The sequence below is a fragment of the Loktanella salsilacus genome (genome assembly GCF_024206795.1).
Taxonomy (GTDB): Bacteria; Pseudomonadota; Alphaproteobacteria; order Rhodobacterales; family Rhodobacteraceae; genus Loktanella; species Loktanella salsilacus.
The window spans coordinates 3,205,213-3,317,311 of record NZ_CP072994.1 but is presented as its reverse complement, the minus strand read 5'-3'; the positions used below and the strand labels follow the sequence as shown (position 1 = coordinate 3,317,311).

Genomic DNA, 112,099 nt, shown 5'->3' with positions numbered 1-112,099 from the left:
GGCCACACTGCGCTTTCGACTACTGTCTGCCAGCGCCGAAAAGCATCTTCCCGATAGACCGACGACTGACCATGCATTAACGATCGAACCGGACCACTCGATGGGGGCACTCTACGTGCAAAGGCACACTGCCCTAGGCCAAACCCCGGATCACAAGGATCCGGCATTCGCTAAATCTCATCATCTCGATCAGATTTCCCTCAGCCATCTTGCTGAGAAAATTCTACGCCTGCACCCACTCGGTTTTGGGGCGGATTACCGGCCTACGTAAAAATCGACGCAATCTCTTTCTCACTCAGCAGTTTCCACTGACCGGGCACCATACCTTCAGGCAGTGAAAGACCGCCCAAACGTTCGCGGTGCAGTTCGGCGACGTGGTTGCCCGTGGCGGCAAACATACGGCGCACCTGATGGTATCGGCCTTCGGTGACACTGAGCAGAGCCTCGGTCTGTGAAACAATCTCTAATTCGGCAGGTGCCAGCGGCTTTTCCTCACTATCCAGCATCAAATGACCCGAGGCGAAAATCTCGCCTTCTGTGCCGCAGAGCGGGCGAGCCAGTTTGACGCGGTAGGTCTTTCTGATGTGACGTTTAGGGCTGATGATCCGATGCAATAGGTCCCCATCATCCGTCAGCAACAAAAGGCCGGACGTCTGCTTGTCCAAACGCCCGATGGTCGAGATCGCCGGATTACGAAGTTTCCATCGCTTAGGCAGGATATCATAAACCAATGCGCCTTCTTCCTTGTGGGAACAGGTCATACCCAAAGGTTTGTTCAAAAGAATGACCATCCCTGCGACAGGATCGAGTGCCTCGCCGTCGATCACGAAGCGGGTCGGTAAATCTGGAGTGACAGGAATGCGCAGGTTAACGTCCGACAGCTCAACTCCGTCTAGGATGATACCGCCAACCTTTGCCAGTCGCGCCATTTCCTTGCGAGAGCCATAGCCCATGGAGGACAGAAGCTTGTCGATGCGGGACGTTGGATTTCTAGCCATTTGTTTTTATTCCTAAGTAAGGTCTGATACCCGCGGTGTGGCTAGATTGGCTCTTGATCCATTATACAAGGATCTCTTCATGACATTTCAGACAGGTTTCAAAAACGACCGTTTTCAAACACTCGGCAAGGTCTGCTAAGCGGACTTTCCTGCCATTCGCTGCGGACGCGAGAACCTGGCTGGCGCTGCCGCGGCGGGACACTATCCTGGGCGGAAAGTGTGAATGCGCTGCGGCTGCAAACGGGCCAGGCCCCGTCGATGGAAGCTTACTTCCGCATGGCGCACAATTCGGGCTATCACCTGCTTCGCCACATGACTGCATCGACCCCTTCTTTATAAGCATCAGAGTATCGGATGCTGCACCTGCATACAGCAACTGCCAGCCTTTTTCGAACGGTCGACAGGACCGCTGTCCGAAGATTGGGTATCGCCAGAGCGAAAAATTGCGGCAATTCATGTCATCGCAGCCGGACCGACTTTCCTTCGCCCGGGATATCCAGTTTTTGATCAGAACCGTTGTCACCCCCGAGGAACTCTGGAGCAAAGCAACTTCCAAATCCGCATCCGGTCGAGCCAGAGATCGCGGGGCGTGCGGAAGAGCTCTATCCTAATCTACATCCCCTCATGCCCCTTGGCGGGCAGCGCGATGTAGGTTCCGAGCAAGCGGTCCCACCCCGGCAGGTTGAAGCCATAGTTCGAATTGGTCCCGCGCGGATCGACGGAATGTTAGACGCGGTGCGTGTCGGGTGTGACGACGAAAAGCCGCTGCACGCGGTCCGAAGTTGTCCCGTCGTTGCTATAGATGAGATGACAAAACCGGACGCCCATCTTCTCGCCATTCTGGCAGACCGCCTTCGAGGCGCCTTGCGCTGAAGCCGTGCTTGCGAAGGGCCGCGACAGCTTGGTGCGCATAGACGCAATAGGGCCCTCTGCAATAGGCTATGATTTCGGCGGACTTATCCAGCTCCGGCATGATCTGCTCGAGTTCCGTCAGCGTCGTATTGAGCGCGCCTGGAATATGACCTGCCGCAAATTCATCTGCGGGGCGGACGTCGAGAACGGTCACCGACCCTTCAGCGATCCGGGCGGCGAGGTCCGCGCGGCTTACGGCCTCGGGAGCGTCCTCGCCCCCTGAGAGGCCGCGCAGGATGCGCTCGACCTGCGCGAGGTTCCGTTCGGCAACGATGCGCAAAAGGTCCATCAGCTCGAGCGTCTTCGCGTCGGTCAACCGATAGATCACTGCCTTGCCGTCGCGGCGGCTGGTGACCAGCGCCGCGCGGCGCAGTTGCTGCAAGTGCTGCGAACAGTTGGCGATGTTGAGGCCAGTCTTTTCCGCAAGCGCTTCCACCCCGCGCTCCCCTTGCGCCAGTTGTTCCAACAGCGAGAGCCGCGCCGGCGCGGACAGAGCGCGTGCGACGAGGGCGTATTCCTCCAGCAGGGCGGTCTTGGGACTGATTGACACCGGTTGTCTCCCACTATTATATCATTCAAGCGATAACTTGAATTATAGCGAATCTATCGCGCCCGACAAGCCCAAAGGCCCGCATCCATGTCAGAGACAATCCTTGCCGCCGAAGCGACGATCCGCCTTTCGATTTTTCTTGGCGTGCTGGCGGCAATGGCGCTTTGGGAAGTTGCAGCGCCCCGGCGTCGCCGGGAAATCCCTCGGGTGATCCGCTGGACGAACAACCTGGCGCTCGTCGTGGTCGACACGATCATCCTGCGGCTTTCGTTTCCCGTCATTGCGGTCGGGCTTGCGGTGGTCGCCGAGGATCGTGGCTGGGGCCTGTTCAACAACATCGACGCCCCGCTCTGGGTGGCCGTCGTCGTCTCGATGCTGCTGCTGGATCTCGCGATCTACCTCCAGCACGTGATGTTCCATGCGGTGCCGGGCCTCTGGCGGCTGCACCGAATGCACCACGCCGATCTCGATTTCGACGCCACGACCGGCTTGCGCTTTCACCCGGTGGAAATCGTGATCTCCATGGGGATCAAGCTGGCGATGGTCGCGGCGCTTGGCCCGCCCGCTGTCGCGGTGCTGCTGTTCGAGGTGATCCTGAACGCCACCGCGCTCTTCAACCACGCCAATATCGACCTGCCGCGCCCGGTAGACCGTGTGCTTCGCCTCTTCGTGGTGACGCCGGACATGCACCGTGTCCACCATTCCATCGACCCGCACGAGACCAATTCGAACTATGGCTTCAACCTGCCTTGGTGGGACTGGCTTCTGGGCACCTACATCGCCCAGCCCGCCAAGGGCCATGAGGGGATGGCGATTGGGATAGAGCAGTTCCGCACGCCCCGCGATCTCTGGCTTGACCGGATGTTGATCCAGCCCCTGCGCGGCCCGGCATCGGGCCATGCGCTCGATCCGCGGAACACGACAAAGGAGCCCACTGAATGACCGCAAGCAAATTTACGCGCGGCATCCGCGAGAACCGGGTTCAGGTCGCGCATCAACTGATCCAGGTTATGCTGGTGGGTTTCGCGATCGGCATGACCCGCACCGTTATCCCAGCACTGGCCGAGAGCGAATTTGGGCTCGAGCGCGGCTCGTTCCTCTTGCTCGCCTCCTTCGTCGTGGCCTTCGGCGCGGTGAAGGCGGTGATGAACTTCGTCGCCGGGCGCTGGTCGGAGCGGGTCGGGCGCAAGCGGGTGCTCTTCTGGGGTTGGGTCGTGGCGCTGCCGATCCCGGTGATGATCTGGTATGCGCCGGACTGGAACTGGATCGTCGCGGCGACCGTGCTTCTGGGTGTCAATCAGGGCCTCTGTTGGTCGATGACGCAGACCGCGAAACTCGACATCACCAAGGCCGAGGAACGCGGGCTCACCATGGGGCTGAACGAATTCGCCGGCTATGTGGGCGTGGCGATCGCTGGCGTCCTGACGGCCTATGCCGCCGAATGGCTGGGGGCACGTGTTGGCTTGCTGGTTTTCGGGATGGCTGTCGTGATCCTCGCGCTGGTCCTGACGGTGGTCTGGGTCAAGGACACGCTCCCTTGGGCCAAGGCCGAAACCGCCGCGCACAAGGCCGCACCGCCGAAATCCCTGCCGCGCTATCCGCAGGGCGTGTCCGATCATCCCACAACGGGCGAAGTCTTTGCCCTGATGACCTGGCGCGACCGCCGCCTGTTCGCGATCAGCCAGGCGGGGCTTGTCGAGAAGTTCGTCGATGCGCTGGTCTGGGCTCTGTTCCCGGTCTTTCTGGTGGGCCAAGGTGCCAGCCTGACCGAGGTGGGCTGGATCGTCGGCACCTATGGGTTCGTCTGGGGCGGCTCGCAGCTGTTCACCGGGCGGATGTCGGATCATGTTGGCCGGTTTTGGCCCAACGTGCTTGGCATGTGGATCAGCGGCGCGGGGGTGGCGATGGTGGTCATGGGCACGGGCGCGCTCTGGTGGTCGGTCTCGGCGGGCGTGGCGGGCTTTGGCATGGCGCTGCTCTACCCGAACCTCTCGGCGGCCGTGGCTGACATCACGCCTCCCGCTTGGCGCGGCTCGGCCATCGGCATCTACCGTTTCTGGCGCGATCTGGGCTACGCCATCGGCGCGCTTGGCCTCGGACTCGCCGCGAGCCTGACGGGGGCGGCAGAGGCCGCCTTCTGGTTCGTCGCGATCTCGATGTTCGTGTCCGGTGCCGTGTTGTTCTGGCTTGGTGAGGAAACCCACCCGCGGCTGAACCCCGCCAAGTCGGAGACAGCTGATGCGTAACGCCTCGACCCGCCGTCTTGGTCTGCTGTCGATCCTGCTGGGATTCGTTTCCCTCGCGCTTCTTGCGGTCGCGGTCTGGGGCTTCCGGTCGGGAGGATGGCCCTGGCCGCAGGCCTATGACCTTGCCGGCTGGGCAGCCTGGGCAGCGGGTGCCGGCGTAGTCGCAGCACTGGTCGGGTTGGTAGTCGGGCTTCGCCGCAGGCAGGGCGGCGCCGGTGCGGTCCTGTTGGGGCTGATCCTGTCGCTGCCCGTCGCGGGCCTCGGCGCTGCCTTCGAGATCGCTGCCCGCACCACGCCGCCGATCAACGACATCTCGACCGACACCGAAGACCCGCCCGTGTTCTGGTTCACCGCCACGCCCAGCGACTACCCGGCGCAGACCGCCGAGTCGCAGCAAGTAGCTTACCCACAGGTGCGCCCGCTGGACCTGCCGCTGCCCGTTGACGACGCCTTCGTTTCGGCGCTCGCCCTCGTGGAAGAGCGCGGCTGGGTGGTGCTGTCGGCCGACCCCGCAGAGAGCCAGATCGAGGCTATCGCGCGCAGTCGCCTGTTTGGCTTTGAGGACGAGGCCGCGATCCGTGTCACCGAGGCTGACACCGGCACTCGTATCGACATGCGCTCGCGCTCGCGCTTGGGCCAGATCGACCGCGGCGCCAATGCCCGGCGCATCGAATCCTTCCTCGCCGATCTCGAAACACGCGCCCCGAACTGAGGACCACCCATGAAACACCTGATCCTTCTGAACGACCCGCCCTATGGCACCGAGCGCAGCTTCAACGGCCTGCGCATGGCCCATGCGCTGGCCAAGAACGATCCCGAGGCAAACATCACCGTCTTCCTGATGGCGGACGCGGTGCTGTGCGCCAAGGCCGGGCAAAAGACGCCGGACGGGTTCTACAACCTTGAACGGATGCTTCGCAGTGTCCTGTCCGCCAAGGAGCGCGTGCTGATGTGCGGCACCTGCATGGATGCGCGCGGCCTTGCCGAGGGCGACATGATGGAAGGGCCGAAACGGTCCACAATGGACGAGCTCGCGCAGGCCACGCTCGCCGCCGACAAGGTGATGGTGTTCTGATGGCGGTGCTGCTGACGCTCGCCGCCCTTGTGGCCGATCCTGATCGCTTCCAACTTATCGACGTCTGGGATGCCGAAGATTACGTCGCCGTTAAGGTCAGGGGAGCCGTGCATATCCCGCTGGCAGACCTCGAAGGCCGGGCGGGTGAACTGCCTGCTGGCAAAACACCCGCGAAGATCTGCGGCAAGGGCGGCGGGCGATCCGCCGAGGGAGCGGAGATGCTGAACAAGCTTGGCCACCGGGACGCCGTCTGGCTCGAAGGCGGCACGAACGGCTGGTGCGCGCAGAACACCTGAACACCAAAAAAACCGGAATAGAGGAGACCCCCGGATGACCCTGAAACACCTATTTTTTGCGACGACCGTCGCGCTCGGGCTGCACGCGGTGCCCGCTCTTGCGCAGGACGCGGCCGTCGAGGCCATGCAGGAATACCTGATGTTCTCGGACTACGAGGCCGGCATCATCCTGCCCCAGCAACTCGACCAGACCGTGTTCGAGACTGCGCTCTTCGTCGACACCCGCGACGCGGGCCAGTTCGAGGAAGGCACGATCCCCGACGCCGTCAACATCGAGTGGCGCGAAGTTCTCGACCGGATCAACGAGATCCCTGAGGATCGCATGACCATCCTCTTCTGCAATACCGGCAGCCTGTCGGCCCAAGCGGCCTTCGCGCTGCGCGTGGCTGGGCGTTCGAACGTCGTTGTCATGCAGACCGGTTTCACCGGATGGCAGCGGGATGCAGCCTATAAACCTTGATCGGTTATCCACGTTGCGGCAGCAGGATCGTTGCGCTGCCGATCAGACATATTGCAAATCCGGTCAGGTCCCAGCGGTCTGGCCGGTTTCCTTCGACCAGCCACATCCAGATCATGGACGCGGCGATATAGATCCCGCCATAGGCCGCATAGGTGCGACCTGCGATGTCGCTCTCGGCGCGGGTCAGAACCCAGGCGAAGAAGGCAAGGCTTGCAAGCCCGGGCATCAGCCAGAGCGCCGACTTGTCGAGCCGCACCCAGGCCCAGACTACGAAACATCCCGCGATCTCAGTAATCGCTGCCGCAATGAACCAAAGATAAATCATCCATTCGCCCCTTTCCGGCGCCGCGCAAGCTCGCGATAGAGCGCCTCGCGTGCAATCCAAAGTGAATATCCGCAAAGCGTAGCAAAGCAGGCGGATATGCAGCTGCGGCCCATTTGCGCTTTGTCCGCGGACCGACGAGTAATCCGCCAAAATGCTGCGACCTGCACGAATGGCCGTTTCGATGGGCCGCACCGCAACATTCGGGATGGTTGCTGGATGGCAGGTCAGGGCCGATTGCGACATCCGCGACCATACTGCAACTGCGAAGCGTGTTTTGAGTAGCGAAGTCAGTATGGGCTCCAACCGGACCTTCGCCGCTCACGGCCCTAATGACCCCTAAGCAGACGAAGCAGACTTTGGCTTGGGGCGAAAAATCCGGCGGTAGGTCAACACTGTATCAAGTGTTGCGGGCCAAGATCACGCGTTCGCCACCAATATTTGGACGCGGTTTATGCGTCAGGCTGCACGTTTTCCTGCGTTTCAATATCGGCCAAACGTTGTTCCAGAAACAGCGCATCCGGCGCGGTTGGTGCCATTGCGATGGCGCGGCGATAGGCCTGCGCCGCAGCAAACTTGTCACCTGTCATACCTAACATCGCAGCGCGGGCTGCGTGCCAAGGCTGATAGTCCCGAAGCTGCTCCTCGAGCCCCTCTATAATTGCCAAACCATGCGTTGGATCACCGGCCTCGGCGATGGCGACAGCTGCGTTCAGGCTGACAATCGGCGTTGGCTCGTGGCACCAAAGTGCAAAATAGAGGGCCGCAATTTGCGGCCAATCAGGTCCGGGTTCAGCCATGTGGCAGTCCGCTATGGCGGCTTTTATTTGGTATGGCCCGGGTTGCAGGCGTTCCATGGCACGCGCAAGGATTGCGCGACCCTCGGCAACGCGAGAGGCGTCCCATAAGCTTCGGTTTTGCATACGAGGTGGAAGGCTTATCCCATCGACGCCAATCCGTGCCCGCCGCCGCGCGGCGGTCAGTAGCATCATCGCCAGTGCACCTTCGATTTCAGGATCGTCTGGCCGTAGTTGATCAATCAGCCGCATTAGAAATTCGGCCTCGCGGCACAGATCGCGCGATTCATCCGTCGGGGCCAGATAGCCCGTGGTAAAGATCAGATAAACTGTCGTCAGCACGGATTCGAGGCGTGATGGCCAAAGGTCAGCCTCTGGGATTGCAAAGGGGATGCCAGCGACAGCGATCTTGGCTTTCGCACGGCTAAGGCGTTGTCCCATCGTCGGCTCTGTATCAAGAAAAGCGCGGGCAATTTCGGCGGTTGTCAAGCCGCAGACACTGCGCAGCGTCAGCGCCACGCGCGACTTCAGCTCAAGCGCTGGGTGACAGCAAGCAAAGATCAGGCGCAAGCGCTGATCGGGTATAGTCTCGGACTGAGGGGCCTCCTCATCCGGGATCAGGACCGCCAAAGCGCGGGTCTTTTGCGCCTCTCTTGTGGTCCCGCGCAGGCGGTCGATGGCCTTTCGCCGTGCCACTTGCAGCAACCAGCCCTGCGGCGATCTGGGCAACCCGGACCGCCCCCAATGCGCCAGGGCCGAGATCGCGGCCTCTTGTAATACCTCCTCGGCTAACGAAATATCGCGCAGTCCTGCGGCCAGGGCGGCCAAAAGCCGCCCTCGGTCTGACCGCATGACACGGTCAAGGTCCTTTGCTACTGTGATGGCGCTGACAGCGCCGGGGGCGGGATTGACCATGCTCTTAGCCTGCGGGGTTGTAATCCATCACGGGGCGCACTTCGATCGTGCCGAAATGCGCCGACGGGATTAGGGCCGCATAGGTCAACGCGGCATCCAGATCAGGCACATCAATCACATAGTACCCACCCAAATGTTCGCGCGTTTCTGCAAATGGACCATCCATCGTTTCCACTTTTCCCGACTTGATACGCAAAGTCGTGGCAGTTTCGACACCTTGCAGCCCGTCGCCAGACCGCAGGACGCCATCGGCTTTCATGCGTTCATTCACAACGAAATAGCCGTCCATCATCTGTTTGAACGCAGGTGTTCCATGGGCTGGTTCCAGCACGGGATTATTGTAGATCAAAAGCATGTATTGCATGGAATTTCTCTTATTCTGTCAGTCAAAAAATGTGGGTGGCGATGCATATCATGGCAGTCACAGCGGCAAGCAGGTTGGTGCCATTGCCGACGTAACGCAGTATGTGCCCTGCGTTGTCGGGCTTAAGCCCGAACGGGTGCGAGACACGTCCAACAAGAAGCAATCCGCCCGAAATATGCAGCCAAACAGGGAATGCGCCCATACCTTCGGCCAGCATCATTAAGATAAGAACGAAGGTCGACCACTCTGCTGCATTTCCATGCTGGCGGATACGTTGCAACAAGTCGGCATTGCCACCATCGCCAAACGACACGCCCGTGGCCGCTCGGGTTGAAGAAACGCGAAGCCAGAGGATCAGATAAATCGCCGCGACAGGTAGTGCGTAGATTGGGGTAATCGCGAAAACCATCACAACTCCTTTCTATATGAGGGTTCGATACCCCAAGGACGTCTGATGATTGCAGATTTCGACATGGTTGAGAAAAAAATTCTGTGGCCGTTCGCTACAGTCAACACGCAGCGCGAAACGCGGGCGTTGGCAACGATCTGCACCAAGGTCTACTTTGCGGAAAATGAGCATGCGCGATGCAAAATACGTTGGCACCGAAGGTAAGCAACGTGCAGCAGATCGCCGCGAAAGTGCTGTTACAAGACACCTTGAAAGGTAAATTCCCGCTGCAGTCGACACCAAATCGCAAGCTTTTATGGAACTTCCCCGCGCGGGGACGTGTTCACCCTTCAATATGAAGGAGTATAAATCATGAGCGGCGAAACAAACGACAGCACCACCGGCAACGGTAAAGCAGTTGACGCAAACGAGCGTCAGAAGAACCGGCCAGAGGGTGCGGATCATATCCCCCTCAAGGACGACAAGCCCGAAGAGAAGTAATGCAAAGGCCGCCCGAATGGGGCGGCCTTTTCGTTTAGTGGGTCTCTTTGAAAGCGGCCTGCGCCTCGGGCGTGGCTTCGGTCTGGTGCTTTGCCTGCCACTCTTCGAACGGCATGCCATAGAACGCCTCTCGTCCCTCTGCCTTGGTCATTTCGATCCCGCGCTCGTTCGCGGCCTCTTGGTACCAGCGCGACAGGCAGTTGCGACAAAAGCCCGCCAAGTTCATCATGTCGATGTTCTGTGCGTCAGGGCGGTCCTGCATCAGGTGCTGCTGCAGACGGCGAAAGGCGGCGGCTTCTAGTTCTAGTTTGGTTTGATCGTCCATCGTAACTCTCCTTCAAAGGCCGGTGTCGGCCAGAACCTGTTGTAAAAGCGGGGCAAGGCGTGCGGCCCAGTCGGCTTGGCCTTGCGGTGTTTCAATCAAATCGTGGCGCACCTCAATCAGCAGGTTGGGGCGGCCGTGTTTCAGCGCGTGTCGGTCGATACTATCGCCGGGCAGGTGGCCGGAATAGGGCTGATTGTCGCCTGTCGTCCAACCCTGCGCACGGCAAGCGGCGATAAAGGGCCCTGCCAAGCGCGCGTCGGCGGCATAAAGCACGCCGACTTCCCATGGGCGGGGCGGGCGACCCTTAAGCTGCGGCGTAAAACTGTGGATAGCGCAGATGACAGGGGCCGCGCGCTGCGCCGCAAGGTCCGCGATCGCAGCATGATAAGGGCGGTGCAGCCGGTCAAGGCGTGCTTCTTTTTCCGCATCACCTGCGCGGGCGTTGGCAGGGATGACTGTGCCGTCATAAAGCTTCATCAACAGCGTCGGATCAAGCTCTCCCCTATTGGGGTCGATGACCAGCCGGGAAAACCGAGAAGCGATCACCGGGGAATTCAGTGCTTCGCCAATCCCTTGCGCGACGCCCAAGGCGCCAACGTCGTAGGCGATGTGACGATTCATGTCAGCGGCAGGCAAGCCCAGATCGCCGCCATTGACCCAATCAGGCACCGCATTGCTGGCATGATCGACGGTCACCAGCCACCGGCCAGAGCGAACCGCACCGCTTATTTCATAGGCAGTTTTCAGCATGTCACCTGTCATTCTTTCTTCACCGCATTTAGAATAGTTGTGGCAGGAATGGAATTAAGCAATAAGGGCCACGAAAACGGCGTTACCGCTAACACCGTGCAGCCCACCGTAAAAGGGACCCAATTTCGATGAAACGTAATCGTCACGTCAAGATCGTTGCCACCCTCGGCCCGGCATCCAATACATATGAGATGATCCGCAAGCTGCACGAGGCAGGCGCCGATGTATTTCGCCTGAACATGTCGCACGGCAGCCACGAAGAAATTCGCGTGCGCCACGCCATGATCCGCCAGGTCGAAGAAGACCTTGGCAGCCCGATCTGCATTCTGGCCGACCTTCAGGGGCCAAAGCTGCGCGTTGGCGTGTTCAAGAACGGCGAAGAAATGCTGGAAGTCGGCGCGTCCTTCCGTCTGGACCTGAACGATGACGAAGGCGACGTGAACCGCGTTAAGCTGCCCCACAAAGAGATTTTCGATGCGCTAGAGCCGGGTGCCCACCTGCTGGTGAACGATGGTAAAATCAAGCTGCGCGTCAAGGCATGCGGCGCTGATTTCGCCGATTGCGAAGTGATCGTTGGCGGCATGATTTCCAACCGCAAGGGCGTGAACGTACCTGACGTGATCCTGCCGCTTGCCGCGCTGTCGGACAAGGACCGCAAGGATCTGGAATTCGTGTGCGAGCTGGGCGTTGACTGGCTGGCGCTGTCCTTTGTCCAGCGTGCCGCTGACGTCGAAGAGGCCCGCGCCCTGTGCAAAGGCCGCGCTGCGATCCTGTCCAAGATTGAAAAGCCAAACGCCGTCAAAGTCTTTGACGAGATTTTGGCTGTCAGCGACGGCATCATGGTTGCCCGTGGCGACCTGGGTGTTGAGCTGCCTGTGCAGAACGTGCCGCCGATCCAGAAGCAGCTGGTGCGCAAGTGCCGCGCGGCTGCCAAGCCGGTGATCGTTGCAACGCAGATGCTGGAATCGATGATCGATTCGCCGATGCCGACACGGGCCGAAGTCTCTGACGTGGCGACTGCGATCTACGAAGGTGCCGACGCGATCATGCTGTCCGCCGAATCCGCTGCCGGATCGTTCCCGATCGAAGCCGTGCAGACGATGGACAACGTCGCGCAAGAGGTCGAGGCCGATCCGACCTATACCGAAATTATCGAAAGCAGCCGTAAAGCACAGCGCAACACGGTCGCCGACGGTATTGTGGCCGCGGCGCGCGAAATCGCAGAAGCTGCGCATATCGCTGCGATCTGCTGCTTTTCGCAAAGCGGCGTGACCGCCCTACTGGTCGCGCGCGAACGCCCCCGCGTGCCAATTCTGGCGCTAACCAACGAAATCCGGACCGCCCGTCGGTTGTGCCTGACATGGGGCACAAATTGCGTACTGTCCGGTCCCGTCGATCGGTTCAAGGATGCTGTGATCGCAGCTGTGCGCGCTGCAAAAGCTGAAAACATGGCGACTGAGGACGATATGATCGTCATCACCGCTGGTGTGCCGTTCAACACGCCCGGCTCGACGAACATCCTTAGGGTTGCGCCATGCGCTGAGCGCTTGATTTATCAGTCTGAATCGGAATAACGTTAGCCGATATTTAATGGTCTAGGGCGCAATTATGGATACCGACGTAATTTTTGTTGTCGGCTTCTTTATCATTGTGCTTGCGATCCCTGCGATCGTCAGTGCCTTTATGGACAGCAGGGTGCCTCGCGCACCCATGCTGACCATTCTAATCGGCTCGGTCATGATCGCCTATGCTGTCCGCGAACGACCCGGCGCTTATGGCTATGATACGGTGCCCGATGTGATTGTCCGCGTATTCGCTGACTTTACACGCTAACGACTTGCCAAGAAACCAAAGCGGGCCTACAAGGCCCGCTCAACCCGCGCGTCCGGCCAAGTTGGCATGCCGAGTCGCACGTTCACCGCTACCCCAGAGGAGACGGAAATGCCGAAGATGAAGACAAAATCGAGCTGCAAAAAGCGGTTCAGCATGACTGCCAGTGGCAAAGTCAAAGCAGGTCAGGCCGGCAAGCGCCATGGCATGATCAAGCGCACTACCAAATTCATTCGTGACGCACGCGGCACGACCCTTTTGTCAGCTCCTGATGCGAAGATCATCAAGAGCATGATGCCCTACGCACGTTAAGGAGAATTTGATATGCGCGTTAAAGGTGGTACCGTCACGCACCGTCGTCACAAGAAAGTTCTCGACGCTGCAAAAGGTTATTTCGACCGTCGCTCTAAGACCTTCAAGGTCGCCAAGCAGGCCGTCGACAAAGCGAACCAGTATGCAACCCGCGACCGGCACAATCGCAAGCGGAATTTCCGCAGCCTTTGGATCCAGCGGATCAACGCAGGTGTGCGTTCGGTTGACGAAGCGATGACCTATTCCCGCTTCATCAACGGTCTGTCCCTGGCCGGCATCGAAGTCGACCGTAAGGTTCTGGCCGATCTGGCCGTGCACGAGCCTGCTGCGTTCGAAGCAATCGTGAACAAAGCCAAAGCTGCACTGGCTTAAGCAACGCTTTTTTCCAATCTACAGGAAGGCCGCCCTTGGGCGGCCTTTTTGCTTGGCGATTCGCATCCCTACTACTGCCATCGTGGAAACACCCCCTTTAAGGGCGTGCATTTCAGGGTAAATGGACCCGAATGGGGTTTTTCCAGATCAACGCTTCTGCAAATTGGACTACTTTTCCCGTAGGGGACTGGCATCCAATCATATGTTTTTAAAAGATTAACTGAAATTTACACACTAATTGCTGCACATATGACCGAAGTTTGACCTTGGCAAATCGATCCCAAAAACCCCCAATGTCTGCAGGGTCAGAGTAGATCACGGCACCAGAGGTGCGCAGATTTCCAGAGAAAGGAGACGATCATGGGGTCCATCAGCATCACTGTTCGCGCCTTCAACGGAAGTCTTGCAGACCTTCAAGGTGGGAATCTCAATAAAATTGTATTCAGCGATATAGGTCCTCCGATTGCCGCGACCATCAATACAACCGATGGAACACTGAATTCAGGTGCCCCCGCTACATTCGCCCGCGATGGCAGCGGCCAGACGGATGCGTTGACCTACATCGGCTCTGGGACAATTTTTAAGCGGGGCATTGGAAACATCCCCCTGTTTAGCAAAGGGATTTCGGCCTTTGAGGTAGATGACCAAGTCTACTTTTACACGCCGGACGGATTGCCTCCGTTAAGCGCGGTCACGGCCAGCGTTATTATTTCTGCAGATACGCCGTTAAAGCTGGACGGATTCGTCCCCGGCTTCGCGTCTGGCACTCGCATCGTGACTCGACGCGGAAACGTATTGGTCGAAGACATCAGGCCGGGCGAGGTTGTCCTCGATACCTCTGGGCATCCGCACGCGGTATTGTGGGCCGGATCGACAACGATCAACCTGACCTCGCTTTGTGATGACCAATACCAGAGGCTCGTTCCCGTCAGGATCAGGGCCGACGTCACCAGAGAGTTCGCGCCATTTGACGATCTTATCGTGCCACAACAGAACCGCGTTCAACTACGGCACCCCATGACAGAAACCCTATTCAAAAACGCTGACTGCTTCGCGCCTGCCGTGACGCTTGTCGGCCATATGGCTGAATTCGCGATGGGTATGGAAACTGTGACCTACCACCATCTTCACTGCGCTAAACACCTCACGCTGCTGGCCAACGGGGTCGAAGCAGAAAACTTGTTTATCGGTGACGCCATGCGACCAGCGCGGCAAGACGCGATTGGCTTGGGCTTTGCGCAGTCCGAAGCTTTTGCCAGCCAACCGAACGACGAAACAGCGCGTCTGACTGCGCACATCATCGCCGGGCCGCACAAAGGCCGTCGGGTTCCGATCCGGCCAACGGCCTACGCGGGAAAAGGTGCCTATCAGCGCCCGGTGCAACGCAAATGGGAAAATTCGCCATACCCATACCAAGAACGCTGCCTTGATCCTGCCAAGCCAACTTGACCTCCTCCTCATCCTCTGGTCGCCTTTTTCGGCACCATCGGTCTTGCCCGCAGGCCGCGATCTTGCGCCGAGGGGCACTTGGCGTTAGCACCAAGCCAAGCACCAAGGGGACGAAGATGGACGATCTGAAGTCGAAATATCTGGAACTGATCGCGACAGCGGCGGACGAGTCGGCCATTGAGGATCTGCGCGTGCAGGCCCTTGGCAAGAAGGGCGAGATTTCGTTGCAAATGCGCGAGCTGGGCAAGATGTCGCCTGAGCAACGGCAGACCGCTGGCCCCGCGCTGAACGCGCTGAAAGACGAGATTAACTCTGCCCTACTGGCGAAAAAATCCGCACTGGGCGATGCCGCGCTGGACGAGCGTCTGCGCAGTGAATGGCTGGACGTGACACTGCCGTCGCGCGGTCGCCCTGAGGGCACGATCCACCCGATCAGCCAAGTCACCGAAGAGGTCACTGCGATCTTTGCCGATATGGGCTTTGCCGTCGCCGAAGGGCCGCAGATCGAATCCGATTGGTATAACTTTGACGCGCTGAACATCCCCGGCCACCACCCTGCCCGGGCCGAGATGGACACATTTTATATGAAGCGGGCAGAGGGCGACGACCGCCCCCCAGCCGTGCTGCGCACGCACACCAGCCCCGTGCAAATCCGCAGCATGGAGGCGTCTGGTGCCCCCATCCGCATCATTTGCCCCGGCCGCGTGTATCGTGCCGATTACGACCAAACGCACACGCCAATGTTTCACCAGATCGAAGGTTTGGCCATCGACAAGAACATCAGCATGGCAAACCTGAAGTGGGTGCTAGAAGAGTTCGTGAAGTCCTATTTCGAGGTTGATAACGTCGATATCCGCTTCCGCGCGTCCCACTTCCCCTTCACCGAACCGTCTGCCGAGGTGGATATCCGTTGTTCATGGGAAGGCGGCACGCTCAAGGTCGGCGAAGGCGACGATTGGCTCGAGATTTTGGGGTCCGGTATGGTCCACCCCAAGGTGCTGCAGGCCGCCAAGGTCGACCCGGCACAGTGGCAAGGCTTTGCCTTTGGCATGGGGATCGACCGGATCGCGATGCTGAAATACGGCATACCCGATCTGCGGGCGTTCTTTGATTCCGACCTGCGCTGGCTACGCCATTATGGCTTTAGCGCGCTGGATGTACCGACGCTGCGTGGGGGGCTTTCGCGATGACCAATAAAGAAGACGACTATGACGCCATCGTTGAGCTAAACGATATTTATCCCGGCGCTGGCACGTTCAAATTCGGTAACAACAAAACCGAATGCCAGCAGCAGATCACCTTGGTCCGACTGGGTGAAAAATCGGCGAATTGCGCGCCATTCCGCGATTTCAAGGATGACCCGGAGGCGATGCCCGTCGTCGGCCGCTGCGATATTGCGGCGAACTGGGGCGGCTCGCCCGCGATTGTCGTGCGCACAACCCGGGTTGAACACGTCCGGTTTTGTGACGTGACCGAGGAAATGGCCCAGGCGGAAAGCAGCAGCTACACTCTGCAGGGCTGGCAGACGTCAAAAGAAGCGTATTTCAAACGGAACGGCGGCTGGTCCGATGACATGCCGCTGATCTTTGAATTTTTCGAAATGGTCGAAGATTTGGAAGGCCGCAGCCTGTAAGGCTACTGCCGCACCAGATTAACGTCAAAACCGCCGGCGCTGACGGTCACCTGTGACAGCGCGCCGGTGGTATAAATCGCGGTCATCGCCAGCGATTTAAAGTTAAAGGGCGACAGGTGCCCTTTACCCGCCGTGACGCGATAGGACATTTGGCAGGTGACGGTATCACCGCTCGTGTCCATCGCCGTCGTTGCCAGCTGCACAACCCGGCGCCCATCATACATCGTCAGTGGGTTTGGGCAGGTCTTGCCATTGGCCAAAACCCCAAAGACTTCCGCTGTTGTCAGCGTCCCCGCGGGCACCTTGGCGACATCCGAAAGCTCAGTCATTTCGTCGGCTGGGGACACACTGACCGCCCCCACCGCGGCACCTTGGCGTGTGATCATGATGTCACGGTTTTTGCTGCCACGGTTTTGGCCAAGGTATTCGACCGTGTTACCCGAAGCACGCGAGGTTGCCTCGAACGTGCCATCAGCCACGCTGAGTGGCGTGTTATCGAGGCGCGACAAAAGGTGCGTATTCGCGCCGCTGCCATCAAAACTAAGCGTGCCAAGCTGCCGATTGCCCAGCATTAGGGCAAAGCTTTGGTCTTGGGCCAGGGCAGGGCTCGCCAGCAGGATAGACAGGGCAGCGATCAGGGGCAGGCGAGTCATGGCGGTCATCCGTTATGGCACATTTGTTGCACCAGACATACGCGAGGGGCCATGCGTATACGATAACAGATCATAGCTATCGGAGTTTTCCGGCCAATCAGCAGTGTTAAAATTGTAGGTGGTTGTGGTGCCGCACGAGGGATTCGAACCCCCGACCCCATCATTACGAATGATGTGCTCTACCGACTGAGCTAGTGCGGCCTACGCGGGCTGCATTAGCACCCCGCGCTGGACTGGAAAAGACCTATTTTGCGTCTGCGTGCGGATCAGTCACAGGAGTCGCATCAAGAACGTCCTCGTCGTCCATTACTTCGGCGCTTGGCGCGCGGCCGACCATCAGCGGCAACATCTCTGTTCCGGCCGGCATGGCGACTTCGCCAGCAGGCGGGCGTTTCCATTCCAGCGTGTCGAAGGCCGCGCAGTTGGTGCAGACCGGCGTCCACGTGGCATGGATGTGCTGGCAGTTATCGCAAATCCACTGTGGGCCGCGCGGGGCCGTCAGGGCGCGGGTCAGCCAACCGCGCACAACGGCATCGTCAGCACCTTCGCCGCGTTCGATTGCGGCCATCAAGGTCAGGCTGCGTGCGGTGGGGTCTTCGGTCACAAGTTGGCCTAGCGCACGTTTTGCGTCCGGGAAATGCTCTGCCGCGATGTTCAGTTCGGCCAGCAGCATTTGGGTTTCGGGGTGGGTCGGGTTCTGCTTGGTCAAGGTGCGGAAGCGCTTCAGCCGCGCCTCTGGTGCCTCGTCCGGGGCGATTTCGGCAAAGGCCGCTGCGATATCCGGGTGCGGGTTCACACCCCAGGTTTTCGCCAGAATGCGGCTGGCACCCTTGGGGTTGCTGTTCGCGATCATCGCGCGGGCGGCCATGACGGTCGCGGGGATCAGATCGGGGGATAGCTTGTTGGCCTGAATGGCGGCTTCGCGCGCCTCCATTGATTGACCCTCGTCAAGGATATCCCTCGCCTCTGATAAGGCCAGAACGGCGTCGCGGCGTTTGTGCACGTCGCGGGGCAGGTTGCCGGATTTCAACTTGGCACCAAGAGTTTCGCGCGCGCCGGACCAGTCGGATTTTTCAGCCTGCAGCTTGAGCAAGGTGTTCTGGATTTCTTCGTGCTTCGGCTTGATTTCGAACGCCTTGCGGGCAAGGCCCAGCGCGGTGTCTGTATCGCCGATCGCCAGCTTTTGGTGCATCAGCCCGCGCACGCCGACAAAGCGTGTATCGTCATTTTCCAGCAGTTTGCGGTAGCTCGTCTCTGCCGTGCGGGTGTCGCCGGTCATCTCTGCCGCCTGTGCGGTCAGCAGGGTCGTCAGTTCGGGACGGTCAAGATATTTGTCGGCGCGTTTCGCCTTGGCCATTGCCAGATGCCCCTCGCCGCTGGCAAGGGCGAACAGGCCTTCGGACAGCGCCTCAAAGCCCTTACGCTCGCGGTTGCGATCAAAGTGACGAGAGATCGCAGTTTCGTCGCCATTGAGGAAATGGAACACGGCTATTAGCAGTTTAAGCAGTTTCAGCCCCAGCCAGACCGCAACGATCAAGGCACCGAAGGCAAAGACCAATTGCAGCGCGTTCAGCGTGATTTCATAGCCGGCGACCGCAATATTGGCCCCGCCTTGCACGTCCATCAACTGCACTGCGCCCCAAGTTAGGCCGGTGACGATGGCCACAAAAATCAGGATCTTGATAAGGGTTGTGATCATGTCTGCGGCCTTTAATTAGCTGTCAGGGAAGCGTCGAGCTGATCGGCAGCATCGACGGCGGCGGCGCGCGCCTCGGCCTGCGTTGTCCAGTCGGACATCGCGTCGCGCGCAGAAGTAGGAAGCGTGGCGATTTCCGCCAGTGCGTCGTTCAGGCGGCCGTTGCGCAGGGCGTCTTCCGCCCGCGACAGGGTCGCGTCGGTGCTTGTGCCCTCGCGGGCCTCAACGGACCGGACATTCAACTGATTGCGTAGGAACGACCCAAAGCCGCCAACATCATCCCCCGCTTCGCCCGCAGAGCGGGAGGCGGACAGGGCAGCGCGGGATGCCTCTGGAAAGGTATCGCGCAGAGTGGCGAGCGTAGGTACGCCGTCGACAACAGCGGTCAGCGCGTCTGGCAGAGGATCGTCCATCGTGCTGGCAAGGTCATCCAGCGGCTCGCGCATTGGCGCGCCGCTTTCAAGCGCGCCTTGGACGCGGGACAGGGCTGCGCGAGCGGTTTGGTCGCGGGCGGCCACCACAGCGGTTTGCTGGATCTGCTCAGCCTCGGCGCGGGTGGCGTCAAGCTGGGCCTGCAAATCAGCGCGTTGCTGTTCCAGCGCGGCCTGCTGTGCGGCGATCTGATCGCTTAGCTGCGCAACGGCCTGTTCTTGCGCCTGCTCACCCATCAGCGGGGCCAGTTGGCCGGCTTGGGCGATGCTGTCGTTCACCGCGGCAAAGCGTTCATCAACGCTCGCGCTTAGGTCGGTCACGCCCTGGTTTAATGTGGCCACGTCCTGCGTGATGCCGGACATATCTGTGACCGGGACCGCATCGACCTGCGCTTGCAGCGCATCAATGCGGGACTGAAGGCCGTCAATATCCACAGGCGTGGTCTGACCAAATTGAGTATAGGCGACGCCATAACCGATGCCGCCCGCGATCAAGCCACCCAGCAACATCGGAAAGAAGACGCCTTTGCGCTTTTCCGGCTCTTGCCGAGGCGGCGTGCTGACGGGTTCCGTCTTAGCCGGGGTGGCAGGTGCGTCTGCCTTGGGTTGCCGGGCCACAGGCTCAGGCTTTGGCGTGGGGGTCGACGCGGCGGGTTTTTCCGCAGCCGTCGCAATCGAAGGGGGCGGCATCGCCATATCGACCTGCGCTGGCGCATCAGCCGTCTGCGGTGTCGCGACGATTTCAGCCTCGGTCACTTTGTCCGGGTTCGCCTTCGATTTCGGACTGCGCCCATTTGCCGGTTTTGTCGCCACGGAATTCACCTTCCTGTCCCTGCCGATCACGTCCCGGCCATCATCATAAGACGTTAGCCCGCGCCGCTTCTACGCTCAAGGGCTACTCCGCCTGCGGGTCCAGACCGCGCAGCACAGCAATCGTCATGTCTGTCATATGATCTGCGTCGGGATGGCCAACGGTCAAGGCACGGGCCTGTGGAATATGGCGAAACAGGTTTGCGACGGCAGCACTGATCGCAACGATATGCAGCGGTGCAGTGTACGTCAGATCAAGCAGCCCCTGCGCAGAGCGTGCCGAAAATATAGGCGCAACAAGCGGTACGGACCCGGCTGCGGCATCAATCAGCGATTGCGGGACCGGCAGGGCGACTTGGTCATATGCCTCAATCGTGGTGCAGCGCAGACCCGCGGCAGTCAGGCGCGCGGCAATTGCGCCCCGGCGATGGCGACCCGCCAAATGGACCATCGGCCCGGCGGGGTGGTGCGCCGTGATCATGGCGACAAGCGCGTCAGCGTCACCATCGGCGCTGCGCACGTCGTACCCTTTGGCATCTGCGGCCGCCGCTGTCGCGCCGCCAACGCACCACGCGGTCAGTCCCGTACCAATCGGTGCCTGCGCGACGGCGCGGGCAGAGGTAAAGATCACATGCGACGCATCCGGCATATCGTATGAAATCGGCACGATCCTCAACGCGGGGGCGTTTATGATGGGCACCGCCTTGCGCATCACGCGCTGCACATCTTGGGCAAATAACGCGCCCGCGGGGTCCGGGCGGGTGATGATCAGAATAGGTTGCATCGCGGCCTTGTTGTCTGATTGCGCTGCCAGTGTTACGTGCAAGACGTTCCAGCACAACAGGCCTTACCCCATGACACGCACGATCCTTGGTATCGAAAGCAGTTGCGACGACACTGCCGCCGCCGTTGTGCGGCAAGATGATGAAGGAACGGTTATCCTGTCCTCTGTGGTGTTTGGCCAGACGACGCTGCATGCCGCCTTTGGCGGTGTGGTGCCGGAAATTGCGGCGCGGGCGCATGCGGAAAAGGTAGATCACTGCGTCGAACAGGCTCTATTACAGGCGAATGTGAAACTGCGGGACTGCGATGCGATTGCGGTGACTGCTGGGCCGGGGCTGATTGGCGGCGTGTTGTCGGGGGTCATGTGCGCTAAGGGTCTGGCTGCCGCGACTGGGCTTCCGCTGATTGGTGTGAACCATTTAGCCGGCCATGCCCTGACGCCGCGCCTAACGGATGATGTCGCGTTTCCTTATTTGATGCTGCTTGTGTCTGGTGGCCATTGCCAATTTCTGATCGCCCATAGCGATGACCGCTTTGAACGCATCGGCGGCACCATCGACGACGCCCCGGGCGAGGCGTTTGACAAGACAGCGCGGCTGCTAGGCCTGCCGCAACCGGGCGGTCCCGCTGTGGAACGTGCGGCTGCAACGGGGGATCCCAAGCGGTTCAAACTGCCACGCCCACTGCTAGACCGCGCAGATTGCGACATGAGCTTTTCGGGGCTGAAGACTGCCCTGCTGCGTGCGCGTGATAGCGTCATTGGACCGGATCAGACACTGAAAGCGGCGGATCAATCGGATTTGGCCGCGGGATTTCAGGCGGCCATGACCGATGTGCTGCGCGCGAAAACGGCGCGGGCTTTGGACATTTACCTGGCGCTATCCCCGGCAGAACCTGTCTTGGCCGTCGCGGGCGGCGTGGCTGCAAATATGCCGATCCGGGACGCACTCACCGACCTTTGTGCAACGTCAGGCGTCCGCTTTGTCGCGCCGCCGCTGTCGCTGTGCACGGACAACGCAGCCATGATCGCATTTGCGGGGCTGCATCGCCTGGCCCGCGCTGATTTCGACGACTTAAGCCTGTCAGCGCGCCCACGCTGGCCGCTCGACGGTGCGGCTCCGGGGATGCTGGGGTCTGGCAAAAAGGGGGCAAAGGCGTGATCGGCGTCGTCGGTGCTGGCGCTTTTGGGACGGCGCTTGCGATTGCATTAGCCCGCGATGGGCGCAGCGTTACGCTTTGGGCGCGCGATATAGGCGATATGGCGCAGACGCGCCGCAGTCCGCGCCTGCCAGATGTGACGCTTCCGGACGGGATAAACATCACCGAAAATATGGTCGATATCGCTGCGTCAGAGACTGTTTTGCTGGCTGTTCCCGCACAAAGCCTAAGGGACGTTTTGACGGCAAATGCTACGCATCTGGACGCCAAGCAGCTGGTCGCTTGTTGCAAGGGGATCGACCTTGAAACACTGACAGGACCTGTAGCCACCATTGCACGCACCTTGCCGAATGCTATGCCTGCGATCCTGACCGGGCCATCCTTTGCCGCCGACATCGCACGCGGTTTGCCGACAGCGCTGACGCTCGCCTGTGCTGATGATATCGTCGGCCAGAGCCTGCAACAGCAGTTGTCGACAGGTACGCTGCGCATTTACCGCACGACAGACACGATTGGCGCAGAGCTGGGCGGTGCGCTTAAGAATGTCATCGCGATTGCCTGCGGCGTGGCGATTGGTGCAAGCCTTGGTGACAGCGCCCGCGCCGCGCTGATGACGCGCGGCTTTGCAGAGATGCAGCGCCTAGCACAGAACCTTGGGGCAGAGCCGCAGACCTTGGTCGGACTGTCAGGCTTAGGCGATCTGGCCCTGACCTGCACGTCGCCACTATCGCGCAATTATCGGTACGGGCTGGCACTGGGGGCTGGCACGGCAATTGATCCCGCGATGACGGTCGAGGGGGCCGCTACGTCTTGGGCAGTCACCCGGCTCGGGCAGGATCGGGGGATTGATCTGCCGGTTTGCGCGGTGGTTGCCGCGCTGACGCGGGGTGAGATCAGTGTCAAAACTGCGCTGCAGAACCTGCTCAGCAGACCGCTAAAGGAAGAATAACATGGCGCTTTGGTTGATGAAATCCGAGCCGGATGAATTTGGCTGGAACGATCTGGTCACGAAGGGCGTCAGCCCTTGGGATGGCGTGCGCAACTATCAGGCGCGGAATTTTATGCGTGATATGGCGGTCGGCGATCAGGCATTTTTCTATCATTCCCGCACGGGTCTGGCGGTCGTTGGAATCATGGATATCGTCGCGCCCGCCTACCCCGACCCCACCGCGCCTGACCCCAAATGGTCTTGCGTCGATGTCAAAGCAGCGCAGCCCTTTGACCGGCCAGTCACGCTGGATGCGATCAAAAACGATCCGCGGTTGGCGGACATGGTGCTGGTTAAGAATTCGCGCCTGTCCGTGCAGCCGGTGACGCAGTCCGAATGGGATATGATCTGCGCGATGGGCCTAAAACAGGCCTAGATGGACAGCCCGCCAATCACATTGGCGGGCGCCATGAATAGCAAATGTCAGCCGTAGACGGCTTCTTTGCCGAAATGCTTGGTCAGTAGGTAATACATGACGGCGCGGTATTTGTTGCGGTTCGACCGGCCATAGGTCTCGATCGCTTTTTGCACGCCGCCCATCAATTCGGGACCGTCGGGCAGGCCAAGCTTTTTGCGCAGGAAACCGTCAACGACGCGCTGAAGTTCTTCGGTATCGCTGCCGGCAACAGTGCTGGCGTCGTCGTTATAAATCGACGGGCCGCAGCCGATTGTGACCTTTTTCAGCAGGTCCATATCCGGCGTCATGCCGCATTTTTCTTTGATGTCTTCCGCGTATTTCGCGATAAGATCGTCACGTTTTCCCATGTCGTACCCCTGTTTTCTATACGGCCGTCAAGCGGCCTTAAGGCAGCCTAAAACGACGTTGCCGCGCCAAACAAGAAAAAACGAGGGGGAAAGTTTGGCCGCGCAACACCGTCACGCGGCCGAAAGTGGTTAGTAGCGGTAGTGTTCAGGCTTAAACGGGCCTTCGACGGTGACGCCGATATAGTCCGCTTGATCCTTTTGCAGCGTGGTCAGTTTAACGCCGATGCGGGCCAAGTGCAGGCGCGCAACCTTTTCGTCCAACACCTTGGGCAGGATGTAAACGCCGGGCTGGTATTCATCGCCCTTGGTCCACAGTTCGATCTGCGCCAGCACCTGGTTGGTGAAGGATGCCGACATCACAAAGGACGGGTGGCCCGTGGCGTTGCCAAGGTTCAACAAGCGGCCTTCGGACAGCAGGATCAGACGAGAGCCGGAAGGCATCTCGATCATGTCGACCTGCTCTTTGATGTTGGTCCACTTGTGGTTTTTCAGCGCGGCGACCTGAATTTCGTTATCGAAGTGACCGATGTTACCGACGATGGCCATATCCTTCATCTCGCGCATATGCTCGATGCGGATGATGTCTTTGTTGCCGGTCGTGGTGATAAAGATATCGGCGGTGGCGACGACGTCTTCCAGCAGGACAACTTCAAAGCCGTCCATGGCGGCCTGCAGGGCGCAGATCGGGTCGACTTCAGTGACTTTCACACGCGCGCCGGCGCCGCTTAGGGACGCGGCAGAACCTTTGCCAACGTCGCCATAGCCGCAGACGACGGCCACTTTGCCAGCCATCATGGTGTCAGTCGCGCGGCGGATGCCGTCGACCAGCGATTCCTTGCAGCCGTACTTGTTGTCGAACTTCGACTTGGTGACGGAATCGTTCACGTTGATTGCGGGGAACGGTAGCTGACCCTTCTTGTGCAGGTCATACAGGCGGTGAACGCCTGTGGTCGTTTCCTCGGATACGCCTTTGATTGCGTCGCGGGTTTTGGTGAACCAGCCCGGGGATTGCGCCATACGCTTCTTGATCTGCGCCTTGATCGCGACTTCTTCTTCGGACTGAGGCACAGCGATGACGTCTTCGCCAGCTTCGGCGCGGGCACCCAGCAGGATGTACAGCGTCGCGTCGCCGCCATCATCCAAGATCATGTTCGCGCCTTCGGGGAATTGGAAGGACCGGTCAAGGTAGTCCCAATGCTCTTCCAGCGTCTGGCCCTTGATTGCGAAAACGGGTGTGCCGCCAGCGGCGATCGCGGCAGCAGCGTGGTCTTGGGTCGAAAAGATGTTGCAGGACGCCCAGCGCACGTCAGCGCCCAGCGCTGTCAGCGTCTCGATTAGCACAGCGGTCTGGATCGTCATATGCAGCGATCCAACGATGCGCGCACCAGCCAAAGGCTTCGTCGTGCCGTATTCGTCGCGGCAGGCCATCAGGCCCGGCATTTCGGTTTCGGCAATATCCAATTCTTTGCGGCCATAGGCAGCAAGGGCGATATCCTTGACGATGTAGTCCTGAGTCATGTTGCATGTTCCTTGCGCATCAGCTTTGCGCAAGGCGATAACACACCGGCCAAATCTGGGCAACGCGACACGAGGACAACCATGAAACAACCCCGCGCGTGGCAACGCATGCTATCGGGTCGCAGGCTGGATCTGCTTGACCCAACCCCGATGGATATAGAGGTCGAGGACATCGCTCACGGGCTGGCCTTTGTCGCCCGCTGGAATGGGCAAACGCTAGGCGATTATGCCTATTCGGTGGCCGAGCATTCGCTGCTGGTCGAGCAGATTTTCAGCGTCCAGCAGCCCGCTGCGCCAGCCAAGTGGCGGCTGGCGGCCTTGCTGCACGACGCGCCAGAGTATGTGATTGGTGACATGATTTCCCCAGTCAAGGCCGCTGTGGGGCCGGGATATGGAGAGCTCGACGCGCGGCTGACAGCGGCGATCCATCTACGCTTTGGCCTGCCTGCGGTGCTACCCGTGCGGGTGAAAAAGCATATTAAGACCGCGGACAATGTGTCAGCTTGGCTGGAAGCCATCCAGATCGCAGGATTTTCGCGCACAGAGGCAGACAAGCTGTTTGGCAAACAGCCTGTTGCTTTGGTGGAAACGCTAAGTATTGCGCTGCGCCCGCCCGTTGCGGTGCGGCAGGATTATACCGCCCGCGTCGCGGCGCTGCTGGCGCAGATGTAAATCAGCGCGGGCTGCGTTTCGCCAAAATGCGCTGCAGCGTCCGGCGGTGCATACTGAGGCGCCGCGCGGTTTCACTGACGTTGCGATCGCACAGCTCGTATACGCGCTGGATATGCTCCCACCGGACGCGGTCCGCGCTCATCGGGTTGTCGGGCGGCGGCGGCAGTTCGTCCTTGCGGGCCAGCAAAGCGTTGGTCACGTCGGTCGCGTCAGCGGGCTTCGCCAAATAATCCGTCGCACCGATTTTCACGGCGGCTACGGCGGTGGCGATAGCACCGTATCCGGTCAGCACAACGATGCGCGCATCCGGTCGGCGTTCGCGCAAAAGCTCTACCACATCAAGGCCATTGCCGTCCTCTAGCCGCAGATCAACCACGGCATAGGCGGGCGGACGGGCGGTAGCGATGGCTTTACCTGCTGCGACGGACTCGGCGGTTTCGACGATAAAGCCGCGCTTTTCCATCGCCTTTGCCAGACGTTTGACGAAGGCTTCGTCATCATCGACCAGCAAAAGCGTCTTGTCCGGTCCCAGATCGAGAGGCTCTTGGTTCATGCCGCGTTCCTTGAATGTTTGTTCTGAATTAGGCTTTTCGGCCCCGTGGTCAACTGGCACCAATCGCGCAGGCGACTTGGTCGGCCACTTGCTCTGGGCTTTCTTCGCGCCGGAAAAAACTGGCAAAGCCGGTGTCAGGCATCATCAGATACGTAAAGACGGAATGGTTCATCAAATAGTAGTCGGGATCGTCATCGCCCTTTGAATAAAAGACGCGGTAGGCATCAGCGGCAGCTTTGACCTGCGCATCGCTCCCCGTCAGGCCAATCATTTTGTCCGAGAAGTTCTGCACATAATCGCCCATCACCTGCGGCGTATCGCGGGCCGGATCGATGGTGATGAACACGGGTGTGACACTGTGACCCGCCTCTGCCAGCAGATCAACAGCCTGCGCGTTGCGCGCATTGTCGATGGGGCAGACATCGGGGCAAAAGCTGTAGCCGAAATAGATCAGCGCAGGTTCGGTGATGACATCGGCGTCGGTCACGGTTTCCCCTGCCCCATTCACCAGCGTGAACGGGCCGCCAATGTCCGCCCCGGCGGCAGTCGACGTGAAACACGACTCGGCGCTATTGCGCCCCATCGTCACCAGAAAGGTCGCCCCCAGCAAAGCAAGTGTTGCGCTACCAGCTAAAATCGCAGTCAGTCGTTTCATCGGGGTGTCCTTATCCAAAGCGTCGCATTGATCGCGCATCCCAGCCCCCGTAACAATGGGGCGCGCAAGCACATCCCCTTGATCTAGGATTTCACGATGACCAGCGATGACACGGACATTCTGCAGGACCGTGAGCGCAGCAACTGGGTGCGCCTGCGGACACTGCTCATTCTGCGCTGGTGCGCCATCGGCGGGCAGATCGTCGCCATCGTCATTGCCACCCGCTATTTCGGCCTCAAGATAGAGGCCGGGCCATCCGCCATGACCATCGGGGCGGCGATGATCGCCAATCTGATCACCAGCTTCGTCTACCCCGAGAACAAGCGTTTGTCGGAACGCGAAGCCAGCGCAATGATGGCGTTTGATATCATCCAGCTTGGGGTCCTGCTGTATCTGACGGGCGGGCTGCACAATCCGTTTGCCCTGCTGATCCTCGCGCCCGTGATTATTGCTGCGACCGTGCTGCACTTGCTAAGCTTTGTGCTGTTGGGACTACTTGCCATCGGCATGATTACCGCGATTGCCCTAACCTTTGTGCCGCTTCAGGTCGCTGACGGCACGCTTTTGCTACTACCACCGCTGCTGCACTTCGGCTTTTGGGCGTCGCTGGTGATTGGCGTCATCTTTCTGGGTATCTACGCCCGGCAGGTCACGACAGAGATGAATACGATGGGTGACGCCTTGCTGGCGACGCAGCTCGCCTTGGCCAGAGAGCAGAAGCTGACCGACCTTGGCGGTGTTGTCGCCGCCGCCGCGCACGAGCTTGGCACGCCGCTGGCGACGATCAAGCTGGTCAGCAACGAACTGATAGACGACCTCGCTGACCATCCTGAAATGCGCGAGGATGCAGAGCTGATCCGATCACAGGCTGATCGTTGCCGCGATATTCTGCATTCCATGGGCCGCGCTGGAAAAGACGACCTACACCTGCGATCCGCCCCGCTGGAAACTGTTGTAAAAGAGGCAGCCGAGCCGCATCTGCAACGTGGCCGCAACGTCAGTTTTGATGTCACCCCAGAGGATGGCTGCACCCTGCCCCAGCCCGTCATTTTGCGGCGACCAGAGATCATTCATGGGTTGCGTAACCTGATCCAGAACGCGGTCGACTTCTCTCAGACGCAGATTGCGATTGATGTGCGTTGGTCTGACAACCAAATCTTTGTTCGTATTGCCGACGATGGTCACGGCTTTCCGCAATCGGTGATCGGCCGTATCGGTGATCCTTTTGTGCGGCGCAGGCGTGTAGCCTTGGACGGCTTGCGGCGGCCAGGCTATGACGGCATGGGGCTAGGATTGTTTATTGCCAAGACGTTACTAGAACGATCCGGTGCCCAGTTGCTGTTTGCAAACGGACAACGGCGCATTCCGGCGGGGCAGAAAAGCGATCTGGGCACAGGTGCGATTGTCACGGTGACGTGGCCCATGAAAGCGTTGACGCGCACGGATCACGGCAACTATCCGGCGTTAGGGAAAAACCAACTAATTTTGGATTGATTTAGATTTCTTAAGCCTGCGTTAACCCGGTTCATTCAATTTCAAGTTGTTGTGACCGGGAGATATGGAATGCTTTTAACCAATGAGTTGATACACTTTTTCGCTGCAGGCAGCTTTGCCTTGATCGGTTTATTTGCAGCGGTTCAGGCCATTAGATCCTATTCCTTTCCCGCTCCGCGGCAGTCCGTCAAAACGCTGCCAGACCTGCAGACGCCAGCCTTTTTGTTTGATCAGGATACGTTGGTTGATGCCTCGCCCAGCGGTGCCGCGCTGATTGCAAACAGCCAAGCAGGACAGTCCGACCGCGACGCCGTCATTGCCGTTTTATCGCGGCAATTTCCGAATCTGCGCGAAAAAATCCTGTCGCTGGGTACGGATTGCAGTGTCGCGCTGGCAGGCACTGGCGATGCCGGGTTGGGGCTGACCCTGTCAGACCGGCAGGGGCTGCTGCGCATCAGCCTAAACGCACCCGGGGTCGAGGCCGCGACCCGCCACTACGAGGATTTAGAGCGCGAGTCGCTGCTGGACGAGCTGAATATGTTGCGCCTGATCACCCGCGACACCCCGCAGCTGATCTGGACCGAAGATGCCCAAGGGCATCTGATCTGGGCCAACGCCGCCTATCTGTCTTATGCTGACCGCCAGATGCCAGACGACGACCGCAGTGGGCGCGTCTGGCCAGGAGAGCGGCTTTTTGCTGATATTCCGCCGCCATTGCCCAATGACCCGCGTACCTTTGGCGGGCGTCATGCGCTGCAATTACCGGGCGAGCGTGCAGAACATTGGTTCGATATTACCGCTGTGCCGCAAGACGGCTCTGTCATCTATTTCGCCATCGACGCCAATGCCGCAGTGCGGGCGGAACGCGCCCAGCAGGAATTTCAGCAGACACTGGCCAAGACCTTTGCCCAGCTTTCAACGGGCCTTGCGATCTTTAACCGCAAACGGCAGCTGGCCATGTTTAACCCGGCCCTGCTGGATATGACCGGGCTTGCCTTTGGATTTATGTCGACGCGGCCCACTATCGACATGGTGCTGCACCGCTTGCGTGAAACACGCAAACTGCCCGAACCAAAGAACTATAACACGTGGAAAGAACAATTTTCGGCCCTATAGGCCGCCGCCAAGAAAGGCACCTATTCCGAACTGTGGGAAATGCCTGATGGCCAGACATACCGCGTCACCGGGCGTCCGCATCCTGATGGTGCCTTGGCGTTTCTGTTTGAAGACATCACGGCCGAAGTGTCCCTGACCCGCCACTTCCGCGCCGAGATTGAGACAGGCCAGTCGGTGATGAATGCCCTACCCGACGCGATCGCTGTGTTTTCGCCCAGCAATACGCTGGTGATGACGAACGCCGCCTATGATGAAATCTGGCAGCGCGATGATGAACCGCAGATGCTGGTACACGATCTGCGCAGCGCCTTGCGGATTTGGAAGGCGCGCTGCGGTCCCTCTAGCCTGTGGCAGGATGTCGAGAACTTTGGCCAGATGCGCCGAGACAGCCATATCGTATCTGACGGGCTGATCATGACGAACGGGCGCCGTCTGGATTGCGCCGTGCAGGCAATTACCGGGGGGATGACGTTAGTGCGCTTTACCCCTGCCATGGCCCGGTTGGAAAGCAGCCCGCAACCGCCGCGTCAAGCCTATGGCTGACAGCGTATTCTGACGGAATTGGCTTGCAGCGGCCCCTCTGTCATTTAGTCTGGGGGCATGGCTCCTCCTTTCAAACGTATCCTGCTGGCTGACGCCGACGCGACCGCCGCTATGGCAGGTCATATCGCTATGGCGCTGGGGCCTGGCGACACCCTTTTGCTGGAAGGTGACATCGGCGCTGGTAAAACCACCTTCGCCCGCGCGCTGATCCGCGCCCGGCTGAAGTCACCGAAAGAGGATGTGCCATCGCCGACATTTACGCTGGTGCAAACCTATGACGCGGGTGATCTGGAAATCTGGCACTGCGATTTATATCGGCTGACCGATCCGCAAGAAGTGTTGGAACTCGGGCTGGACGACGCCTTCATCGGTGCCATTTGCCTGATCGAATGGCCCGACAGGCTTGGCCCCGACCTACCGACTGATCCCTTGCTGTGCCACTTTTCGGCTCAAACCGACCACCACGTTTTAACGTTGAGCGGTAGCGCGCGCTGGCAGGATTTGCTGGGTGATCTGCATGTCTGACGAGAACGCACGCACCACTGCATTCATCGCAGGAACGCCGTGGCAAGATTGGTCCGCAAGGCCGTTGGCCGGGGACGCGTCGAACCGCCGATACCTGCGCCTGACTGGCCCCGGCGGAGCGAGCGTCATTCTGATGGACGCCGATCCAGCCAAGGGCGAGGCCGTCGCGCCCTTTGTCGCGATTGCAGAATGGCTTTGCGCAAACGGCCTGGCTGCCCCCCGCATTTTGCTAAGCGATATGCCGCGCGGTTTACTGCTGATCGACGACCTTGGCCCGCAAACCATTGCAGAAGCGGCCAATGCCGTCGCCGAGGATCAGCTTTATGACGCCGCCGTCGATGTGCTGATCGCGCTGGACGGCATGATAGCTCCGCCAGATTTGGCGCGGATGACTCCCGACGTTGGCGCCGATATGGTTGCGATCACGGCGCAGACCTACCACGCTTGCGATCCCGCGCCGCTGGTCGCCGCCGTTCGCGATACGTTGCGTGCCTTTGCGCCTGATGCAGACCGGATGGCGCTGCGCGATTATCACGCCGAAAACCTGATCTGGCGACCAGAGCGGACGGGGCTGGACCGCATTGGGCTGCTGGATTTTCAAGACGCATTCGTCGCGCCGCGCGGCTATGATCTGGCGTCCTTGCTACGCGATATCCGCAGGCCCGTGTCCGCCGCGCAGGTGACACGGCAGCTTGCCCGATTTGCCGCAGCGACAAATACCGATCCCGCCGCATTTGGCGCACAGGTTGCCACCCTTGGGGCGCAGCGAAACCTGCGTATCTTAGGCGTTTTTGCGCGGCTCGTTGCCAATGGCAAACCGCGCTATGCCGCGTTTTTGCCTGCGGTGTGGGACGCCTTGATGTGCGATCTGGACCACCCGGCGCTGCAGAATTTGCGCAGAGTTGTCGTCGCCAACCTTCCACCGCCACAGGATCGCCCATGACCGCATCATACTCTGTCATGTTGTTCGCAGCCGGCATGGGCACGCGCATGGCACCGCTGACGACAGACAGGCCCAAACCGCTCATCTGCGTCGCAGGCAGGGCGCTTTTGGATCACGCGTTGGACCTAACGGACGTACCGCAAGTCGGCCGCCGTGTGGTGAATGTGCATTACAAGGCAGACATGGTGCGCGCCCACCTTGCGGGCCGCGACGTTGCGATTTCGGCAGAGGATCCCCTACTGGAAACCGGCGGCGGTCTGCGGCACGCTTTGCCGATGCTAGGTGCTGGCCCGGTGATGACACTGAATACTGACGCTGTCTGGCATGGGCCGAACCCGCTGACGCAGCTCGCCGCTGCCTGGCAGCCGCAGATAGAGGCGCTTTTGCTTTTGGTGCCCCCCGCGCAAGTTGCCGGGCATGTGGGCAAGGGTGATTTCGCAATCGCCCCCGATGGTCGCCTGACCCGCGCCCCAGCGCAAATCTACACCGGGGCGCAGATCATGCGCACTGATCGGCTGGGCGATTTGCCTCAGGATGCTTTTTCCCTGAACCTGATTTGGAACGAGATGGCCCAGCGCGGCGGGCTTTACGGCATTAGCTATGACGGCCGCTGGTGCGATGTTGGCCGCCCCGATTGCATTCCCCTTGCTGAACAGATGCTACAGGCCCCCGATGTTTGACCCCACCGACCAGCCCCGCGTTTTCGGCCTGCAACCGGGTGTCGATTTTGCGACGGGCCTTGTAGACGGGCTGACGGAACGCTTTGGCGACTTAAGCCGCGTGCGGCTTTTCGTGAACACTTCGCGGATGCAGCGGCGCATCAGGTCCGTATTTGACGCGGGCCCCGCACGGTTATTACCCCGCGTGCAGCTTGTGACCGATCTAGCGTTCGAGGGGACATTGGCGGGCCTGCCCGTTCCCGTCTCTCCCCTTCGGCGGCGGCTAGAGCTTTCGCGCGCTGTCAGCCGCCTGCTGGACGCCGCGCCAGAGCTTGCGCCGCGGTCGGCCCTGTTCGATCTGTCCGATAGCCTTGCGTCCTTGATGGATGAAATGCATGGCGAAGGCGTTGATCCCGCCTCGCTTGCTGATCTCGACGTCAGCGATCAGTCTGGGCATTGGCAGCGCTCGCTCGCCTTTCTGAACATCCTGCGCGACTACTTTATCGATGGATTTGATGCCCCCGACGCCGCGGCCCGCCAGCGGCTAGTGGTCAATGCGATGATCGCCCGGTGGGAGGCGCAGCCGCCGACAGACCCGATCATCGTCGCGGGTTCAACCGGATCGCGCGGGGCGACCGCGCTTTTGATGCAAGCGGTGTCGCGGCTGCCGCAAGGTGCCATCGTCCTGCCCGGCTTTGACCGCGACATGCCGCAGCCGGTTTGGGATGGGCTGGACGATGCGCTGCACCACGAGGATCATCCTCAATTCCGCTTTGCCAAGATGATGCAGACTTTGGCGCTATCCGTGGATGACGTGAAAGAGTGGGCATCGGTGGCACCCCCTTCGCCCGCGCGGAACAAACTGATTTCCCTGTCTTTGCGCCCTGCCCCAGTCACGGACCAATGGCGGGCAGAGGGCGCACATTTAGGCGATTTGCGGGACGCCACGACGCAGGTCACGTTAATCGAAACCGACAGCCCAAGGATCGAGGCCGAAACGATTGCCCTGCGTCTGCGCCAAGCCGCAGCCGAGGGATTGACCGCCGCGCTGATCACCCCGGACCGGATGCTGACACGGCAAGTCGCGGCGGCGCTGGATCGTTGGCAAATCCGGGCTGACGACAGTGCGGGCCTGCCGCTTGCGCTGTCGGCACCGGGGCGGCTGCTGACCCATGTGAGCGACGCTATGGGGCAGGACATCACGGCAGAGGCGCTGCTGGTTCTGCTCAAACACCCGCTGACGCATACGGCCAGCCCGGACCGCAATCAGCATCTGCTCTGGACCAGAGAGTTAGAGCTGCGCCTGCGCCGTCATGGCCCGCCCTTTATCACGGCACAAACTGTGTCCGACTGGGCGGCAGGAGTGAAAAATGCGCGCGATGGGCTGATTGAATGGGCCGCATGGGTCGGGCAGGTCGTCACTCTGTTGGGCCATGATGGCACCCTGCCGATTGCCGATCATCTGACTGCACATTTGGCTGCGACTGTTGCGCTCGCTTCTGGCCCGCACGGCACTGGCAGCGGCGAATTGTTCCTGCAAGCGCCCGGCAAGGCGGCCAAGGGGATTTGCGATGCGCTGGCCCGCGACGCGGATGCGGGCGGCGATTTGGACCTGCGCGACTATACCGCGCTATTCCGCACGCTGCTGTCCCAAGGACAGGTCCGAGAGCCGGAGGCGACTGACCCACGCATCCTGATCTGGGGCACGCTAGAGGCGCGTGTGGGCGGCGCTGATTTGGTGATCCTTGGCGGGCTTAATGATGGGGTTTGGCCGGGTACGCCAAAGCCTGACCCTTGGCTGAACCGCGCCATGCGGCAAAAGGCTGGCCTGCTGTTGCCAGAACGACAGATCGGCCTGTCCGCGCATGATTACCAGCAAGCGGCCTGCGCGCCGCAGGTTGTGATCACGCGGTCACGGCGCAGCAGCGACGCGGAAACGGTGCCGTCGCGCTGGGTGAACCGCCTAACGAACCTGATGTCGGGCCTGCCCGATCAACACGGACCAGAGGCGCTGGAACACATGCGCGCGCGGGGCAACGAATGGATCGCGCGAGCCGTTGCAGTTTCTGCCCCAGTGCAGGATATCGCCCGCGCAACGCGGCCTGCGCCCTGCCCGCCTGTTGCCGCACGGCCCAAGGATATCTCTGTCACGCAGATCAAAACGCTCTACCGCGATCCTTTCGTGATTTATGCGCAAAAGGTACTGCGTTTGCGGGCGCTTGATCCGCTGCTTGCGGATGCGGATGCCCCGATGAAAGGCACGATCTTTCACGAGATTTTGGAAAAATTCATCGCCCAACGCCCGGATGCCAGCGCGCCCGGCGCATACGATCAGTTCATGGGCGTTGCCCGCGACGTGCTGGCTGCGCAGTGCCCCTGGCCGACCGTGCGCCTGCAATGGATGACGCAGTTGCAATCCATCGCCCCCGGTTTTCTGACGGACGAAGCGCAGCGCCAGCAGGCCGGGCAACTGCTTGCGCTAGAGGCATGGGGAGAGATCACCGTTCCCGGCCCCGACATGCGCCTGACCTGCAAGGCTGACCGCATGGACGAAACCGCCAGCGGTACGGCGCTGATTTACGACTACAAAACCGGCGCGATCCCAACCGAAAAGCAGCAGGCGCGGTTTGATAAACAGCTTTTGCTAGAGGCCGCGATGGTCGAACGCGGTGCATTTGCCACAGTCGGCACGCGCAACGTGGCGGCGGCAGCGTTCCTTGGCTTTAACGCAGCGATGAAAACGGTGCCTGCGCCGCTAGACGATCATCCACCCACCAAGGTCTGGGCAGAGCTTGTGACGTTTTTGACGATGACCCGGCAAGCGGACTGGGGGTACGTCGCGCGGCGGGCACCGGCGATGACAAGTTATGACAGTTATTATGACCATCTGTCGCGCTATGGCGAATGGACGGATGCGGATGCGGCTGTGAAAGTGGTACTGACATGATCCGCGACGACGCGACGCAAAACCAAGTCTCTGCCGCTGATCCGACACTGTCGACTTGGCTATCGGCCAACGCCGGATCAGGCAAGACGCGTGTGCTGACGGACCGTGTGGCGCGGTTGTTGCTAGAGGACGTCTCGCCTCAGAACATCCTATGCCTGACCTATACAAAGGCCGCCGCTGCTGAGATGCAGAACCGGTTGTTCAAACGCCTTGGCGGTTGGGCGATGCTGGACGACAAGGCGCTGCGCAGCGATCTGGCGAACCTTGGCGTGGACGGGGTGATTGCGCCGGACAAGCTGTCGGCCGCGCGGCGATTGTTTGCGCGTGCAATTGAAACACCGGGCGGTTTGAAAATCCAGACGATCCATTCGTTCTGCGCCAGCATCCTGCGCCGCTTTCCGCTAGAGGCCGGGGTCAGCCCCAATTTCAAAGAGATCGAGGATCGCACCGCCGCCCTAATGCGCAGCGCTGTGCTGGACGAGATCGCCTCGGGGTCGCAAGCGCAATTCCTGGCAAACGTCCTGCGGTATTTCGGTGGCGGAGAGCTAGATAAGCTAGTCCGCGAACTGGCTGGCCGCACACCGGATTTTACCGCGCCTTGCGACCGGGATGCCCTGCGCGCATCGCTTGGGATTGCGCCGGGGCAGACGATGGATAGCCTGCTGGCGCAGGTTTTTGACGCAGATACGGCCGAGATTGTGCGCGACCTGATCACCGCCTGCCGCACGGGCGGTTCAATGGACAACAAAGCCGCTGACAAGCTGGAGGGTGTGAATACAGCCGCCCCCGGTGTGGCGGATTTGATGATCCTAGAAGACGTATTTTTGTTTGGCGAAAAGACCAAGAACCCCTTTGGCCCCAAGACCGAAAGCTTTCCAACAAAGGGCGTGCGGACGGCGCATCCTGACCTGACGGATGCGCTTGCCGGTTTGATGGAAACAGTCGCCGCCCTGCGCGAGGATCGCCAAGCGCTGATGGCCTTTGACCGCAGCGCAGCGCTGCATGATTTCGCCCATGTGTTCGTGCAGGATTATACCGCGCGCAAAACAGCGATGGGCGTGCTGGATTTCGACGACCTGATCGGCAAGGCACGCGACCTTTTGACAGACAAGGCCGTAGCCGCTTGGGTTCTGTTCCGGCTGGACGGCGGCATCGACCATCTGCTGGTGGACGAGGCGCAAGATACATCGCCCGGGCAATGGGCCGTTGTGCAGCATCTGACGCGCGAATTTGTCAGCGGCGAGGGTGCGCGAGATACGCGGCGCACTGTGTTCGTTGTGGGTGACAAGAAGCAGTCGATCTATTCGTTTCAGGGTGCCGATCCGGCTGAATTCGACCGGATGCGCGACTATTTCGACACCGCGCTGGCGCAGATCGATGACCCGCTACAGACCCGCACGCTGGCGCATTCGTTCCGATCCTCTGCCGCGATCCTGCGGGTTGTGGACGAGACGTTTGTGCGCGACCGGGCCGCCGGGCTTGGGGATGTGTCGCAGCACATCGCGTTCAACGCGGACATGCCGGGACGGGTCGATCTGTGGCCGGTCATCAGCCCCGAAAAGGCAGAGATCGACCCCGATGATGACTGGCTCGCCCCCGTGGACGAGGTCAGCGAGGATCATCACCACGTACAGATGGCCGACCGGGTCGCGGCGCAAATCAAGCGCATGATCCATCATGAAACGTTGCCCGTGAAGCAGAAGGACGGCAGCGTTGCGCGCCGGCCGATCCGGGCGGGCGATTTTTTGATCCTTGTGCAGGGAAGGCAACAACTGCTGTTCCCCGAGTTGATCCGCGCCTGCAAGCAGGCTGACCTGCCCATCGCTGGTGCCGACGTGCTGCGCGTGGGCGGGGAACTTGCGGTCAAAGATATTGCTGCACTGCTGCGGTTTTTGGCTCTGCCAGAAGATGACCTTTCGCTGGCGTCCGCTTTACGCTCGCCCCTGTTCGGGTGGACCGAGCAGGACATTTTCACGCTAGCGCATCACCGTCCGCAGGGGGGCTATCTGTGGCCCGCCCTGCGCGATGCGGCAGGATTTGATGGCACAAAAGCCGTCGTGCGCGACCTTTTGGGTCAAGCTGATTTCTTGCGCCCCTACGATCTGATTGCCCGTATTTTGGTGCGGCACGGTAAACGGCAAGCCTTACTAGCGCGGCTTGGGACCGAGGCTGAGGACGGAATTGATGCGCTTCTGGCACAGGCGTTGGCCTACGAATCTGACAATACGCCCAGTCTGACGGGTTTTCTGACTTGGATGGATACGGACGATCTGACGGTGAAACGGCAGATCGACTCTCAAGGCGATCAGATCCGGGTGATGACGGTGCACGGCTCTAAGGGATTAGAGGCGCCGATCGTGATCTTACCAGACACGGCAGAGCGCAAGAATGACGTCAAATCGCAGGTTTTGCCCGGCGATGTGCCTCTATGGAAATCAGCCAAAGCGCATATGCCAGCCGCGATGGCGGGCCGCGTGGACGACATGGCAGAGGCACAGGCCCGCGAGCGGTTGCGCCTCCTTTACGTCGCGATGACCCGCGCGGAAAGCTGGCTGATCGTCGGCGCGGCGGGTGAGACGGCGAAATCTGGAACAGCTTGGCACGATATCGTGATGGACGGCATTGGGCATGCTGGGGCCGTGGATGCCTTGGCGGGTGATCTGACGGTGCAGCGGGTAGAACATGGCGACTGGTTTGCTGGCCCCCTGCTGCCCCGCGACAATCGGGCGGTCGGCCGGCGCGTGGCAGAAGTATTAGAGCCCCTGCCCGACGCCGCGCGGCCAATGACGCTGTCGCCCTCGGACCTTGGCGGTGACAAAACACTGGCTGGCGAATTCAACGATGGCGACGCTGATGCCCTGCTGCGCGGCAGTCTGCTGCACTTGCTGCTTGAACACCTGCCCGCCCTGCCCGCTGATGACCGCCGCAGCATCGCCAACCGTCTAATTGCGGCCTATCCAGAGGCGGATACCGTTGAAACTGACGATGTCATCGATGCTGCCTTGGCCCTGATAGACGCACCGCATCTGTCTGCGCTTTACGCCCCTGATACCTTGGCAGAGGTTGATATTACGGCCGATTTGCCCGGTCTTGGGCGCATGCATGGCAGTATTGACCGGCTGATTGTCACGCCTGATCGGGTCACGGCCATCGACTTTAAAACGAACCGCAACACCCCTGCGGGTCCCGATCAAGTGCCAGAGGGGCTGCTGCGTCAGATGGGGGCCTACGCCGCAGCGCTGGTACAGATTTACCCAGACCGCGCGATTGAAACGGCCATTTTATGGACCCGCGATGCGGTTTTGATGGACCTGCCCCCTGCCCTGACAACTGCGGCATTGGCCCGGTCCAGACTTGACCTTCCCCAGCCGCGTTCTTAGGTTCTGCCCCTGACACATTCATCCAATTGGAGAAGCCCCATGGCTACCATTGCCGTCACCGATGCCACCTTTGACGCCGAAGTGCGCCAGTCCGACATTCCTGTCGTCGTCGACTTTTGGGCCGAATGGTGCGGCCCGTGCAAGCAGATCGGCCCAGCATTGGAAGAGATCAGCGAAGAAATGGCCGGCAAGATTAAAGTCGTCAAAGTGAACGTTGACGAAAACCCGAATTCCCCCGCCCAGATGGGCGTGCGCGGTATTCCGGCGCTGTTCGTGTTCAAAAACGGCGAAGTCGTATCCAACAAGGCCGGCGCTGCACCCAAAGCGTCGATCAAAGGCTGGATCGAAGGCGCAATCTAAGCGACACGATTTCAAGATAATAAGGGGCGTCCCACTGGGGCGCCCTTTTTTGTTGCGGTCTATATCTTAGACCGGCCAGCCATGGTTCCACAGAACGCTGGCGATCTTTTCTGTCACCTCTTCCGGCGGGCGTCCTGCATTGATCGACATGTGCTGTAGGAACCACCAGATATAGGCCTCATACTCGGCGTCATCGCGCCAAGTGGCAAAGGCACGATCTTCGCCGTCGCGAGGCACATTGCCCGCAATGTGGTGGAAATCGATCTGCGCGAACAACACCGCCGGCTTGCGAAAGAAGAAGCCCGCAAGCGCAACGCTGGAGTTTTGCGTGACGACCAACTGGCAAGCGTTCAGGCATGTCACCATATCCTGATCGCTGATGGCAACATTTGGATATCGTGCCGCCAAATCTTGCAATGCGCCATGGTCTGCGTCGCTATACACTTCGTTCGGGTGCAGGGTGACGACAATATCGTTATTCGCAAAGCGGTCTGCTGTGTTTGCAATCATGGTCAGCGGGCTGCAGCTTTGAAATGTGCGGTGCTGGCGGATCACGCCCTGTAGCGGGACATAGACCGGATCATCCGCAACAGGCGCGGCGTTGGCCAGAGGATACAGGCGTTTGCGCCAGAATTCGAAAAAGCGTTTCGCCTCGGCCATGTCGATATCTTGCGGCTTGAACGGTGTCAGAGCGACATTCCATTCCCACCGCCGGGCAGAGGATTCGATTTGCCAAAATGGATAATAATAAGACCGCCGCAGGGTAAGGGCACGCGGGTGTGTCGGGTCGTCCATGTGAAACAACGCGTAGCCCGGCAAGTCCTTTGACGCGCGGCGGGCGGCGTCCGAATTGGGCTGATAGAACACGCGCATGCCTGCGTCTGTCAGCGTCTTGGCAATCAGGCCGATAAAATTATGCTCGCCCGCGCGTGCGCTCTTGAGCAGGCCGGGGTCCAGATAAAATGTCACGTCAAAAGGCTGATCCATAGCGCGGACGCTACGGTGCAGCATAGGCGCAATCAAGGGCTGACCTTGCCCCGGACAGGTCCGGTGTCCATATAGCCAATGAACTTAACACATGAGGTATCCATGAGCCGCGAAGACTTCCCCGGCTGGCACGGGACCACGATCATCGGTGTGCGCAAGGATGGCAAAGTCGTCATCGCAGGCGATGGGCAGGTCAGCCTTGGCCAGACCGTCATCAAAGGCACCGCGCGCAAGGTCCGCAGGCTGAGCGTTAAAGGCAGTGATGTGATCGTCGGCTTTGCCGGATCGACTGCTGACGCCTTTACCCTGCTGGAACGGCTTGAGAAAAAGCTAGAAGCCACCCCCGGTCAACTGCAGCGCGCCAGTGTGGAGCTGGCAAAGGACTGGCGCACGGATAAATACCTGCAAAAGCTAGAAGCGATGCTGATCGTCACCGACGGCAAAGACCTTTACGTGATCACCGGCGCAGGCGACGTGCTGGAACCTGAACATGATGTGACTGCGATTGGCTCTGGCGGCAACTATGCCCTCGCTGCCGCCCGGGCGCTGATGGACAGCGATCTGGACGCAGAGGCAATTGCCCGCAAAGCGATGGCGATTGCGTCTGACATTTGTGTCTACACCAACGGAAAACTGACCGTAGAGACCATACCAGCATGATCGACCGCGACGACCTACGCGCTGCAACGGCTGCCGGGGTCATTTCAGAGGCGCAGGCTGCGTCGCTGGCGTCCCTCGCGCAGAACCGGCAAGCGGCGCGGTCCGATTTGCAGCAGATTGATGAACCGTTCGAGCTGTTCAAAGGCTTCAACGAAATTTTCATCGTCGTCGGTCTGTGCATTCTTGCCGCTGGTTGGGCTGCTAGCTTTGGCCTTTTTCTGGCGCAAGAAACAAGCAACGTGCTGATGGTTGGTGCATTAACCGGCGCGCTGATCTGGGGCTTGTCAGAATACTTTGTCCGCCGCCGCCGCATGGTGGCCCCAGCCATCGCGCTGAGCATCTTTTTTGCGATCACGGCGCTTGGCACTTTTGGCGCGCATTTTGCCGAACCCTTTATGGTGGCGCAGCGCGATTTTAGCAGCCTGCCATGGCCAGCCATCTGCGCGACGCTGGCACTGTTGGTCTATTGGGTGCGCTTTCGCGTGCCCTTTGCCTTGGCTGTTGTCGCTGTCGGCGTTTTTGGCATCGCGATATTACTTGCCGCGATCGCACGCGGTACGCCCGCGACCTGGACCGAGATGTTTAAGCTGTCAGCAAGCGGGCCATTCGCGTGGATCACCCTGTTGGTTGGCCTCGCGGTCTTTGCCGTTGCCATGTGGTTCGACATGTCGGACCCACACCGCGTGACGCGCCGGTCAGCGAACGGGTTCTGGCTGCACCTTGTGGCGGCACCGGCGCTGGTGAACACAGTGGCGCTGTCGCTGCTGGACCAAGACAGCGCAGCGGCCAACCTGATCCTGCTGGCGGTGCTCGCATTCTTTGCCGCCGTTGCCATCATCATTGATCGGCGGTCGTTCCTGATCGCCGCAATCGGATATATCGTGACGCTGTCGTTGACAGTGTTCAACCCTGGCCATGCAGCGACGCCGATCCTGCTGCTTGGCATCGCCCTTTTGACCCTTGGCGCGTTCTGGCAACCCATTCGCGCCACCCTTTTGCGGCCATTGGCGGGGGTCCTGCCCCTTGACCGGTTGCCGCCCACCCATCTGACAAAGGACTGATCATGACAGACCTGACCCCCCGCGAAATTGTGTCCGAACTGGACCGCTACATCATTGGCCAAGGCGACGCGAAGCGTGCTGTCGCCGTTGCGTTGCGCAATCGCTGGCGCCGCAAGCAACTGGGCGATGACCTGCGCGACGAAGTGTATCCCAAGAACATCCTGATGATCGGACCCACCGGCGTCGGCAAAACAGAGATTAGCCGCCGCTTGGCCAAGCTGGCCCGTGCACCGTTCATTAAGGTCGAAGCGACAAAGTTTACCGAGGTCGGCTATGTTGGCCGCGATGTTGAGCAGATCATCCGCGACTTGATGGAAAGCGCCATCGCGGAAACGCGCGGCTATATGCGCGATGATGTAAAGGCGAAGGCGGTTGATGCCGCGATGGAACGTGTCGTCACTGCCGTCGCTGGTAAGGACGCCCGCGAAGGCACCCGCGATCTGTTTCGCAAAAAGCTGCGCGATGGTTTGCTGGACGACACCGTGATCGAGCTAGAGCTGGCCGATACATCTAACCCATTGGGCGGGTTCGAAATTCCCGGTCAGCAGCCCGGCATGATGAACCTTGCCGATATGTTCGGCAAAATGTCCGGCGGGCGCACCGTAAAAAAGCGGATGACCGTCGCAGATAGCTACGAGGCGCTGATCGCAGACGAAGCGGACAAGCTGCTAGACGACGAAAGCGTGACCAAGGCCGCGCTAGAGGCAGTAGAGCAATCCGGCATCGTGTTTCTGGACGAAATCGACAAGGTCTGCGCCAAGTCCGATGCACGCGGCGCCGATGTAAGCCGCGAAGGCGTGCAGCGCGATTTGCTGCCCTTGATCGAAGGCACCACCGTCAGCACGAAATACGGGCCGATCAAAACGGACCACATCCTGTTCATCGCCTCTGGCGCGTTCCATGTCGCTAAGCCGTCTGACCTGCTGCCTGAATTGCAGGGCCGTCTGCCAATCCGGGTAGAATTGCAGCCGCTGACGGAAGGCGACTTTGTGCGCATCCTGACCGAAACGGATAACGCACTGACATTGCAGTATTCTGCGCTGATGAAGACAGAAAATTTGACGGTGACCTTCTCTGAAGACGGGATCGCAGAACTGGCAAAGATCGCGGCAGAGGTGAATGAAAGCGTGGAGAATATCGGCGCACGGCGGCTTTATACGGTGATCGAGCGTGTGTTCGAGGATCTGTCCTTTACCGCGCCCGACCGCGGCGGCGAAGAGATCGTGATCGACGCGGCCTTTGTTGAAAAGCACGTCGGCGCAATGTCCCGGTCCACAGACCTGTCCCGCTACGTGCTTTAGGGCTTTTCTTTCCGGCCTCGCGGCGCGAACAAGTGGTATGAGTTTCATACATTTTGTTCGCGCCAACTGGCTGTTCCTGCTGGCTGGCTTCACACTGACTCTGACGTCGTCCTATGGGCAGACGTTCTTTATCTCGCTCTTTGCCGGGCAGATCATGGACGATTTCGGCCTAAGCGACGGGCAATGGGGCGGAATTTATACTTTAGGAACAACAGCTTCTGCCATCACGATGGTCTGGGCTGGCACCTTGGTGGACCGCTTTCGCGTGCGGGCACTGGGAACGCTGGTCCTGCTTGCGCTGGCGGCGGCGTGTTTGTTCATGGCGGCGGTCCCAAATGCGGCGCTGCTGGTGCTCGCCATCTTTTTTCTGCGGCTGTTCGGGCAGGGGATGTCGTCGCATTTGGCTGTCGTCGCCATGGCACGCTGGTTTGTCGCATCGCGCGGCAAGGCGCTGTCGATCGCGTCGATGGGCTTTGCCGTAGGGCAGGCCGTTTTGCCAATCATCTTCGTTGCCCTGCTGATGACGTGGGATTGGCGGATGCTGTGGGTTGTCGCAGCCGGGATCGTACTGCTGACGGTCCCGCTGATGACCATGCTGCTGCGGCATGAACGCACGCCGCAAAGCATGGCGAAGGACGAACAAGCTGCCGGCATGAATGGACTGCATTGGACACGGGGGCAGGTGCTGCGGCATCCGCTGTTCTGGCTGATGGTGCCCGCGCTGTTGGGCCCGCCCGCCTGGGGCACTGCGCTGTTTTTCCAGCAGGTTCACCTGACAGAGGTAAAGGGCTGGCCGCTGGCGGGGTTCGTCGCGTTGTTTCCCCTATATACGGGTGTGATTATTGCCGCGACTTTTGGCACTGGGTGGGGCGTCGATAAGATTGGCACAGGTCGCATCGTGCCGTTTTATATGCTGCCCTTTGCCGTCGGTTTTGCATTGATGGCCGGCGCGGATAGTCTGTTTGCGGCAGGCATTGCCTTGCTCGTGCTCGGCGCAGGGCAGGGCATGCAGTCGACGTTGCCTGCCGCGTTCTGGGCAGAGTTTTTTGGCACGCGCCATATCGGGTCGATCAAGGCAGCAGCGGCAGCAATCATGGTATTTGGGTCGGCGATAGGTCCGGGTATATCTGGCCTGCTCATCGACCATGGCATTGAATTCCCACAGCAAATGTGGGGTTACGCAGTCTATTTCGTGTTTGCAGCAGGTGCTGCGACCATCGGCGTCACAACCGCGCGCAAGTCACTTTCGGCGGCGTAAATAGACGTAGTAGGCACCGTCGCCACCGTGTTTCAGGTGGGCTGGGCGGACCTCTAACACCGCAGGGGCAAGGGGCTGAAGTTGCAGCCACTGCGGCACATAGCGCCGCAGAACGCCGCGCCCTTCAGGGCCCCAGCCATCATCAAGACGGCCTTTGCCCGTGATAACCAAGACCAGACGTTTGCCAGCCGCCTGCGCGTTCAGGATAAAGGCAATCAACTCGGGATATGCCTCGTCCTGATACATGCCGTGCAGGTCGATGCGGCCTTCGGGTTTCAGCTTGCCCGCCTTCATGCGCAGGAAATTCTTGGCGTCCATCGTGACAGGCGCACTGCGCAGTCTGTCGCGCAGGGGCGGCAGAATGTCATTGGGACGGGTGATGTCGGCCTTGGTGCCGACCTTAAATGCGGCGACGGGCGGGCGCGGGGCCATTTTTTTCGCGGCGGGCGCGGGCTTCGGCTCTGGCGTAGGTTTCTTTACGGGATGCAGGGGTTTGACTTGGCTGCGGACGTGATCCCAGACAGCCTTGTCGTCAGGCGAAAGATGCCGGGGCCGTCGCATCAGTAATCCAGCGGGTCTGTAACTTTGGCCAACGCATAGGAAATCGGCATCAACACGACCATCCGGCCCGGATCCTTGACCGCGCCAGCGGCTGCACCGGCTGCGTCGCCTGTGCCATAATAAACGTCAGCGCGCTGCGCACCCTTGATCGCTGATCCGGTATCCTGCGCGACCATAAGGCGGCGCAGTGGTTCAACGCCTTCCTTTTCGATCCAAACCGGGGCACCGAGCAAGGTAATCGCTGGGTCCACGGCGATACTGCGCATTGGCGTGATCGACCTGTTCATCGCGCCAAGCGGGCCTTTTTCAGCCGGGACTTCGTCAATTGTGCGGAAGAAGACGTAGGAATCGTTCAGCCAAAGCAGCGATTGGCCTTCTTCGGGGTTGTCCTGCACCCATTGGCGAATAACAGGGGATGACACTTGATCCAGCGTATAAACGCCGCGCGCCACCAAGGCGCGACCGACAGAGGTGTAGTTGCGCCCGTTTTTGCCAGCATACCCGACGCGGATCACACGGCGATCGGGCAGGCGGATCCGGCCAGAGCCTTGAACCTGCAAAAAGAACAGATCGACCGGATCAGCAAGCCACGCGATTTCAAGATCGCGGTCAGCGTAGGGCAGGGACTCTTCAATCTCTCGGCGGCTATAGGTGCCTTCGGTACCGTCACCGGGCAGGCGGTAGATCGGAAAACGGTAGGTGTCGTCAGGGGTCAAACTGCCCGCGATTTCAGGCTCGTAATAGCCCGTAAACAACATCGGTTCACCGTCTTCGATCAGGACGGGCTGGAAGAACGTCTCGAAATAATCGCGGGCAGCGGGTCCGTCTTTTGCAACAGCACACAGCTGCGCCCAATCAGGGCGGGCGATGTCACCGCAGGTCTGGGTGAAAACATCCAGCGCTGCGGCGTGATCATCGTCGGCCCAGCCGTCTAGGTCGTCGAAGGTCAGAAACGTATAGGTTGGTTCAGCCATGGCGGCCCCCGTCATGCCAAGGGCCACAAGGGCCGTTCGCGCCAGACTTGCGATCATTCGCCAGTGGCAACAAGCCGCCAGTTCGGATCGTTGCTGTCCATCACGCGGGCAAAGGTCCAGACGTCCTTTTGACGCTTGATGGCGTTCGTATCGCCATCGACGATATCGCCGCCGTGATCGCGGACAACCCACGTCATTTCACCGGTAAAGCGGACGGTCAGCTCTGCCTCTTTGGTCTGCGGATCCAGGGTAGCTTCTTTCAAAGCCAAATCGCTGATGCCGACAAATGTGGCGGTGATGGTCAGGCCTTGATCGGCGCGCTGATGCACGACGGATTCAAAAGCGTCATACACTTCAGGAGAGATGAAGTTCTTAACCTCGTCCAGATCGCCACGCTCGAACGCCATTAAGATCATCTCGTAGGCCGATCGCGCGCCCGTCAGGAATTGCGTCACGTTGAACGACGGATCAATCCGCTTCATCGCAGCAAGCGCCTGAGCGGTATCACTGCCGTCGGCAGCGTGGTCGGTGATGTCACGATCAGGACCGCCTTCGATCACCTCAAAGTTGCTGCGGCGCGGGTCGGTTTTCGTCTGATCCACTGGGACTTTCGGCTTTTCAAACCCTTCACGGGTGCCAAGGACACCGCGCAACCGCAGGATCAGGAAAAGGGCAATACCGGCAAGAACAAGCAGCTGGATGATCGGTGCGTTCATAGGATCCTCTTTCGGGGGCGGCTGGAAACCGTCGATTGTGTTTCCTATGTAGGTGTCACAGTAGGCCAAGTCCACCTATGCGCCTACGACCGTGACCAAAGGACCCACAAATGCGACTGCTTCTGGCTTTTATCGCGATCCCGCTCATCGAAATCGCCCTGTTTATTCAGGTTGGCGGCCTGATCGGTCTATGGCCGACCTTGGCAATCGTGCTGTTTACCGCTGTTTTGGGATCATACCTTGTGCGCACGCAAGGCGCAGCTGAACTGGGGCGGTTGCGGCAATCCTTTTCCACCCTGCAAGATCCGGCAGAGCCGCTGGCCAATGGCGCGATGATCCTGTTTGCAGGCGCATTGCTGCTGACGCCGGGTTTTTTCACGGATGCTTGCGGCTTTGCGTTGTTGGTGCCGGGTATTCGGGCGCGCGCATTCCAAGCCATCAAATCCCGCGTGCGGTTTGCGCAGTTTGAAATGGGACCACAGGGTAAACCGGGCCCGCGTCACAACGGGCCGGATGACCGCGTCATCGACGGCGAGTTTGAGGCCGTTGATCCAGACAAGCGCCCAACCCACGATGCATCCGGCTGGACACGGCATTGAGCAACCTGCGGCTGCCTGATATGCCTTGCTGCAATTAGAGTTGAGGAGACTTCAGATGGCCGAAAACGAAACACCACAAGACGCAGCACCGCAAAAGCCAGCGCAGCCGCCCGTCGTGACGAACCGGATTATCGCGCAATATGTGCGTGATATGTCGTTCGAAAACATTCTGGCCCAGAAGGGCATCACGGGCGATGCGACCCCTGATATTCAGGCCCGTGTTGACGTCGACGCCCGCAAGCGCGGTGCAGATGATCAGTATGAGGTCATCACCAAGCTGAACATTACCAGCAAGACCAAGGAAAAGGGCGAGACGCTGTTCGTTCTGGAACTGGATTATGCTGGCGTATTCCAGATTGGCGGCGTGCCTGATGACCAAATGGGTCCGTACCTGATGATCGAATGCCCGCGTTTGGTATTCCCATATGTGCGTAAACTGGTCGCTGATCTGACACGCGAAGGCGGCTTTCAGTCGCTGAACCTGGAACAGTTCGACTATGTCGCGCTGTACCGTGCAAAGCTGGCTGCCCAGATCGAAGCGCAGAAAAAGATGCAGGCTGAACAGCCAGTTAACTAACTAAAGCGGGCAACTAAGCCTGGCTTAGCCCAGCCGTTTCCACAACGCACCGTCGCCCAGTTTCGCTACAAAAGCATCATGGGCGGCGGTTTCCTCTGCACTTAACCGAGAGGGCAGGGGCATTTCACGCGGCGCAGCGCGCCATGCTGTGTTTGTGCCTGCGGTATCTGATTTGTTCGACTTTGCGGACAGGGCAAAGTCAGGCTGACGACCACCGATCAGTTCCAGATAAACTTCAGCCAGAATTTCACTATCAAGCAGCGCGCCGTGCAGGGTGCGCGCGTCGTTGTTGATGCCAAACCTGCGGCACAGCGCGTCAAGCGACGCCGGAGAGCCGGGGAAACGGCGCCGGGCGATGGCCAGCGTATCAAGCGCGCGGTCCATAGCGATAAGCGGCTTTTTGACCCAGCCGAGCTCCGCATTCAGGAATTTCATATCGAATGCAGCGTTATGGATAATCAGCTTGGCGTCGTCGCCAATGAAATCCAGAAAGTCTTGGGCGATAGCAGCGAACAAGGGCTTATCACGTAGAAAATCATCGCCAAGGCCGTGCACTTCGAACGCACCCTGCGGCATGGATCGCTGCGGGTTGATATATTGGTGATAGGTGCGGCCCGTGGGCATGTGGTTTATCAGCTCAACCGCGCCAATTTCGACAATGCGATCGCCGTCTTCAGGCTCGAAACCGGTGGTTTCAGTGTCTAGAACGATTTCACGCATGCGATTTCCCCGTCAGATCGAAGATCAGGTTTTGCACGGCACGGCGGGTGTCGTCCAGTGTCAGCGTTTCAATCACGACGTCAGCGCGGGCGCGCTTTTCGGCATCAGGCATTTGACGGCCAAGGATCATGTCAAAGGTGTCCTGTGTCATCCCAGGCCGCGCCATCACACGCGCAGCTTGCACATCCGCAGGGGCCGAGACGACAAGGACCGTATCCAGCCAAGTATCTGCACCCGTCTCAAACAAGAGCGGGATATCGAGCAGGGCGAGCGGGCCAGTTTGTTCTGCGATGAAAGCGTCGCGGTCAGCTTTAACCAGTGGATGAACGATGTTTTCCAAGGTTTTCAAATGTGACGGGTCAGTGTTCAACACGTCTTTCAGCGCTGCGCGAGAGACGGCACCGTGAATTACAGCAGATGGGAAGACCTTGCCTATTGGACCAACTGCAGCGCCACCAACGTCATATAGGCGATGCACCGCGGCATCCGCGTCCCAGACGGGCACACCAACATCCCGGAACATATCTGCCGTCGTGCTTTTGCCCATACCAATGGACCCGGTCAGTCCCAGCAGATGGGTCATGCCAGAACGGCAGCCCGGAGGGCGTCGTCAACCTCTGGCCGTTTGCCGAACCACCGCTCGAACCCCGGGACGCCTTGATGCAAGAGCATGCCAAGGCCATCGACCGTGACGCAGCCCATGGCAGCGGCCGTTTGCAGCAAAGGCGTTTGTAGCGGGGAATAGACGATATCAGTGACAACGGTGTCAGGCTGCAAGCCATCAAGGGGAATGCGCAACGCAGGTTGTCCCGTCATCCCGAGAGAGGTTGTGTTGATGACAATTGCCGCGTCTTCAACGACGTTACCGACCTGCACCCAGTCCACGATACGAATACGTTGGCCAAAATCTGCCTTCAACGCCTCTGCCTTGGCGCGGGTGCGGTTCGCCAGCAGGATTTGCGGCACCCCGGCGTCTGCCAGAGCGACGATAATCGCACGCGCAGCGCCGCCTGCACCTAGCACGAGCGCGGGGCCGGATTTCGGATCCCAATTCGGCGCGCCTTGGCGGACGTTGGACATGAATCCGTAACCATCTGTATTGTCGGCGAAAATACTACCATCATCGCGGAATGTCAGCGTATTTGCGGCACCTATCAGGGTGGCGCGGTCGGATTGATGATCAGCAATCTGAAGAACGGCAGTTTTGTGCGGCAATGTGACGTTCGCACCAACAAAACCCATGCGGGGCAGGGTGCGCACGACCCGTTCCAAATCACCCTCTGCCACATGCAGGGGGACGTAGTCACCGCGTAGATCATAGCGGCGCAGCCAATGCTTGTGCATCAGCGGCGAGCGAGAGTGGCCGATCGGGTTTCCGATCACGCCGGCGAGGGGGATATCTGGTCGGGTCATGCTGGCAATGTTCCGCGCAACGTCAGATATGACAAGAGCTCTAGCAGCGGCAGACCAAGGATATTGAAATAATCCCCCTCGATGCGATGAAAGAGCCGCACCCCCTCTGCCTCTATCTGGTAGGCACCGACGCAGTGGCGGACCTCTTCCCAATTGCGGGTAACATAGTCGCGCAGGTAGGCGTCGCTGGCATCGCGCATATGCAGGCGAACGACGCCGACGTGGCGCCATATCGGCTTGCCGTTCTCGTAGATCACCGCAGCGGACAAAAGCTGGTGCACGCCGCCACGCAATTCGGAAAGCTGGGCAATCGCATCGTCGGTGCTGGTGGGTTTCGACAGGATGGTCGCGCCATGCGCCAGGATCTGATCGCAGCCAATCACAAGCGCGCCGGGGTTGCGGGCCGAGACTTTTGCAGCTTTCATCTCTGCCAAGGCGTCGGCAATATCGCGCGGAGAGGCCCCTTCGGCGCGTAAAGCGTCCCTCATTGCATCTTCGTCAACGCGCGGGGTGGCGGTTGTGAAACTGACACCAGCATTGCGTAAAAGCGTGGCGCGGATTGTCGACCCGCTCGCCAAAATCAGGGGTTCAGGCATGTGGAAAACTCCTGGACAAGTTGTGGTTCATATTGGGGGCGAAGCGACCGCGGCGTTGGTTCAATGAAAACGGACCTTGGGAAGGTGGATAGAATTCACATTCATGAACAAGTTCCTAACTTGGGGACGGGATAAAGGGCCCATGTGTGCAAGTCACGTGGTTTGGACGAGTCAAGTGTGAAGATAGTGTAAGTCTTAGCGAGGATGATCAAATATCCTGTTGTTAAATATAAATAAAATTTTGAACCCAACGTCAAGTTACAGTTGAATTTAGACAAGTGAAGTGGGGATAAGTCTGCGGATGAACATTTAATCCACAGATTCTGGGCTTACCTATAACATCATCATCTTTTCTTTCTTTCTTTATTCTTTAAGGAAGTCAGGGCACCGAGCGGGGATAAGATCATGGACTGGCTTGCGCCTTACTACTCTTGGATCAAAGCATTGCATGTGATGGCAGTGCTCGCTTGGATGGCTGGGTTGTTCTATCTGCCACGCTTGTTCGTGTATCATGCAGAGAAAGCAGAACCCGGGTCGGAACTTGATCTGACATTCCAAGTCATGGAAGCAAAGCTGCTGCGTGTGATTATGAACCCTGCGATGATCACGGCATGGATCTGCGGGCTTTTGATGATTGGTATGGGCGGTTTGGATTTTGGCGCTGTCTGGGGCTGGGCAAAGCTGGGTGCTGTGATTGCAATGACTGCGGCCCACATGTGGATGGCCGCGCGGCGCAAGGACTTTGCTGAGGGGCGCAATACACGGTCTGGGCGGGTCTACCGGATTGCGAATGAAGTGCCGACGCTCTTGATGGTCGTCGCGGTTATCGCCGTCATTGTCAGGCCGTTCTAAGCAACGTTGACTTTTGATGACTTTCAGGATAGTTGACTGGGACGTAGCCCGTCCGGGCGCATTACGTATTCCCGACCTGACCTTTTTAAAAACGCCGTACGCGGCGCTGGAACCCTGCCCATGTCCGAACACCGTCTGAACCTTGCTGACCTGAAGGCCCAAAGCCCCAAGGATCTTTTGGCGATGGCTGAAGAGCTGGAAATCGAAAACGCCTCGACGATGCGTAAAGGCGATATGATGTTCGCTATTTTGCGCGAGCGTGCTGACGAGGAATGGTTGATCGGCGGCGACGGTGTTCTGGAAGTTTTGCAGGACGGTTTCGGATTTCTGCGCTCGCCAGAAGCAAACTATCTGCCGGGGCCTGACGACATCTACGTCTCTCCTGATATGATCCGCCAGTATTCGCTGTCGACGGGCGATACTGTTGAGGGGACCATGAAGGAACCCAATGATAATGAACGGTATTTTGCGCTTAAGACGGTTGAAAAGATCAACTTTGAAGACCCGGAAAAAACCAAACACAAGGTTGCTTTCGAGAACCTGACGCCGCTTTATCCGGATGAGCGACTGAAGATGGAAGTCGATAGCGAGCACGATAAGAAGGACCGATCTGCACGTATTATCGACCTTGTGTCGCCGATCGGTAAGGGTCAGCGTTCGCTGATTGTTGCACCGCCGCGGACCGGTAAAACTGTGCTGTTGCAGAACATCGCGCACTCGATTGAGAAGAACCATCCTGAGATTTATCTGATCGTTCTTTTGATCGACGAACGCCCCGAAGAAGTTACAGATATGCAGCGCAGCGTGAAGGGCGAGGTCGTGTCCTCTACCTTTGACGAGCCGGCAACGCGGCACGTTGCTGTGTCCGAAATGGTGATCGAAAAGGCAAAGCGGCTTGTCGAGCATAAGCGCGACGTCGTCATCTTGCTTGATTCGATTACGCGTTTGGGTCGTGCATTCAACACAACTGTGCCCTCGTCTGGTAAGGTTCTGACCGGCGGCGTCGACGCGAATGCGCTTCAACGCCCCAAGCGGTTCTTTGGTGCTGCGCGGAATATCGAAGAGGGTGGGTCGCTGACGATTATTGCGACTGCGCTGATCGACACAGGTAGCCGGATGGATGAAGTGATCTTTGAAGAATTCAAAGGTACGGGTAACTCTGAAATCGTGTTGGATCGCAAAGTCGCTGATAAGCGGGTCTTCCCTGCGATGGATATCTTGAAATCCGGCACCCGGAAAGAAGAGCTGTTGGTCGAAAAGTCGGATCTGGCGAAAACTTATGTTCTGCGGCGCATTTTGAACCCGATGGGCACAACAGATGCGATTGAATTCCTGATCGGAAAGCTGAAGCAGACGAAGACCAATGCTGACTTCTTCGATTCGATGAACACCTGATCCCTTATTCCTGACAACAGGTTACCTCATGGATACGATTTATGCGCTCGCTACGGCCCCTGGCCGGGCGGGCGTTTCCGTTTTCAGACTGTCCGGTCCCAAAGCATCTGATATTGCTGCCCTAATGGTAGGGAGCGTTCCAGAAGCTCGGGGACTGCGGCGCGTACGGAATGGCGATGGCGAGATCTTGGATGAGGCGCTGATTTTGCGATTTGCGCAAAACCGGAGCTTTACTGGCGAGGAAGTTGTCGAATTTCACTTACACGGGAGTGTCGCTGTCGCTGCCGCAGTTTCCAATCGATTTGCGTCACTCGGTGCTCGACTTGCAGAGCCGGGTGAATTTACGCGCCGTGCGTTGGAAAACGGTCGACTTGATCTGGCACAAGTTGAAGGTCTGGCCGACCTGATCGACGCAGAAACCGAAGCTCAGCGGAAGCAAGCTTTGGCGGTATTCAGCGGTGTCCTTGGCGATCTGGCTGAGACATGGCGCAAAGATTTGATACGGGCAGCGGCGTTGGTTGAAGCAACAATAGATTTTGTTGACGAGGACGTCCCGGTCAACGTTTATCCAGAAGTTAATGCGCTACTTGATCGCACAACATCTGCGATGTCGCAGCAAATTATAGGCGTTGGTGCTGCGGAACGGATTCGGAACGGTTTTGAAGTTGCGATTGTTGGTCGGCCTAATGTTGGAAAATCTACGCTGCTGAACCGGTTAGCGGGGCGTGCTGCGGCTATTACGTCCGAAGTTGCGGGTACGACAAGAGATATCATCGAAGTCAGAATGGATCTGGGCGGGTTGCCGGTCACTCTTTTGGATACTGCGGGTATGCGAGAGACGGACGATATTGTCGAATCCCTTGGGGTTCAGCTGGCACTGGATCGTGCGCAGTTGTCGGATTTGCGTGTTTTTCTGATCGAAGAAGATAAAAATCTGCCGCTTGAGCCTCTGGAAAACGATATCGTTGTGCGCGCAAAGGTGGACGACGGTGGCGAGGGGGTCTCTGGTTTGACTGGGCACGGCGTCGATGAACTTGTTCAGAAGATCACAAGAGTTCTATCGCAACTTAGTGCGGGGGCGGGAATTGCGATCCGCGATCGCCACCGGCACGCTATGGAAAAGGCCCTTGTTTCTATACGCGCGGCGGAGGAGCTTATTGTTGCCGATGGCCCGCCGGATTTGATCGCCGAAGACCTTCGATCAGCAACGCGTGCGGTTGACATGATCGTCGGGCGGGTAGATGTAGAGGACCTTCTAGACGAGATTTTTAGCAGTTTTTGCATCGGGAAATGAGGTGTTTCACGTGAAACATTTTGACGTAATTGTGGTGGGCGGTGGCCATGCTGGCTGTGAGTCGGCATTAGCTGCTGCACGAGCCGGTGCTAAAACTGCGCTAATAACGATGTCGATTGCCGGTATAGGGGTCATGTCGTGTAATCCTGCGATCGGCGGCCTTGGCAAAGGACACCTCGTTCGGGAAGTAGACGCACTTGGTGGTGCAATGGGGCGCGTTGCTGACGTGTCCGGCATTCAGTTTCGATTATTGAACCGCACGAAAGGGCCTGCTGTTCAAGGTCCACGGACCCAGTCTGACCGCGTTCTGTATAAAAACGCGATGCAGGCGGTGACGATGTCGCAAGAAAATCTGACGATCATTGAAGGCGAGGTCGTCGACTTTACGCCTAGTACTAACGGTCTGGAATCTGTGCGACTTGCCGATGGTACTGAAATTTCGACGAAGTCAGTTGTTCTGACCACCGGAACATTTCTACGCGGCGTCATCCATATCGGGGATAAAAAGCACGAAGGCGGACGCATGGGCGACCAAGCCGCCGTTCGTATGGCAGAGCGCCTAGATGACATGGGTTTGCAGATGGGTCGCCTCAAGACTGGCACTCCCCCGCGCCTTGATGGCAAAACGATAAATTGGGAATCCCTTGATCGGCAAGATGGTGACGCTGATCCTGTTCTTTTTTCGTTTTTGAAACCCGGAAAGCTGGCTCGTCAGATTTCGTGTGGTGTTACCCACACAACGCCACATACGCATGATATCATTCGGAAAAACCTAGATAAATCCGCGATGTATGGAGGGCATATTAGCGGTGTTGGGCCACGTTACTGTCCTTCAATCGAAGACAAAGTAACGAGGTTTGCGGATAAATCATCTCATCAGATTTTCTTAGAGCCTGAAGGGCTTACAACGGACGTCATCTACCCCAATGGAATTTCCACGTCACTTCCGATAGATGTTCAAGAAGAGTATGTGCGATCGATTCCCGGTTTAGAGAAAGCGATTATTCAACAACCGGGTTACGCGATTGAATATGACTACGTGGATCCGCGTAATCTTACCGCTGGGTTGGAATTGCGTGCATGCCCGGGGCTGTTCCTTGCCGGGCAAATTAACGGCACGACAGGCTATGAGGAGGCGGCTGCTCAGGGTCTTGTGGCGGGGCTTAATGCTGCACGCCGCGCATTGGGTCAATCTGATGTCGTGTTTAGCCGGGCAACTTCTTACATCGGGGTCATGATCGACGATTTGACAACCAAGGGCGTTACAGAGCCATACCGGATGTTTACCTCTCGTGCAGAATTTCGACTCGCTTTGCGGGCCGATAATGCTGATCAACGTCTAACACCGGTTGGCAGGGACCTTGGCTTGGTAGGGGAGGGCAGGTGGGCCGCCTTCGCAACTAAAATGTCCGACATAAAAGTAGCGACAGAGTCCCTTGAAGGCATAAGTTTTTCAGGATCCGAACTCGCTGAAGCTGGAATTAATGTTAACCCCGACACGCCACGACGTTCTGCATTGTCGGCACTGTCACTCGCCGACTTCGAGTTTGAGACACTTCAGCGGTTACGACCCGAGACGGGTGGAATTTTACCGGTTGTAGGACGCCAAATTCGGAATGATGCGCTTTATGCTCATTATATCAAGCGGCAACAGCGCGACATTGATGCGTTGCAGCGCAACGAGGCTATGATCATACCGGTTGGCTTTTCGTTTGAGAAGCTGTCAGGCTTGTCGAATGAGCTTAAGTTGAAACTTAACCGGACGTTGCCTCGCAACATGGCTCAGGTTAATCAGATGGAGGGGATGACACCGGCAGCAGCGCTTCTGATTGCCGCGGCTCTTCAGCGGGAAACACTTAGGGATGCTATTTGATGGAATTTGATGCGCCACTTCGCGATGTTTCACGTGAAACAATCGATCGCCTAGAGCACTATCAAAGCCTGCTCCTCAAGTGGACAGATAAGATTAATCTGATCGCACCGTCCACAATTTCGACCTCATGGGAACGACATGTGGTCGATTCTGCGCAGATTTTTCAACTATTATCATCTGGCTCGACCAAGCTTACAGATATTGGCAGTGGTGGGGGGCTCCCAGGTATAGTCGTTGCGATTCTTGCCAGGGAAAAGATGCCGTTATTGCAGTCCGTTCTTGTAGAAAGTGATCAACGAAAAGCGGTTTTTCTACGCACCGTAGTACGAGAGTTGGGACTATCGGTATCAGTGAAAGCTGATCGCATCGAAAATGTAACCGCGACCGGAGCAGATGTATTAACCGCAAGAGCGCTAGCACCGCTACCTAAACTTCTATCCTATGCGGTGCAGTTGCTGAAACCTGATGGAATTGCATTATTCCAAAAAGGTAGAACATTTGAAGATGAAATTTCTCAGGCACGCGATGCCTGGGATTTCAGTATCGACCTCTATCCAAGCCATACTGATCAAGAAGCCCGTATTCTGCAGATCAAGGATATCCGCCGTGCCACTAAATGACCAAATCAACGCGAGAATAATCGCTGTGGCCAACCAAAAGGGCGGCGTCGGTAAAACTACGACGACCATCAATCTTGGAGCTGCCTTAGCCGAGCAAGGACAAAACGTACTTTTGATCGACCTCGATCCCCAGGGGAATGCGTCCACGGGGCTGGGGATCACCGCAGATCGGCGCGACGTGACCACATATGATTTTCTTGTTGGGGACGCGTCTCCGTCAGAGGCCATTCAGTCCACGACCTTTACAAATTTGTCCATCATCCCTGCGACGACCGATCTTAGTTCTGCCGACATCGAATTGATTTCAAACGAAAAACGGTCATTCCTACTTTTTGACGCATTGCGCCAGCTTCCGATGGACGCATTCGCCTTTGATTACATTTTGATTGATTGCCCACCCTCTCTCAACATCCTGACTGTGAACGCAATGGTCGCAGCGCACGCGGTCATCGTGCCCCTGCAAAGTGAATTCTTTGCGCTTGAGGGGCTGTCGCAACTTATGCTGACTATTCGGGAAGTGCGGCAAACAGCAAACAAATCGTTGCGAATAGCGGGCGTCGTTCTGACAATGTACGACCGCCGAAACAACCTCTCCCAACAGGTCGAAGCCGACGCGCGGGAAAACCTCGGTGGGCTCGTCTATACAACGGTCATCCCGCGCAATGTTCGACTAAGCGAAGCGCCTTCCTATTCTTTGCCCGCCTTAGCGTATGATAGTAACTCGGCCGGGTCCCAAGCCTACCGCGAACTCGCATTAGAGGTCATGGCAAAGGATAACATTCATTTGAAAAGGGTCAGCTAATGGCGACGCCTCCCAAATCACGCGGTTTAGGCCGTGGACTCTCGGCATTAATGGCAGATGTAGCGGTTGATCAGCCATCTGACACCACATCCGCACCACGCCGTGCCGATATGATGGTGCCCGTAGAGCGGATTCGCCCAAATCCGGATCAGCCGCGCCGCACTTTCGAACCCAATGCACTGTCTGATCTGGCTGATTCAATACGCGAAAAGGGTGTGATTCAGCCACTTATCGTTCGTGTTGCGCCGGAAGATCCAAATCTGTTCGAGATTGTCGCGGGTGAACGACGCTGGCGCGCATCGCAGATGGCGCAGCTTCATGAACTGCCGGTCCTGATCAGAGACTTCAATGATACCGAAGTCCTCGAAATTGCTATCATCGAGAACATTCAGCGCGCCGATCTGAACCCCGTGGACGAGGCTGCAGGATATCGCCAGCTCATGGACCGTTTTGGTCATACGCAGGAACAGCTCGCAACGGCGCTTGGCAAAAGTCGCAGTCATATCGCCAATCAGATGCGACTTTTGCAGCTTCCGTCCGAAGTGTTAGATTGGCTGTCCGACGGCAAGCTGACCGCAGGCCACGCAAGGACTCTTGTGGGCCATCCCGACGCGAAAACGCTGGCGCAGCAGATCATCGGGAAACAGATGTCCGTCCGCGAAGCGGAGCGGCTGACGAAAAAGGGTCCAGCCGCAGGGCGCAGTAGTTCCCAGCCGCGGAACAAGGAAAAAGATCCTGACACCGTTATGCTCGAACGTGAACTGTCCGCTGCGCTCGGCATGGGCGTGACGATTGATCATGCCGCCGGGCAAGAGGGCGGTAAGCTGACGATTTCTTACAAGACGTTGGCGCAACTAGATGACCTGATGCGCCAACTGACGGGGGATTAATCCGCTAAGATTTCGCGCAGGACGCCGTTCAGCACCGGGCGTCCTGCATCCGTCACGCGCAGTCGTTCGGCGTCGTCTGCGACAAATCCCAAATCGATAAGGTCCCGGATGCGTTTGGCATCTGTGTCGATGCCGTTGGCCGCAAGCCGCGCTTTGTCCAGACCTTCGCGCAATCGCAGCCCCATCAGCAGCAACTCAGTGCGGTGGTCACCCGCTGATACGATATCGCGGGGGTCTTCACCCATTCCAGTCCGTTCTACCTGAGAAAGCCACGTTGTTGGGGCCAGGGGCGTCGATGTAGACCAACGGGTGTCGTCAAGCGTCAGTCGGCCCTGCGCACCTGGGCCGATTCCGACGTAGTCACCAGACTGCCAGTAAATCCGGTTGTGAATGCTGGACGCACCTGGCCGCGCATGGTTCGACACTTCATATCCATCAAAACCAGCCGCGCCACACATGTCCTGTGTCATCAGGTACAGGTCCGCTCCAAGGTCGTCACTGGGCAGGCCGGACAGATGTCCAGCGGCGGCACGGGCACCAAATACTGTCCCGTCCTCGATGGTAAGCTGGTAAACCGACAAGTGATCCACAGCCATCGAAAGGGCCTGCGATAACTCGGATTTCCAATCCGCTAAGGACTGGTCCTGCCGCGCATAGATCAGATCAAAACTGACGCGGTCGAACACGCTGCGCGCAATATCAAAAGCGGTATAGGCTTCTTGCGCCGAATGCATCCGCCCCAGCCGCCGCAAGTCGCTGTCGTTCAACGCCTGAACGCCAAGGGATACGCGGTTGACGCCCGCGTCACGGTACCCCGCAAAACGACCTGCCTCAACAGAGGTCGGATTAGCCTCTAGTGTAATCTCGATGTCATTGGCTGCGGGCCAGCTGGCCCGAATCTGGCGCAGGATCGAATCCACCAGATCGGGGGACATCATGCTAGGTGTGCCGCCGCCAAAAAACACAGACTGCAAAACCCGGCCTTCGGTTTGCGCTGCAAGACGCTTAATCTCGCTCAGGTATGCAGCTTCCCAACGTGCCTCGTCGATGTTTGCTACTACGTGAGAGTTGAAGTCGCAGTAGGGGCACTTTGCCTTGCAAAAGGGCCAATGCAGATAAAGGCCAAAGCCGCCTGCACGCCAATCGTCTGCTGGGATAAGATCAGGCAAAACAACCCGCCAGCAGCTTGGCAAAGGCATCAGCGCGATGGCTGATCTTGTTCTTCTCCCAGCGATCCATCTCGCCGAATGTCACAGCATAGCCTTCAGGCTGAAATATAGGGTCATATCCATGCCCTTGATCACCGCGTGCAGGCCAGACGATTTGCCCGGGCATAAGGCCGGGGAATACCTCGTCATGACCATCCGGCCAGGCCAGTACAAGCGTGCAGCAGAACTGCGCTGTGCGCGGGGCAGGGGCATCTACGGCCTCTAGCTCGTCCCAGGCACGTTGCATGGCCATTCCAAAGTCGCGGCCATTCGGCGTTTCGGCCCAATCGGCGGTGTAAACGCCCGGCGCGCCGCCTAGACCGTCGATCATTAGGCCACTGTCGTCGGCCAGTGCTGGCAGTCCCGTCGCCTTGGCTGCAGCGTGCGCCTTGATCCGGGCATTGCCGACAAAGGTCGTTTCGGTCTCGTCCGGCTCTGGTAGCCCATGATCTGCGTTAGAGGTCAGTGTGACACCGAAAGGCGACAGCAGGTCCGCAATTTCTTCTAGCTTGCCATTATTGTGAGTGGCGATGACCAGTTCTTTTCCTTCAAACTTCCTCATTTCACGGCGTCCAATTGAACGCGGTTCAAGGCAGTGATGCCGGCGCCTGCAAGGTCCAACAGATTGTCCATCTGACCCCGGCTAAAGGTCGCGCCTTCAGCAGACATTTGCACTTCGACCAACTTGCCAGCGGTCATGATGAAATTGCCGTCAACGCCCGCTTCGGAATCCTCGGGATAGTCTAGGTCCAAAATCTCTTGCCCGGCATAGATGCCGCAGGAAATGGCTGCGACCGGATCGACCAGCGGATCACTGATCACGATACCAGCCTTCATCAACTGGTTCACAGCCAGCTTCAATGCGACCCAGCCCCCGGTGATCGCGGCGCAGCGCGTGCCGCCGTCAGCTTGGATGACATCGCAGTCCACGGTGATCTGACGCTCGCCAAGGGCGACACGGTCCACACCAGCCCGCAGAGAGCGCCCAATCAGACGCTGGATCTCTTGTGTGCGGCCACTTTGGCCATTCTTCGCCTCGCGCCGCATCCGAGTATGCGTGGCACGTGGTAACATGCCGTATTCCGCCGTGACCCAACCAAGGCCAGAGTTCTTCAGAAACTGCGGAACGCGTTCGTCAATCGTCGCTGTGCACAGGACATGCGTATCACCCATGCGGATCAGACAGGACCCTTCCGCGTGACGCGTAACGCCAGTTTCGATGCTGACTTCACGCATTTGATCGATCTTACGGCCGGATGGGCGCATGGGATGGGTCCTTTCTAGGTTGCGTTCGTCGGATACGCCGCCCATCTATGAAATCCAAGCCCGATTGACGCCGCGTGCCGACACGCTTTAATGACATCGCCTTGAATTGGATGCCCATGACGCACCGAACGCCCCTTATCGACGACATGAACGCCCGTTCGCGCGAGGTGTTTCGACGCATTGTCGAAGGCTATCTGGAAACGGGTGCGCCAGTCGGGAGCCGTACGTTGACGCGCACCTTATCCGAACAGGTCAGCGCAGCGACGATCCGCAACGTGATGAATGATCTGGAATACTTGGGACTGCTCGGCAGTCCGCATGTTTCTGCTGGGCGGGTACCGACGCAATTGGGGTTGCGGATGTTCGTCGATGGCCTGCTTGAGGTTGGCGATTTGTCTGGCGAAGATCGCTCACGGATCGACCAGACCCTAGGCAGCGGCGATGATGACGTCGGCGCGATGCTGGACCGGGTGGGTTCTGCCCTATCAGGCGTGACGCAGGTTGCGAGTCTGGTACTAACGCCAAAGCATGAAGCCCCAATCCGCCATATCGAATTTGTTTCGCTGTCCGCAACAAGGGCGCTTGTCGTTTTGGTCTTTGCCGACGGTCACGTGGAAAACCGCCTTTTCACGCCGCCAACCGGTCAAACCCCAAGCTCTATGCGCGAGGCCGCGAATTTTCTAAATGCCATCGCAGAGGGGCAAACCCTATCCACCCTAGGGGGTGTCATCACCCGAGAGATCAAAGCCCGCCGACGCGAAATTGACGTGCTGGCAGCAGAGTTGGTCCAGTCGGGGGCAGTGCTGTGGGAAAATGAGGGCGAGCAGAATGAGCGTTTGATCGTCCGCGGCCGCAGTAACCTTCTGGGTGATGGCGATCAGGCGGGAGATATTGACCGTATCCGCAGCCTCTTTGACGATCTTGAACGCAAACGTGATATTGCGCAGTTCCTTGAATTGGCAGAGGACGGCGACGGCGTTCGCATTTTTATCGGGTCCGAAAATAAACTTTTCTCACTTTCGGGTTCCTCTTTGGTCGTTTCTCCTTATATGAACGCCGACCGTAAGATCATCGGCGCCGTGGGCGTCATTGGTCCGACAAGGCTGAATTACGGGCGCATCGTGCCCATCGTGAATTATACCGCACAGCGGGTCGGCCAGATGATCGCCGACCGCACCTGACAGGAAGTGACAATGTCCGACGAAAACACTGAACCGATGTCCCTTGATGATCTGGCCGCCGAAGGCGACGCCATGGACGCCGCAGGCGACGACGTTCTGGCTCGTATCGCTACGATCGAGGCCGAGCGTGACGACATGCGTGACAAATTCATGCGTGCGCTCGCCGATGCGGAAAATACCCGCAAGCGCGCCGACCGCGACCGCAAAGAGGCCGAGAACTACGGCTCCTCCCGCATGTCGCGCGATCTGCTGCCGGTCTATGACAACCTGCGCCGCGCCCTTCAGTCGGCTGAAGAGGCAGAGAAAGCCGTGAACGCTGCGCTGCTGGAAGGCGTGGAGTTGACGATGCGCGAACTGATTTCCGTCTTTAAGAAGCATGGCATCGACCCAATCGTACCCGAGGTTGGCGATAAATTTGACCCGAACGTGCACCAAGCGATGTTCGAGGCACCTGTCCCCGGCACCAAAGCTGGCCACATCATTCAGGTCTCGACCGAAGGTTTCATGCTGCACGATCGCCTGCTGCGCCCTGCACAGGTCGGCGTATCGTCGATGCCAGCAAGCTAAGGTTTCGCCGCGCGTTGCGCGGCGATCGTCCGGGGGCTTTGCCCCCGGACCCCCAAGGTATTTAGAACCAGAAGAAGTTTAGGACACCAACTGCGCCGTTGTCCTATTTTTCTGTTCCAGACAGTAATGCCCGCAACTCGTATACCAATGCCAGCGCGTCTTTTGGTGTCAGATCGTCTGGCATAATATCGCGCAGGCGATCCTCGATCATAGATTGTTTCACGGGCGTGGGCGGCGGTGCTGGCGGTGTCGCTGCAAACAGCGGCAGGTCGTCGATGACAGCGCGGCGCGCGGTGCCGCCTTCGCGTTCGCCTTTTTCAAGCGCCTCAAGCACAACTTTTGCCCGCGCCACCACGACCGGTGGAAGGCCCGCCAGCCGCGCCACCTGCACGCCATAGCTGCGGTCAGCGGTGCCTTTCTTGACCTCATGCAGGAATATGACGTCGCCATCCCATTCCTTGACGCTAACCGTGGCATTGTCGACACCGTCAAGTTTAGCGGAAAGGCTGCTCATCTCGTGATAGTGGGTCGCGAATAGGGCGCGGCAGCGGTTCACGTCGTGTAGGTGTTCAAGCGTCGCCCATGCAATCGACAGACCGTCGTAAGTCGCGGTGCCGCGGCCGATTTCATCCAAGATGACCAGGGCGCGGTCATCGGCTTGGTTCAGGATCGCTGCGGTTTCGACCATCTCGACCATAAAGGTTGATCGTCCGCGCGCCAGATCGTCGGACGCGCCGACGCGGCTGAAGATTTGGCTGACGATACCGATATGCGCTGACGCGGCAGGAACGAAGGCCCCGATTTGTGCGAGGACGGCAATCAAGGCGTTCTGGCGCAGGTACGTCGATTTACCCGCCATGTTCGGACCGGTTAGCAGCCAGATTGGCGTTTCAGTCAGTTCGCAGTCGTTGGCAACGAAAGGCGTGCCGGACTTGCGAAGCGCCTCTTCGACCACAGGGTGCCTGCCGCCGATAATGTGAAGCGCGCGGCTGTCGTCGATCGCAGGGCGCACCCAGCCATCTTGCCGCGCCATATGCGCGAAGGAGGCAGCAAGGTCGATTTCTGCGATGGCACGGGCGAGTTGGCCTAAAGCAGCCTGATGCGACAAAATCTGTGCCGAAAGGTTTGAATAGAGCCGCTTTTCGATGTCGAGCGCCTCGCCCCCTGCGTTGAGGATGCGCGACTCAATTTCGTTAAGCTCAACAGTTGTGAAACGCACTTGGTTGGCAGTCGTTTGGCGGTGGATAAAGGTGTCGGACAGCGGCGGTGCCAACATCCGGTCTGCGTGGGCTGCCGTGGTTTCAATAAAGTAGCCAAGCACGTTATTATGCTTGATCTTCAGTGCATTGATGCCGGTCTGTTTGATGAATTCCGCCTGCATTTGCGCAATCACGCTGCGGCCTTCGTCGCGCAATTGCCGCGCAGCATCTAGCGCGTCATCATAGCCTGGCGCGATGAACCCACCATCGCGGGCCAGCAATGGCGGCTCTGCGACAAGGGCGGCATCCAGAAGTGCAAGCAGTTCATCTTGCCCGACAAGGTCACGCTGAGCAGTCGCGAGCAGGTCTGGCAATTCGGCTTTGCTAAGAGTCTGATACAGGATCGCAGCTTGACCGATTGTATTGCGAATGGCGGCCATATCCCGCGGACCGCCGCGTTCTAGTGCTAGTCGCGACAGCGCGCGGTCCAGATCGTGGACGCTGCGCAGCTGTTCACGCAGATCAGCCGTCATAGCCGAATTGTCACACAGCGCAGCAACCGCATCCTGCCGCGCAGTGATTACGTCCATGCGGCGCGACGGGGCAGAGAGTCTGCGGTCCAGCAGGCGCGCCCCGGCGGCGGTGACTGTCCTGTCGATTGCGTCCAACAGCGATCCAGCGCGGCCACCGGCCATAGTTTGCGTCAGCTCTAGCGAGCGCCGTGTCGCGGCATCGATCTGCATGATCGCGGCGCGCTGTTCCTGTACCGGCGGGCGCAGCAGGGGCAGGTTGCCCTTTTGCGTGATCTCTAGGTACGCCGCGAGGCCCGCGAGCGCCGCCACCTCTGCCCGGCTGAAACTCCCAAAAGCGTCGAGCGATCCGACGGCAAAGATATCGCACAGCCGCTTTTCGCCTTGCGTGCTATCGAATGCGGATCGCCCAAGCGGCGTCAGGCTGCCGCCAGCATCTTCGACGATGTCGCGAAATTCGGGTTCGGTGCCATCCGCGATCAGCACTTCTTTGGGGGACAGGCGCGCCAGTTCTGGGCCAAGGTTCAGCACAGGGCATTCCATCACCCGCAACGCTCCGGTCGAGATATCGACCCAAGCCAGCGCCGTGATGTCGCGCACCTGCGCAATCGCCGCCAAAAAGTTATGGCGGCGCGCATCTAGCAGCGTGTCTTCGGTCAATGTGCCGGGCGTGACCAGCCGCACGACGTCGCGGTGCACGACGGATTTCGATCCGCGCTTTTTGGCTTCTGCGGGATCTTCCATCTGCTCGCAGACGGCGACGCGAAATCCCTTGCGGATCAGCGTCAGCAAGTAGCCTTCAGCGCTGTGAACCGGCACGCCGCACATCGCGATATCGTTGCCCAGATGCTTGCCGCGCTTTGTCAGTGCGATGTCCAGCGCGGCGGCGGCAGCGACGGCATCATCAAAGAACATCTCGTAGAAATCACCCATCCGGTAGAACAGGATGGCATCAGGATAGCCCTGTTTCAGGTCCAGATATTGCGCCATCATCGGCGTCACGGTCTCGGTCATAGCATCCCCCGGTATTGCGGTTTTGCTATCATCCGCGCGCCCGCGATGAAAGCCGTGCTTGAGCGGTGAAGGCACCCGCGCTACACCTGATCGTTCATGACCGGGAGGGGATCATATGACACGGCAAAAGATCACGCGCGAAGACGCACTTGGCTTTCACATCGCGCCAACCCCCGGCAAGTGGGAGGTAACGGCAACCGTACCCATGGCCACCCAGCGCGATCTGTCGCTGGCCTATTCCCCCGGCGTCGCGATTCCCTGTGAAGAGATCTTCGCGAACCCTGCGACGGCCTACGATTACACGAACAAGGGCAATCTGGTCGCTGTCATCTCTAACGGCACAGCCGTGCTTGGCCTGGGCAACCTTGGCGCGCTGGCGTCCAAGCCGGTGATGGAAGGCAAGTCGGTGCTGTTCAAGCGCTTCGCTGACGTCAATTCGATTGATATCGAGCTGGATACCGAAGACCCCGACGCATTCTGCAACGCTGTGCGCCTGATGGGGCCGACCTTTGGCGGCATTAACCTCGAGGATATCAAAGCTCCCGAGTGCTTTATCATCGAGCAGCGGCTCAAAGAGGAAATGGATATCCCCGTTTTCCACGACGACCAGCACGGCACCGCGGTGATCTGCGCCGCCGGACTGCTGAACGCGCTGCATATCAGTGGCAAAAAGATCGAAGATGTTCGCATCGTTCTAAACGGGGCGGGGGCGGCGGGTATTGCCTGCCTAGAGCTGCTAAAATCCATGGGCGCGACCCACGACAATTGCATCATGTGCGACACCAAAGGCGTGATTTATCAGGGCCGGACCGAGGGGATGAACCAATGGAAGTCCGCCCACGCGGCGAACACCCCGGCGCGTTCCTTAGCAGAGGCGATGAAGGACGCTGACGTGTTCCTAGGTGTCAGTGCAAAAGGGGCCGTTACCCCTGAAATGGTGTCTGATATGGCCCCGAATCCCGTGATTTTCGCTATGGCGAACCCTGACCCGGAAATCACCCCCGAAGAGGCGCACGCCGTACGCCCTGATGCTATCGTGGCCACCGGCCGCAGCGATTATCCCAATCAAGTCAATAACGTGCTAGGCTTTCCTTATCTGTTTCGCGGTGCCCTCGATATCCATGCCCGTGCCATCAATGACGAGATGAAGATCGCCTGCGCCCATGCCCTTGCGCAATTGGCGAGGGAAGACGTGCCAGAGGAAGTTGCCGTCGCTTATGGCAAAAAGCTGACCTTTGGCCGGGATTATATTATTCCTACGCCTTTCGATCCGCGCCTGATCCACCGCATTCCGCCTGCCGTTGCCAAAGCAGGCATGGCGACGGGTGTGGCGCGGCGCCCCATCATCGACATGGACGCCTACGAGGCGTCGCTCAAATCCCGTATGGACCCCACGGCGAACATGTTGCGCGGTCTTAATGCGCGGGCGCGGGCGGCGCAGTCGTCTGTGATCTTTACCGAAGGCGACGATCCACGCGTGCTGCGCGCAGCCATCGCCTATCAGCGGCAGGGGCTTGGAAAGGCGCTGGTCGTCGGGCGGACAAAAGACGTCGCCGACATGCTGCATGCAGAGGGGCTGTCCGACGCGATCGAAGAGCTGGAAGTCGTCAATGCGGCCAATACACCCCATTTAGAGACGTATAAGTCATTCTTGTACGCGCGTTTGCAGCGCAAAGGTCACGACCGGCAGGACGTGCATCGCCTTGCCGCGCGTGACCGTCATGTCTTTGCCGCGTTGATGCTGGCGCATGGTCATGCGGATGGCATGGTGACCGGCGCGACGCGCAAATCTGCGCACGTGCTAGAACTGATCAACCACGTCTTTGACGCCGGCCCGCACGACGGTGCGGTTGGCGTAACAGCAGTGCTGAACCGGGGACGGATCGTGCTGATCGCGGATACGCTGGTGCATGAGTGGCCCGATCAAAATGACCTTGCCGATATTGCCGAGCGCGGCGCTGCCGTCGCGCGGGATCTGGGACTAGAGCCGCGCGTTGCGTTTCTATCCTTCTCCACCTTCGGCTATCCGGTGTCCGAACGCGCCGAAAAAATGCATCAGGCGCCCAAAGTGCTCGACGCACGTGGCGTTGATTTCGAATACGAGGGCGAGATGACAGTCGATGTCGCCTTGAACCCCACGGCACAGGCGCATTATCCGTTTAGCCGCCTGACGGGGCCGGCGAACGTGTTGGTTGTTCCGGCGCGGCACTCGGCGTCGATCTCGGTGAAATTGATGCAGGAAATGGCAGGAGCGACGGTGATCGGGCCGATCCTGTCGGGCATCGACAAGCCGATACAGATCTGTTCGACCGTCAGTACTGTTAATGATATTTTGAATATGGCGGTGATTGCCGCCTGTAAGGTGGGTTAAAAAATGGCGATCTGGAATCTGGGCTCGATCAACGTCGATACAGTCTTTTCGCTGCCGCATATGCCCAGCCCCGGCGAAACGCTGTCGTCCACGGCGCGGAACGTATTTCTGGGCGGCAAAGGCACGAATATGTCCGTTGCCGCCGCCCGTGCAGCTGCGATTGTCCACCATATCGGGGCCGTTGGTGATGACGGTGAATGGACCGTTGATCGCCTGATGGAATACGGCGTTGATACCCGGTTTATCGCTCGCGTTGATGAAGATACCGCGCAAGCCATGATTATGGTCGACCCAAAGGGCGAAAATATCGTGATCCTGCACCCAGGTGCCAATGTCGCGATCCCCCAGGCGATATTGCAAGAAGCAATGTCCGAGGCCCAGACCGGCGATTGGCTGCTGATCCAGAACGAGACGAACTTACAACGCACGGCCGCGACGTTGGGAAAGCAGATGGGCCTGCAAGTCGCCTATGCCGCCGCGCCGTTCGATGCGGACCGGGTAAAGGCGGTGCTGCCCTACCTAAACCTGCTCTTTCTGAACGCTGTTGAAGCGGCTCAATTAGAGCAAGCAACCGGCAAGCGCCCTCAGGACCTTGGGGTGCGCGATGTGATCATCACGCTTGGCGGCGATGGTGCCGATTGGTTCGGTCCGGAAGGGCACCGCCATTTTGACGCGGTTCCTGTGACACCCGTTGATACGACAGGCGCTGGCGATACGTTTACAGGGTACGTGCTGGCAGGCCTTGATCGGGGGCATCCGATGGCGCAGGCCATCAATCTGGCAACGCGTGCCGCGGCGCTGATGGTCACGCGCCACGGGACAGCGGACGTCATCCCCGATTTAAAAGAGCTAGAGGATTTCAGACCCTAAAAAACGGCTTAGTGATGGATAAACGGCGCATTCGCGCCCCATAGCTGCTGCACACGCGCATCGCGACCACAGCCTTTGCGATAGAAATCGTAAGCATCGCTTTGGCGCTTTGCCCCACCGCGCGTCAACACAAGGCTCGTGCCTTTGTAATAGTCCTGATGGTAGGCCTCAGCACGGTAAAAGGTGGTGGCCTGCACAATGGGCGTCACGATCTGACGGCCAAGCGCTTGCTGTGCTGCGGATTTGGCAGCCACGGCGGTATCAGCCTGCGCCTGAGTCGTTACAAAAATTGCAGTGCGGTACTGGTTGCCACGATCGCAGAATTGGCCGCCAGCATCCGTTGGGTCAACGCTGCGAAAAAACAGGTCCATGATCTGGCGATAGCTGATGACGCTGTCGTCGAAGGGGATCATCACCGCCTCGTAATGGCCAGTGGACCCGCGGCCGACCTGACCGTAGTTCGGGTTTTCCGTGCGCCCGCCGGTGTAGCCAGAGACCACGTCGCCGACGCCGGGTATGCTTTCAAAGTCGGATTCGACGCACCAGAAACACCCGCCTGCAACGATGGCGGTTTGCTGAGCTGCCTGTGCGCCCAAGGGTGCGAGGCTTGCGACCGCGCCAATCGCAACGGTCAGCGCTGCAGATTTCAAAAGGTTGAATACTTTGGCCATGTCAGTCCCTCCGGTTCGGAACAAGGTGCATGGGCGCTAGAGGTAGAGCAAGCAATGCGCGGGCCGGTCACGCGGGTTTGAATGCCGCGTGACATGGAGGTTCGAAAATAGTGATGTAAATAACTGAAACTCTTTGAACCGGGCTTTCGTGGTTGAAAGCGTGAACGGCTTAAAGTTGCTCCGGGCTGTTGGTTTGTTACGCGTAGATGTGTTTCTAGCCTGCGCGTGACTTAAAGTATTTAACGATTTTTCGGTTAAGCCCCGCCTGCAGCAGATGTTGCAGGCGGGGTTGTTTTTATTTCAGGCGGCGGTTGCGCGCGGCCAGCAGTTTCAGACGTAGCGCGTTTAGCTGGATAAAGCCTTGGGCGTCCGTCTGGTCATATGCGCCGGCGTCGTCTTCGAATGTCACGTGCGCTTCGGAATACAGGCTGTGATCGGACCAGCGCGCAACGGTGCGGGCGGACCCCTTGTACAGCTTCACGCGGACGGTGCCGGTGACGTGCTCTTGGCTCTTGTCGATCAGGGCCTGCATCATCTCACGCTCTGGCGAGAACCAGAAGCCGTTGTAGATCAGCTCTGCATAACGGGGCATGATGCTGTCTTTCAGGTGGCCAGCGCCGGAATCCAGCGTGATCTGTTCGATGCCGCGGTGCGCCTCGAGCAGGATAGTGCCGCCGGGCGTTTCATAGATGCCGCGAGATTTCATACCGACGAAACGGTTTTCGACCAGATCAAGACGGCCAACGCCGTGCTTGCCGCCGAGTTCGTTCAGCTTTGTCAGGATCGTCGCGGGCGACATCGCCTCGCCGTTGATCGCGACGGCGTCGCCTTTTTCAAAGGTGATCTCGACCATCTCTGGCGTATCGGGGGCCTGCTCTGGATCGACGGTGCGCTGATAAACGTACTCGGGCGCCTCGTCAGCAGGGTTTTCCAGCACTTTGCCTTCGGAAGACGTGTGCAGCAGGTTCGCATCAACGCTGAACGGCGCTTCGCCGCGCTTGTCTTTGGCGACGGGGATTTGGTTCTGTTCTGCAAATTCCAGCAGCTTGGTGCGGCTGGTCAGATCCCACTCACGCCAAGGTGCGATAACCTTGATGTCGGGGTTCAGCGCATAGCAGGCCAGTTCGAACCGGACCTGATCGTTGCCCTTGCCGGTCGCGCCGTGGGCGACCGCATCGGCGCCTTCCATGGCGGCGATTTCAACCAGACGCTTGGAAATCAGCGGGCGCGCGATAGACGTGCCCAGCAGATAAAGGCCTTCGTACAGCGCGTTGGCGCGGAACATCGGGAAGACGAAATCGCGCACGAACTCTTCACGCAGGTCTTCGATGTGGATGCTGGACGCGCCCATCATCTCTGCCTTGGCGCGGGCTGGCTCCAGCTCCTCGCCTTGGCCCAGATCGGCGGTAAACGTCACGACTTCGCAGCCGTATTCCGTTTGCAGCCATTTAAGGATGATAGAGGTGTCCAGACCGCCCGAATAGGCGAGGACGACTTTCTTAGGGGCGGTCATGGGCGCGGCCTTTTTGTCAATGTTACTTGACCCAGCGCGATACTGGTTTTCCGCAAAGGGGGCAAGGTTTGGCGGGCGCTGCCGCGCGACCAAAGCCCCTGCGCGTTACATACCTGCCAAATAATCCGCCAAAAACGCCGCATCACCCGCGTTTTCCATCAAATCAAGGGCGTTTTCCGGATCAATCCACAGTGCGGTATGGTTCGGTTCGGTTGGCAGGCTAATCCGGCGGACCGGGTGTGCGACGTAAACGTGGCACAGCTTTTCGGCAAAGCGGTCGTATTCCGGCATATATGTGAAACGGCGAAATGCGCCCAGCCGACGGGGGCGGGCGATGTGCCAGCCGGTTTCTTCGAACACTTCACGGTGCAGCGCGCGCAGGGGACTTTCGCCGGGATCAATACCGCCGCCGGGCAATTGCAGTTCGTTATGCGGGGCACCCTGAAACGTCATCAGGATCGCGCCATCGCGGGGCAAAATGACGTAAACGCCAGCCCGCAATCCGTAGTGCTGCCCAACTTTGGGCGTGCTGCCATACCGTCTGATCATGGCTCTCCCCTTGGACCAAAGCTTGCGGTCCCTATATGGTGTCGGTATGCCAAATCCGACCCTGTAAGGAAAGCCCATGACCCTTGGCTCTCGTATCGCGTGGGACGACACCGTCCTGCCGTTCCAACTTGACGCATCTGACATCCGTGGCCGTGTGGCCCGTTTGGACGGCGTATTAGAAGACGTGCTGAAGCAGCACGACTACCCCGCCTTGATCGAAGGGCTGGTCGCTGAGATGTGCCTGCTGACCGCATTGATCGGTGAAACGATGAAGCTGCAGTGGAAGCTGTCGCTGCAAGTGCGCGGATCGGGTGGCCCGGTGCGCCTGATTGCAACGGATTACTACGGCCCCACCGAAGACGGTCAGCCGGGGCGCATTCGAGCCTATGCCGCCTATGACAAGGACACGCTGGACCTGAACGCCGACGCGTTCGAGCAGATCGGCAAAGGTTACTTTGCCATCCTGATCGATCAAGGTGAAGGCACGCAGCCTTATCAAGGCATCACGCCGTTGGCTGGTGGATCACTGTCCGCCTGCGCCGAGACGTACTTTGCCCAGTCCGAGCAGATCCCGACCCGCTTTTCCCTGACCCATGGCCGCAGCACCCTGCCGGGTGAAGGCGAGCATTGGCGCGCGGGCGGTGTCATGCTGCAACATATGCCAAAGGCATCGCCGCTGATGCACAAGGACGGCCCCTCTGGCGAGGATGGCCTGCTTGCAGCAGAGGATATCTTGGACGACGACGAAGGTGAAAACTGGCGCCGCGCGAATATGCTGCTTGATACGGTGGATGCGCTGGAATTGATCGGCCCAACCGTGCAGCCGACGGACCTGCTGGTACGCCTGTTCCACGAAGAACAGCCGCGTGTCTATGATCCGCAGCCTGTCACCTTTGGCTGCACTTGTTCGGCTGATCGTGTCCGGCAAAGCCTGTCGATTTATTCGGCCAAGGACATCAAAACGATGACCACGGACGAAGGCATCGTAACTGCTGATTGCCAATTCTGCGGCGCTCATTACGAGTTCCAGCCAGAAACCCTTGGGTTCGAGGCTGTATCGTCCGATGGCGCAGAGTGATCTGAAAAGCCGACTACAAGAGGCGCTGGCCCGGCCGGGCCGGCCCTCGACCGACTTTGATCTAAACAAAGATATCACCGCGCCTGCTGGCCGCACATTGCGGGCGGCAGGCGTGCTGATCGGCATTTCGCCCGAAACAGAGACTGTTTTCCTGACCATGCGCTCTGCCGCGCTCAAACATCATCCGGGGCAGATTGCCTTTCCGGGCGGCAAGCAAGACGCAGGTGATCCGACCACCACCGCGGCTGCCCTGCGCGAGGCAGAAGAAGAAATCGGTCTGCCACGACATCAGGTCGAGGTTTTGGGCACCATGCCCGGCCATGAAACTGTGACCGGCTTTCTGATGACCCCCGTTATCGGCCTGATCCATGGTGAATTTACCCCCGTGCCAGAGGCAGGCGAGGTCGCTGAAGTCTTTCAGGTGCCGCTGTCCCATGTCAGCAATCCCGCGCATTTTGCGGTCCAGTCGCGCCGCTGGCAGGGCCATATGCGCAGCTATTATACCGTGCCATTTGGCCCATATTATATCTGGGGTGCCACCGGGCGCATTTTGCGGGCCTTCGCTGATCGGATGCATCCATGAAAATTGCGCCAGACTGGCTGTCGAACCAAAACGCGCAGCGAGTCTGCGCAATGCTGACGGACGCAGGGCATCAGGCGTGGTTTGTGGGCGGCTGCGTGCGCAATGCTTTGATCGGCGCTGCTGCCAGCGATCTAGATCTGACGACTGATGCGCGGCCCGATACAGTCACAAAATTGAGTAAAGCTGCGGGCTTCAAGGTGATCCCGACAGGCATTGACCATGGTACTGTCACTGTCGTCGTGGATGGCAACCCGTTCGAAATCACAACCTTCCGCCGCGATATCGATACGGATGGTCGCCACGCCACCGTCGCCTTTGCCGATACCGCTGATGAAGACGCCCGCCGCCGCGATTTCACAATGAACGCGCTCTATGCCGCCCCCGATGGCACGCTGTACGACCCGCTTGGCGGGATCGCTGATGCGCTGGCGGGGCATGTGCGCTTTATCGGCGATGCTGGGCTACGGATCCAAGAAGACTACCTGCGCATCCTGCGCTTTTTCCGTTTTTTCGCTTGGTACGGCGATCCGGCGATGGGAATCGATGCCGACGGTCTGGCCGCCTGCGCGGGCAACTTAGATGGTATCGACGGGCTGTCCGCCGAACGCATCGGTCAGGAAATGCGCAAGCTGCTGTCCGCGCCCAACCCCGCACCTGCTGTCGCTAGCATGGCTGCAAGCGGTGCGCTGTTGCGGGTGCTGCCTGGGGCGGGGCCAAACGCGCTGACTGTGCTGATCCATCTTGAAGAAATCGCCGGGATAGAGCCTGATTTCAGCCGTCGCCTTACGGCGCTGGGCGGTGATCCGACTCGCCTGCGGCTGACGAATGCAGAGGCGCAGCGTCATGAGATTTTGCGGGATATGGACATTGGTGCAGGCGAAGCCGGATATCGCTTTGGCGCACAAATTGCCATCGACCGCGCGCTGGTTTTGGCTGCATCCCTATCGCAGCCGCTTCGCGACACCGACGTGGCAGCGGCGCGCCATGGCGCGGGTCAAATCCTACCTGTCAAAGCCGCCGATTTCATGCCCAGTCTAAAGGGTCCAGCCCTTGGCGCGGCGCTGAAACAGGCAGAAGCCCGCTGGATCGCATCCGGCTTTACCCTGACACGGAACGATCTGCTGGCTTAAGGCTTTTCCTTTTACAACTTGCGGCCTACATCAAAGGTCCGAGAGACAGAGGCCTTGTCGTGTTTGGTTATTTCGAACGCCTTGTCGATCCCTATACGCCGTATGAGGAGACCGACACACCGCCCACGCGGCTTGCGCCGTTCCTGTGGGACTACACCCGGCCGTTTCATCGCATTTTTGCAGTGACGGCGGGCCTATCAACGATTGTGGCGTTCATAGAGGTCGCGTTGATCGGCTACCTTGGTCGCCTTGTCGATCTGCTGGATAAAGACCCCAGCATTTTTTGGGCGGATCATGGGGTTGAGCTGATCGCGATGGCGGTGTTCTTTTTGACCCTGCGGCCCGTGATCCAGACCGCCCATACGGCGCTGCTTAATCAGTCGATTATGCCGAACCTGACCGCCCTTGGCCGTTGGCGCGCGCATCGGCAGATCATGCGCCAGTCTATCGGCTGGTTCGAAAACGACTTTGCCGGACGGATCGCTAACCGTGTGATGCAGACGCCAAATGCCGTCGCATCGGTGATGAATCAGTTCTTCGAGGCTGTCGCATTCGCCGCCGCCTATCTGATCGGTGCCTTCATCCTGCTTGCTGACGCGGACCTGCGGCTCGTGCTGCCGTTGCTGGCGTGGTTCATTCCCTATCTGTTTTTGCTGCGCTGGGTCATTCGGCGGATCAAGCCCGCCTCGCAGGCCTCTTCTGACGCACGCAGTGTTGTGACGGGGCGGATTGTTGATGGCTACACCAATATTCACGCGGTGAAGATGTTCGCCCACCACGACGCCGAACTGACCTATGCGAAGGGCGCGATAGAGGTGTCGCGCACGACGTTGATGCGCGAAATGCGGCTTTATACGATCATGGACCTTGCGCTGGTCTTTCTGAACGGCGTGCTGGTGGTCGGCGTTGTCGGTTGGGCGTTATCGCTTTGGCTGGGCGGGCTGGCGAGCGTCGGCGTTGTCGCCTCTGCCGCGGCGCTGGTGCTGCGCTTGAACGGCATGAGCGGCTGGATCATGTGGGCCGTCAGCCAATTGTTTCAGGAACTTGGTGTGGTGGCCGAGGGGCTAGAGACGATTGGCCAGCCTGTCACGCTCACCGATGCGCCCGGCGCTGTGCCCCTGCAGGTCACATCTGGCCAGATAGAGGTGACCGCGCTGTCGCACCACTATGGCAAAGCGAAAGGCGGCTTGGACCAGATCAGCCTGTCCATTCCAGCAGGCCAAAAAGTGGGCCTTGTCGGTGCCTCCGGCGCAGGTAAATCGACCCTAATCAAGCTGCTTTTGCGGTTTTACGATGCTGAGGGTGGCACGATCTGCGTCGACGGTCAGGACATCGCTGGCGTGACCCAAGGGTCGCTTCGGCAGGCTATCGGCATGGTGCAGCAAGATAGTGCCCTGCTGCATCGGTCTGTGCGGGAAAATATTCTATATGGTGCCCCAACCGCAAGCGACGCTGCGATGATCGCCGCGGCCCGCCAAGCGCAGGCGCATGATTTCATCGAGGTGCTGGCCGACGCCGAAGGCCGCAGCGGCTATGATGTGCGCGTCGGTGAACGCGGGGTAAAGCTGTCGGGTGGTCAGCGGCAACGGATCGCGCTGGCGCGGGTGATCCTGAAAGATGCGCCAATCTTGCTGCTGGACGAAGCGACAAGTGCGCTGGATTCGGAAGTAGAGGCCGCAATCCAGGACACGTTAGAGACGCTGATGCAGGGTAAAACCGTGATCGCCATCGCGCACCGTCTGTCCACCATCGCCCGGATGGACCGGATCGTCGTCATGGACGACGGACGCATCATCGAGGACGGCACCCATGACGAATTGCTTGCGCTGAATGGTCGTTATGCCCGGTTCTGGGCGCGGCAATCGGGTGGATTTTTAGGGGACGACACATGAAATTCGCAGACTGGATCGACCCCTTTTCCCGCGCCGCAGGTCCGCCGCCCGGCACTTTGATCGCCTTTTTGCGCTGGGCCCTGCGCGGCAGCTTTGGCGCGATGGGCGCTGGGGCAGTCGTTAGCACGATTGCTGGCGTGCTCGAAGTGTTGGCTGCATTGATTCTTGGCCGTGTCATCGACTCGGCGCTGGCCAGCGATAGCACGACATATTTCGGTGAAAACGCGTGGCTGCTGATTGGCGTCGCGCTGTTCTTTGTCGTGTTCCGGCCGCTTGTGCTGGGCCTGTCGGGGATGATGCAATCTGTCGTGGTGGCACCCGCCGTCTATAATTTGGTGCTGTCGCGGCTGCACCGCCACACGCTGGGGCAGGCAGTGACGTTCTTTGACAACGACTTTGCCGGGCGCATAAGCCAGAAACAGATGCAGGCGGCGCGGGCCACGACGGATCTGGGCGTCGATACGATCAACACGGTGTTTTACGCGCTGGCGTCGGTCGTGGGCTCGATCATCCTGCTGACCGATATAGATATTTGGTCTGCCGTCGTGCTGGCGATCTGGATGTTTGCCTATATCGGTCTGATCCGCGCCTTCATGCCCCGCATTCGCGAAACCTCAAAACTGCGCGCCGGATCGCGGGCGATGGTGACGGGGCAGGTGGTGGACACGATCACGAACATCAAAACCGTTAAGCTGTTCGCCCATGCCGATCACGAGGACCGCGCCGCCACTGACGCGATGGAGAAGTTTCGTTTGGACTCTCTCGGCTTCGGCTGGGTGTCTGCGGGCTTCCGTTTTTGGTTGATGACGCTGGCGGGCGTGCTGCCCGTTCTGCTAGTTGGGATTACGCTGTACCTGTGGCAGCAGGGCGCGGCATCGGCGGGTGATATCGCCGTCGCTGGCACCATTGGTCTGCGGCTTGCGCAGATGACGGGCTGGGTCAGTTTTACCCTGATGGGCATGTATTCCAATGTCGGAGAGGTCGAGGACGCTGTCAAAACCCTGTCCAAGCCCCACGCTTTGCCTGATGCAGATACTGCAGTTGATCTGGACCTGAGCGCCGGACGTATTGCGCTGGATGACGTGACCTTTACCTATGGCGGCGGCACGGGTGGCTTGCGCGATGTGACGCTTCATATCGCCAGCGGCGAAAAGCTGGGGATCGTCGGCGGGTCTGGCGCGGGGAAATCAACGCTCGTGGCCTTGCTGCTGCGGCTTTATGATCCCGAAAAGGGTAGCGTTTCCATCGACGGGCAGGACCTGCGCCAGGTGCGGCAGGAAAGTTTGCGGCGCAAGATCGGAATGGTCACGCAAGAAACGGCGATGTTTAACCGATCAGCCCGGGACAATATCCGCTACGGTGCCCCGGATGCGACGGATGATCAAATCAAGGCCGCCGCCGCACGGGCAGAGGCCGAGGAGTTTATCGCCAACATTCGCGACCACGCCGGGCGCAAAGGCTATGACGCGCATCTGGGCGAGCGGGGTGTGAAACTGTCCGGCGGTCAGCGCCAACGCATCGCGATCGCCCGCGCGATCCTCAAAGACGCGCCGATCCTGATCTTGGACGAGGCCACCAGCGCGCTGGATTCCGAGGTTGAGGCAAGCATTCAGGACGCGCTGGACGCCGTAATGGAAGGCAAGACCGTAATCGCCATCGCGCACCGCCTGTCCACTTTGCGCCAAATGGACCGCATTATTGTGCTGGATGGGGGCCGGATCGTCGAACAAGGCGATCATGATGACCTCTTGGCGCAAGAAGGGCTTTACGCGCGGTACTGGAACAGGCAATCGGGGGGCTTCATCAGCGTAGAGGACGACGCGTGAGCCTGATTATCGAAAGTCTGACCCATCTGGGCGCTGGCCGCGCCAATGACGGCACACTTGTGCCGCGCACTTTGCCCGGTGAAGAGGTGGCATTGCGCCCCGACGGAACCCCGCAAATCCTGACGCCGTCAGCGCAACGGGTCGCGGCACCCTGCCGCCACTTCAAGACCTGCGGCGGCTGCGCCTTGCAGCACGCGGCGGATGATTTCGTGGCGGAGTGGAAGCAAACTGTCGTGGCGCGTGCCTTGCTTGCGCATGGGCTAGAGCCTGAATTCCGCCCTATGCACACATCGCCTGCGCAATCGCGGCGGCGGGCAAAGTTTTCGGGGCGGCGCACGAAGTCCGGCGCGATGGTTGGTTTTCACGCCCGCGCATCTGATGTGTTGGTCGCTGTGCCAGATTGCCAGTTGGTCACGCCGGGCATGCTGGCTGGCATCCCGATGCTAGAGGCGCTGACCGTTATCTCTGCGTCCCGCCGGGGCGAAGTCGCGCTGACCGTCACCGATAGCGCCGCTGGGCTGGACGTGCTGGTGCAAACCGACCAGCGCTTGACCGATCAGCTGCGCATCGAATTGGCGGGCTTTGCCCAGCAGCATAAGCTGTCCCGTCTGACTTGGGTGGATGAAACCGTCGTCACACTGCGCGATCCTGTGCAGGTCTTTGGCCCTGCAACCGTGACGCCGCCGCCGGGCGCGTTCTTGCAAGCGACCGAAGACGGCGAAGCGACGCTGCGTAGCGGTGTGATGGACATCATCGGCAACGCCCCCCGCGTGGTGGACCTGTTCGCGGGTTGCGGCACGTTCTCGCTTCCGCTGACCCGCACGGCAGAGGTGACGGCGGTCGAAGGCGAAGCGGCGATGATCGCGGCTATGGATCGCGGCTGGCGTAGCGCCAAAGGCGTCAAGCGCCTGACTGGCATCACACGTGACCTGTTCCGCCGCCCGCTAGAGCCGGACGAGCTGAACCGCTTTGACGCGGCTGTTATCGACCCGCCGCGCGCAGGCGCTGCGGCGCAGGTGGCAACAATCAGCGTGAGCACGATCAAGACCGTGGCAATGGTGTCGTGCAACCCGGTCACCTTTGGCCGGGACGTCGCGGCGCTGGTCGAGGCAGGCTTCACCTTAAACTGGGTTCAAGTCGTCGATCAGTTCCGCTGGTCCCCCCATGTCGAGATGATTGCGTCGCTCACGCGGGCGTGACCGGCGCGCTTGTCTTAGCGCTTGGCCGCTGGGTGGGTGCTGGTGTAGCCAATAGGGAAGGTCGACCAAGATCGACCATGGGACAGATAGCGGGCATGTTATGATTTTGAACCGACGTTTAATGATGGCCACGGCCATGGGCGCTTTGCTGACGGCTTGCGGAAAGCCTGCAGTCAGCAAGTTTCGCCGCTATGATGGGCCACCTGTGACGCGGGTGCAGGTGTTCAAAAAGCAGCGTCGATTACAGCTGCTCAGCGGTAATCGCATGCTGAAAGACTACAAAATGGAAATGGGATTTGCGCCCGACGGGCACAAGCAAATCCAGAATGACGGCCGTACGCCCGAAGGCGCGTACCGCATTGATCGGCGCAACGCGAACAGCCGTTTTCACCTGTCGCTAGGCATTTCCTATCCGAATTCGGACGATATCGCGCGGGCCGAAGCTATGGGCAAACGCCCGGGCGGCGATATCTTTATCCACGGCACCCCGACCAATTATATTGGTCAGGACGACTGGACCTGGGGCTGTATCGCCGTCAGCAATGACGAGATCGAAGAGATCTACGCCATGGTCAAAGATGGCACGCCGATCTTTATCTATCCCTAAGGTGCCGAGACCCTATTGGGTCATCGGCGGCAGGGACGCAAAGGTATCGGCCGTAAAGGTCGGTGCCTGCACCACAGGGCCCGTGCCCAAGGTCATGACCCACCAGATTTTGCCAGCGGGTTCTTGAAACCACGACAGGCCCATCTTGCGCGCAGATGGGTCAAGCACGACGCGGCGCGTATCTGCCTGCTTCATCCAAGCGGCAAGCGTCTCAAGCTCTGTCTCGTAGGACTCAGAGATGTTTTCGCCCAGCACGCGGCCTTGAAAGCCGACGCGTTGCGCGCGTTCCAGCGGTGACGATCCGTCAGAGCCGAACAGCCAAGGCCGGTTCTGGATCGACATATCGCGCGCATGGGTCGCGTCAGCGGCATTCAACTGTGGGTCCAGTTCGACCGCCGGCACGCCAGCGGCGGCGCGCAAGGTGTTGACGCTGTCCAACATGCGGAACTGGATATCATCGGTGTCGTCCGGGCCAATGCGGTAGACTTGCGGCAAAGGCAGGCCATCAGGGCCGATCCGACCCTTGGGCGCGCCGCTACATGCAGCAAGGCCAAGGGCCATCACCCCAAAGATCATCTGACGTCGTAGCATTTTGGCACCCTTTTGCTGGCCGTTGCGCTCTCTTACCGAAGACAGGCAACCACTTCAAATGCCACATCAGTGAGGTCGCGCTTTCCCGCACGGGCATAGATTACATGCCACATCAGGCGCGCGCTGGTTTTGACCCTAGCGCGCCTGACAGAACAAAGCTGACGGCCACAAGGGGCAGGCCAAGGCCAAAGGTCCAGCGCAGACCCGCGTGTTCGGCGACAAAGCCAAGCAGTGGTGGCCCTAGCAGGAAGATGACAAAGGAAAACTGCGCCAGCGCGGCGACATTCAGCGCGGCGGATCGATCGCTGCGCTGGGCAGCCGCTGACATCGCCAGCGGAAAAATCGCGGCAGTTCCGGCACCGATCAGCGCAAAGCCAAGCAGAGCGACCAGCGCAGACGGCGCGAAGAACACGACAAGGACACCAAGCGTCATGGCAACCTGCATCGCCCGCGCGACCCGGTCCGGGGCGTGGCGGTCAACGATCCGATCTGAAAAGTAGCGTGTGATCGCCTGCGACAGCGCGGTTGTGGCCACGGCGAGGCCGCCCAGAAACGGCAGGGCGTCAAACACGGACCGCATATAGATGGCCGACCAGTCGATGCTGGCACCTTCTAGCAGCATCGCTGACAGGGATACGCCGACCAGTACCATGATGCCTTTGGTCGGCCGTGCAATCGCCGGTCCGGCATCCGCTGTTTCGGTGCCGCGTTTTGGGGCTGGCTGAAAGTCGGCCAGAAGCACGCGTACCCCTAGGAAAATGATTGGCAACACAAGCGCCATGTGAAGCGTCGGAGGCACACCAAACTGGGCCATTGCGGCGCCGAATAGACCGGCGGCGAAGAAACCAAAGCTCCAAAAGGCATGGGCGCGGTTCATGATGCGGCGGCCTAAGGCGGCTTCGACGCGGTCCGCTTCGACGTTCACGATCACCTCTGTCGCGCCCATCGTTAGCCCGGCGGGGATCAGCAAGAAATACAGCGCCAGCGGTCCGGTCGCATGGACTGCGATGGCAAAGCACAGCGACATCAGCGGCAGGAGGATGAACAGCGCTTGCCGATGCCCAAGGCGCGCAATGACTGGCGCAGCCAATGTCAGGGCGATCAGGGTGCCCGTCGACGTGCCGATCAGGGCCAACCCTAGGGCGCCTTCTTCGATGCCCATCGCGCGTTTGATGTCCGGCAGGCGCGGGAAAAGGTTGCCCAATGCAAAACTATAGATCGCAAAGGCAGCAAAGACGCGCTGATGCGGGGCAAGGCGAGCGGAGATCGACATGAGGGGTGCTTTCGGCATTAAATCCGGCGCACTTAATCACGGTTATCTGTGCGGGCCAACGGGGACCGGATGCAGCGCTTCGCGCTACAGCCTTCGGCGAGAGTTTATTTCGCCAGATGAAGGGGATCCCGCCGGAGCGTTTTGGGCCCCGGCGGGGGCAACCGTGTTAGGTTTACCCGGATGCTTGGTCCGCCGTTTTCAACCAGCCCTGCAGGTTCTGATCGATCACGCCGCAAAGTGCGTCAATGTGGGCAGGGTCGTCGTTGAGGCAGGGAATATAGGTGAAGTGTTCACCGCCGGCCTCTTCGAAGCTTTCTTTGATCTCTTCGTTGATCTCTTCGAGCGTTTCGATGCAATCGGCGCTGAAGGCAGGGGCGCAGACGGCGATGCGTTTGATGCCTTCTTCCTCTGCCAAGCGGGCGACTTCTTTGACCGTGTAGGGCTTGAGCCATTCTTCGGGGCCGAAGACGGACTGGAAGGTGGTGCGAATTTCAGTTTTGTCCCAGCCAAGGCGTTCGCGCAGCAGGCGGGTCGTTTTCTGGCACTCGCAGTGATACGGATCGCCCTCTTTCAAGTAGCGTTCCGGCATGCCGTGGTAAGAGCAGATCAGCACTTCAGGGCGCTGTTCGGCGCTTGCGTAGGCGCGTTCGATGGATTGGGCCAGCGCCTCGATATAGGCGGGATCTTCGAAATAGGGGGCGACGACGCGGGCGATTGGCTGGCGCTTTTCCTTCATCAACGCTTGAAAGAATTTGTCGTTAGCCGTGGCCGAGGTTGCGCCAGCGTAATGCGGGTAAAGCGGGAAAAAGAGGATCTTGGTGCAGCCTGCTTCGACCATCTCGCGCACTTTGGACGGGGTCGAGGGGTTGCCATAGCGCATGCAAAAATCGACGCGGACGTCGTCGCCATATTGCGCGACCATTTTGGCGCGGATCGCGGCGGTCTGCTTTTTCGTAATCGTCAGCAGGGGGGATTCGTTCTCTGCCTCGTTCCAGATGGATTTGTAGTTCGCGCCCGAGGCAAAGGGCCGCTTAGACAGGATGACCAGTTGCAGTAGCGGCTGCCAAAGCCAAGCGGAGTAATCGACGACGCGTTTGTCAGACAGGAATTCTGACAGATACCGACGCATGGACCAGTAATCATAGCCATCTGGCGTGCCAAGGTTCGCAACAAGGACGCCGACGCGCGCAGGTTTGATCGCCGGGTGATCGGGGGCCGCGTGCACGGGGCAGGTGGCTGGCCGTTCGGGGGGTGTTTTGTCGAACATACTGGCTTTCCTTTTGGTCCCGCAATCGATGCTTAGATCAAGGGAGTTATCGCGGGGTCAATTTTGGTCGGTTTTAAGCGGCGTTTCGGCGGTTCCCAATGCGTCAGCCAGTCGCGCCGTGGCAGAGCCAGGTCGCAGGGGCTGCGGTTGGCTTGCGGCGGGGGCCCAGCCGGTCAGGGTGACGACCTCGAACGTGGCTGTGATACGGCCATCCGGATCTGCGAAATGCTGGGCGTATATTTTGGCCGCATCAAGCAGGACGCGGGGCCGTGTCGGGCGGCGCAGGCGGGCGTGCAGGGCGTTCGCCTCTCCCATGGCGCGTAGGTCACGCATTAGGGCTAAGGCGTCGGTGTAGCTGACGTTTATCGTGTCGCTATCCGCCACCGGCAGGGCAAAGCCCGCGCGTTGTAGCAAGCCGCCAAGGTCGCGAATCTCGCCCATCGGCGCAATGCGCGGGGACAATCCCCCGGTTAGGCGGGACTCCGCCTCTGCCAGACAGGTCCGAAGTTGGTGCAGGGTTTGACCGCCGAACAGCGTGCCAATGAACAATCCGTCAGGGGCCAGTGCGCGGCGGGATTGGACGAGTTGCCCGACAAGGTCGTTCGCCCAGTGCAAGGATAGGTCGTGGATCAGTAGATCGTGCGCGGCTTCGGACACAGGCAACGTTTCGGTCACCGGAATGGTCGGCGCGTCTGGCACGATTTGTGACCAAAGCGCCGGTGTCGGCGTCACGATCAAGGGGGATGTAAATGACCTGTTAACCTCTTCCAGTCTTTCCTGAACGTCATCGGCAACACGTTCGCGCAGGAACATTTCTGTTGCGCGGGCGCGGTTGCGGGACAGGGCAAGGGTGTCGGTCAGGGTCTGCATCTGGCTGATCTAGGGGGAATGCGGGCGAATGCAAAGTGTCATCAGGGCAATCTATCCGTCGCAGTGCGTCGCTTGCGACACGCAAACGGCCGAGGATCACGGGCTTTGCGGCGCATGTTGGCGCGATACGCAGTTCATTCACGGGTTGATATGTGACGCTTGCGGCACGCCGCTGATGGGACAGGGGGCTGGACCCGTGCATTGCGATGACTGCATGACGATCCTGCGACCATGGGATCAGGGACGGGCAGCGCTGGTTTATGAAGGGATCGGGCGGCGCATGGTGTTGAACTTGAAGCATGGCGACCGCACCGATCTGGCAGTGCCTGCGGCGAAATGGATGCTGCATGCGGGGCGGCAGATTATCCGTCCTGATATGGTTGTCGTGCCGGTGCCGCTGCATTGGACGCGGCTGATCTCTCGGCGGTATAATCAGGCGGCGTTGCTGTCGCGGCTGGTGGCCCGGGGGCTGGGTGCGCCGCATGTGCCGGATGCGTTGCGCCGGGTGAAGCGGACGACCAAGATGGAAACGGTCGGGCGCGATGCGCGTTTTGCCGCGCTGGCGGGGGCAATTGCGCATCATCCGGCGCGGGCACATCTGATTGCGGGGCGTGATGTGCTGTTGGTTGATGATGTGATGACGTCAGGTGCCACCTTCGCTGCCGCCACGGAATCGTTACAGGCCGCTGGCGCACAGCGTGTCTGTATCCTTGCACTGGCGCGGGTGGTGAAGGACACTTAAGTAAGCATCCAAGCCAAGGAGCCTGCTGATGAAAAACGTTGAGATTTACACAAAGTCGACCTGTGGATACTGCCATGCCGCCAAGCGGCTTTTGACGTCCAAGGGCGTGAAGTTTTCCGAAGTATCCCTGTCGCAAACCCCCGACAAAAAAGCTGAGATGATCCAGCGCAGCAATGGTGGTCGCACCGTGCCGCAGATCTTTATTGGCAAGACGCATGTTGGTGGCTGTGACGATCTGTTTGCGCTGGAAAGCGCGGGCAAGCTGGACGCGATGCTGTCCGCATGAAGGCGGCGCTGATCCAGATGACGGCGGGGGATGATCCCGCCGTCAATCTGATCAAAACCCTGCGATATGTTGCCGAAGCTGCTGCTCAGGGCGCGACGCTGATCTGCACGCCAGAGGTGACGAATTGCGTGTCGCAAGACCGTGCGCGGCAGCAGGACGTCTTGCAGTTAGAGCAGGACGATATCACGCTGTCCGCCTTATGCGCTGAGGCCGCGCGGTTGGGTGTCTGGCTGTCCGTTGGATCACTAGCGGTCAAGACGGGGGATGCGGACGGGCGATTTGCCAACCGCAGTTTCCTGATCGGACCGGATGGCGCGATTGTCGCGCGCTATGACAAAATCCACATGTTTGATGTGACGGTGTCGGATACCGAAAGCTATCGCGAATCTGCCGGCTACCGCCCCGGGGACCGCGCTGTACTGGCGCGGATGCCAGGCGCGGCGCTGGGCCTTAGCATCTGTTACGATCTGCGCTTTGCGCAATTGCACCGGGATCTGGCGCAGGCCGGGGCGGATATTCTGCTGGTGCCTTCGGCGTTTTCGCCTGTCACGGGGGCGGCGCATTGGCACACATTGTTGCGCGCCCGCGCGATCGAAACGGGATGCTTTGTGCTGGCTGCCGCGCAGACAGGGACGCATGCTGCGGGGTCTGGGCGGCCGCGTCAGACTTACGGACACAGTTTGGCCGTTGACCCTTGGGGCACGGTTCTAGCGGATGCGGGGACAGAACCCGGCGTCACTATGGTTGATCTGGATTTGGCTTTGGTGTCACAGTCGCGGGGCCGTGTGCCTTCACTGCGCCACGATCGACCTTATCTGGACCCACAATGACCGATCAGATCCAACACCTTGCCGTGACACTGTTCAGCGAATTACTGGCGGTCGACCAATTGGCGCGGGCCAGTATGGCGCGGGTTCTACCCAAGGGGATGGAGCTGTCGCATTTTTCGGTCTTGAACCATTTGGCCCATATCGGGGCAGAACGTACGCCAGCCCAGCTGGCGCAGACGTTTCACCTGACGCGCGGGGCGATCACCAATACGCTAAGCAAGCTGGAATGGGCCGGATGGGTGCATGTCCGTCCGGATTGGGATGACGCGCGGCGCAAGCTGGTGTCGATCAGCCCGGCGGGCCTGTCAGCCCGGGACGCTGCGATTGCAGCGATCAGCCCGCTGGTGGCCGATGTCGTGGCCAAGGTCGGCGAGGATCGCGTGCGTGCGACCCTGCCGGTGCTGCGTGAATTGCGGGCGAAACTAGCGGACCCGGCCTGACGGTCGGTGCCTCCGGTGGGAGTTTTTTTGCCAGATCAAAGGGATCAAGCCGGTTTTGTTGCGGCAGTGACGTAATTTACCGACAGATCGTCTGGCGACGTCGACCACGTAAAGGCGAGGAAGTTGAAAACGTAGCCGGTACGGTCGACGGGTGTCAGGCCGGCATTTTTCAACAGATCGAACAGCTCGTCCGGGGTGATGAACTTGTTCCAGTCATGGGTGCCTTTGGGCAGCCAACGCATGACCCATTCTGCACCCACAATCGCCATCGCAAAGGATTTCGGATTGCGATTGATCGTCGAGCACAGGTGCAAGCCGCCGGGTTTCAACAGCTGCTGGCAAGCGGTCAAAAAACCAAGGGGGTCGGCGACGTGTTCGACGACTTCCATATTCAGGACAACGTCGAATTGCTCGCCGGCTGCGGCCATCGCCTCGGCCGTGCCATGGCGGTAGTCGATGGTCAGGCCGGATTGTTCGGCGTGGATTTGCGCCACCGGAATGTTGCGCGGGGCGGCGTCGACGCCAACGACATCAGCGCCAAGGCGCGCCATCGGTTCGCACAGCAAGCCGCCGCCGCAGCCGATATCGAGGATTCGCAGCCCGGCAAAAGGTTTGTCCGCGCCAAGGTCGCGGTTGTATTCAGCAGCGATCTGCCGCGTGATATAATCCAAACGGACCGGATTCATCATATGCAGGGGCTTGAACTTACCGGTCTCATCCCACCATTCTTCGGCCATGGCTTCGAATTTGGCGACTTCTTGATCGTCGATGGTGTTTGTGGTCATTTTGACCTCCGGCTTTGCAAGTGGCATCTGCAACGAGCCGTGGTTGTGCCCGTTACTGCCCTATATAGGTGATCTATGGAAAACGTCCCAAGCCAAAAGAGCGCAGTCGCGTATTTATACCCGCCGCTTGATCCATTCGATCAGCGCATTGTGGACGTGGGCGATGGACATAAAGTTTATGTGGAGCAGTGCGGCAACCCTGCGGGTATTCCCGTTGTCGTGTTGCATGGCGGTCCGGGCGGCGGGTGTAGCCCTGCGATGCGGCGGTATTTCGACCCGGCTAAGTATCGCATCGTGCTGTTTGATCAGCGTGGTTGCGGGCGATCGCGCCCTCATGCCAGCGTCGTGGCCAATACGACGTGGCACCTTGTCGCCGATATCGAACTGATCCGGGTCACGCTTGGCATTGATCGCTGGATTGTGTTCGGCGGTAGCTGGGGGGCGACGCTCGCGCTGATCTATGCGCAGACCCATCCGGAAAACGTGGCCGCTTTGGCGCTGCGCGGTGTGTTCTTGATGACGCAGGGCGAGCTTGATTGGTTCTATGGTGGCGGCGCGGGGCGGTTTTGGCCTGACCTGTGGCAGCGCTTTGTCCAGCTTGTGCCAGAGGACGAACGCGGCAATCTGATTGAGGCCTATCACAAGCGCCTATTTTCCGGCGATATGATGACCGAAACGAAGTATGCCCGCGCTTGGGCGCAGTGGGAAAATGCGCTGGCCGCGATTGACAGCGACGGGGTGACGGGGGAAAGCCCAGCGGATTATGCCCGCGCCTTTGCTCGGCTGGAAAACCACTATTTTCAACACTGTGGCTGGCTAGACAGCGACCACCAGATCCTTGCGCGCACTGACCGTCTGGCCAATATTCCCGGCGTTATCGTGCAGGGGCGTTACGATATGATCTGTCCGCCGCTGTCGGCCTATACCTTGGCGCAGCAGTGGCCGCTGGCAAAACTGACCTTTGTTGGGCGCGCTGGGCATGCGCTGTCAGAGCCCGGCATCAGCGCTGAGCTGGTGCGCGCGATGGATGGGTTTGCTGCCGACAAGACGCGGCTCAGGCTGTGATGGACGCCGCCCTTGCGGCGGGCGGCGTTTTAGTCTAAACGATTTTTCAACAGCGGCGTGCTGGCCTCCACCCCCAGCGCCCAACCGGAATTCGCAACGGGCCGCGCGCCCGTTTTTTTGTGCTTGGAGATATCCATGAACGACTTGATTGCCAAAGCGGCCATCGACCGCCGGATCGCAGAGATCATCACCCCCGTCATCGAGGACATGGGGTTCGAGGTCGTGCGTATCCGTCTGATGACTGGCAAGGAATCGACGCTTCAGATTATGGCCCAAAAGGCCGACGGCACGATCGAGGTTGATGATTGCGGCCAGATCAGCACCGCCGTTGGTGCTGTGCTGGACGTCGAAGACCCGATCCTTGATGAATATACGCTAGAGGTCAGCAGCCCCGGCATCGACCGTCCGCTGACCCGTCTGAAAGATTTCGATCAATGGCAGGGCTTTGAGGCCAAGATCGAAACCGATCAGCTGATCGACGGTCGCCGCCGCTTTAAGGGCGAGCTGGCTGGCGTTGAGGGCGACGAAGTTCTGATTACCATTCCGGCCGGCGATCACGGCAAGGATGAGGTCACCATCGGCCTGAAGTTCGACTGGTTGTCGGATGCAAAGCTGGTGCTGACAGATGATTTGATCCGCAACGTATTGCGCGGACGTAAAGACGCGGGCCAGATCGACGAGGCCCAATTCGACGAGATTGAAACCATCATTGATGGGGATGAGGAGAACACCTGATGGCCATTACGTCTGCAAACCAGCTAGAGCTGCTGCAAACCGCCGAGGCGGTTGCCCGCGAGAAGAACATCGAACCCGGCCTGGTGGTCGAGGCGATGGAAGAATCGCTCGCCCGGGCTGCCAAGTCGCGTTACGGCGCTGAAATGGACATCCGTGTCAGCATCGACCGCAAGACCGGTCGTGCGACCTTTACCCGCGTCCGGACCGTCGTCGCAGAAGACGACTACGAGAATTATCAGTCGCAGTTCACGCTGGAAACAGCGAAGGATTGGATCAAGGACGCTAAGATCGGCGATACGCTGGTCGAAGAAGTCCCGCCCGTTGAATTGGGCCGGATCGCTGCGCAGTCGGCCAAGCAGGTTATCTTGCAAAAGGTCCGCGAAGCCGAGCGTGACAAGCAATACGAAGACTTCAAAGATCGTGCTGGCACGATCATCAACGCGCTGGTCAAGCGCGAAGAGTACGGCAACGTCATCGTCGACGTGGGTTCGGGCGAAGCCATCCTGCGCCGCAACGAAAAGATCGGCCGCGAAGCTTATCGCCCCAACGACCGCATCCGTTGCTACATCAAGGACGTGCGCCGCGAACAGCGCGGGCCACAGATTTTCCTGTCGCGGACTGCGCCGGAATTCATGGCAGAGCTGTTTAAGATGGAAGTGCCTGAAATCTATGAGGGCATCATCGAGATCAAGGCCGTCGCCCGTGACCCCGGTTCGCGCGCCAAGATCGCCGTCATTTCATACGACTCCAGCATCGACCCCGTCGGTGCCTGCGTTGGTATGCGTGGTTCCCGCGTGCAGGCTGTCGTGAACGAGCTGCAGGGCGAGAAGATCGACATCATCCCGTGGAACGAAGACATGCCAACGTTCCTTGTGAACGCGCTGCAGCCTGCTGAAGTCAGCAAGGTCGTTCTGGATGAAGAAGCCGGTAAGATCGAAGTCGTCGTCCCCGAAGAGCAGCTGTCGCTGGCCATCGGCCGCCGTGGTCAGAACGTGCGTCTGGCATCCCAGCTGACTGGTCTGGATATCGACATCCTGACCGAAGAAGAAGAATCCAAGCGTCGTCAGGCCGAATTCGAACTGCGCACGAAGCTGTTCATGGATACGCTGGATCTGGACGAATTCTTTGCTCAGCTGCTGGTGTCCGAAGGGTTCACGAACCTTGAAGAAGTCGCTTACGTCGAAGCCGAAGAGCTGCTGGTCATCGAAGGTGTTGACGAAAGCACTGCCGGCGAATTGCAGGCCCGTGCCCGCGATTATCTGGAAGCGCAAAGCAAAAAGGCCCTTGATCACGCCCGCGAGCTGGGTGTCGAGGACTCGCTTGTTAACTTTGAAGGTCTGACCCCGCAAATGGTCGAAGCCCTTGCGGAAGACGGCGTGAAAACGCTTGAAGACTTCGCAACTTGCGCAGACTGGGAACTGGCTGGCGGCTGGACTGTTGTTGACGGACAGCGCCACAAAGACGAAGGCGTGTTGGAAAAATTCGAGGTCAGCCTGGAAGAAGCACAGAATCTGGTGATGACCGCCCGCGTTATGCTGGGCTGGGTTGATCCGGCGGACCTTGTTTCCGATGAAGATGACACCGATATGGAAGAGGAGGCAGAGGCGTAAGCGCCTCTGACTTAACCCTATGACCCGTGGTGGATTGAAAAAGAACCTGGATGACGGACCGGAGCGTCGGTGCATTGTCACCGGCGAAACGCAACCGAAGATGGGGTTGATCCGCTTTGTTGTCGGGCCCGACAATCATGTTGTGCCTGACATCTTGGGCAAGTTGCCCGGACGTGGTATATATGTTGCATCCACCCGCGACGCGCTGGACAAGGCCAAGAAGGGCCAGTTCAGCCGATCTGCAAAAGCGCAGGTTCAAGTCCCGGATGGATTAACGGAAGAAGTCGAACGCCAACTGGTCCGGCGCACGCTGGATTTGATTGCGATGGCCCGCAAGGCGGGGCTCGCGGTTTGCGGGTTCGAAAAGGTAAAAGGCTGGTTGGCCGGGGGCGAAAACGTGCGCGTCCTGCTGCAAGCCGGTGACGGATCAGAGCGTGGCAAGGCCAAACTCTGGACGCCCGAAGGGGCAAGATATTACAGCTGTTTGACCGCAGCTGAATTGGGTTTGGCTTTCGGGCGGCAAAGTGTGATACATGGCGCGCTCGCGACTGGCGGACTCAGTGACCGTGTTGTAGAGGAAGCCGCAAGACTGCGCGGACTCCGCGAGATTGACGACAGCAATATGGCTGTCGGGAAGGATACATAGCTAGATGAGCGATACTGACGGCAAGAAACCATTGGGCCTTGGCGGGTCGCGTCCGAGCAACGTGAAGCAAAGCTTCAGCCACGGCCGCACGAAGAACGTTGTTGTGGAAACCAAGCGTAAGCGCGTTGTGGTGCCTAAGCCGGGCACTCCTGCGCCCAAAACTGGTGTGGCCGCTGGCCTGCCCGCTGGCGGTGACCCGTCCAAGCGGCCCGCAGGCATTTCCGATGTGGAACTTGCCCGCCGGATGAAAGCGCTGGCGCTAGCCAAGTCGCGTGAAGTCGAAGAAGCGGCCAAGCGCGAAGCTGAAGAAAAAGAGCGTGCTGAAGAGCGCGAGCGCCGCCGCGCTGAGATCGAGGCTAAAGAAGCCGAAGATCGCATCCGCGAAGAGCGTGCCAAGGCGAAAGCCGAGGAAGAAGAAGAAAAGCGTCGCGCTGCTGAAGCAGCTAAGAACGCACCTGCGGCGCAGGTTGCTGCGCCTCCGGGCCAGACAGAGGTCGACCGTCCGACGTCCAGCGCACCGCGCAAGGCGACTGAACGTGACCGTGAGGCACAGACACGCGACACCACCAAAGCCAAGCCCGCCCGCGAAGGCGATGGCCGCCGCGGTGGCAAGCTGACGCTGAACGACGCGTTGACGGGCCGCGAAGGTGGCCGCCAGCGTTCGATGGCGCAGATGAAGCGTAAGCAAGACCGCGCCCGCCAAAAGGCGATGGGCGGTCAGGTCGAGCGCGAGAAGATCGTGCGCGATGTACAACTGCCAGAGGCGATCACCGTCGGCGAATTGGCGAACCGGATGGCCGAACGGACATCTGATGTCGTCAAGGAACTGATGAAGATGGGTATGATGGTCACGCAGACCGAAACCATCGACGCTGATACAGCTGAACTGCTGATCGAAGAATTTGGCCACAAAGTTGTGCGCGTGTCCGATTCCGACGTCGAGCAGGTCATCGAACAAGCTGAAGATAAAGCGTCTGACCTGAAGCCGCGTGCGCCGATCATCACGATCATGGGCCACGTTGACCACGGTAAAACATCGCTTCTGGATGCGATCCGTAAGACACGGGTTGTGGCTGGCGAAGCAGGCGGCATCACGCAGCACATCGGTGCTTATCAGGTGACGACGGACAACGGATCGGTTCTGTCGTTCCTTGACACGCCGGGTCACGCTGCGTTCACGTCAATGCGTTCGCGCGGTGCACATGTCACTGACATCGTTGTGCTGGTTGTTGCGGCAGATGACGCCGTGATGCCTCAGACCATCGAGGCGATTAACCACGCTAAGGCCGCTAAGGTCCCGATGATCGTGGCCATCAACAAGATGGACAAGCCGTCGGCCAATCCTGACAAGGTGCGGACCGATCTGCTGCAGCACGAGGTCATCGTCGAGAAGATGTCCGGTGATGTGCAAGACGTCGAAGTTTCGGCTGCGACGGGTGCTGGTCTGGACAAACTGCTGGAAGCCATCGCGCTGCAGGCCGAAATTCTGGAACTGAAAGCCAACCCCGACCGCGCCGCCATGGGTGCCGTGATCGAGGCGCAGCTGGACGTGGGCCGCGGCCCCGTTGCGACAGTTCTGGTGCAAAACGGCACGCTGCGTCAGGGCGACATCTTTGTCGTTGGCGAACAGTGGGGCAAGGTTCGTGCGCTGATCGATGACAAAGGCGACCGCGTCAAAGAGGCCGGCCCGTCCGTGCCAGTCGAAGTGTTGGGTTTGAACGGCACACCGGAAGCCGGCGACGTTCTGAACGTGGTCGACACCGAAGCGCAAGCGCGTGAAATCGCTGATTACCGGATGAAGGCCGCGAAAGATAAGCGCGCCGCCATCGGTGCTGCGACGACGCTGGAACAGCTGATGGCAAACGCCAAAGCCAACCAGAGCGTGTCCGAGCTGCCAATCATCGTGAAAGCCGACGTGCAGGGTTCTGCCGAGGCGATCGTGCAAGCGATGGAAAAAATCGGCAACGACGAAGTCCGCGTCCGCGTGCTGCACTCTGGTGTTGGCGCGATCACGGAATCGGATATCGGTCTGGCAGAAGCGTCAGGTGCACCCGTGATTGGTTTCAACGTGCGTGCCAATGCGACGGCGCGGAACGTGGCCAACCAGAAGGGCGTAGAGATCCGTTATTACTCGGTCATCTATGCCCTCGTGGATGATATCAAAGCGGCGGCCTCTGGTCTGCTGTCGAATGAAATCCGCGAAAAGTTCATCGGCTATGCTAACATCAAAGAGGTCTTTAAGGTCTCGAACGTTGGTAACGTCGCGGGCTGTCTGGTCACCGAAGGTGTGGCGCGTCGTTCCGCTGGCGTTCGTCTGCTGCGCGACAACGTCGTGATGCACGAAGGTACGCTGAAGACGCTGAAGCGCTTTAAGGACGAAGTGTCCGAAGTGCAGTCGGGTCAGGAATGCGGTATGGCGTTTGAGAACCACGAAGACATGCGCCCTGGCGATGTCATCGAGATATTCGAGCGCGAATCGGTCGAGCGTAACCTGTAAAGGGCGCAGACTTAGAATGAGAAAAGGCCCGTCAGCGATGCTGGCGGGCCTTTTTGTTTGAGTTTAGTTGGCCAGATGAATGGGATGCGGGGGCGATTTGGGTCGGCCGCCGGATTTGAGTATTTAGGAAAAAGCGAGGGGGGCCAAGCGCGCCCTACAGCCAGTCGCGCAGAATCGGGATCAGCGGGATGTCTGCAGGCGGCATGGGGTATTGCGCCAAGTCGTTCGCGCGGACCCATTTGAGCGTCTGGCCTTCGCGGCCCTGCGGAGTGCCGTGCCATTTTCGGCAGGCGTAAAGCGGCATCAGCAGGTGGAAATCGTCGTAGGTGTGACTGGCGAAGGTGAGTGGCGCGAGGCAAGAGGCCCAAGTGTCGATCCCGAGCTCTTCTTGCAATTCGCGGATCAGGGCGATTTCTGGGGTCTCGCCCGGATCGACTTTGCCGCCCGGAAATTCCCACAGCCCTGCCAGTGATTTACCAGCAGGGCGTTGGGCCAGCAGAACCCGCCCGTCGACGTCGATCAGCGCGACGGCAGAGACGAGAAGAACCTTCACGAGCGGTAGTCGGCGTTGATCGTGATATATTCGTGGGTCAGATCGCAGGTCCAAACTGTGGCTGCGCCATCCCCGAGGCCAAGGTCGACGTTGATGTCGATGTTCTGGCCTTTCATATGGGCAGCCGCGGCTTCTTCGGAATAGCTTGGCGCGCGCCAGCCGTTTTCCGCAAGCACCATGTCACCAAGTTTGATCGTCAGCTTGTCGCGATCTGCTGCAGCGCCGGATTTACCGACGGCCATGACGATCCGGCCCCAATTGGGATCTTCACCCGCAATCGCTGTTTTCACCAGTGGGCTGTTGGCCGTAGCCATCGCCACAAGGCGGGCATCCGCATCGGTTTCAGCGCCTGTCACAGCGATGGTGACGAACTTGGTCGCACCCTCGCCGTCGCGGACGACTTGGTGCGCAAGATCGAGCATGACGGTGTGCAGCGCGTCTTCGAATGAGGCGTTGCCAGTAACATCCACGCCAGAGGTGCCCGTCGCGGCAAGCATCAAGCTGTCAGAGGTGGAGGTGTCGCTGTCGACGGTGATATTGTTGAAGGTCTTGTCAGTCAGGCGCCCCAGCATGTCTTGCAGCGGCTGATAGGCGATCTGGGCGTCGGTGAAGATGTAGACCAGCATCGTCGCCATATCGGGTGCGATCATGCCGGAGCCTTTGGCGATGCCAGCGATCTGGACCGGCTTGCCATCGATTGTGACGGTTTGCGTGGACCCTTTTGGAAAGGTGTCCGTCGTCATGATCGCGCGGGCGGCGTCTGTCATGGCGGTCGCGGATTGGGCGGCTTTCAGGTCGTCGATTTTGGAAACGATGCGGTCGTGCGGCAGGGGTTCGCCGATCACGCCGGTCGAGGCGGTGAAAACGCGCGCGGCGTCGATGCCGGTGGCGGCGGCCACGGCCTGCGTAATGGCGGCGACTGATTCGAGGCCTGCCTTGCCGGTGAAGGCGTTGGAATTGCCAGAGTTCACCAGGATTGCGGCAGGCCCCGTGTCAGGGCCCAGCTTTGCTTGGCAGTCCAGCACAGGTGCGGAACGCGTGGCAGAGCGGGTAAATACGCCGGTGACAGTGCTGCCGGGGGCGAGCACCGCCAGCATCACGTCAGTTCGGTTTTTGTATTTCACCCCCGCTTGCGCCGCCGCGAAGGTGACGCCGTCGATAACGGGCAGGTCAGGAAAGGCGGCGGGGGCAAGCGGGGATAATGGCATGACTTACTTCTCCAGCAGGTCGAGGTTGGTCAGGACGGCCGGATCAAAGGCGTCGGGTTCCGCCAGCGTCACAGTTGCGGCGGCCTTCAACTCTTCGATTTTGGACAGGATCACAGCCTCTTGTAGGCCGCCCACGATTTCTGCGCGGACCTCTTCCAGCGCTGCGACAGGCTTGTCGCGCGTCTCGTTCAACTTGACGATGTGCCAGCCGAATTGGGTCTGCACGGGGTCAGAGACATCGTCAGCTTCCATGCCTTCGACGGTCTGTTCGAATTCCGCGACCATCTGACCTGGACCAAACCAGCCCAGTTCGCCGCCCGTGGGGCCGGACGGACCGGTAGAGACTTCTTTGGCGACTTCCGCGAAGTCTTCACCCGCAGTAATGCGGTCTTTGGCGGCTTGCGCTTCTTCTTCAGTTTCGACCAGCAGATGGCTCGCGTTCCATTCTTTGACGGGCTCTTCTGCAGCTGCAGCGACCATTTCGTCATAGGCGGCCTGGATCGCTTCATCGGTCACGGCGGCTTTGGTCAGGTCGGTGATGACCTCGCCTGCGCGCAAAGACCGTTCTTCGTTCGCCATGGCCCAGCCGACACGGGCGGGCACATCGGTCAGGCTGTTGGACAGCAGTTGCTGCTGCACGATCTGGTCCAGCACGCCTTGATAGATGACGTCGGCGGGGAACTGGTCATATTGCTGCGGCAGCTGAGCGCGTGCGATCATCATCTGGCCAAGCGTAATTTCGGTGCCATCAACCGTGGCAACGACTGCCGCAGGATCAGCGGTGGGGGCCGGGGCGGCCTCTGCGACCGGTGCGTCAGCGACGGGGGCCTCAGTGGTGGTGTCTTGCGCCTGCGCGGCGGTTGTCAGGGCTAGCGCCAGTGCGGCGGTGCCCAGCAATGTGGTCATACGGGTCATGGAAACGGTCCTTACAAAGAGTCCCCCGAAGGGGCGCAACGTTGACAGTAATCAGCCCGCCCCTTACATCGCAAGGAAGCCTTGAGGGGGCTGGTCTTGGGCCCTGTTTAGGGGCCTTGGCGCAAGCCGACAAGCGACCTCCTCTCAATTCGGTATCACAGGGGCGGCAAGAGTCCGCTTGGAGAGAACATGCTGGGTCTGTCATCTATTGCGAAAAAGGTCTTTGGGACCGCGAACGACCGTAAAGTTAAGGGCGTGCGGCCCCTGATCGACAAGATCAACGCGCTAGAGCCAGAGTTTACGGCGCTGAGCGATGAGCAAATCAAAGACCGCACGCGCGCCCTGCAAGAGCGGGCAAAAGCAGGCGAAAGCCTAGATGATATGCTGCCCGAAGCCTTTGCCAACTGCCGCGAAGGTGCGCGCCGGGCTTTGGGTCTGCGGGCTTTTGATACGCAGTTGATGGGCGGTATTTTCCTGCACCAAGGTAACATTGCCGAGATGAAGACAGGCGAGGGTAAGACCCTTGTCGCGACTTTTCCGGCGTACCTGAACGCGCTGTCCGGCAAAGGTGTGCATATCGTTACCGTGAACGATTATCTGGCCCGCCGTGACGCGGACTGGATGTCGAAGGTCTATAGCTTTCTTGGGATGACGACCGGCGTTGTCGTGCCGCAACAGCCTGAGGCGGAAAAGAAGGTCGCCTATCAGTGCGACGTGACCTACGCGACGAACAACGAGCTGGGCTTTGATTATCTGCGCGATAACATGAAGTCAGAGCTGAACCAGATGTACCAGCGCCCGCATAACTTTGCGATCGTGGACGAGGTGGACTCGATCCTGATCGACGAGGCGCGCACGCCGCTGGTCATCTCTGGCCCGGCGCAAGACCGCAGCCAGATGTACCGCGACATCGACACCATCGTACCGGGCATTCTGCCGGAACACTTTACGCTGGATGAAAAGCAGCGGTCCGTGAGCTTTACCGACGAAGGCAACGACTACCTAGAGGACGCACTGTCCCGCGCTGGCCTGCTGCCAGAGGGACAGACGCTGTATGATCCCGAAAGCGTCACGCTGGTGCACCACACCAGTCAGGCACTGAAGGCGCACAAGCTGTTCGCCAAGGACAAAGATTACATCGTGCGCGGTGATGAAATTGTTCTGATCGACGAATTCACGGGCCGTATGATGACGGGTCGCCGTCTTGCTGACGGCCTGCATCAGGCAATCGAGGCGAAAGAGGGTGTCAGTATTCGCCCTGAAAACGTCACGCTGGCCTCTGTCACGTTCCAGAACTATTTCCGCCTTTATAAGAAACTGGGCGGCATGACTGGTACGGCGTTAACCGAAGCCGACGAATTCATGGAAATCTATGGCCTTGGTGTGGTCGAGGTGCCGACGAACCGGCCCATCCAGCGCCAAGACGAGCACGATCAGGTTTACCGCACGGCCCGCGAGAAGTTCGAAGGCGTGGTCAAAGAGATCAAGGAAGCCAACGCAAAGTCGCAGCCGATCCTTGTCGGTACGACCAGCATCGAAAAGTCCGAGTTTCTGTCGCAAATGCTGACCGCCGAAGGGATCAAGCACAACGTGCTGAACGCCCGCCAGCACGAGCAAGAAGCGCAGATCATTGCCGACGCTGGCAAGCTGGGCGCTGTCACAATCGCCACCAACATGGCTGGCCGCGGCACCGACATTCAGCTGGGCGGCAACGTCGAGCTGAAGGTGATCGAGGCGCTGGACGCTGATCCCGAGGCAAACCCTGACGAGATCCGCGCGCGGATTGAGGCAGAGCATGCCGGCGAAAAGGAAAAGGTTCTGGCAGCTGGCGGCCTGTTTGTGCTGGCCACGGAACGCCACGAATCGCGCCGGATCGATAACCAGTTGCGCGGCCGTTCTGGCCGTCAGGGCGATCCGGGGCGGTCGTCGTTCTTCCTGTCTCTCGAAGACGACCTCATGCGGATCTTTGGATCCGAGCGTCTGGACAAAGTGCTGTCATCGCTGGGCATGAAAGAAGGCGAAGCGATTGTGCACCCTTGGGTCAACAAATCGCTAGAGCGGGCGCAGGCCAAGGTCGAAGGCCGCAACTTTGATATCCGCAAGCAGCTGCTAAAGTTTGACGACGTGATGAACGAGCAGCGCAAAGTGATCTTTGGCCAGCGCCGCGAGATCATGGAAGCGACCGATCTGTCTGAAATCGTCAGCGACATGCGCCATCAGGTCGTCGAAGACATGGTGGACGAGCATATGCCGCCCCGCAGCTATGCCGATCAATGGACGACAGAGGCGCTCTATGCTGATGTGATCCAAAACCTTGGCATGGACGAACCGGTCATGGCCTGGGCGCAAGAAGAGGGCGTAGATGCGGATGCGATGCGCGAACGGCTAGAGGCCGCTTCTGACGCGCATATGGCCAAGAAAGAAGAGGCGTTTGGTGCCTCTGCGATCCGCAATATTGAAAAGCAGGTTCTGCTGCAGACGATCGATGCCAAGTGGCGCGAGCATTTGGTGACGCTGGAACACCTGCGGTCTGTCGTCGGTTTTCGCGGCTATGCGCAGCGCGATCCGCTGAACGAATATAAGACCGAAGGCTTTCAGTTGTTCGAACGGCTTCTGGACGGTTTGCGTTTGGACGTGACGCAAAAGCTGGGTCAGATCCAGCCGATGACGCAAGAACAGCAAGACCAGATGGTCGCGCAATTGCGTCAGCAGCAGGCCGCTGCAGCGGGCGCTGTCGCCGCGCCCCAACCTGATGCACAACCCGAGCCCGAGAAGCTGATTGAGCGTGCGACATCTGCGCAAAGCGCTGGGGATGCGACCGCCCGCACTGGATTTGACGAAAATGATCCGGCGACGTGGGGCAACCCGACGCGAAACGACGCCTGCCCATGCGGGTCCGGGAAAAAGTTCAAGCACTGCCACGGCGCGCATTGATCTCATGTAACAGGGGGCGGGCCAATTGGTCCGCCCTCGCCACATTCACGACACCTTAATTCCTTGCGGCGGTCCCGCCGCCGACATTTGCGCTGTGCATAACTCCTGTTAACCCCATAACGGGCAAGGAGACGACGCATGAAACCTGCAACCCGCAAGATAGTCACCGCCGCCACGACATTCTCTGTCGCGCTTAGCATAGGTTTCGTCATGCAGTACGGCGACGCGGTTGCCGCACGGCTTGGGATCGACGAACCCATCGGTGGCCCTGCTGGCCGCACGCAGGTTAGCGTTCCTGGATCGGCTGTCACGGCAAGCAAGGCTGTGGTTGTCCCACAATTGTTGGCACCGCGCGTGACGGATGACAGCAAAGAAGTGGCAGATATCCCGCAGGAATTGGCAACGCCCACCTTGCAAATGCCCGATTCGACCTCTGTTTCAGACCTCATTCTTGCCTCTGCCATGACCGAGGCCCCCGTCATGCCAAGCCCTGAAGTGGCCGCTTGCGATCCAATCATGACAGCCACGGCGCAGCCTATGGCGATGGTGCAGCTTCAGTTGACTGACACCTGCCACAAGGGGGCACCTGTCTCGATCCATCACCAGGGTATGATTTTTAGCGCGATCACCGATGCGGACGGTAAGCTGTCGGTGGACGTGCCGGCACTGTCGCGGGACGCGCTGTTTATTGCCGATTTCAATACGGGCAAGGCGGCGGCTGCCTCTGTCTTGGTGCCTGATCTTGATACGGTGGACCGCGCAGTTCTGCAGTGGCAGGGCGATGATGGCGTGCAACTGCACGCGCTTGAATTCGGCGCTGGCTATGATGACGCGGGACATATCTGGTCTGCGTCGACCGGTGCTGCAGGAAACGTGCAAACCGGCAGCGGCGGTATCTTAACGTCGCTCGGCGATGTTGCCGTCAGCGATGCTCTGCGCGCAGAGGTGTACACCTTCCCCAGCGGTCAATCCGTCCGTGACGGTCAGGTCGTCCTGAACGTAGAGGCAGAGGTCACAAGCCGGAACTGTGGCCGCGACGTTTCGGCGCAAAGTATCCAGATTGGTCCAGATCACGCGGCAGACGCCATCGACCTGACCATGACAATGCCGGGTTGCGATGCAATTGGTGAATTTCTGGTGTTGAAAAATATGTTCGCGGACCTGACACTCGCGGCGAAATGAATTCGCAGCGACGATCCACAAGGTATTCGATATTGCGCAGTGCGGCAGGGGGACTTGCCGCACTGTTGCTGTGTATGGATAGCGCTGCTGCAGAAGAGGTCACGATCACCTCTGCCCAGGGCAATCTGGTTCTGACAGGCCGTATTGCAGGTTTTGACGGCACCTATCTGGATATCGAATCGCCGCATGGCCCTTTGACGCTGGCCTATGCGGGCGTCACCTGCGCTGGGGCTGATTGCCCTGATCTAAAGAGCTACGTTCCACAATTGCGCCTGTCCGGCGAGCCGCGCCTTGCTAGCCTGCTGCTTCCTGCGTTGATTGATGGATTTGCACGCGACCGCGGGCTCAAGCTGATACAAGAGGACACTGACGATGGTGCACTTAATATCACCTTGGTCGAAGACGCCCAGCCAGTGCTGCTGGTTAACCTGCGGAATAGTCAAAGCGCCGAGGCTTTTGCTGATCTGTTGACCTATGACAGCGATGTCGCCCTGACCTTTCGTGACCCGCTGCCCGACGAACAGGCCCGCGCCGCAGAGGTAGGGATCGCTCTGCCGGGCCTTGCGGGGGGCAGCGTCGTGCTGGGCGGCGAGGCGTTGGTTCCTATCGTCTCTCCGCTTAACCCAATACGGGTTATCGATCCGGCTGACGTGATCGCAGCCTTTGCCGGGGATATTGCCGACTGGGAACAGATGGGCCAACCCGCGATGCCTTTGACGCTGCATCTGGGGCCAGTGGGTGACGGGCAGGCCGATGCATTTCTGGCGATGCTGCCCGAGCCCGCCAGCGCTGCCGTGATCAGACATGCAGACCCTGATGCGCTGGCCGAAGCTGTCGCTGCTGATGCGGGGGCGCTTGGGATTGCGGCGCTTGGTACCTCTAGCATTGCGCAGCCACTCGGCCTGCGTGATGCGTGCGGGTTGACGGCACCGCCGGTGCTGCGCGGGATTAAGACGCAAGACTATCCGTTGACCACGCCAGCCTTTGCCTTTGTCAGATCGCAACGGAAACCTGAAATCGTCCGTGCTTTCCTGAATTGGCTACGCAGCCCAGCCGCAGAACTGATCGTGCGACGCGCCGGCTTTGCTGATCGGGGGGTGGTCCCGATCTCTTTAGACGATCAAGGAGAGCGGTTCGCCCACGCGATCACCATTGCCGGACCAGACACATCGCTGCGCGATTTGCAGGGCATGGTGGCGATGATGCACGCGCGCGTTCGGATTTCGCTGACGTTTCGGTTTGCGAATGGGACGACTGCGCTTGATACCGCCTCGGCCGCAAATCTACGTTTGCTGGCCCATGATATGCGTGACGGCGTCTATGCGGGGCGCGAGGTCATGCTGATTGGATTTAGCGACGGCGAAGGTTCTGCCGACGCGAACCGTGACCTGTCTGCGGCCCGCGCTTTGGCGGTAGAAAACGCGCTGCTGTCACTGCTAGGCGCGATACCAGACAACCTTCGCCTTGGGACTGCCGGGTTTGGAGAGGCATTGCCGATTGGCTGTGACGATACTGCATGGGGCCGCCAAATGAACCGCCGGGTCGAGGTTTGGGTCGGCGATTAAAGCAGCCCTTCGGCGCGGAAAGACAATTCCCGCGATTTGCCAATGATAAGATGGTCATGGACAGAGATGCCAAGCGCCCCGGCTGCCGCCTCGATCTGCGCTGTCATGGTAATATCAGCTTGCGACGGTGTCGGATCGCCCGAGGGGTGGTTGTGGACCAAGATCATCGATGCGGCATTCAGCTCTAGCGCGCGTTTGACGACCTCGCGAGGATAGACAGGAACGTGATCAATCGTGCCGCGCGCCTGTTCCTCGTCCGCGATCAGGGTGTTTTTGGTGTCGAGGTACAGAATACGGAATTGTTCGGTGTCGCGATGGGCCATCACAGTGTGGCAATAGTCCAGCAGCGCATCCCGGCTGCTGACAACGTGGCGCGCCATAACTTTGCTGCGGGCCATGCGGTGTGCTGCCGCTTCTACGACCTTAAGTTCCACGACGACGGCGTCGCCGATCCCTTTGACCTGCTTTAGTGCAGCTACGGGGGCCGAAATGACGCGGTTGAAATCACCAAACTGATCAATCAACGCACGGGCCAGTGGTTTGACGTCTTGCCGCGGGATGGCGCGAAAGAGGACAAGTTCCAGCAGTTCATAATCCGGCAAGGCCGCCGCCCCGCCACTGATAAAACGGTCGCGCAGGCGCGCACGGTGATCTTTGATATAGGACGGCAACCGGCCGGGTCGGATCGTACCGTCTGCCTCGTCAACGGCAGCAGGGGTGAAAAATGGCAGGGCTTCCTGAAAAGACTGGGTCATGCGCTTAGGATGACCCCTCGTTAATGAAAAAGCGGTTAAAATGTTTCCGATTTCGGCAGTGGCCATGAAAAAAGGGCCCATGCTTTTGCAAGGGCCCTTTGGTGGCGACACAGTAGAATGCCCGCCGCGGCTTCAGCCTTTCATCGAATCCCAGAACCCTTTGACAGACTTAAAGAACGTCGACCCCTGCGGGTTGTTGTCCTTTGATAAGGTGTCAAATTCCTTCAGGATTTCGCGTTGCCGCGATGTCAGGTTCACGGGCGTTTCGACCTGTAGTTCGATGAACATATCACCAGCAGCAGCGCCTCGAAGGGACGGCATGCCTTTGCCACGCAGGCGCATCTGACGGCCTGACTGGCTGCCTTCGGGGATCTTGACCCGCGAACGGCCGCCGTCGATTGTCGGCACCTCGATCTCTCCACCCAAGGCGGCAGAGGCGATGCTGACGGGGACCCGGCAGAACAGGTTGCTGGACTCGCGTTCAAACAGCGCGTGATCTGCGACTTCGATAAAGATATACAGATCGCCCGCAGGTCCGCCGCGCATGCCAGCCTCGCCTTCGCCAGCAAGGCGTATGCGTGTGCCGGTTTCAACGCCAGCCGGGATGTTGACCGACAGCGCCTTTTCCTTTTCGACGCGGCCTGCGCCGTGACAGACGTGGCAAGGATTCTTGATCGTCTGGCCTGCGCCGTTACAGGTGGGGCAGGTCCGCTCGACTGTGAAAAAGCCCTGCTGCGCGCGCACTTTACCCATGCCAGAACAGGTCGGGCAGGTTACAGGTTCAGAGCCGTCGTCCGCGCCCGTGCCGCTGCAGTTGCCGCATTGCACGGCAGTGGGCACGTTGATCGTTTTGGTCAGGCCAGCATAGGCCTCTTCCAGTTTGATCCGCAGGTTATAGCGTAGGTCGTTGCCGCGTGCAGCACGGCTACGGCCGCCGCCGCCACGTTGGCCGCCCATGAAGTCGCCGAACAGATCGTCGAACACATCAGAAAATGCCGAGGCGAAATCGCCATTGCCTTGCTGACCGGGATGACGGCCACCGCCACCCATTCCGCCCTCAAAGGCGGCATGGCCATAGCGGTCATAGGCGGCCTTTTTGTCGCCGTCCTTCAGGACTTCGTAGGCCTCGTTGGCCTCTTTGAATTGTTCTTCGGCCTTGGGATTGTCGGAGTTACGATCCGGGTGCAATTCCTTCGCCTTCTGGCGATAGGCCTTCTTAATCTCGTCTGCGCCAGCACCTTTCTGGATGCCAAGCGTTTCGTAATAATCGCGTTTAGCCATCTTACAGGTCCCCCTTGGGAATGGAAAAGACCGGCCCGGTTCAGGGGCCGGTCTATCCCGTCAGGCGGATGCCTTACTTGTTGCGCTTTTCGTCGTCGAGGTCTTCGAAGTCGGCGTCAAGGATGTCATCCTCGTCTGCGCCTTTCGGCTCTGCGTCGCCGCCGTCTTCAGCGTCTTGGCTCGACTTATAGATCGCCTCGCCCAGCTTCATCGCGGATTCGGTGACGTTCTGGATGCCCGACTTGATCTTGTCGACGTTGTCGTTTTCCAGTTCGTCTTTCAGCGCGGCGATTGCCAGTTCGATCGCTTCGATGGTCGTCGGGTCGACCTTGTCGTTGTGCTCTTCCATCGACTTTTCGGTCGAGTGGATCAGGCTTTCAGCCTGGTTGCGCGCTTCGACCAATGCACGGCGTTCCTTGTCGGCGTCGGCATTTGCCTCGGCGTCGCGGACCATCGCTTCGATATCTTCATCCGACAGACCGCCAGAGGCTTGGATCGTGATGTTCTGCTCTTTGCCGGTGCCTTTGTCTTTGGCTCCGACGGACACGATGCCGTTGGCGTCGATGTCAAACGTCACTTCGATCTGCGGCATGCCGCGCGGTGCAGGCGGGATGCCTTCTAGGTTGAACTGGCCCAGCATCTTGTTGTCGGCTGCCATCTCACGCTCGCCTTGGAAGACGCGCAGGGTCACGGCGTTCTGATTGTCTTCTGCGGTCGAGAAGGTCTGCGATTTCTTCGTCGGGATCGTCGTGTTACGGTCGATCAGACGGGTGAACACGCCGCCCAAGGTTTCGATGCCCAGCGACAGCGGGGTCACGTCCAGCAGAACCACGTCTTTGACGTCGCCTTGCAGAACGCCAGCTTGAATAGCAGCACCCAGCGCCACGACTTCGTCAGGGTTCACGCCCTGATGCGGCTCTTTGCCAAAGTACTTGGCTACTTCTTCTTTCACGCGGGGCATACGTGTCATGCCGCCGACCAGAACGACTTCGTCGATGTCGCCAACGGACAGGCCAGCGTCTTTCAACGCAGCTTGGCAAGGCTTGATCGACGCTTTGATCAGGTCAGATACCAGCGATTCCAGCTTGGCGCGGGTCAGTTTCATGACCATGTGCAGCGGCTGGCCAGTTTTGCCCATCGAAATGAACGGCTGGTTGATCTCGGTCGAGGAGGAGGACGACAGCTCGATCTTGGCTTTTTCAGCAGCTTCTTTCAGACGCTGCAGCGCCATCTTGTCCTTGGTCAGGTCGACCTGGTTTTCTTTTTTGAACTCGTCGGCAAGGTAGTTGACGATGCGCATGTCAAAGTCTTCGCCGCCAAGGAAGGTGTCGCCGTTGGTGGACTTCACTTCGAACAGGCCGTCGTCGATTTCCAGAATGGTCACGTCGAATGTACCGCCGCCAAGGTCATAGACCGCGATGGTTTTGGTGTCTTTTTTGTCCAGACCGTATGCCAGTGCGGCTGCTGTCGGCTCGTTGATGATCCGCAGCACTTCAAGACCGGCAATCTTGCCTGCGTCCTTGGTCGCCTGACGCTGGGCGTCGTTGAAGTAGGCGGGCACGGTGATAACGGCCTGCGTGACTTCTTCGCCCAGATAGGACTCAGCGGTTTCTTTCATCTTACCCAAGATGAAAGCAGAGATCTGCGAAGGGGAGTACTTTTCGCCCTTGGCTTCGACCCATGCGTCGCCGTTGCCGCCGTTGACGACCTCGAACGGCATGTTCTTTTTGTCTTTCACCAGAAGCGGATCGTCAAACCGACGGCCGATCAAACGCTTTACAGCAAAGATGGTGTTTTCGGGGTTGGTGACGGCCTGACGCTTGGCGGGCTGACCAACCAGACGCTCGTCGTCCGTGAACGCGACGATCGACGGCGTGGTGCGTGCACCTTCGCTGTTTTCGATCACGCGGGGTTTGCTGCCATCCATGATGGCAACGCAAGAGTTTGTTGTACCGAGGTCGATACCAATAATTTTAGCCATTTTCAGATCCCTTATACTTCAGGCGATGTGAGAGGCGCAGACCCGTTGCGGCACCTGCGCCCGTTTACATGATTGCGCTACAGAAACGTCCTGCACCGGCTGTCTGGCGTATATAGGGAGGCGTTTTGGCCCCTGCAACAGGGGGCAACCATACAGCGCGCCAATTTTTGGCAATGAACGGTACGTCGCGCGGCCGCGCTGGCGCAGGTTCGGCCCTTAGCGCGAGGCGTTCCAGCTGACCGATGCGTGGCGGCGGGTGTAGAATTCGCCAAGCAGTCCCAGCATCAGCAACACAAGCGCCACATACAGAGGATACGTCGGAGAGCTGAAGTGAGGGTTGTAGTTCAAGAAGATGTCGCCGCGAATCTGGTCGATGCAATGAAATAAGGGATTCCAGTCAAAAATCGACAGCATGGATGCTGGCAACGTATTGGCCAGAAACATCTTGCCGGATGCGATCATGTTGACGCGGCCATAGACCGTACTGCCAATGCGGGTGAAGTCCGGGGCCCAAGGTTTGATCGCCAAAAAGATCGTTCCAACCGCCACACCAGAAAACCAAGAGATCATCAGCATTTCCAGCGCGCCGATGGGATTGTCGATCACGACGGGTTTGTAGGTGACGTGATAGATGAACAACACCACAACGATTGATAGAAATTGCAAATACAGCGACGAAAGCGCCGCGGCGCAGATCGAAATTGCTGTCGTCATCGGGGCGTGATTCATCATCGCGGACGCGGGCCCTTCGGATCCGACCACCGCGCCCATTGCCTTTGTGTGGGCCATGTACAGAAAAATACCCGACATGATGTACATCAGGTAATCCCCGCGCACCGCAGAGCCGCGCATCCCCAGCAGGGCAAACATGCCGTAGAACGATGCGATCATCAGAACAGACTGAAAAATGTTCATGATCAATCCGACCAGCGGATTGCGGTGGTTTTTGCGGACGTCACGTACGGCGCTGTGGTAAATCAGTTCGGCCATCCCCAAAACAGAGCGCGTGCGTGATCTTGGGGCCTGCACCTGAAACATCTGACGTTGCCTTTTTCATTCGATTCGCATCGGCGTCGCATGTCTGATGCCATGAAATTCTTGCCGTTCGCTTTATGCCGCAGCATAAGAGCGAAAAGGGCGGTTTTTCAATCAATTCACTGTGTGCCCCGCAATTACGGAGAAAATGTGACCATGGATTTCAACAAGCTGTCCGATGTGATGCGCCGTTTGTCGCTGGAAGCAGGCGATAAGATCATGGAAATCTATAACTCGCCCGATTTCGAAGTGCGCACCAAAAGCGACGAAAGCCCCGTGACTGCCGCGGACGAGGCTGCTGATGCGATCATCAGCGCAGGCCTGCGCGCAGCCTTTCCCGATGTGGCGCTGATTACAGAAGAGCAGGCTGCGTCCCATAAGGTGCAGGCCAGCACGTTCCTGATCGTGGACCCGCTGGATGGCACTAAGGAATTCATCAAGCGCCGCGGCGATTTTACTGTGAACATCGCCTATGTCGTCGACGGCGTGCCCGTGCGCGGCGTGGTCTATGCCCCTGCCAAGGAACGCTTGTTCTACACAGACGCCTCTGGCCAATCGGTCGAAGAAACGGGCCCCTTCGCCAAAGACACCGTTGGCGAAGTCGAGCCGATGTCCGTCACAACATACCCCGACAACAATGCCCTGATGGTCGTCGCGTCCAAATCGCACCGCGACCAAGCGACGGATGACTACATCGATTTGTATCTGGTCAAGGACATGAAAAGCGCAGGCTCTTCGCTAAAGTTCTGCCTGATCGCCACCGGAGAGGCGGATATCTATCCGCGCCTTGGCCGCACGATGGAATGGGACACAGCCGCAGGCCATGCCGTTCTGACAGGCGCTGGCGGCGAAGTCGTGCGCTTTGATAACCACAAGCCACTGGTTTACGGCAAAGAGGGTTACGCGAACCCCTTCTTCATCGCCCACGCCCCCGGCGTTACATTGCAGAAATCCTGATGTCAGTCCTGATTGTTATCCCCGCCCGCTATGCCTCTACCCGGTATCCGGGCAAGCCGCTTGTCGACTTGCGCGGCGCGGACGGCGTCGCGAAATCGCTGATCCGACGCAGCTGGGATGCGGCGATGCAGGTGGACGGCGTTGACCGCGTCGTTGTCGCCACAGACGACGACCGGATCAAGCAGGCCGCAGAGGCATTCGGCGCAGAGGTCGTCATGACTCCAGAGGCCTGCCGCAACGGGACAGAGCGCTGCGCCGTCGCTATCGACGCGATGGACGAAAGCTATGACATTGTGGTTAACTTGCAGGGCGATGCACCGCTGACACCCGCGTGGTTTATCAGCGATCTCGTCGCAGGCATTCAGGCACGGCCTGACGTCGATGTTGCGACCCCGGTGCTGCGCACAGAGGGCCGTGCGCTGAACGGTTTTCTGGACGACCGCCGTGCGGGCCGGGTTGGCGGCACGACGGCCGTATTCGGCGCAAGCATGAACGCGCTTTATTTTTCGAAAGAGGTCATCCCTTACACGGGACAGACCTTTGCGGATGATGCGGATACGCCGGTTTTTCATCACGTTGGCGTCTACGCTTACCGCCCGGATGCCCTGCGAGCCTATGGCACATGGCCCATCGGCCCATTGGAAACCCTCGAAGGGCTAGAGCAGCTTCGCTTCCTTGAACAGGCCCGGTCTGTCCTATGTGTTGAAGTCGATGCCAAAGGCCGCCAGTTCTGGGAACTAAACAACCCCGAAGATGTCCCTCGGATCGAGGCGATGTTGAAAGAGATGGGGGCAGACTGACGTGCAGCAAAGCGTCAGTGTGATCGTTGTCAGCAACGGCCGCCCTGACGCGTTGCACCGTTGTTTGTTGGGCCTGTCCCAAATCGATCACCCCAATTGCGAGGTAATTGTCGTCGCCGATAATAGCTCTTGGCCTGCCATCACGCAAAGCGGATTGGCGGGCCGTATCAAGGCTGCGCGGTGCGACGTGCCGAATATCTCGATCGCGCGCAACGCGGGGCTGGCGCTGGCGGCGGGGGATATCGTCGCCTTTATCGACGACGACGCTGTGCCAGAGCCGACATGGCTGTCGTATCTCACTGCACCCTTCGCCAATGAAAACGTCACGGCTGCGGGCGGCTTTGTGCGCGGGCGCAATGGAATCGATTTCCAATGGCGCGCCCGGTTGGCCTTTGGCGACGGTGAAACTACGCCGTTTGAAGTGGACGAGCTGCGCCCAACGCTGATGACCGCCGGGCCCGGGCGGGCGGTCAAGACCGAAGGCACGAACATGGCCGTCCGCCGCGCCGCGCTGATTGCGATGGGCGGCTTTGACGAGGCATTTGCGTTTTACCTGGACGAGACAGACCTTAATTTACGACTGGCCCAAGACAGCGCCACGACAGCGATAGTTCCGCTGGCGCAGGTCCATCACGGTTTTGCTGCTAGCGCCCGGCGCCGCGCGGATCGCGTGCCGCGCACGCTGTTTCAGATTGGGGCCAGCCTTGCGGTGTTTTTGCGCAAACATGGCGGAACGGCCCACCCCACACCGCATGTACCCCGCGCGCACCAGCGGCGGCGGCTTTTGGCACATATGGTCGCTGGGCGGCTGATGCCCGGTGATGTCAGGCGGTTGCTGCAAACGTTCGATGCCGGCTGGGCCGAGGGGCTGAAGCGCGCGCCTGCGCAGCATCCGCATTTTAGCAACCCACCGCCGTTCGTGCCGTTTGGCGCGCAAATCCGGACGCACAAAGTCATAAGCGCCCGGTCTTGGCATGCGGCAAAGGCGCTGATGGCGGCCAAGCAGGCGGTAGCGGATGGGCAAATCGTGTCGCTGTATCTGATGTCACCAACGGGGCTATTTCACCGCCGCCAGTTTGATGAAAACGGCGTGTGGATTCAGACGGGCGGGCAGTTTGGCAAGTCGGACCGATCTGATCCGTGGTGGGCGCCGTGGCGGGCACGCAGGCGCGTTGATGACGAAGCGCAGAAAATGCGCGCCCTGCGTGATCCTCAATCGGCGGATTACAACAGCCTTCACGCAAAACGATAACTGGTGACTTGGTTTAGTCACAAACGTGGCGTAGGACGACTCGAATTGTCAGCCACGAATTGATTGATCGAGGGAACGCATGCGTAGCAAAGTCACCAAAGCCGTATTTCCGGTAGCTGGTTTGGGAACTCGGTTCCTGCCAGCGACGAAAGCCGTTCCAAAGGAAATTATGACCTTGGTGGATCGCCCTTTGATCCAGTACGCCATTGATGAAGCCCGCGCTGCTGGCATCACCGAATTCATTTTTGTCACCGCACGGGGCAAGAACGCGCTCGAGGATTATTTCGACCACGCGCCAGATCTGGAACACACCCTGCGCAAAGCTGGCAAGACCGAGCTATTGGAAATCTTGAAGTCCACCAACATGGACAGCGGCGCGATTGCTTACATCCGCCAGCACAAGGCGATGGGCCTCGGCCACGCGGTCTGGTGCGCGCGCCGTCTGATCGGTAACGAGCCCTTTGCCGTTATGTTGCCCGACGACGTGATCGCGGGCGAGAAGTCTTGCTTGCAGCAGATGGTCGAAGCCTACGAGGAAACTGGTGGATCCATGGTCGCGGCCATGGAAGTCGAACCGGATCGGACGTCGTCATATGGCGTGCTTGATGTGGAATCGGTGAACGGTCCCATCGTCAAAGCAAAAGGCATGGTTGAAAAACCGGCCGCAGGCACTGCACCGTCGAACCTTGCTGTTATTGGCCGTTATATTCTGACGCCCAAGGTGCTTCAGAACCTGAACAAAATCGACCGTGGCGCTGGTGGTGAGTTGCAATTGACCGATGCGATTGCGATGGAAATCACCCAAGATCGCGATGTGTTTGGCTATAAATTCGAAGGTCAGCGCTACGATTGTGGTTCTAAGGCTGGCTATTTGCAGGCGACCGTTGCCTTTGCACTGGACCGTCCAGAGCTAAGCGACGAGTTTGTCGATTATCTGCAAGACATTTTGGCGCGGCGCGCAGCCGCCAAATAGGATCAGTGACAGCGGCGCGACTTCTTGATGTGACCAGACTCGCCTCTCGGGCGGGTTTGGTGGCGACGGGGGTCGACCGTGTCGAACTGGCTTATCTGCAGGCGTTCACAGGCGACACAGACGTGCCAGTCTTCGGCCTATGCCGCACGGCGCTTGGGTTTGTGCTGCTGGACCGGGCGGGACTGCTTGCGCTGGGCGCGGCATTTACGGCCCGTGATTTTCCCAAGCCGGACCTGCTGTCGCGGTTCAATCGGCGGCTGACAGATGCGGCCCGGCACGGTCAAAGCTTTGCCCGTCGCCATGCGATCGCGCGGGCGCGGCGCGCGCGGCTGAAGCGTTTGTTAAAACACCTTCCCGCGGACATCACCTATTTCAACGTTGGCCACAGCAACCTGACCCGCTCTGTCTGCCGGGCGATCAAGTCGCAGCGCGGCGCACAGATTGCGATCCTGATCCACGACACGATCCCGCTGGACTGGCCGGACATGCAACGCCCCGGCACTGTGGCGGAGTTCGCGTCAAAGCTAAAGGTTGCGGGAAAATTCGCGGACCGTATCGTCTGCACCTCTGCCGCCTGCGCTTCTGATGTGCGCCGCCATCTAGTTGCGCTGGGACCCGTGCCGCCTATCGTTACCGCGCACCTTGGCGTCGATGTGCCGAGCCCCGCGCCAGAGGATATCCACCTCGGCGTCATGCCGATGCGCCCCTATTTTGTAATCCTCGGCACGATCGAGCCACGCAAGAACCATGCTTTGCTACTGGATATCTGGGACGACTGGGGGCCGGGCGCGCCGGATCTGCTGATTTGTGGCCATCGTGGCTGGCTGAACAAGGACGTTTTTGACCGCCTCGATGCTGGTGTGCCCCACGTCAAAGAGGCACCAAACCTGTCCGACGGTGCTATTGCAGCCCTCCTTCAGGGCGCGCAAGGTCTGCTCTTTCCATCCCGCGCCGAAGGCTTTGGCCTGCCCCCGATCGAGGCGGCGGCGCTGGGCGTTCCGGTCTTATGTGCTGATTTGCCACCTTGCCGCGAACTGCTTGGTGACTGGGCCGTTTACGTGGATGCCCAAGACCGCTATTCATGGAAAAAAGAGATTTCGAGGTTCCTGCAGATAGCGCCGCAGGATCGCGCGGGCAGGCTTGTTCCCCCCACGTGGTCCGCGCATTTTAGGAAGGTATTAGGCGAAGCCTGATAGTGACCTGCGCTAGATGCAAAGACAGTTAGGAAAAATGCGTGGGCATTTTGCGGTCCTACCGGCTAAGGGTGCAGCGGCAACGCTGGCTCGTGCGCGCCTTTCGCAAGCGCCGCGAATTGAAAGCTGTCGCAAACCGGACTGGGCAGATCAAGCCTGACGACATCATCGTCTTTTCGACATTTCGCAACGAAGACCTGCGATTGCCGCATTTTATCCAGTATTATCGGGGGCTTGGGGTCAACCATTTCATTATGGTCGACAACGATAGCACCGATGGCGGTGCCGAATTCTTAAAAGATCAGCCTGACGTGACACTGTTTCATGCGCA

113 protein-coding genes, 1 tRNA gene and 1 pseudogene (1 of these 115 cut by a window edge) are annotated in these 112,099 nt (G+C 59.3%); 70 read left to right on the top strand and 45 right to left on the bottom strand.

Annotated elements, in window-relative coordinates; all coding sequences use genetic code 11:
• Positions 1 to 263: 263 nt before the first annotated feature.
• The 3 genes and pseudogenes from KBW81_RS16065 to KBW81_RS16055 form a co-directional block, all read right to left on the bottom strand.
• Positions 264 to 929, bottom strand: a complete 666-nt coding sequence (locus KBW81_RS16065) for a pseudouridine synthase (protein ID WP_254247873.1) — start codon at positions 927 to 929, stop codon at positions 264 to 266.
• A 588-nt stretch (positions 930 to 1,517) separates the two neighbouring features.
• Positions 1,518 to 1,775 (bottom strand): annotated as a pseudogene (locus tag KBW81_RS18840) (sterol desaturase family protein); the annotation flags it as partial.
• A gap of 19 nt (positions 1,776 to 1,794) precedes the next feature.
• Positions 1,795 to 2,460 (bottom strand): ArsR/SmtB family transcription factor, encoded by a 666-nt coding sequence (locus KBW81_RS16055; RefSeq protein ID WP_254247872.1) that lies wholly within the window; start codon positions 2,458 to 2,460, stop codon positions 1,795 to 1,797.
• Positions 2,461 to 2,547: 87 nt separating this feature from the next.
• Between KBW81_RS16055 and KBW81_RS16050 the strand changes: the two genes are divergently transcribed.
• Genes KBW81_RS16050 through KBW81_RS16025 form a run of 6 tightly spaced genes read left to right on the top strand, consistent with a single transcriptional unit; the run spans position 2,548 to position 6,537 of the window.
• Positions 2,548 to 3,402, top strand: a complete 855-nt coding sequence (locus tag KBW81_RS16050) for a sterol desaturase family protein (protein ID WP_254247871.1) — start codon at positions 2,548 to 2,550, stop codon at positions 3,400 to 3,402.
• Positions 3,399 to 4,706, top strand: a complete 1,308-nt coding sequence (locus KBW81_RS16045) for an MFS transporter (protein WP_254247870.1) — start codon at positions 3,399 to 3,401, stop codon at positions 4,704 to 4,706. The genes KBW81_RS16050 and KBW81_RS16045 overlap by 4 nt, the downstream gene beginning before the upstream one ends.
• A complete protein-coding gene (locus tag KBW81_RS16040; RefSeq protein ID WP_254247869.1) occupies positions 4,699 to 5,418 on the top strand; it encodes a DUF1499 domain-containing protein in 720 nt (239 codons plus the stop codon). The genes KBW81_RS16045 and KBW81_RS16040 overlap by 8 nt, the downstream gene beginning before the upstream one ends.
• 9 nt (positions 5,419 to 5,427) lie before the next feature.
• Positions 5,428 to 5,781, top strand: a complete 354-nt coding sequence (locus KBW81_RS16035; RefSeq protein WP_254247868.1) for a DsrE/DsrF/TusD sulfur relay family protein — start codon at positions 5,428 to 5,430, stop codon at positions 5,779 to 5,781.
• On the top strand, positions 5,781 to 6,077 hold the full coding sequence (locus tag KBW81_RS16030; protein ID WP_254247867.1) for a rhodanese-like domain-containing protein: 297 nt from the start codon (positions 5,781 to 5,783) through the stop codon (positions 6,075 to 6,077). The genes KBW81_RS16035 and KBW81_RS16030 overlap by 1 nt, the downstream gene beginning before the upstream one ends.
• A 34-nt stretch (positions 6,078 to 6,111) precedes the next feature.
• Positions 6,112 to 6,537 carry a rhodanese-like domain-containing protein gene (locus KBW81_RS16025; RefSeq protein ID WP_254247866.1) on the top strand — a complete coding sequence of 142 codons (426 nt, stop codon included), beginning with the start codon at positions 6,112 to 6,114 and terminating at the stop codon, positions 6,535 to 6,537.
• A gap of 4 nt (positions 6,538 to 6,541) precedes the next feature.
• On the opposite strand, the gene KBW81_RS16020 is transcribed toward KBW81_RS16025, so the two are convergent.
• The 4 genes from KBW81_RS16020 to KBW81_RS16005 all read right to left on the bottom strand — a co-directional run bounded on the left by KBW81_RS16020 (position 6,542) and on the right by KBW81_RS16005 (position 9,344).
• Positions 6,542 to 6,862, bottom strand: a complete 321-nt coding sequence (locus KBW81_RS16020; protein WP_254247865.1) for a YnfA family protein — start codon at positions 6,860 to 6,862, stop codon at positions 6,542 to 6,544.
• Positions 6,863 to 7,311: 449 nt separating this feature from the next.
• Entirely contained in the window at positions 7,312 to 8,571 is a 1,260-nt protein-coding gene (locus tag KBW81_RS16015; RefSeq protein ID WP_254247864.1) for an RNA polymerase sigma factor, read from the bottom strand.
• Between the two features lie 4 nt (positions 8,572 to 8,575).
• The gene (locus tag KBW81_RS16010) at positions 8,576 to 8,935 is read right to left on the bottom strand and encodes a YciI family protein (protein WP_254247863.1); all 360 of its coding nucleotides are present in this window, start codon (positions 8,933 to 8,935) and stop codon (positions 8,576 to 8,578) included.
• 22 nt (positions 8,936 to 8,957) lie between these two features.
• Positions 8,958 to 9,344 carry an MAPEG family protein gene (locus KBW81_RS16005; RefSeq protein WP_254247862.1) on the bottom strand — a complete coding sequence of 129 codons (387 nt, stop codon included), beginning with the start codon at positions 9,342 to 9,344 and terminating at the stop codon, positions 8,958 to 8,960.
• A gap of 45 nt (positions 9,345 to 9,389) precedes the next feature.
• Between KBW81_RS16005 and KBW81_RS16000 the strand changes: the two genes are divergently transcribed.
• On the top strand, positions 9,390 to 9,548 hold the full coding sequence (locus tag KBW81_RS16000) for a hypothetical protein (protein WP_254247861.1): 159 nt from the start codon (positions 9,390 to 9,392) through the stop codon (positions 9,546 to 9,548).
• Between the two features lie 147 nt (positions 9,549 to 9,695).
• Positions 9,696 to 9,824, top strand: coding sequence for a hypothetical protein (locus KBW81_RS18770; protein WP_281245321.1), 129 nt, complete (start codon positions 9,696 to 9,698; stop codon positions 9,822 to 9,824).
• Positions 9,825 to 9,858: 34 nt separating this feature from the next.
• Here the strand turns inward: KBW81_RS18770 and KBW81_RS15995 are convergent, their stop codons facing one another.
• Both KBW81_RS15995 and KBW81_RS15990 read right to left on the bottom strand, forming a co-directional pair.
• Positions 9,859 to 10,149 (bottom strand): DUF1244 domain-containing protein, encoded by a 291-nt coding sequence (locus KBW81_RS15995; RefSeq protein ID WP_254247860.1) that lies wholly within the window; start codon positions 10,147 to 10,149, stop codon positions 9,859 to 9,861.
• Positions 10,150 to 10,161: 12 nt separating this feature from the next.
• Positions 10,162 to 10,899: an N-formylglutamate amidohydrolase gene (locus KBW81_RS15990; RefSeq protein WP_254247859.1), complete on the bottom strand. Its 738-nt coding sequence runs from the start codon at positions 10,897 to 10,899 to the stop codon at positions 10,162 to 10,164.
• Between the two features lie 128 nt (positions 10,900 to 11,027).
• Here KBW81_RS15990 and pyk point away from each other — a divergent pair, with 128 nt between their 5' ends.
• The 7 genes from pyk to KBW81_RS15955 all read left to right on the top strand — a co-directional run bounded on the left by pyk (position 11,028) and on the right by KBW81_RS15955 (position 16,495).
• Complete coding sequence (pyk, locus tag KBW81_RS15985) at positions 11,028 to 12,473, top strand: pyruvate kinase (RefSeq protein WP_090188502.1); 1,446 nt, start codon at positions 11,028 to 11,030, stop codon at positions 12,471 to 12,473.
• 34 nt (positions 12,474 to 12,507) lie between these two features.
• A complete protein-coding gene (locus KBW81_RS15980) occupies positions 12,508 to 12,732 on the top strand; it encodes a hypothetical protein (protein ID WP_090188505.1) in 225 nt (74 codons plus the stop codon).
• 108 nt (positions 12,733 to 12,840) lie between these two features.
• Complete coding sequence (gene rpmI / locus KBW81_RS15975; RefSeq protein ID WP_090188508.1) at positions 12,841 to 13,041, top strand: 50S ribosomal protein L35; 201 nt, start codon at positions 12,841 to 12,843, stop codon at positions 13,039 to 13,041.
• Positions 13,042 to 13,053: 12 nt separating this feature from the next.
• Entirely contained in the window at positions 13,054 to 13,413 is a 360-nt protein-coding gene (rplT, locus tag KBW81_RS15970) for a 50S ribosomal protein L20 (protein WP_090188510.1), read from the top strand.
• Positions 13,414 to 13,773: 360 nt separating this feature from the next.
• A complete protein-coding gene (locus tag KBW81_RS15965; protein WP_254247858.1) occupies positions 13,774 to 14,862 on the top strand; it encodes a Hint domain-containing protein in 1,089 nt (362 codons plus the stop codon).
• A gap of 116 nt (positions 14,863 to 14,978) precedes the next feature.
• Entirely contained in the window at positions 14,979 to 16,052 is a 1,074-nt protein-coding gene (gene pheS / locus KBW81_RS15960; protein ID WP_254247857.1) for a phenylalanine--tRNA ligase subunit alpha, read from the top strand.
• Entirely contained in the window at positions 16,049 to 16,495 is a 447-nt protein-coding gene (locus KBW81_RS15955; RefSeq protein WP_090188516.1) for an ASCH domain-containing protein, read from the top strand. Before pheS ends, KBW81_RS15955 begins: the two co-directional genes overlap by 4 nt.
• 2 nt (positions 16,496 to 16,497) lie before the next feature.
• On the opposite strand, the gene KBW81_RS15950 is transcribed toward KBW81_RS15955, so the two are convergent.
• The 5 genes from KBW81_RS15950 to KBW81_RS15930 all read right to left on the bottom strand — a co-directional run bounded on the left by KBW81_RS15950 (position 16,498) and on the right by KBW81_RS15930 (position 20,869).
• Entirely contained in the window at positions 16,498 to 17,148 is a 651-nt protein-coding gene (locus KBW81_RS15950) for a hypothetical protein (protein WP_254247856.1), read from the bottom strand.
• Positions 17,149 to 17,273: 125 nt separating this feature from the next.
• Positions 17,274 to 17,349 (bottom strand) — tRNA-Thr (locus tag KBW81_RS15945).
• Positions 17,350 to 17,392: 43 nt separating this feature from the next.
• Positions 17,393 to 18,847, bottom strand: a complete 1,455-nt coding sequence (locus KBW81_RS15940; protein WP_254247855.1) for a heme biosynthesis protein HemY — start codon at positions 18,845 to 18,847, stop codon at positions 17,393 to 17,395.
• Positions 18,848 to 18,858: 11 nt separating this feature from the next.
• A complete protein-coding gene (locus tag KBW81_RS15935; RefSeq protein WP_254247854.1) occupies positions 18,859 to 20,088 on the bottom strand; it encodes a COG4223 family protein in 1,230 nt (409 codons plus the stop codon).
• Between the two features lie 82 nt (positions 20,089 to 20,170).
• Entirely contained in the window at positions 20,171 to 20,869 is a 699-nt protein-coding gene (locus tag KBW81_RS15930) for a uroporphyrinogen-III synthase (RefSeq protein WP_254247853.1), read from the bottom strand.
• Positions 20,870 to 20,939: 70 nt separating this feature from the next.
• On the opposite strand from KBW81_RS15930, the gene tsaD reads away from it, so the two are divergent.
• The 3 genes from tsaD to KBW81_RS15915 are packed head-to-tail and all read left to right on the top strand — an operon-like array spanning position 20,940 to position 23,390.
• Positions 20,940 to 22,028: a tRNA (adenosine(37)-N6)-threonylcarbamoyltransferase complex transferase subunit TsaD gene (tsaD, locus tag KBW81_RS15925; RefSeq protein ID WP_254247852.1), complete on the top strand. Its 1,089-nt coding sequence runs from the start codon at positions 20,940 to 20,942 to the stop codon at positions 22,026 to 22,028.
• Positions 22,025 to 22,975: an NAD(P)H-dependent glycerol-3-phosphate dehydrogenase gene (locus tag KBW81_RS15920; RefSeq protein ID WP_254247851.1), complete on the top strand. Its 951-nt coding sequence runs from the start codon at positions 22,025 to 22,027 to the stop codon at positions 22,973 to 22,975. Before tsaD ends, KBW81_RS15920 begins: the two co-directional genes overlap by 4 nt.
• Position 22,976: 1 nt before the next feature.
• Positions 22,977 to 23,390 (top strand): EVE domain-containing protein, encoded by a 414-nt coding sequence (locus KBW81_RS15915; protein WP_254247850.1) that lies wholly within the window; start codon positions 22,977 to 22,979, stop codon positions 23,388 to 23,390.
• Positions 23,391 to 23,437: 47 nt separating this feature from the next.
• Here the strand turns inward: KBW81_RS15915 and KBW81_RS15910 are convergent, their stop codons facing one another.
• Together KBW81_RS15910 and ahcY are read right to left on the bottom strand one after the other, a co-directional pair.
• Entirely contained in the window at positions 23,438 to 23,779 is a 342-nt protein-coding gene (locus KBW81_RS15910; protein WP_254247849.1) for a DUF2853 family protein, read from the bottom strand.
• 129 nt (positions 23,780 to 23,908) lie between these two features.
• Complete coding sequence (ahcY, locus tag KBW81_RS15905; RefSeq protein WP_090188540.1) at positions 23,909 to 25,297, bottom strand: adenosylhomocysteinase; 1,389 nt, start codon at positions 25,295 to 25,297, stop codon at positions 23,909 to 23,911.
• Between the two features lie 81 nt (positions 25,298 to 25,378).
• Between ahcY and KBW81_RS15900 the strand changes: the two genes are divergently transcribed.
• Positions 25,379 to 25,969 carry an HD family hydrolase gene (locus tag KBW81_RS15900; RefSeq protein ID WP_254247848.1) on the top strand — a complete coding sequence of 197 codons (591 nt, stop codon included), beginning with the start codon at positions 25,379 to 25,381 and terminating at the stop codon, positions 25,967 to 25,969.
• A gap of 1 nt (position 25,970) precedes the next feature.
• Here the strand turns inward: KBW81_RS15900 and KBW81_RS15895 are convergent, their stop codons facing one another.
• Together KBW81_RS15895 and KBW81_RS15890 are read right to left on the bottom strand one after the other, a co-directional pair.
• The gene (locus KBW81_RS15895) at positions 25,971 to 26,522 is read right to left on the bottom strand and encodes an ActR/PrrA/RegA family redox response regulator transcription factor (protein ID WP_090188545.1); all 552 of its coding nucleotides are present in this window, start codon (positions 26,520 to 26,522) and stop codon (positions 25,971 to 25,973) included.
• A gap of 49 nt (positions 26,523 to 26,571) precedes the next feature.
• The gene (locus KBW81_RS15890; RefSeq protein ID WP_090188822.1) at positions 26,572 to 27,177 is read right to left on the bottom strand and encodes an SCO family protein; all 606 of its coding nucleotides are present in this window, start codon (positions 27,175 to 27,177) and stop codon (positions 26,572 to 26,574) included.
• A 96-nt stretch (positions 27,178 to 27,273) separates the two neighbouring features.
• Here KBW81_RS15890 and regB point away from each other — a divergent pair, with 96 nt between their 5' ends.
• The 9 genes from regB to trxA all read left to right on the top strand — a co-directional run bounded on the left by regB (position 27,274) and on the right by trxA (position 39,144).
• Entirely contained in the window at positions 27,274 to 28,671 is a 1,398-nt protein-coding gene (gene regB / locus KBW81_RS15885; protein WP_090188548.1) for a sensor histidine kinase RegB, read from the top strand.
• Positions 28,672 to 28,740: 69 nt separating this feature from the next.
• Complete coding sequence (locus KBW81_RS15880) at positions 28,741 to 29,787, top strand: PAS domain-containing protein (RefSeq protein WP_254247847.1); 1,047 nt, start codon at positions 28,741 to 28,743, stop codon at positions 29,785 to 29,787.
• A gap of 39 nt (positions 29,788 to 29,826) precedes the next feature.
• Positions 29,827 to 30,330 carry a hypothetical protein gene (locus KBW81_RS15875; protein WP_254247846.1) on the top strand — a complete coding sequence of 168 codons (504 nt, stop codon included), beginning with the start codon at positions 29,827 to 29,829 and terminating at the stop codon, positions 30,328 to 30,330.
• 57 nt (positions 30,331 to 30,387) lie between these two features.
• Complete coding sequence (gene tsaE, locus KBW81_RS15870) at positions 30,388 to 30,855, top strand: tRNA (adenosine(37)-N6)-threonylcarbamoyltransferase complex ATPase subunit type 1 TsaE (protein WP_254247845.1); 468 nt, start codon at positions 30,388 to 30,390, stop codon at positions 30,853 to 30,855.
• Entirely contained in the window at positions 30,848 to 31,798 is a 951-nt protein-coding gene (locus tag KBW81_RS15865; protein WP_254247844.1) for an aminoglycoside phosphotransferase family protein, read from the top strand. Before tsaE ends, KBW81_RS15865 begins: the two co-directional genes overlap by 8 nt.
• A complete protein-coding gene (locus KBW81_RS15860; protein ID WP_254247843.1) occupies positions 31,795 to 32,478 on the top strand; it encodes a nucleotidyltransferase family protein in 684 nt (227 codons plus the stop codon). Before KBW81_RS15865 ends, KBW81_RS15860 begins: the two co-directional genes overlap by 4 nt.
• Positions 32,471 to 35,404, top strand: coding sequence for a double-strand break repair protein AddB (gene addB / locus KBW81_RS15855; RefSeq protein ID WP_254247842.1), 2,934 nt, complete (start codon positions 32,471 to 32,473; stop codon positions 35,402 to 35,404). Before KBW81_RS15860 ends, addB begins: the two co-directional genes overlap by 8 nt.
• On the top strand, positions 35,401 to 38,784 hold the full coding sequence (gene addA, locus KBW81_RS15850; protein ID WP_254247841.1) for a double-strand break repair helicase AddA: 3,384 nt from the start codon (positions 35,401 to 35,403) through the stop codon (positions 38,782 to 38,784). Before addB ends, addA begins: the two co-directional genes overlap by 4 nt.
• 39 nt (positions 38,785 to 38,823) lie before the next feature.
• Complete coding sequence (gene trxA, locus KBW81_RS15845; RefSeq protein ID WP_090188569.1) at positions 38,824 to 39,144, top strand: thioredoxin; 321 nt, start codon at positions 38,824 to 38,826, stop codon at positions 39,142 to 39,144.
• 66 nt (positions 39,145 to 39,210) lie between these two features.
• Here the strand turns inward: trxA and KBW81_RS15840 are convergent, their stop codons facing one another.
• Positions 39,211 to 40,167, bottom strand: coding sequence for a glycosyltransferase family protein (locus KBW81_RS15840; protein WP_254247840.1), 957 nt, complete (start codon positions 40,165 to 40,167; stop codon positions 39,211 to 39,213).
• Between the two features lie 66 nt (positions 40,168 to 40,233).
• Here KBW81_RS15840 and hslV point away from each other — a divergent pair, with 66 nt between their 5' ends.
• The 4 genes from hslV to KBW81_RS15820 are packed head-to-tail and all read left to right on the top strand — an operon-like array spanning position 40,234 to position 44,411.
• On the top strand, positions 40,234 to 40,791 hold the full coding sequence (hslV, locus tag KBW81_RS15835; RefSeq protein ID WP_090188574.1) for an ATP-dependent protease subunit HslV: 558 nt from the start codon (positions 40,234 to 40,236) through the stop codon (positions 40,789 to 40,791).
• The gene (locus tag KBW81_RS15830) at positions 40,788 to 41,852 is read left to right on the top strand and encodes a hypothetical protein (RefSeq protein WP_254247839.1); all 1,065 of its coding nucleotides are present in this window, start codon (positions 40,788 to 40,790) and stop codon (positions 41,850 to 41,852) included. The genes hslV and KBW81_RS15830 overlap by 4 nt, the downstream gene beginning before the upstream one ends.
• 2 nt (positions 41,853 to 41,854) lie before the next feature.
• Positions 41,855 to 43,153 (top strand): ATP-dependent protease ATPase subunit HslU, encoded by a 1,299-nt coding sequence (gene hslU, locus KBW81_RS15825; RefSeq protein ID WP_254247838.1) that lies wholly within the window; start codon positions 41,855 to 41,857, stop codon positions 43,151 to 43,153.
• 37 nt (positions 43,154 to 43,190) lie between these two features.
• Positions 43,191 to 44,411, top strand: coding sequence for an MFS transporter (locus KBW81_RS15820; protein WP_254247837.1), 1,221 nt, complete (start codon positions 43,191 to 43,193; stop codon positions 44,409 to 44,411).
• Here the strand turns inward: KBW81_RS15820 and KBW81_RS15815 are convergent.
• The 3 genes from KBW81_RS15815 to KBW81_RS15805 are packed head-to-tail and all read right to left on the bottom strand — an operon-like array spanning position 44,394 to position 46,662.
• Positions 44,394 to 44,972: a Smr/MutS family protein gene (locus KBW81_RS15815; protein ID WP_254247836.1), complete on the bottom strand. Its 579-nt coding sequence runs from the start codon at positions 44,970 to 44,972 to the stop codon at positions 44,394 to 44,396. The genes KBW81_RS15820 and KBW81_RS15815 overlap by 18 nt on opposite strands.
• Positions 44,972 to 45,946: a murein transglycosylase A gene (gene mltA, locus KBW81_RS15810; RefSeq protein ID WP_254247835.1), complete on the bottom strand. Its 975-nt coding sequence runs from the start codon at positions 45,944 to 45,946 to the stop codon at positions 44,972 to 44,974. The genes KBW81_RS15815 and mltA overlap by 1 nt, the downstream gene beginning before the upstream one ends.
• A 53-nt stretch (positions 45,947 to 45,999) precedes the next feature.
• Positions 46,000 to 46,662 (bottom strand): Tim44/TimA family putative adaptor protein, encoded by a 663-nt coding sequence (locus tag KBW81_RS15805; protein ID WP_254247834.1) that lies wholly within the window; start codon positions 46,660 to 46,662, stop codon positions 46,000 to 46,002.
• A 110-nt stretch (positions 46,663 to 46,772) separates the two neighbouring features.
• Here KBW81_RS15805 and KBW81_RS15800 point away from each other — a divergent pair, with 110 nt between their 5' ends.
• Both KBW81_RS15800 and secB read left to right on the top strand, forming a co-directional pair.
• Positions 46,773 to 47,261 (top strand): FxsA family protein, encoded by a 489-nt coding sequence (locus KBW81_RS15800; protein WP_254247833.1) that lies wholly within the window; start codon positions 46,773 to 46,775, stop codon positions 47,259 to 47,261.
• 55 nt (positions 47,262 to 47,316) lie between these two features.
• Entirely contained in the window at positions 47,317 to 47,838 is a 522-nt protein-coding gene (gene secB / locus KBW81_RS15795) for a protein-export chaperone SecB (RefSeq protein WP_090188589.1), read from the top strand.
• 24 nt (positions 47,839 to 47,862) lie between these two features.
• On the opposite strand, the gene dnaQ is transcribed toward secB, so the two are convergent.
• The 4 genes from dnaQ to KBW81_RS15775 are packed head-to-tail and all read right to left on the bottom strand — an operon-like array spanning position 47,863 to position 50,567.
• Entirely contained in the window at positions 47,863 to 48,558 is a 696-nt protein-coding gene (dnaQ, locus tag KBW81_RS15790) for a DNA polymerase III subunit epsilon (protein WP_254247832.1), read from the bottom strand.
• On the bottom strand, positions 48,551 to 49,141 hold the full coding sequence (coaE, locus tag KBW81_RS15785) for a dephospho-CoA kinase (protein ID WP_254247831.1): 591 nt from the start codon (positions 49,139 to 49,141) through the stop codon (positions 48,551 to 48,553). Before coaE ends, dnaQ begins: the two co-directional genes overlap by 8 nt.
• The gene (locus tag KBW81_RS15780; protein ID WP_254247830.1) at positions 49,138 to 49,971 is read right to left on the bottom strand and encodes a shikimate dehydrogenase; all 834 of its coding nucleotides are present in this window, start codon (positions 49,969 to 49,971) and stop codon (positions 49,138 to 49,140) included. Before KBW81_RS15780 ends, coaE begins: the two co-directional genes overlap by 4 nt.
• Positions 49,968 to 50,567 (bottom strand): Maf family protein, encoded by a 600-nt coding sequence (locus KBW81_RS15775; protein ID WP_254247829.1) that lies wholly within the window; start codon positions 50,565 to 50,567, stop codon positions 49,968 to 49,970. Before KBW81_RS15775 ends, KBW81_RS15780 begins: the two co-directional genes overlap by 4 nt.
• Positions 50,568 to 50,972: 405 nt before the next feature.
• Between KBW81_RS15775 and hemJ the strand changes: the two genes are divergently transcribed.
• The 7 genes from hemJ (at position 50,973) to KBW81_RS15740 (ending at position 58,293) form a co-directional block, all read left to right on the top strand.
• Positions 50,973 to 51,419 carry a protoporphyrinogen oxidase HemJ gene (hemJ, locus tag KBW81_RS15770; RefSeq protein WP_090188601.1) on the top strand — a complete coding sequence of 149 codons (447 nt, stop codon included), beginning with the start codon at positions 50,973 to 50,975 and terminating at the stop codon, positions 51,417 to 51,419.
• Between the two features lie 120 nt (positions 51,420 to 51,539).
• Positions 51,540 to 52,814, top strand: a complete 1,275-nt coding sequence (gene rho / locus KBW81_RS15765; RefSeq protein ID WP_090188603.1) for a transcription termination factor Rho — start codon at positions 51,540 to 51,542, stop codon at positions 52,812 to 52,814.
• A 28-nt stretch (positions 52,815 to 52,842) separates the two neighbouring features.
• Positions 52,843 to 54,108, top strand: coding sequence for a tRNA uridine-5-carboxymethylaminomethyl(34) synthesis GTPase MnmE (gene mnmE / locus KBW81_RS15760; RefSeq protein WP_254247828.1), 1,266 nt, complete (start codon positions 52,843 to 52,845; stop codon positions 54,106 to 54,108).
• A 10-nt stretch (positions 54,109 to 54,118) separates the two neighbouring features.
• Positions 54,119 to 55,981, top strand: coding sequence for a tRNA uridine-5-carboxymethylaminomethyl(34) synthesis enzyme MnmG (gene mnmG, locus KBW81_RS15755; RefSeq protein ID WP_254247827.1), 1,863 nt, complete (start codon positions 54,119 to 54,121; stop codon positions 55,979 to 55,981).
• Positions 55,981 to 56,601 carry a 16S rRNA (guanine(527)-N(7))-methyltransferase RsmG gene (rsmG, locus tag KBW81_RS15750; protein ID WP_254247826.1) on the top strand — a complete coding sequence of 207 codons (621 nt, stop codon included), beginning with the start codon at positions 55,981 to 55,983 and terminating at the stop codon, positions 56,599 to 56,601. The genes mnmG and rsmG overlap by 1 nt, the downstream gene beginning before the upstream one ends.
• Entirely contained in the window at positions 56,588 to 57,403 is an 816-nt protein-coding gene (locus tag KBW81_RS15745; protein WP_254247825.1) for a ParA family protein, read from the top strand. Before rsmG ends, KBW81_RS15745 begins: the two co-directional genes overlap by 14 nt.
• Positions 57,403 to 58,293, top strand: coding sequence for a ParB/RepB/Spo0J family partition protein (locus tag KBW81_RS15740; RefSeq protein WP_254247824.1), 891 nt, complete (start codon positions 57,403 to 57,405; stop codon positions 58,291 to 58,293). The genes KBW81_RS15745 and KBW81_RS15740 overlap by 1 nt, the downstream gene beginning before the upstream one ends.
• Here KBW81_RS15740 and hemW read toward each other — a convergent pair.
• The 3 genes from hemW to rph are packed head-to-tail and all read right to left on the bottom strand — an operon-like array spanning position 58,290 to position 60,767.
• Positions 58,290 to 59,462 carry a radical SAM family heme chaperone HemW gene (hemW, locus tag KBW81_RS15735; protein ID WP_254247823.1) on the bottom strand — a complete coding sequence of 391 codons (1,173 nt, stop codon included), beginning with the start codon at positions 59,460 to 59,462 and terminating at the stop codon, positions 58,290 to 58,292. The two genes, KBW81_RS15740 and hemW, sit on opposite strands and share 4 nt — an antisense overlap.
• Complete coding sequence (gene rdgB / locus KBW81_RS15730) at positions 59,455 to 60,063, bottom strand: RdgB/HAM1 family non-canonical purine NTP pyrophosphatase (protein ID WP_254247822.1); 609 nt, start codon at positions 60,061 to 60,063, stop codon at positions 59,455 to 59,457. The genes hemW and rdgB overlap by 8 nt, the downstream gene beginning before the upstream one ends.
• The gene (rph, locus tag KBW81_RS15725) at positions 60,060 to 60,767 is read right to left on the bottom strand and encodes a ribonuclease PH (RefSeq protein ID WP_090188620.1); all 708 of its coding nucleotides are present in this window, start codon (positions 60,765 to 60,767) and stop codon (positions 60,060 to 60,062) included. Before rph ends, rdgB begins: the two co-directional genes overlap by 4 nt.
• Positions 60,768 to 60,883: 116 nt before the next feature.
• On the opposite strand from rph, the gene hrcA reads away from it, so the two are divergent.
• Both hrcA and KBW81_RS15715 read left to right on the top strand, forming a co-directional pair.
• Positions 60,884 to 61,948 carry a heat-inducible transcriptional repressor HrcA gene (hrcA, locus tag KBW81_RS15720; protein WP_090188622.1) on the top strand — a complete coding sequence of 355 codons (1,065 nt, stop codon included), beginning with the start codon at positions 60,884 to 60,886 and terminating at the stop codon, positions 61,946 to 61,948.
• 12 nt (positions 61,949 to 61,960) lie between these two features.
• Entirely contained in the window at positions 61,961 to 62,515 is a 555-nt protein-coding gene (locus tag KBW81_RS15715; protein ID WP_090188624.1) for a nucleotide exchange factor GrpE, read from the top strand.
• 103 nt (positions 62,516 to 62,618) lie between these two features.
• On the opposite strand, the gene mutS is transcribed toward KBW81_RS15715, so the two are convergent.
• Positions 62,619 to 65,258 (bottom strand): DNA mismatch repair protein MutS, encoded by a 2,640-nt coding sequence (gene mutS / locus KBW81_RS15710; RefSeq protein ID WP_254247821.1) that lies wholly within the window; start codon positions 65,256 to 65,258, stop codon positions 62,619 to 62,621.
• A gap of 115 nt (positions 65,259 to 65,373) precedes the next feature.
• Here mutS and KBW81_RS15705 point away from each other — a divergent pair, with 115 nt between their 5' ends.
• A complete protein-coding gene (locus KBW81_RS15705) occupies positions 65,374 to 67,629 on the top strand; it encodes an NADP-dependent malic enzyme (RefSeq protein WP_254247820.1) in 2,256 nt (751 codons plus the stop codon).
• A 3-nt stretch (positions 67,630 to 67,632) separates the two neighbouring features.
• Positions 67,633 to 68,499, top strand: a complete 867-nt coding sequence (locus KBW81_RS15700) for a ribokinase (protein ID WP_254247819.1) — start codon at positions 67,633 to 67,635, stop codon at positions 68,497 to 68,499.
• Between the two features lie 8 nt (positions 68,500 to 68,507).
• On the opposite strand, the gene msrA is transcribed toward KBW81_RS15700, so the two are convergent.
• From msrA to KBW81_RS15685, 3 genes are all read right to left on the bottom strand, one after another.
• Positions 68,508 to 69,170 carry a peptide-methionine (S)-S-oxide reductase MsrA gene (msrA, locus tag KBW81_RS15695; RefSeq protein ID WP_090188635.1) on the bottom strand — a complete coding sequence of 221 codons (663 nt, stop codon included), beginning with the start codon at positions 69,168 to 69,170 and terminating at the stop codon, positions 68,508 to 68,510.
• A 295-nt stretch (positions 69,171 to 69,465) separates the two neighbouring features.
• Positions 69,466 to 70,683, bottom strand: coding sequence for an argininosuccinate synthase (locus KBW81_RS15690; RefSeq protein WP_090188830.1), 1,218 nt, complete (start codon positions 70,681 to 70,683; stop codon positions 69,466 to 69,468).
• A gap of 105 nt (positions 70,684 to 70,788) precedes the next feature.
• The gene (locus KBW81_RS15685; protein ID WP_254247818.1) at positions 70,789 to 71,232 is read right to left on the bottom strand and encodes an NUDIX hydrolase; all 444 of its coding nucleotides are present in this window, start codon (positions 71,230 to 71,232) and stop codon (positions 70,789 to 70,791) included.
• Positions 71,233 to 71,308: 76 nt separating this feature from the next.
• Here KBW81_RS15685 and hslO point away from each other — a divergent pair, with 76 nt between their 5' ends.
• From hslO to KBW81_RS15650, 7 genes are all read left to right on the top strand, one after another.
• A complete protein-coding gene (hslO, locus tag KBW81_RS15680) occupies positions 71,309 to 72,310 on the top strand; it encodes an Hsp33 family molecular chaperone HslO (protein ID WP_090188641.1) in 1,002 nt (333 codons plus the stop codon).
• Positions 72,297 to 72,893 carry a CoA pyrophosphatase gene (locus KBW81_RS15675; RefSeq protein WP_254247817.1) on the top strand — a complete coding sequence of 199 codons (597 nt, stop codon included), beginning with the start codon at positions 72,297 to 72,299 and terminating at the stop codon, positions 72,891 to 72,893. Before hslO ends, KBW81_RS15675 begins: the two co-directional genes overlap by 14 nt.
• Positions 72,890 to 74,023 (top strand): CCA tRNA nucleotidyltransferase, encoded by a 1,134-nt coding sequence (locus KBW81_RS15670; RefSeq protein ID WP_254247816.1) that lies wholly within the window; start codon positions 72,890 to 72,892, stop codon positions 74,021 to 74,023. Before KBW81_RS15675 ends, KBW81_RS15670 begins: the two co-directional genes overlap by 4 nt.
• Before the next feature lie 59 nt (positions 74,024 to 74,082).
• On the top strand, positions 74,083 to 75,915 hold the full coding sequence (locus tag KBW81_RS15665) for an ABC transporter ATP-binding protein (protein WP_254247815.1): 1,833 nt from the start codon (positions 74,083 to 74,085) through the stop codon (positions 75,913 to 75,915).
• Positions 75,912 to 77,741: an ABC transporter ATP-binding protein gene (locus KBW81_RS15660; RefSeq protein ID WP_254247814.1), complete on the top strand. Its 1,830-nt coding sequence runs from the start codon at positions 75,912 to 75,914 to the stop codon at positions 77,739 to 77,741. The genes KBW81_RS15665 and KBW81_RS15660 overlap by 4 nt, the downstream gene beginning before the upstream one ends.
• Positions 77,738 to 78,940: a class I SAM-dependent RNA methyltransferase gene (locus KBW81_RS15655; RefSeq protein ID WP_254247813.1), complete on the top strand. Its 1,203-nt coding sequence runs from the start codon at positions 77,738 to 77,740 to the stop codon at positions 78,938 to 78,940. The genes KBW81_RS15660 and KBW81_RS15655 overlap by 4 nt, the downstream gene beginning before the upstream one ends.
• A gap of 121 nt (positions 78,941 to 79,061) precedes the next feature.
• Positions 79,062 to 79,547, top strand: a complete 486-nt coding sequence (locus tag KBW81_RS15650; RefSeq protein ID WP_254247812.1) for a L,D-transpeptidase family protein — start codon at positions 79,062 to 79,064, stop codon at positions 79,545 to 79,547.
• Between the two features lie 12 nt (positions 79,548 to 79,559).
• On the opposite strand, the gene dalA is transcribed toward KBW81_RS15650, so the two are convergent.
• From dalA to KBW81_RS15630, 4 genes are all read right to left on the bottom strand, one after another.
• Complete coding sequence (gene dalA, locus KBW81_RS15645) at positions 79,560 to 80,138, bottom strand: divisome-associated lipoprotein DalA (RefSeq protein WP_254247811.1); 579 nt, start codon at positions 80,136 to 80,138, stop codon at positions 79,560 to 79,562.
• A gap of 112 nt (positions 80,139 to 80,250) precedes the next feature.
• Positions 80,251 to 81,411, bottom strand: a complete 1,161-nt coding sequence (locus tag KBW81_RS15640) for an MFS transporter (protein WP_254247810.1) — start codon at positions 81,409 to 81,411, stop codon at positions 80,251 to 80,253.
• A 172-nt stretch (positions 81,412 to 81,583) separates the two neighbouring features.
• Positions 81,584 to 82,678: a ferrochelatase gene (gene hemH, locus KBW81_RS15635; RefSeq protein ID WP_254247809.1), complete on the bottom strand. Its 1,095-nt coding sequence runs from the start codon at positions 82,676 to 82,678 to the stop codon at positions 81,584 to 81,586.
• 57 nt (positions 82,679 to 82,735) lie between these two features.
• Entirely contained in the window at positions 82,736 to 83,548 is an 813-nt protein-coding gene (locus KBW81_RS15630) for a malonyl-ACP O-methyltransferase BioC (protein WP_254247808.1), read from the bottom strand.
• Positions 83,549 to 83,576: 28 nt separating this feature from the next.
• Between KBW81_RS15630 and KBW81_RS15625 the strand changes: the two genes are divergently transcribed.
• Genes KBW81_RS15625 through KBW81_RS15610 form a run of 4 tightly spaced genes read left to right on the top strand, consistent with a single transcriptional unit; the run spans position 83,577 to position 85,846 of the window.
• On the top strand, positions 83,577 to 84,290 hold the full coding sequence (locus KBW81_RS15625) for a ComF family protein (protein ID WP_254247807.1): 714 nt from the start codon (positions 83,577 to 83,579) through the stop codon (positions 84,288 to 84,290).
• Between the two features lie 28 nt (positions 84,291 to 84,318).
• Positions 84,319 to 84,576: a glutaredoxin 3 gene (gene grxC, locus KBW81_RS15620; protein WP_254247806.1), complete on the top strand. Its 258-nt coding sequence runs from the start codon at positions 84,319 to 84,321 to the stop codon at positions 84,574 to 84,576.
• Positions 84,573 to 85,406 (top strand): carbon-nitrogen hydrolase family protein, encoded by an 834-nt coding sequence (locus KBW81_RS15615; protein ID WP_254247805.1) that lies wholly within the window; start codon positions 84,573 to 84,575, stop codon positions 85,404 to 85,406. Before grxC ends, KBW81_RS15615 begins: the two co-directional genes overlap by 4 nt.
• Positions 85,403 to 85,846: a MarR family winged helix-turn-helix transcriptional regulator gene (locus KBW81_RS15610; protein ID WP_090188678.1), complete on the top strand. Its 444-nt coding sequence runs from the start codon at positions 85,403 to 85,405 to the stop codon at positions 85,844 to 85,846. Before KBW81_RS15615 ends, KBW81_RS15610 begins: the two co-directional genes overlap by 4 nt.
• 44 nt (positions 85,847 to 85,890) lie before the next feature.
• Here KBW81_RS15610 and ubiG read toward each other — a convergent pair whose 3' ends face one another.
• Positions 85,891 to 86,631, bottom strand: a complete 741-nt coding sequence (ubiG, locus tag KBW81_RS15605) for a bifunctional 2-polyprenyl-6-hydroxyphenol methylase/3-demethylubiquinol 3-O-methyltransferase UbiG (protein WP_245754193.1) — start codon at positions 86,629 to 86,631, stop codon at positions 85,891 to 85,893.
• Positions 86,632 to 86,706: 75 nt separating this feature from the next.
• On the opposite strand from ubiG, the gene pip reads away from it, so the two are divergent.
• From pip to infB, 5 genes are all read left to right on the top strand, one after another.
• Positions 86,707 to 87,696: a prolyl aminopeptidase gene (pip, locus tag KBW81_RS15600; protein ID WP_254247804.1), complete on the top strand. Its 990-nt coding sequence runs from the start codon at positions 86,707 to 86,709 to the stop codon at positions 87,694 to 87,696.
• Positions 87,697 to 87,831: 135 nt separating this feature from the next.
• Positions 87,832 to 88,431 carry a ribosome maturation factor RimP gene (rimP, locus tag KBW81_RS15595; RefSeq protein WP_090188685.1) on the top strand — a complete coding sequence of 200 codons (600 nt, stop codon included), beginning with the start codon at positions 87,832 to 87,834 and terminating at the stop codon, positions 88,429 to 88,431.
• A complete protein-coding gene (gene nusA / locus KBW81_RS15590; protein ID WP_090188688.1) occupies positions 88,431 to 90,041 on the top strand; it encodes a transcription termination factor NusA in 1,611 nt (536 codons plus the stop codon). The genes rimP and nusA overlap by 1 nt, the downstream gene beginning before the upstream one ends.
• Before the next feature lie 19 nt (positions 90,042 to 90,060).
• Positions 90,061 to 90,687 (top strand): RNA-binding protein, encoded by a 627-nt coding sequence (locus tag KBW81_RS15585; protein ID WP_254247803.1) that lies wholly within the window; start codon positions 90,061 to 90,063, stop codon positions 90,685 to 90,687.
• Between the two features lie 4 nt (positions 90,688 to 90,691).
• On the top strand, positions 90,692 to 93,184 hold the full coding sequence (gene infB / locus KBW81_RS15580) for a translation initiation factor IF-2 (protein ID WP_090188693.1): 2,493 nt from the start codon (positions 90,692 to 90,694) through the stop codon (positions 93,182 to 93,184).
• 154 nt (positions 93,185 to 93,338) lie between these two features.
• On the opposite strand, the gene mutT is transcribed toward infB, so the two are convergent.
• The 3 genes from mutT to KBW81_RS15565 are packed head-to-tail and all read right to left on the bottom strand — an operon-like array spanning position 93,339 to position 95,860.
• A complete protein-coding gene (gene mutT, locus KBW81_RS15575) occupies positions 93,339 to 93,737 on the bottom strand; it encodes an 8-oxo-dGTP diphosphatase MutT (RefSeq protein WP_254247802.1) in 399 nt (132 codons plus the stop codon).
• Positions 93,734 to 94,945 (bottom strand): bifunctional glutamate N-acetyltransferase/amino-acid acetyltransferase ArgJ, encoded by a 1,212-nt coding sequence (argJ, locus tag KBW81_RS15570; protein ID WP_254247801.1) that lies wholly within the window; start codon positions 94,943 to 94,945, stop codon positions 93,734 to 93,736. Before argJ ends, mutT begins: the two co-directional genes overlap by 4 nt.
• A gap of 3 nt (positions 94,946 to 94,948) precedes the next feature.
• Positions 94,949 to 95,860, bottom strand: a complete 912-nt coding sequence (locus KBW81_RS15565; RefSeq protein ID WP_090188702.1) for a peptidylprolyl isomerase — start codon at positions 95,858 to 95,860, stop codon at positions 94,949 to 94,951.
• A 189-nt stretch (positions 95,861 to 96,049) separates the two neighbouring features.
• On the opposite strand from KBW81_RS15565, the gene secA reads away from it, so the two are divergent.
• From secA to KBW81_RS15550, 3 genes are all read left to right on the top strand, one after another.
• A complete protein-coding gene (secA, locus tag KBW81_RS15560; protein WP_254247800.1) occupies positions 96,050 to 98,794 on the top strand; it encodes a preprotein translocase subunit SecA in 2,745 nt (914 codons plus the stop codon).
• A gap of 138 nt (positions 98,795 to 98,932) precedes the next feature.
• Positions 98,933 to 99,976, top strand: a complete 1,044-nt coding sequence (locus KBW81_RS15555) for a translocase (protein ID WP_254247799.1) — start codon at positions 98,933 to 98,935, stop codon at positions 99,974 to 99,976.
• A 74-nt stretch (positions 99,977 to 100,050) separates the two neighbouring features.
• Positions 100,051 to 101,541 carry a phosphate ABC transporter substrate-binding/OmpA family protein gene (locus KBW81_RS15550; RefSeq protein ID WP_254247798.1) on the top strand — a complete coding sequence of 497 codons (1,491 nt, stop codon included), beginning with the start codon at positions 100,051 to 100,053 and terminating at the stop codon, positions 101,539 to 101,541.
• Here KBW81_RS15550 and radC read toward each other — a convergent pair.
• The 4 genes from radC to KBW81_RS15530 all read right to left on the bottom strand — a co-directional run bounded on the left by radC (position 101,538) and on the right by KBW81_RS15530 (position 106,596).
• Complete coding sequence (gene radC, locus KBW81_RS15545; RefSeq protein WP_254247797.1) at positions 101,538 to 102,296, bottom strand: RadC family protein; 759 nt, start codon at positions 102,294 to 102,296, stop codon at positions 101,538 to 101,540. The two genes, KBW81_RS15550 and radC, sit on opposite strands and share 4 nt — an antisense overlap.
• A 132-nt stretch (positions 102,297 to 102,428) precedes the next feature.
• Positions 102,429 to 103,577, bottom strand: a complete 1,149-nt coding sequence (gene dnaJ / locus KBW81_RS15540; protein WP_254247796.1) for a molecular chaperone DnaJ — start codon at positions 103,575 to 103,577, stop codon at positions 102,429 to 102,431.
• Between the two features lie 73 nt (positions 103,578 to 103,650).
• Positions 103,651 to 105,558 (bottom strand): molecular chaperone DnaK, encoded by a 1,908-nt coding sequence (dnaK, locus tag KBW81_RS15535; protein ID WP_090188719.1) that lies wholly within the window; start codon positions 105,556 to 105,558, stop codon positions 103,651 to 103,653.
• 216 nt (positions 105,559 to 105,774) lie between these two features.
• Complete coding sequence (locus KBW81_RS15530) at positions 105,775 to 106,596, bottom strand: ABC transporter permease (protein WP_090188722.1); 822 nt, start codon at positions 106,594 to 106,596, stop codon at positions 105,775 to 105,777.
• A 153-nt stretch (positions 106,597 to 106,749) separates the two neighbouring features.
• Here KBW81_RS15530 and cysQ point away from each other — a divergent pair, with 153 nt between their 5' ends.
• From cysQ to KBW81_RS15500, 6 genes are all read left to right on the top strand, one after another.
• Positions 106,750 to 107,550, top strand: a complete 801-nt coding sequence (gene cysQ / locus KBW81_RS15525; RefSeq protein ID WP_254249080.1) for a 3'(2'),5'-bisphosphate nucleotidase CysQ — start codon at positions 106,750 to 106,752, stop codon at positions 107,548 to 107,550.
• Entirely contained in the window at positions 107,550 to 108,350 is an 801-nt protein-coding gene (locus tag KBW81_RS15520) for a 3-deoxy-manno-octulosonate cytidylyltransferase (protein ID WP_254247795.1), read from the top strand. The genes cysQ and KBW81_RS15520 overlap by 1 nt, the downstream gene beginning before the upstream one ends.
• A gap of 1 nt (position 108,351) precedes the next feature.
• Positions 108,352 to 109,602, top strand: coding sequence for a glycosyltransferase family 2 protein (locus tag KBW81_RS15515; protein WP_254247794.1), 1,251 nt, complete (start codon positions 108,352 to 108,354; stop codon positions 109,600 to 109,602).
• A 79-nt stretch (positions 109,603 to 109,681) separates the two neighbouring features.
• Entirely contained in the window at positions 109,682 to 110,575 is an 894-nt protein-coding gene (gene galU / locus KBW81_RS15510) for a UTP--glucose-1-phosphate uridylyltransferase GalU (RefSeq protein WP_090188730.1), read from the top strand.
• 29 nt (positions 110,576 to 110,604) lie between these two features.
• Entirely contained in the window at positions 110,605 to 111,768 is a 1,164-nt protein-coding gene (locus KBW81_RS15505; protein ID WP_254247793.1) for a glycosyltransferase family 4 protein, read from the top strand.
• A gap of 41 nt (positions 111,769 to 111,809) precedes the next feature.
• Positions 111,810 to 112,099 carry the start of a glycosyltransferase family 2 protein gene (locus KBW81_RS15500; RefSeq protein WP_090188733.1) on the top strand. The gene runs 721 nt beyond the window's last position, so 290 of the gene's 1,011 nt are visible here — the first part of the coding sequence; it begins with the start codon at positions 111,810 to 111,812; its stop codon lies off the right edge, out of view.

Bases quoted from the DNA above. Each gene is read 5' to 3' on its own strand.
- KBW81_RS15520 (WP_254247795.1), top strand. From the start codon at position 107,550: ATGTCAGTCCTGATTGTTATCCCCGCCCGCTATGCCTCTACCCGGTAT.
- KBW81_RS16015 (WP_254247864.1), bottom strand. From the start codon at position 8,571: ATGGTCAATCCCGCCCCCGGCGCTGTCAGCGCCATCACAGTAGCAAAG.
- KBW81_RS15585 (WP_254247803.1), top strand. From the start codon at position 90,061: ATGACCCGTGGTGGATTGAAAAAGAACCTGGATGACGGACCGGAGCGT.
- regB (WP_090188548.1), top strand. From the start codon at position 27,274: ATGACCAGCGATGACACGGACATTCTGCAGGACCGTGAGCGCAGCAAC.
- rph (WP_090188620.1), bottom strand. From the start codon at position 60,767: ATGCGCCCATCCGGCCGTAAGATCGATCAAATGCGTGAAGTCAGCATC.
- KBW81_RS15630 (WP_254247808.1), bottom strand. From the start codon at position 83,548: ATGCAGACCCTGACCGACACCCTTGCCCTGTCCCGCAACCGCGCCCGC.
- hslO (WP_090188641.1), top strand. From the start codon at position 71,309: ATGACCCTTGGCTCTCGTATCGCGTGGGACGACACCGTCCTGCCGTTC.
- KBW81_RS15700 (WP_254247819.1), top strand. From the start codon at position 67,633: ATGGCGATCTGGAATCTGGGCTCGATCAACGTCGATACAGTCTTTTCG.
- KBW81_RS15775 (WP_254247829.1), bottom strand. From the start codon at position 50,567: ATGCCTGAACCCCTGATTTTGGCGAGCGGGTCGACAATCCGCGCCACG.
- radC (WP_254247797.1), bottom strand. From the start codon at position 102,296: ATGACCCAGTCTTTTCAGGAAGCCCTGCCATTTTTCACCCCTGCTGCC.
- KBW81_RS16025 (WP_254247866.1), top strand. From the start codon at position 6,112: ATGACCCTGAAACACCTATTTTTTGCGACGACCGTCGCGCTCGGGCTG.
- ubiG (WP_245754193.1), bottom strand. From the start codon at position 86,631: ATGACCACAAACACCATCGACGATCAAGAAGTCGCCAAATTCGAAGCC.
- tsaD (WP_254247852.1), top strand. From the start codon at position 20,940: ATGACACGCACGATCCTTGGTATCGAAAGCAGTTGCGACGACACTGCC.
- KBW81_RS15690 (WP_090188830.1), bottom strand. From the start codon at position 70,683: ATGACCGCCCCTAAGAAAGTCGTCCTCGCCTATTCGGGCGGTCTGGAC.
- galU (WP_090188730.1), top strand. From the start codon at position 109,682: ATGCGTAGCAAAGTCACCAAAGCCGTATTTCCGGTAGCTGGTTTGGGA.
- KBW81_RS15860 (WP_254247843.1), top strand. From the start codon at position 31,795: ATGACCGCATCATACTCTGTCATGTTGTTCGCAGCCGGCATGGGCACG.
- KBW81_RS15890 (WP_090188822.1), bottom strand. From the start codon at position 27,177: ATGAAACGACTGACTGCGATTTTAGCTGGTAGCGCAACACTTGCTTTG.
- mutS (WP_254247821.1), bottom strand. From the start codon at position 65,258: ATGACCGAGACCGTGACGCCGATGATGGCGCAATATCTGGACCTGAAA.
- addA (WP_254247841.1), top strand. From the start codon at position 35,401: ATGATCCGCGACGACGCGACGCAAAACCAAGTCTCTGCCGCTGATCCG.
- KBW81_RS15740 (WP_254247824.1), top strand. From the start codon at position 57,403: ATGGCGACGCCTCCCAAATCACGCGGTTTAGGCCGTGGACTCTCGGCA.
- KBW81_RS15625 (WP_254247807.1), top strand. From the start codon at position 83,577: ATGCAAAGTGTCATCAGGGCAATCTATCCGTCGCAGTGCGTCGCTTGC.
- KBW81_RS15930 (WP_254247853.1), bottom strand. From the start codon at position 20,869: ATGCAACCTATTCTGATCATCACCCGCCCGGACCCCGCGGGCGCGTTA.
- hslU (WP_254247838.1), top strand. From the start codon at position 41,855: ATGACAGACCTGACCCCCCGCGAAATTGTGTCCGAACTGGACCGCTAC.
- hrcA (WP_090188622.1), top strand. From the start codon at position 60,884: ATGACGCACCGAACGCCCCTTATCGACGACATGAACGCCCGTTCGCGC.
- KBW81_RS15815 (WP_254247836.1), bottom strand. From the start codon at position 44,972: ATGCGACGGCCCCGGCATCTTTCGCCTGACGACAAGGCTGTCTGGGAT.
- secB (WP_090188589.1), top strand. From the start codon at position 47,317: ATGGCCGAAAACGAAACACCACAAGACGCAGCACCGCAAAAGCCAGCG.
- KBW81_RS15980 (WP_090188505.1), top strand. From the start codon at position 12,508: ATGGATACCGACGTAATTTTTGTTGTCGGCTTCTTTATCATTGTGCTT.
- dnaQ (WP_254247832.1), bottom strand. From the start codon at position 48,558: ATGCGTGAAATCGTTCTAGACACTGAAACCACCGGTTTCGAGCCTGAA.
- dnaK (WP_090188719.1), bottom strand. From the start codon at position 105,558: ATGGCTAAAATTATTGGTATCGACCTCGGTACAACAAACTCTTGCGTT.
- KBW81_RS16000 (WP_254247861.1), top strand. From the start codon at position 9,390: ATGATTGCAGATTTCGACATGGTTGAGAAAAAAATTCTGTGGCCGTTC.
- KBW81_RS15705 (WP_254247820.1), top strand. From the start codon at position 65,374: ATGACACGGCAAAAGATCACGCGCGAAGACGCACTTGGCTTTCACATC.
- KBW81_RS15915 (WP_254247850.1), top strand. From the start codon at position 22,977: ATGGCGCTTTGGTTGATGAAATCCGAGCCGGATGAATTTGGCTGGAAC.
- rho (WP_090188603.1), top strand. From the start codon at position 51,540: ATGTCCGAACACCGTCTGAACCTTGCTGACCTGAAGGCCCAAAGCCCC.
- KBW81_RS16050 (WP_254247871.1), top strand. From the start codon at position 2,548: ATGTCAGAGACAATCCTTGCCGCCGAAGCGACGATCCGCCTTTCGATT.
- KBW81_RS15615 (WP_254247805.1), top strand. From the start codon at position 84,573: ATGAAGGCGGCGCTGATCCAGATGACGGCGGGGGATGATCCCGCCGTC.
- KBW81_RS15995 (WP_254247860.1), bottom strand. From the start codon at position 10,149: ATGGACGATCAAACCAAACTAGAACTAGAAGCCGCCGCCTTTCGCCGT.
- KBW81_RS16010 (WP_254247863.1), bottom strand. From the start codon at position 8,935: ATGCAATACATGCTTTTGATCTACAATAATCCCGTGCTGGAACCAGCC.
- KBW81_RS15610 (WP_090188678.1), top strand. From the start codon at position 85,403: ATGACCGATCAGATCCAACACCTTGCCGTGACACTGTTCAGCGAATTA.
- KBW81_RS16045 (WP_254247870.1), top strand. From the start codon at position 3,399: ATGACCGCAAGCAAATTTACGCGCGGCATCCGCGAGAACCGGGTTCAG.
- KBW81_RS15875 (WP_254247846.1), top strand. From the start codon at position 29,827: ATGCCTGATGGCCAGACATACCGCGTCACCGGGCGTCCGCATCCTGAT.
- grxC (WP_254247806.1), top strand. From the start codon at position 84,319: ATGAAAAACGTTGAGATTTACACAAAGTCGACCTGTGGATACTGCCAT.
- trxA (WP_090188569.1), top strand. From the start codon at position 38,824: ATGGCTACCATTGCCGTCACCGATGCCACCTTTGACGCCGAAGTGCGC.
- rimP (WP_090188685.1), top strand. From the start codon at position 87,832: ATGAACGACTTGATTGCCAAAGCGGCCATCGACCGCCGGATCGCAGAG.
- KBW81_RS18770 (WP_281245321.1), top strand. From the start codon at position 9,696: ATGAGCGGCGAAACAAACGACAGCACCACCGGCAACGGTAAAGCAGTT.
- coaE (WP_254247831.1), bottom strand. From the start codon at position 49,141: ATGACCCATCTGCTGGGACTGACCGGGTCCATTGGTATGGGCAAAAGC.
- KBW81_RS15955 (WP_090188516.1), top strand. From the start codon at position 16,049: ATGACCAATAAAGAAGACGACTATGACGCCATCGTTGAGCTAAACGAT.
- addB (WP_254247842.1), top strand. From the start codon at position 32,471: ATGTTTGACCCCACCGACCAGCCCCGCGTTTTCGGCCTGCAACCGGGT.
- msrA (WP_090188635.1), bottom strand. From the start codon at position 69,170: ATGGCCAAAGTATTCAACCTTTTGAAATCTGCAGCGCTGACCGTTGCG.
- KBW81_RS15965 (WP_254247858.1), top strand. From the start codon at position 13,774: ATGGGGTCCATCAGCATCACTGTTCGCGCCTTCAACGGAAGTCTTGCA.
- KBW81_RS16030 (WP_254247867.1), top strand. From the start codon at position 5,781: ATGGCGGTGCTGCTGACGCTCGCCGCCCTTGTGGCCGATCCTGATCGC.
- ahcY (WP_090188540.1), bottom strand. From the start codon at position 25,297: ATGACTCAGGACTACATCGTCAAGGATATCGCCCTTGCTGCCTATGGC.
- dnaJ (WP_254247796.1), bottom strand. From the start codon at position 103,577: ATGGCTAAACGCGATTATTACGAAACGCTTGGCATCCAGAAAGGTGCT.
- KBW81_RS15865 (WP_254247844.1), top strand. From the start codon at position 30,848: ATGTCTGACGAGAACGCACGCACCACTGCATTCATCGCAGGAACGCCG.
- KBW81_RS15565 (WP_090188702.1), bottom strand. From the start codon at position 95,860: ATGACCCGTATGACCACATTGCTGGGCACCGCCGCACTGGCGCTAGCC.
- KBW81_RS16020 (WP_254247865.1), bottom strand. From the start codon at position 6,862: ATGATTTATCTTTGGTTCATTGCGGCAGCGATTACTGAGATCGCGGGA.
- KBW81_RS15830 (WP_254247839.1), top strand. From the start codon at position 40,788: ATGATCGACCGCGACGACCTACGCGCTGCAACGGCTGCCGGGGTCATT.
- hslV (WP_090188574.1), top strand. From the start codon at position 40,234: ATGAGCCGCGAAGACTTCCCCGGCTGGCACGGGACCACGATCATCGGT.
- cysQ (WP_254249080.1), top strand. From the start codon at position 106,750: ATGGATTTCAACAAGCTGTCCGATGTGATGCGCCGTTTGTCGCTGGAA.
- rsmG (WP_254247826.1), top strand. From the start codon at position 55,981: ATGGAATTTGATGCGCCACTTCGCGATGTTTCACGTGAAACAATCGAT.
- rpmI (WP_090188508.1), top strand. From the start codon at position 12,841: ATGCCGAAGATGAAGACAAAATCGAGCTGCAAAAAGCGGTTCAGCATG.
- KBW81_RS16005 (WP_254247862.1), bottom strand. From the start codon at position 9,344: ATGGTTTTCGCGATTACCCCAATCTACGCACTACCTGTCGCGGCGATT.
- KBW81_RS15805 (WP_254247834.1), bottom strand. From the start codon at position 46,662: ATGAACGCACCGATCATCCAGCTGCTTGTTCTTGCCGGTATTGCCCTT.
- KBW81_RS15640 (WP_254247810.1), bottom strand. From the start codon at position 81,411: ATGTCGATCTCCGCTCGCCTTGCCCCGCATCAGCGCGTCTTTGCTGCC.
- KBW81_RS15530 (WP_090188722.1), bottom strand. From the start codon at position 106,596: ATGTTTCAGGTGCAGGCCCCAAGATCACGCACGCGCTCTGTTTTGGGG.
- pheS (WP_254247857.1), top strand. From the start codon at position 14,979: ATGGACGATCTGAAGTCGAAATATCTGGAACTGATCGCGACAGCGGCG.
- KBW81_RS15900 (WP_254247848.1), top strand. From the start codon at position 25,379: ATGAAACAACCCCGCGCGTGGCAACGCATGCTATCGGGTCGCAGGCTG.
- pip (WP_254247804.1), top strand. From the start codon at position 86,707: ATGGAAAACGTCCCAAGCCAAAAGAGCGCAGTCGCGTATTTATACCCG.
- nusA (WP_090188688.1), top strand. From the start codon at position 88,431: ATGGCCATTACGTCTGCAAACCAGCTAGAGCTGCTGCAAACCGCCGAG.
- pyk (WP_090188502.1), top strand. From the start codon at position 11,028: ATGAAACGTAATCGTCACGTCAAGATCGTTGCCACCCTCGGCCCGGCA.
- KBW81_RS15780 (WP_254247830.1), bottom strand. From the start codon at position 49,971: ATGACCCGACCAGATATCCCCCTCGCCGGCGTGATCGGAAACCCGATC.
- argJ (WP_254247801.1), bottom strand. From the start codon at position 94,945: ATGCCATTATCCCCGCTTGCCCCCGCCGCCTTTCCTGACCTGCCCGTT.
- mltA (WP_254247835.1), bottom strand. From the start codon at position 45,946: ATGGCTGAACCAACCTATACGTTTCTGACCTTCGACGACCTAGACGGC.
- rplT (WP_090188510.1), top strand. From the start codon at position 13,054: ATGCGCGTTAAAGGTGGTACCGTCACGCACCGTCGTCACAAGAAAGTT.
- KBW81_RS15555 (WP_254247799.1), top strand. From the start codon at position 98,933: ATGAAACCTGCAACCCGCAAGATAGTCACCGCCGCCACGACATTCTCT.
- KBW81_RS15800 (WP_254247833.1), top strand. From the start codon at position 46,773: ATGCGACTGCTTCTGGCTTTTATCGCGATCCCGCTCATCGAAATCGCC.
- KBW81_RS16035 (WP_254247868.1), top strand. From the start codon at position 5,428: ATGAAACACCTGATCCTTCTGAACGACCCGCCCTATGGCACCGAGCGC.
- KBW81_RS15715 (WP_090188624.1), top strand. From the start codon at position 61,961: ATGTCCGACGAAAACACTGAACCGATGTCCCTTGATGATCTGGCCGCC.
- KBW81_RS15895 (WP_090188545.1), bottom strand. From the start codon at position 26,522: ATGAACCAAGAGCCTCTCGATCTGGGACCGGACAAGACGCTTTTGCTG.
- KBW81_RS16065 (WP_254247873.1), bottom strand. From the start codon at position 929: ATGGCGCGACTGGCAAAGGTTGGCGGTATCATCCTAGACGGAGTTGAG.
- hemH (WP_254247809.1), bottom strand. From the start codon at position 82,678: ATGTTCGACAAAACACCCCCCGAACGGCCAGCCACCTGCCCCGTGCAC.
- KBW81_RS15550 (WP_254247798.1), top strand. From the start codon at position 100,051: ATGGATAGCGCTGCTGCAGAAGAGGTCACGATCACCTCTGCCCAGGGC.
- hemJ (WP_090188601.1), top strand. From the start codon at position 50,973: ATGGACTGGCTTGCGCCTTACTACTCTTGGATCAAAGCATTGCATGTG.
- KBW81_RS15670 (WP_254247816.1), top strand. From the start codon at position 72,890: ATGAAAATTGCGCCAGACTGGCTGTCGAACCAAAACGCGCAGCGAGTC.
- KBW81_RS15990 (WP_254247859.1), bottom strand. From the start codon at position 10,899: ATGCTGAAAACTGCCTATGAAATAAGCGGTGCGGTTCGCTCTGGCCGG.
- KBW81_RS15880 (WP_254247847.1), top strand. From the start codon at position 28,741: ATGCTTTTAACCAATGAGTTGATACACTTTTTCGCTGCAGGCAGCTTT.
- secA (WP_254247800.1), top strand. From the start codon at position 96,050: ATGCTGGGTCTGTCATCTATTGCGAAAAAGGTCTTTGGGACCGCGAAC.
- KBW81_RS15685 (WP_254247818.1), bottom strand. From the start codon at position 71,232: ATGATCAGACGGTATGGCAGCACGCCCAAAGTTGGGCAGCACTACGGA.
- KBW81_RS15820 (WP_254247837.1), top strand. From the start codon at position 43,191: ATGAGTTTCATACATTTTGTTCGCGCCAACTGGCTGTTCCTGCTGGCT.
- infB (WP_090188693.1), top strand. From the start codon at position 90,692: ATGAGCGATACTGACGGCAAGAAACCATTGGGCCTTGGCGGGTCGCGT.
- rdgB (WP_254247822.1), bottom strand. From the start codon at position 60,063: ATGAGGAAGTTTGAAGGAAAAGAACTGGTCATCGCCACTCACAATAAT.
- dalA (WP_254247811.1), bottom strand. From the start codon at position 80,138: ATGCTACGACGTCAGATGATCTTTGGGGTGATGGCCCTTGGCCTTGCT.
- mnmE (WP_254247828.1), top strand. From the start codon at position 52,843: ATGGATACGATTTATGCGCTCGCTACGGCCCCTGGCCGGGCGGGCGTT.
- KBW81_RS15650 (WP_254247812.1), top strand. From the start codon at position 79,062: ATGATGGCCACGGCCATGGGCGCTTTGCTGACGGCTTGCGGAAAGCCT.
- KBW81_RS16040 (WP_254247869.1), top strand. From the start codon at position 4,699: ATGCGTAACGCCTCGACCCGCCGTCTTGGTCTGCTGTCGATCCTGCTG.
- KBW81_RS15675 (WP_254247817.1), top strand. From the start codon at position 72,297: ATGGCGCAGAGTGATCTGAAAAGCCGACTACAAGAGGCGCTGGCCCGG.
- KBW81_RS15940 (WP_254247855.1), bottom strand. From the start codon at position 18,847: ATGATCACAACCCTTATCAAGATCCTGATTTTTGTGGCCATCGTCACC.
- KBW81_RS15950 (WP_254247856.1), bottom strand. From the start codon at position 17,148: ATGACTCGCCTGCCCCTGATCGCTGCCCTGTCTATCCTGCTGGCGAGC.
- tsaE (WP_254247845.1), top strand. From the start codon at position 30,388: ATGGCTCCTCCTTTCAAACGTATCCTGCTGGCTGACGCCGACGCGACC.
- KBW81_RS15660 (WP_254247814.1), top strand. From the start codon at position 75,912: ATGAAATTCGCAGACTGGATCGACCCCTTTTCCCGCGCCGCAGGTCCG.
- KBW81_RS15910 (WP_254247849.1), bottom strand. From the start codon at position 23,779: ATGGGAAAACGTGACGATCTTATCGCGAAATACGCGGAAGACATCAAA.